Source organism: Coriobacteriaceae bacterium, from assembly GCA_025757745.1.
Classification (GTDB): Bacteria; Actinomycetota; Coriobacteriia; order Coriobacteriales; family Coriobacteriaceae; genus Collinsella.
In genome coordinates, this window is record CP107217.1 from 1,671,724 (window position 1) to 1,786,496 (window position 114,773).

The 114,773-nt window shown below is 60.9% G+C and carries 112 protein-coding genes, 2 pseudogenes and 1 riboswitch (2 of these 115 only partly in view); of the genes and pseudogenes, 26 read left to right on the plus strand and 88 right to left on the minus strand.

Going from position 1 to position 114,773, the window contains the following annotated elements:
• On the plus strand, positions 1–891 hold the 3' portion of the coding sequence (locus tag OGM60_07210; GenBank protein ID UYI98676.1) for an IS110 family transposase. It extends 222 nt beyond the left edge of the window; only the last 891 of its 1,113 coding nucleotides appear in the window; its start codon lies beyond the left edge, outside the window; the stop codon is at positions 889–891.
• Positions 892–1,234: 343 nt separating this feature from the next.
• Here the strand turns inward: OGM60_07210 and OGM60_07215 are convergent, their stop codons facing one another.
• Together OGM60_07215 and OGM60_07220 are read right to left on the minus strand one after the other, a co-directional pair.
• Positions 1,235–2,029 (minus strand): Cof-type HAD-IIB family hydrolase, encoded by a 795-nt coding sequence (locus OGM60_07215; protein ID UYI98677.1) that lies wholly within the window; start codon positions 2,027–2,029, stop codon positions 1,235–1,237.
• Between the two features lie 206 nt (positions 2,030–2,235).
• Positions 2,236–4,056 carry an amidohydrolase family protein gene (locus tag OGM60_07220; protein UYI98678.1) on the minus strand — a complete coding sequence of 607 codons (1,821 nt, stop codon included), beginning with the start codon at positions 4,054–4,056 and terminating at the stop codon, positions 2,236–2,238.
• A gap of 398 nt (positions 4,057–4,454) precedes the next feature.
• On the opposite strand from OGM60_07220, the gene OGM60_07225 reads away from it, so the two are divergent.
• Positions 4,455–5,576, plus strand: coding sequence for an IS110 family transposase (locus OGM60_07225; GenBank protein ID UYI98679.1), 1,122 nt, complete (start codon positions 4,455–4,457; stop codon positions 5,574–5,576).
• 422 nt (positions 5,577–5,998) lie between these two features.
• Here the strand turns inward: OGM60_07225 and tyrS are convergent, their stop codons facing one another.
• Entirely contained in the window at positions 5,999–7,210 is a 1,212-nt protein-coding gene (gene tyrS, locus OGM60_07230; protein ID UYI98680.1) for a tyrosine--tRNA ligase, read from the minus strand.
• A 96-nt stretch (positions 7,211–7,306) separates the two neighbouring features.
• Positions 7,307–9,283 carry a U32 family peptidase gene (locus tag OGM60_07235; GenBank protein ID UYI98681.1) on the minus strand — a complete coding sequence of 659 codons (1,977 nt, stop codon included), beginning with the start codon at positions 9,281–9,283 and terminating at the stop codon, positions 7,307–7,309.
• Between the two features lie 161 nt (positions 9,284–9,444).
• Between OGM60_07235 and OGM60_07240 the strand changes: the two genes are divergently transcribed.
• Positions 9,445–11,664 carry a PBP1A family penicillin-binding protein gene (locus OGM60_07240; protein ID UYI98682.1) on the plus strand — a complete coding sequence of 740 codons (2,220 nt, stop codon included), beginning with the start codon at positions 9,445–9,447 and terminating at the stop codon, positions 11,662–11,664.
• 215 nt (positions 11,665–11,879) lie between these two features.
• Here OGM60_07240 and OGM60_07245 read toward each other — a convergent pair whose 3' ends face one another.
• The 24 genes from OGM60_07245 to yqeB all read right to left on the minus strand — a co-directional run bounded on the left by OGM60_07245 (position 11,880) and on the right by yqeB (position 28,010).
• On the minus strand, positions 11,880–12,317 hold the full coding sequence (locus OGM60_07245; GenBank protein ID UYI98683.1) for an ArgR family transcriptional regulator: 438 nt from the start codon (positions 12,315–12,317) through the stop codon (positions 11,880–11,882).
• A gap of 132 nt (positions 12,318–12,449) precedes the next feature.
• The gene (locus OGM60_07250; protein ID UYI98684.1) at positions 12,450–13,526 is read right to left on the minus strand and encodes a glycosyltransferase; all 1,077 of its coding nucleotides are present in this window, start codon (positions 13,524–13,526) and stop codon (positions 12,450–12,452) included.
• A gap of 119 nt (positions 13,527–13,645) precedes the next feature.
• The gene (gene truA, locus OGM60_07255; protein ID UYI98685.1) at positions 13,646–14,470 is read right to left on the minus strand and encodes a tRNA pseudouridine(38-40) synthase TruA; all 825 of its coding nucleotides are present in this window, start codon (positions 14,468–14,470) and stop codon (positions 13,646–13,648) included.
• 92 nt (positions 14,471–14,562) lie between these two features.
• Positions 14,563–15,030, minus strand: coding sequence for a 50S ribosomal protein L17 (gene rplQ / locus OGM60_07260; protein UYI98686.1), 468 nt, complete (start codon positions 15,028–15,030; stop codon positions 14,563–14,565).
• Between the two features lie 30 nt (positions 15,031–15,060).
• Positions 15,061–16,002, minus strand: a complete 942-nt coding sequence (locus OGM60_07265; GenBank protein ID UYI98687.1) for a DNA-directed RNA polymerase subunit alpha — start codon at positions 16,000–16,002, stop codon at positions 15,061–15,063.
• Positions 16,003–16,034: 32 nt separating this feature from the next.
• A complete protein-coding gene (gene rpsD, locus OGM60_07270) occupies positions 16,035–16,631 on the minus strand; it encodes a 30S ribosomal protein S4 (protein ID UYI98688.1) in 597 nt (198 codons plus the stop codon).
• Between the two features lie 19 nt (positions 16,632–16,650).
• Positions 16,651–17,055, minus strand: a complete 405-nt coding sequence (gene rpsK, locus OGM60_07275; GenBank protein ID UYI98689.1) for a 30S ribosomal protein S11 — start codon at positions 17,053–17,055, stop codon at positions 16,651–16,653.
• 14 nt (positions 17,056–17,069) lie between these two features.
• The gene (gene rpsM / locus OGM60_07280; protein ID UYI98690.1) at positions 17,070–17,444 is read right to left on the minus strand and encodes a 30S ribosomal protein S13; all 375 of its coding nucleotides are present in this window, start codon (positions 17,442–17,444) and stop codon (positions 17,070–17,072) included.
• Positions 17,445–17,458: 14 nt separating this feature from the next.
• Entirely contained in the window at positions 17,459–17,572 is a 114-nt protein-coding gene (gene rpmJ, locus OGM60_07285) for a 50S ribosomal protein L36 (GenBank protein ID UYI98691.1), read from the minus strand.
• 147 nt (positions 17,573–17,719) lie between these two features.
• Positions 17,720–17,938: a translation initiation factor IF-1 gene (gene infA / locus OGM60_07290; protein ID UYI98692.1), complete on the minus strand. Its 219-nt coding sequence runs from the start codon at positions 17,936–17,938 to the stop codon at positions 17,720–17,722.
• A gap of 146 nt (positions 17,939–18,084) precedes the next feature.
• Positions 18,085–18,873, minus strand: coding sequence for a type I methionyl aminopeptidase (gene map / locus OGM60_07295; GenBank protein UYI98693.1), 789 nt, complete (start codon positions 18,871–18,873; stop codon positions 18,085–18,087).
• Positions 18,870–19,496: an adenylate kinase gene (locus OGM60_07300; protein UYI98694.1), complete on the minus strand. Its 627-nt coding sequence runs from the start codon at positions 19,494–19,496 to the stop codon at positions 18,870–18,872. The genes map and OGM60_07300 overlap by 4 nt, the downstream gene beginning before the upstream one ends.
• A gap of 18 nt (positions 19,497–19,514) precedes the next feature.
• Positions 19,515–20,801: a preprotein translocase subunit SecY gene (secY, locus tag OGM60_07305; protein ID UYI98695.1), complete on the minus strand. Its 1,287-nt coding sequence runs from the start codon at positions 20,799–20,801 to the stop codon at positions 19,515–19,517.
• The gene (gene rplO, locus OGM60_07310) at positions 20,795–21,244 is read right to left on the minus strand and encodes a 50S ribosomal protein L15 (protein UYI98696.1); all 450 of its coding nucleotides are present in this window, start codon (positions 21,242–21,244) and stop codon (positions 20,795–20,797) included. The genes secY and rplO overlap by 7 nt, the downstream gene beginning before the upstream one ends.
• A 3-nt stretch (positions 21,245–21,247) precedes the next feature.
• Positions 21,248–21,430, minus strand: a complete 183-nt coding sequence (gene rpmD, locus OGM60_07315) for a 50S ribosomal protein L30 (protein UYI98697.1) — start codon at positions 21,428–21,430, stop codon at positions 21,248–21,250.
• Positions 21,431–21,432: 2 nt separating this feature from the next.
• Entirely contained in the window at positions 21,433–21,957 is a 525-nt protein-coding gene (gene rpsE, locus OGM60_07320) for a 30S ribosomal protein S5 (protein UYI98698.1), read from the minus strand.
• 14 nt (positions 21,958–21,971) lie between these two features.
• Positions 21,972–22,340 (minus strand): 50S ribosomal protein L18, encoded by a 369-nt coding sequence (gene rplR, locus OGM60_07325; GenBank protein ID UYI98699.1) that lies wholly within the window; start codon positions 22,338–22,340, stop codon positions 21,972–21,974.
• 75 nt (positions 22,341–22,415) lie between these two features.
• Positions 22,416–22,952 (minus strand): 50S ribosomal protein L6, encoded by a 537-nt coding sequence (gene rplF, locus OGM60_07330; GenBank protein UYI98700.1) that lies wholly within the window; start codon positions 22,950–22,952, stop codon positions 22,416–22,418.
• A 33-nt stretch (positions 22,953–22,985) separates the two neighbouring features.
• Positions 22,986–23,384 (minus strand): 30S ribosomal protein S8, encoded by a 399-nt coding sequence (gene rpsH, locus OGM60_07335; protein UYI98701.1) that lies wholly within the window; start codon positions 23,382–23,384, stop codon positions 22,986–22,988.
• A gap of 119 nt (positions 23,385–23,503) precedes the next feature.
• On the minus strand, positions 23,504–23,689 hold the full coding sequence (locus OGM60_07340) for a type Z 30S ribosomal protein S14 (protein UYI98702.1): 186 nt from the start codon (positions 23,687–23,689) through the stop codon (positions 23,504–23,506).
• A 79-nt stretch (positions 23,690–23,768) separates the two neighbouring features.
• A complete protein-coding gene (gene rplE / locus OGM60_07345) occupies positions 23,769–24,326 on the minus strand; it encodes a 50S ribosomal protein L5 (protein ID UYI98703.1) in 558 nt (185 codons plus the stop codon).
• A 321-nt stretch (positions 24,327–24,647) separates the two neighbouring features.
• The gene (locus OGM60_07350) at positions 24,648–25,961 is read right to left on the minus strand and encodes a purine permease (protein UYI98704.1); all 1,314 of its coding nucleotides are present in this window, start codon (positions 25,959–25,961) and stop codon (positions 24,648–24,650) included.
• A gap of 201 nt (positions 25,962–26,162) precedes the next feature.
• Positions 26,163–27,206 carry an XdhC family protein gene (locus OGM60_07355; protein UYI98705.1) on the minus strand — a complete coding sequence of 348 codons (1,044 nt, stop codon included), beginning with the start codon at positions 27,204–27,206 and terminating at the stop codon, positions 26,163–26,165.
• A gap of 9 nt (positions 27,207–27,215) precedes the next feature.
• On the minus strand, positions 27,216–28,010 hold the full coding sequence (gene yqeB / locus OGM60_07360; GenBank protein ID UYI98706.1) for a selenium-dependent molybdenum cofactor biosynthesis protein YqeB: 795 nt from the start codon (positions 28,008–28,010) through the stop codon (positions 27,216–27,218).
• Between the two features lie 101 nt (positions 28,011–28,111).
• Between yqeB and yqeC the strand changes: the two genes are divergently transcribed.
• Positions 28,112–28,846 (plus strand): selenium cofactor biosynthesis protein YqeC, encoded by a 735-nt coding sequence (yqeC, locus tag OGM60_07365; GenBank protein ID UYI98707.1) that lies wholly within the window; start codon positions 28,112–28,114, stop codon positions 28,844–28,846.
• 26 nt (positions 28,847–28,872) lie between these two features.
• On the opposite strand, the gene OGM60_07370 is transcribed toward yqeC, so the two are convergent.
• Positions 28,873–29,463: a nucleotidyltransferase family protein gene (locus tag OGM60_07370; GenBank protein UYI98708.1), complete on the minus strand. Its 591-nt coding sequence runs from the start codon at positions 29,461–29,463 to the stop codon at positions 28,873–28,875.
• Between the two features lie 165 nt (positions 29,464–29,628).
• Here OGM60_07370 and OGM60_07375 point away from each other — a divergent pair, with 165 nt between their 5' ends.
• From OGM60_07375 to OGM60_07385, 3 genes are all read left to right on the plus strand, one after another.
• Entirely contained in the window at positions 29,629–30,282 is a 654-nt protein-coding gene (locus OGM60_07375) for a helix-turn-helix transcriptional regulator (protein ID UYI98709.1), read from the plus strand.
• Between the two features lie 120 nt (positions 30,283–30,402).
• Positions 30,403–31,098 carry a hypothetical protein gene (locus tag OGM60_07380; GenBank protein UYI98710.1) on the plus strand — a complete coding sequence of 232 codons (696 nt, stop codon included), beginning with the start codon at positions 30,403–30,405 and terminating at the stop codon, positions 31,096–31,098.
• A 273-nt stretch (positions 31,099–31,371) separates the two neighbouring features.
• A riboswitch (SAM riboswitch) is annotated at positions 31,372–31,462 on the plus strand.
• Between the two features lie 8 nt (positions 31,463–31,470).
• Positions 31,471–31,893 (plus strand): hypothetical protein, encoded by a 423-nt coding sequence (locus OGM60_07385; protein UYI98711.1) that lies wholly within the window; start codon positions 31,471–31,473, stop codon positions 31,891–31,893.
• Between the two features lie 22 nt (positions 31,894–31,915).
• On the opposite strand, the gene OGM60_07390 is transcribed toward OGM60_07385, so the two are convergent.
• Both OGM60_07390 and OGM60_07395 read right to left on the minus strand, forming a co-directional pair.
• Positions 31,916–32,299, minus strand: coding sequence for a nucleotidyl transferase AbiEii/AbiGii toxin family protein (locus OGM60_07390; GenBank protein UYI98712.1), 384 nt, complete (start codon positions 32,297–32,299; stop codon positions 31,916–31,918).
• Positions 32,300–32,339: 40 nt separating this feature from the next.
• Positions 32,340–32,867, minus strand: coding sequence for a type IV toxin-antitoxin system AbiEi family antitoxin domain-containing protein (locus tag OGM60_07395; protein ID UYI98713.1), 528 nt, complete (start codon positions 32,865–32,867; stop codon positions 32,340–32,342).
• Between the two features lie 638 nt (positions 32,868–33,505).
• Between OGM60_07395 and OGM60_07400 the strand changes: the two genes are divergently transcribed.
• From OGM60_07400 to OGM60_07415, 4 genes are read left to right on the plus strand one after another with little or no spacing between them, the layout of a single operon-like run.
• On the plus strand, positions 33,506–33,718 hold the full coding sequence (locus tag OGM60_07400) for a hypothetical protein (protein UYI98714.1): 213 nt from the start codon (positions 33,506–33,508) through the stop codon (positions 33,716–33,718).
• Positions 33,719–33,720: 2 nt separating this feature from the next.
• A complete protein-coding gene (locus tag OGM60_07405) occupies positions 33,721–34,554 on the plus strand; it encodes a GIY-YIG nuclease family protein (GenBank protein UYJ00173.1) in 834 nt (277 codons plus the stop codon).
• Positions 34,555–37,116, plus strand: coding sequence for a type I restriction-modification system subunit M (locus OGM60_07410; GenBank protein ID UYI98715.1), 2,562 nt, complete (start codon positions 34,555–34,557; stop codon positions 37,114–37,116). It abuts the gene before it with no gap.
• A gap of 1 nt (position 37,117) precedes the next feature.
• Positions 37,118–38,332 carry a restriction endonuclease subunit S gene (locus OGM60_07415; GenBank protein UYI98716.1) on the plus strand — a complete coding sequence of 405 codons (1,215 nt, stop codon included), beginning with the start codon at positions 37,118–37,120 and terminating at the stop codon, positions 38,330–38,332.
• 71 nt (positions 38,333–38,403) lie between these two features.
• Here the strand turns inward: OGM60_07415 and OGM60_07420 are convergent, their stop codons facing one another.
• From OGM60_07420 to OGM60_07440, 5 genes are all read right to left on the minus strand, one after another.
• Positions 38,404–39,018 carry a restriction endonuclease subunit S gene (locus OGM60_07420; GenBank protein ID UYI98717.1) on the minus strand — a complete coding sequence of 205 codons (615 nt, stop codon included), beginning with the start codon at positions 39,016–39,018 and terminating at the stop codon, positions 38,404–38,406.
• Positions 39,015–42,215: an HsdR family type I site-specific deoxyribonuclease gene (locus OGM60_07425; GenBank protein ID UYI98718.1), complete on the minus strand. Its 3,201-nt coding sequence runs from the start codon at positions 42,213–42,215 to the stop codon at positions 39,015–39,017. The genes OGM60_07420 and OGM60_07425 overlap by 4 nt, the downstream gene beginning before the upstream one ends.
• A gap of 211 nt (positions 42,216–42,426) precedes the next feature.
• Positions 42,427–43,161 (minus strand): exonuclease domain-containing protein, encoded by a 735-nt coding sequence (locus OGM60_07430; GenBank protein ID UYI98719.1) that lies wholly within the window; start codon positions 43,159–43,161, stop codon positions 42,427–42,429.
• 637 nt (positions 43,162–43,798) lie between these two features.
• Complete coding sequence (locus OGM60_07435; GenBank protein ID UYI98720.1) at positions 43,799–45,190, minus strand: ATP-binding protein; 1,392 nt, start codon at positions 45,188–45,190, stop codon at positions 43,799–43,801.
• Positions 45,191–45,365: 175 nt separating this feature from the next.
• Positions 45,366–46,760 (minus strand): purine/pyrimidine permease, encoded by a 1,395-nt coding sequence (locus tag OGM60_07440; protein UYI98721.1) that lies wholly within the window; start codon positions 46,758–46,760, stop codon positions 45,366–45,368.
• Positions 46,761–47,112: 352 nt separating this feature from the next.
• Here OGM60_07440 and OGM60_07445 point away from each other — a divergent pair, with 352 nt between their 5' ends.
• The 3 genes from OGM60_07445 (at position 47,113) to OGM60_07455 (ending at position 51,086) form a co-directional block, all read left to right on the plus strand.
• The gene (locus tag OGM60_07445; GenBank protein UYI98722.1) at positions 47,113–47,769 is read left to right on the plus strand and encodes a PAS domain-containing protein; all 657 of its coding nucleotides are present in this window, start codon (positions 47,113–47,115) and stop codon (positions 47,767–47,769) included.
• Between the two features lie 146 nt (positions 47,770–47,915).
• Positions 47,916–50,411, plus strand: coding sequence for a U32 family peptidase (locus tag OGM60_07450; protein ID UYI98723.1), 2,496 nt, complete (start codon positions 47,916–47,918; stop codon positions 50,409–50,411).
• 15 nt (positions 50,412–50,426) lie between these two features.
• Entirely contained in the window at positions 50,427–51,086 is a 660-nt protein-coding gene (locus tag OGM60_07455) for an RluA family pseudouridine synthase (protein UYI98724.1), read from the plus strand.
• Between the two features lie 116 nt (positions 51,087–51,202).
• Here the strand turns inward: OGM60_07455 and OGM60_07460 are convergent, their stop codons facing one another.
• Entirely contained in the window at positions 51,203–51,949 is a 747-nt protein-coding gene (locus OGM60_07460) for a DeoR/GlpR family DNA-binding transcription regulator (GenBank protein UYI98725.1), read from the minus strand.
• Between the two features lie 3 nt (positions 51,950–51,952).
• Complete coding sequence (locus OGM60_07465) at positions 51,953–53,032, minus strand: Gfo/Idh/MocA family oxidoreductase (protein ID UYI98726.1); 1,080 nt, start codon at positions 53,030–53,032, stop codon at positions 51,953–51,955.
• Between the two features lie 422 nt (positions 53,033–53,454).
• Between OGM60_07465 and OGM60_07470 the strand changes: the two genes are divergently transcribed.
• The gene (locus OGM60_07470) at positions 53,455–54,567 is read left to right on the plus strand and encodes an IS110 family transposase (GenBank protein UYI98727.1); all 1,113 of its coding nucleotides are present in this window, start codon (positions 53,455–53,457) and stop codon (positions 54,565–54,567) included.
• A gap of 648 nt (positions 54,568–55,215) precedes the next feature.
• Positions 55,216–55,458, plus strand: a complete 243-nt coding sequence (locus OGM60_07475; GenBank protein UYI98728.1) for a DegV family protein — start codon at positions 55,216–55,218, stop codon at positions 55,456–55,458.
• A gap of 116 nt (positions 55,459–55,574) precedes the next feature.
• Here the strand turns inward: OGM60_07475 and OGM60_07480 are convergent, their stop codons facing one another.
• The 9 genes from OGM60_07480 to OGM60_07520 all read right to left on the minus strand — a co-directional run bounded on the left by OGM60_07480 (position 55,575) and on the right by OGM60_07520 (position 63,617).
• The gene (locus OGM60_07480; protein ID UYI98729.1) at positions 55,575–56,459 is read right to left on the minus strand and encodes an ROK family protein; all 885 of its coding nucleotides are present in this window, start codon (positions 56,457–56,459) and stop codon (positions 55,575–55,577) included.
• 79 nt (positions 56,460–56,538) lie between these two features.
• The gene (locus OGM60_07485; protein UYI98730.1) at positions 56,539–57,663 is read right to left on the minus strand and encodes a DUF2961 domain-containing protein; all 1,125 of its coding nucleotides are present in this window, start codon (positions 57,661–57,663) and stop codon (positions 56,539–56,541) included.
• Positions 57,664–57,675: 12 nt separating this feature from the next.
• Positions 57,676–58,074 (minus strand): hypothetical protein, encoded by a 399-nt coding sequence (locus tag OGM60_07490; GenBank protein ID UYI98731.1) that lies wholly within the window; start codon positions 58,072–58,074, stop codon positions 57,676–57,678.
• Between the two features lie 26 nt (positions 58,075–58,100).
• Entirely contained in the window at positions 58,101–58,934 is an 834-nt protein-coding gene (locus OGM60_07495; GenBank protein ID UYI98732.1) for a PTS system mannose/fructose/sorbose family transporter subunit IID, read from the minus strand.
• A 2-nt stretch (positions 58,935–58,936) separates the two neighbouring features.
• The gene (locus tag OGM60_07500) at positions 58,937–59,722 is read right to left on the minus strand and encodes a PTS sugar transporter subunit IIC (GenBank protein ID UYI98733.1); all 786 of its coding nucleotides are present in this window, start codon (positions 59,720–59,722) and stop codon (positions 58,937–58,939) included.
• Between the two features lie 9 nt (positions 59,723–59,731).
• On the minus strand, positions 59,732–60,205 hold the full coding sequence (locus OGM60_07505) for a PTS sugar transporter subunit IIB (protein UYI98734.1): 474 nt from the start codon (positions 60,203–60,205) through the stop codon (positions 59,732–59,734).
• Positions 60,206–60,328: 123 nt separating this feature from the next.
• Positions 60,329–62,560 (minus strand): PRD domain-containing protein, encoded by a 2,232-nt coding sequence (locus tag OGM60_07510; GenBank protein ID UYI98735.1) that lies wholly within the window; start codon positions 62,558–62,560, stop codon positions 60,329–60,331.
• A 46-nt stretch (positions 62,561–62,606) separates the two neighbouring features.
• Complete coding sequence (locus OGM60_07515; protein UYI98736.1) at positions 62,607–63,071, minus strand: ArsR family transcriptional regulator; 465 nt, start codon at positions 63,069–63,071, stop codon at positions 62,607–62,609.
• Between the two features lie 228 nt (positions 63,072–63,299).
• Positions 63,300–63,617, minus strand: a complete 318-nt coding sequence (locus OGM60_07520; GenBank protein ID UYJ00174.1) for a 5'-methylthioadenosine/S-adenosylhomocysteine nucleosidase — start codon at positions 63,615–63,617, stop codon at positions 63,300–63,302.
• On the opposite strand from OGM60_07520, the pseudogene OGM60_07525 reads away from it, so the two are divergent.
• Both OGM60_07525 and OGM60_07530 read left to right on the plus strand, forming a co-directional pair.
• Positions 63,574–63,681: pseudogene (locus OGM60_07525) on the plus strand (hypothetical protein). The gene OGM60_07520 and the pseudogene OGM60_07525 overlap by 44 nt on opposite strands.
• 292 nt (positions 63,682–63,973) lie before the next feature.
• Entirely contained in the window at positions 63,974–64,075 is a 102-nt protein-coding gene (locus OGM60_07530) for an IS3 family transposase (GenBank protein ID UYJ00175.1), read from the plus strand.
• Between the two features lie 767 nt (positions 64,076–64,842).
• On the opposite strand, the gene rplX is transcribed toward OGM60_07530, so the two are convergent.
• The 25 genes and pseudogenes from rplX to OGM60_07655 all read right to left on the minus strand — a co-directional run bounded on the left by rplX (position 64,843) and on the right by OGM60_07655 (position 83,485).
• A complete protein-coding gene (rplX, locus tag OGM60_07535; GenBank protein UYI98737.1) occupies positions 64,843–65,148 on the minus strand; it encodes a 50S ribosomal protein L24 in 306 nt (101 codons plus the stop codon).
• 13 nt (positions 65,149–65,161) lie between these two features.
• The gene (rplN, locus tag OGM60_07540) at positions 65,162–65,530 is read right to left on the minus strand and encodes a 50S ribosomal protein L14 (protein ID UYI98738.1); all 369 of its coding nucleotides are present in this window, start codon (positions 65,528–65,530) and stop codon (positions 65,162–65,164) included.
• A gap of 118 nt (positions 65,531–65,648) precedes the next feature.
• Positions 65,649–65,909, minus strand: coding sequence for a 30S ribosomal protein S17 (gene rpsQ, locus OGM60_07545; GenBank protein UYI98739.1), 261 nt, complete (start codon positions 65,907–65,909; stop codon positions 65,649–65,651).
• Between the two features lie 16 nt (positions 65,910–65,925).
• A complete protein-coding gene (rpmC, locus tag OGM60_07550) occupies positions 65,926–66,141 on the minus strand; it encodes a 50S ribosomal protein L29 (GenBank protein UYI98740.1) in 216 nt (71 codons plus the stop codon).
• A gap of 89 nt (positions 66,142–66,230) precedes the next feature.
• Positions 66,231–66,644: pseudogene (rplP, locus tag OGM60_07555) on the minus strand (50S ribosomal protein L16).
• Entirely contained in the window at positions 66,644–67,354 is a 711-nt protein-coding gene (rpsC, locus tag OGM60_07560; protein ID UYI98741.1) for a 30S ribosomal protein S3, read from the minus strand. The pseudogene rplP and the gene rpsC overlap by 1 nt, the downstream one beginning before the upstream one ends.
• Positions 67,355–67,360: 6 nt before the next feature.
• Entirely contained in the window at positions 67,361–67,732 is a 372-nt protein-coding gene (gene rplV, locus OGM60_07565) for a 50S ribosomal protein L22 (GenBank protein UYI98742.1), read from the minus strand.
• Between the two features lie 14 nt (positions 67,733–67,746).
• Positions 67,747–68,007 (minus strand): 30S ribosomal protein S19, encoded by a 261-nt coding sequence (gene rpsS, locus OGM60_07570; GenBank protein UYI98743.1) that lies wholly within the window; start codon positions 68,005–68,007, stop codon positions 67,747–67,749.
• 32 nt (positions 68,008–68,039) lie between these two features.
• Positions 68,040–68,870, minus strand: a complete 831-nt coding sequence (gene rplB / locus OGM60_07575; GenBank protein UYI98744.1) for a 50S ribosomal protein L2 — start codon at positions 68,868–68,870, stop codon at positions 68,040–68,042.
• Between the two features lie 179 nt (positions 68,871–69,049).
• Positions 69,050–69,337 carry a 50S ribosomal protein L23 gene (gene rplW, locus OGM60_07580; protein ID UYI98745.1) on the minus strand — a complete coding sequence of 96 codons (288 nt, stop codon included), beginning with the start codon at positions 69,335–69,337 and terminating at the stop codon, positions 69,050–69,052.
• Positions 69,338–69,964 (minus strand): 50S ribosomal protein L4, encoded by a 627-nt coding sequence (rplD, locus tag OGM60_07585; GenBank protein ID UYI98746.1) that lies wholly within the window; start codon positions 69,962–69,964, stop codon positions 69,338–69,340.
• 46 nt (positions 69,965–70,010) lie between these two features.
• A complete protein-coding gene (gene rplC / locus OGM60_07590; protein UYI98747.1) occupies positions 70,011–70,631 on the minus strand; it encodes a 50S ribosomal protein L3 in 621 nt (206 codons plus the stop codon).
• 450 nt (positions 70,632–71,081) lie between these two features.
• Positions 71,082–71,708, minus strand: a complete 627-nt coding sequence (locus tag OGM60_07595; protein ID UYI98748.1) for a phosphoglycerate mutase family protein — start codon at positions 71,706–71,708, stop codon at positions 71,082–71,084.
• A 39-nt stretch (positions 71,709–71,747) separates the two neighbouring features.
• Positions 71,748–72,902: a cation diffusion facilitator family transporter gene (locus OGM60_07600; protein UYI98749.1), complete on the minus strand. Its 1,155-nt coding sequence runs from the start codon at positions 72,900–72,902 to the stop codon at positions 71,748–71,750.
• A gap of 150 nt (positions 72,903–73,052) precedes the next feature.
• Positions 73,053–74,267 carry a hypothetical protein gene (locus tag OGM60_07605; protein ID UYI98750.1) on the minus strand — a complete coding sequence of 405 codons (1,215 nt, stop codon included), beginning with the start codon at positions 74,265–74,267 and terminating at the stop codon, positions 73,053–73,055.
• 40 nt (positions 74,268–74,307) lie between these two features.
• Complete coding sequence (accD, locus tag OGM60_07610; GenBank protein ID UYI98751.1) at positions 74,308–76,026, minus strand: acetyl-CoA carboxylase, carboxyltransferase subunit beta; 1,719 nt, start codon at positions 76,024–76,026, stop codon at positions 74,308–74,310.
• Positions 76,019–77,362, minus strand: coding sequence for an acetyl-CoA carboxylase biotin carboxylase subunit (locus OGM60_07615; protein ID UYI98752.1), 1,344 nt, complete (start codon positions 77,360–77,362; stop codon positions 76,019–76,021). Before OGM60_07615 ends, accD begins: the two co-directional genes overlap by 8 nt.
• A gap of 10 nt (positions 77,363–77,372) precedes the next feature.
• Positions 77,373–77,795 (minus strand): 3-hydroxyacyl-ACP dehydratase FabZ, encoded by a 423-nt coding sequence (gene fabZ / locus OGM60_07620; GenBank protein ID UYI98753.1) that lies wholly within the window; start codon positions 77,793–77,795, stop codon positions 77,373–77,375.
• A gap of 9 nt (positions 77,796–77,804) precedes the next feature.
• Entirely contained in the window at positions 77,805–78,281 is a 477-nt protein-coding gene (gene accB, locus OGM60_07625; protein ID UYI98754.1) for an acetyl-CoA carboxylase biotin carboxyl carrier protein, read from the minus strand.
• A gap of 3 nt (positions 78,282–78,284) precedes the next feature.
• Positions 78,285–79,532, minus strand: coding sequence for a beta-ketoacyl-ACP synthase II (gene fabF, locus OGM60_07630; protein UYI98755.1), 1,248 nt, complete (start codon positions 79,530–79,532; stop codon positions 78,285–78,287).
• A gap of 39 nt (positions 79,533–79,571) precedes the next feature.
• Entirely contained in the window at positions 79,572–80,345 is a 774-nt protein-coding gene (gene fabG, locus OGM60_07635; protein ID UYI98756.1) for a 3-oxoacyl-[acyl-carrier-protein] reductase, read from the minus strand.
• A 30-nt stretch (positions 80,346–80,375) separates the two neighbouring features.
• Positions 80,376–81,302 carry an ACP S-malonyltransferase gene (locus OGM60_07640; protein ID UYI98757.1) on the minus strand — a complete coding sequence of 309 codons (927 nt, stop codon included), beginning with the start codon at positions 81,300–81,302 and terminating at the stop codon, positions 80,376–80,378.
• The gene (gene fabK, locus OGM60_07645; protein ID UYI98758.1) at positions 81,290–82,234 is read right to left on the minus strand and encodes an enoyl-[acyl-carrier-protein] reductase FabK; all 945 of its coding nucleotides are present in this window, start codon (positions 82,232–82,234) and stop codon (positions 81,290–81,292) included. The genes OGM60_07640 and fabK overlap by 13 nt, the downstream gene beginning before the upstream one ends.
• A gap of 2 nt (positions 82,235–82,236) precedes the next feature.
• On the minus strand, positions 82,237–82,473 hold the full coding sequence (locus tag OGM60_07650) for a phosphopantetheine-binding protein (GenBank protein ID UYI98759.1): 237 nt from the start codon (positions 82,471–82,473) through the stop codon (positions 82,237–82,239).
• Positions 82,474–82,525: 52 nt separating this feature from the next.
• Positions 82,526–83,485, minus strand: coding sequence for a beta-ketoacyl-ACP synthase 3 (locus tag OGM60_07655; GenBank protein UYI98760.1), 960 nt, complete (start codon positions 83,483–83,485; stop codon positions 82,526–82,528).
• A gap of 176 nt (positions 83,486–83,661) precedes the next feature.
• Between OGM60_07655 and OGM60_07660 the strand changes: the two genes are divergently transcribed.
• Positions 83,662–84,438 carry a biotin--[acetyl-CoA-carboxylase] ligase gene (locus OGM60_07660; protein UYI98761.1) on the plus strand — a complete coding sequence of 259 codons (777 nt, stop codon included), beginning with the start codon at positions 83,662–83,664 and terminating at the stop codon, positions 84,436–84,438.
• A 116-nt stretch (positions 84,439–84,554) separates the two neighbouring features.
• Here OGM60_07660 and rpsJ read toward each other — a convergent pair whose 3' ends face one another.
• From rpsJ to OGM60_07710, 10 genes are all read right to left on the minus strand, one after another.
• On the minus strand, positions 84,555–84,863 hold the full coding sequence (gene rpsJ / locus OGM60_07665; protein UYI98762.1) for a 30S ribosomal protein S10: 309 nt from the start codon (positions 84,861–84,863) through the stop codon (positions 84,555–84,557).
• 60 nt (positions 84,864–84,923) lie between these two features.
• Complete coding sequence (fusA, locus tag OGM60_07670) at positions 84,924–87,023, minus strand: elongation factor G (protein ID UYI98763.1); 2,100 nt, start codon at positions 87,021–87,023, stop codon at positions 84,924–84,926.
• A 19-nt stretch (positions 87,024–87,042) separates the two neighbouring features.
• Positions 87,043–87,516: a 30S ribosomal protein S7 gene (gene rpsG, locus OGM60_07675; protein UYI98764.1), complete on the minus strand. Its 474-nt coding sequence runs from the start codon at positions 87,514–87,516 to the stop codon at positions 87,043–87,045.
• A 74-nt stretch (positions 87,517–87,590) separates the two neighbouring features.
• Positions 87,591–87,968: a 30S ribosomal protein S12 gene (gene rpsL / locus OGM60_07680; GenBank protein UYI98765.1), complete on the minus strand. Its 378-nt coding sequence runs from the start codon at positions 87,966–87,968 to the stop codon at positions 87,591–87,593.
• 437 nt (positions 87,969–88,405) lie between these two features.
• A complete protein-coding gene (locus OGM60_07685; GenBank protein ID UYI98766.1) occupies positions 88,406–92,881 on the minus strand; it encodes a DNA-directed RNA polymerase subunit beta' in 4,476 nt (1,491 codons plus the stop codon).
• A 6-nt stretch (positions 92,882–92,887) separates the two neighbouring features.
• Positions 92,888–96,379 (minus strand): DNA-directed RNA polymerase subunit beta, encoded by a 3,492-nt coding sequence (locus OGM60_07690; protein UYI98767.1) that lies wholly within the window; start codon positions 96,377–96,379, stop codon positions 92,888–92,890.
• A gap of 288 nt (positions 96,380–96,667) precedes the next feature.
• Positions 96,668–97,576, minus strand: coding sequence for a UTP--glucose-1-phosphate uridylyltransferase (locus OGM60_07695; GenBank protein ID UYI98768.1), 909 nt, complete (start codon positions 97,574–97,576; stop codon positions 96,668–96,670).
• Between the two features lie 313 nt (positions 97,577–97,889).
• Positions 97,890–98,267 carry a 50S ribosomal protein L7/L12 gene (gene rplL / locus OGM60_07700; GenBank protein UYI98769.1) on the minus strand — a complete coding sequence of 126 codons (378 nt, stop codon included), beginning with the start codon at positions 98,265–98,267 and terminating at the stop codon, positions 97,890–97,892.
• Between the two features lie 102 nt (positions 98,268–98,369).
• Complete coding sequence (gene rplJ / locus OGM60_07705; GenBank protein UYI98770.1) at positions 98,370–98,891, minus strand: 50S ribosomal protein L10; 522 nt, start codon at positions 98,889–98,891, stop codon at positions 98,370–98,372.
• Positions 98,892–99,397: 506 nt separating this feature from the next.
• On the minus strand, positions 99,398–100,534 hold the full coding sequence (locus tag OGM60_07710) for an aminotransferase class I/II-fold pyridoxal phosphate-dependent enzyme (GenBank protein ID UYI98771.1): 1,137 nt from the start codon (positions 100,532–100,534) through the stop codon (positions 99,398–99,400).
• Positions 100,535–100,627: 93 nt separating this feature from the next.
• Between OGM60_07710 and OGM60_07715 the strand changes: the two genes are divergently transcribed.
• A complete protein-coding gene (locus OGM60_07715) occupies positions 100,628–101,287 on the plus strand; it encodes a hypothetical protein (GenBank protein ID UYI98772.1) in 660 nt (219 codons plus the stop codon).
• Between the two features lies 1 nt (position 101,288).
• Here OGM60_07715 and OGM60_07720 read toward each other — a convergent pair whose 3' ends face one another.
• The 6 genes from OGM60_07720 to OGM60_07745 all read right to left on the minus strand — a co-directional run bounded on the left by OGM60_07720 (position 101,289) and on the right by OGM60_07745 (position 108,453).
• Complete coding sequence (locus tag OGM60_07720) at positions 101,289–101,852, minus strand: DNA-deoxyinosine glycosylase (protein ID UYI98773.1); 564 nt, start codon at positions 101,850–101,852, stop codon at positions 101,289–101,291.
• Between the two features lie 3 nt (positions 101,853–101,855).
• Positions 101,856–103,232, minus strand: a complete 1,377-nt coding sequence (locus OGM60_07725) for an alpha-amylase family glycosyl hydrolase (protein ID UYI98774.1) — start codon at positions 103,230–103,232, stop codon at positions 101,856–101,858.
• A 154-nt stretch (positions 103,233–103,386) separates the two neighbouring features.
• Positions 103,387–104,583 (minus strand): MFS transporter, encoded by a 1,197-nt coding sequence (locus OGM60_07730; protein UYI98775.1) that lies wholly within the window; start codon positions 104,581–104,583, stop codon positions 103,387–103,389.
• 120 nt (positions 104,584–104,703) lie between these two features.
• A complete protein-coding gene (feoB, locus tag OGM60_07735; protein UYI98776.1) occupies positions 104,704–107,064 on the minus strand; it encodes a ferrous iron transport protein B in 2,361 nt (786 codons plus the stop codon).
• Positions 107,065–107,185: 121 nt separating this feature from the next.
• Positions 107,186–107,506 (minus strand): hypothetical protein, encoded by a 321-nt coding sequence (locus OGM60_07740; GenBank protein UYI98777.1) that lies wholly within the window; start codon positions 107,504–107,506, stop codon positions 107,186–107,188.
• A 47-nt stretch (positions 107,507–107,553) separates the two neighbouring features.
• Positions 107,554–108,453 (minus strand): alpha/beta hydrolase, encoded by a 900-nt coding sequence (locus OGM60_07745; protein UYI98778.1) that lies wholly within the window; start codon positions 108,451–108,453, stop codon positions 107,554–107,556.
• A gap of 246 nt (positions 108,454–108,699) precedes the next feature.
• Here OGM60_07745 and OGM60_07750 point away from each other — a divergent pair, with 246 nt between their 5' ends.
• The 6 genes from OGM60_07750 to OGM60_07775 form a co-directional block, all read left to right on the plus strand.
• On the plus strand, positions 108,700–109,263 hold the full coding sequence (locus OGM60_07750) for a PTS glucose transporter subunit IIA (GenBank protein ID UYI98779.1): 564 nt from the start codon (positions 108,700–108,702) through the stop codon (positions 109,261–109,263).
• 181 nt (positions 109,264–109,444) lie between these two features.
• Positions 109,445–110,848: an asparagine--tRNA ligase gene (gene asnS, locus OGM60_07755; GenBank protein UYI98780.1), complete on the plus strand. Its 1,404-nt coding sequence runs from the start codon at positions 109,445–109,447 to the stop codon at positions 110,846–110,848.
• Between the two features lie 257 nt (positions 110,849–111,105).
• A complete protein-coding gene (locus OGM60_07760) occupies positions 111,106–111,894 on the plus strand; it encodes a WYL domain-containing protein (GenBank protein ID UYI98781.1) in 789 nt (262 codons plus the stop codon).
• A gap of 159 nt (positions 111,895–112,053) precedes the next feature.
• Positions 112,054–113,034 carry an ABC transporter substrate-binding protein gene (locus OGM60_07765; protein ID UYI98782.1) on the plus strand — a complete coding sequence of 327 codons (981 nt, stop codon included), beginning with the start codon at positions 112,054–112,056 and terminating at the stop codon, positions 113,032–113,034.
• A 204-nt stretch (positions 113,035–113,238) separates the two neighbouring features.
• Positions 113,239–114,162, plus strand: a complete 924-nt coding sequence (locus OGM60_07770; GenBank protein UYI98783.1) for an ABC transporter permease — start codon at positions 113,239–113,241, stop codon at positions 114,160–114,162.
• Positions 114,155–114,773, plus strand: the 5' portion of a protein-coding gene (locus OGM60_07775) for an ABC transporter ATP-binding protein (GenBank protein UYI98784.1). Its footprint extends 176 nt past the window's final position; 619 of the gene's 795 nt are visible here — the first part of the coding sequence; it begins with the start codon at positions 114,155–114,157; the stop codon falls past the right edge of the window. Before OGM60_07770 ends, OGM60_07775 begins: the two co-directional genes overlap by 8 nt.

The following is a 114,773-nucleotide window of genomic DNA, read 5'->3' on the forward strand; positions in this document are numbered from 1 at the left end:
GACTGCGTGGTCGGCGCCGTCTCGAAGATGATCAAGCCCAGCGCGGACAGGCGCAGGAAGAACGACCGCAACGACGCCGAGTTCCTCGCCCGCATGCTGTCGGTCGGCAACGTGGTCGAGGTGTGGGTCCCCGACGACGAGTGCGAGGCCGCCCGCGACCTGACCAGGGCGCTCGAGGACGCGAGGGACGACCTCTCGCGCTCGAAGCAGCGGCTCTCCAAGTTCCTGCTAAGGCACGGGCTCGTCTTCGACGAGAGGACGCCCACCGGCCGCAGGAAGGGCAACTGGACCCGGGCGCACTGGTCCTGGATCGAGTCGATTAGGTTCGCGGAGGGGGCCGACAACGACGTGCTCGCCTACTACGTCGACGCGGTCAGGCGGGCGGCGGAGGAGAAGTCGAGGCTCGAGGGGCTCGTCGAGGCCGAGGCCCGCAAGCCCAGGTGGCGGAAGAGGGTCGACTCCCTGCGCTGCCTCAAGGGCGTCGACACCGCGTCTACCGCCGACCTCGTGTTCGAGGCCGGCGAGTTCTCGAGGTTCAGGAACGCCCGCTCGTTCGCGGCGTGGGTCGGCCTGACGCCCTCCGAGCACTCCAGCGGGGAGAGCGACCGAAGGGGCGCGATCACCAAGGCCGGCAACAAGCACCTGAGGAAGACGCTGGTCGAGGCCGCGTGGCACTACCTGACGTGCTCGGGGCGGCCGAAGGACCTCGCCAAGGGCCAGGCCCCGGACCGGGGCGCCCGGAGGCATGCCGCCAAGGGCGTGCGGAGGCTGGTCGAGAGGCGCGGGGCCCTGCTCGCGCGCGGGGTCCACAACAACAAAGCGAACGTCGCCACGGCGCGCGAGCTCGCCTGCTGGGTGTGGGCGGTCGGCCTCATGGCCGAGGAGGCGTAGGGGGCGGCCCCCCGCACATAAGCCAGTCACCCCGGAAGCGGTTCGATCCGAAGCCGTTGAGGCGAACCTCAGGTCCCTTTTCTGCGAGCGCCCAGGGCGCCACACGCGTGCACAGACTGTCGGTTCGACGTAGAAGCCTCAGCCGTAGCAACGGATTGCCCAGCGAGAGATCGCCACGGGCGGATATTAAACTGCAAAGACGAGCGTCGGTAAGACACGCCGAGGTCGCCGCGGACGGGTTGATATAGGGAGAGGGCCTGACCCCATATCGTTGGGGCCAGGCCCGATTTTGCCTCTTGACAATGTCCTGCTCATATTAAAAGGAACGTCCCTAACTGCCGGATTAGGCGAGGCTCTCCAGAACACGGCGAAGTTCCTGCTGGACGGCGTGGTCGCGGTTGCAGCCTACGACGCGATCGGCAACCGCTTTGAGCGCGGGGCGCGCGTTTTCCATCGCGCAGCCCGTGCCGACAAAGCGAATGATCTCGTAGTCGTTCATCGAGTCGCCAAACGCCATGACCTCGTCGCGTCCAATGCCGTAGTGTTCCGCGAGCTGCGCGATGCCCGAGGCCTTCGACACACCGGGCTGCATAGCATCGATCCACGCGTTGCCCGAAGGCGCAAAAGTAAAGAGCTGACCAAGTTCGCGCTGTAGCACGTAGGCGCTGTCCATAACGACACCGTCATCGCAAAAGATACTCGCCTTGATGATATTTACGCTGGGATCGGGCAGCTCCCAAATACGCTCGGCATTGGGAAGGTCCTTATCGACCTCACGCACGAACTTGCACTCGTCATCGAGCAGGAAGGACTTGGTTCGGTCAAAGAGCGCAAGATGCAGATTGGGAAACGTCGCGACTGCTTGGGCGAGCTTTCGAATCGCCAGGTGCGAATACACCTCACGGTCTACCATTTTGCCGTCGGCGTAGACCTGGGCACCGTTAGCGGCGACAAAGTCCATCTTGTCGCGAACGGGCGCAAAGAACTCGCACAGGCGATCGTAGCGGCGACCTGACGATGCGGCAAAATGCACGCCATGCTCGTGTAGCGCCAGAATCAGTTCGTAGGTCTCGGGAGGCACCTGGCTGTTTTCGTCAAGCAACGTGCCGTCCATATCGGATGCAATCAGTTTAAACATGGAAAAGCTCCCTTCGGACTTGTTGGAATCGAACGTGTATCCAATTCCAACGTACCCAAAGGGAGCTCAGGTAAGACTCCGCGGGCGCAAACGTTACAAGGACCTAGCAAATAGCCCACGCGCGTCAGAGGTCCCACGGTCGCAGCGTCAGGCAACACGTCAAAGAGTGTCGCAGGCGACTAGACGTTTAAGAACGTCCCCGATGACTAGTCGGCGTAGGTGAAGGTTGTGACGTCGAACATGCCCTCGGGGCGGATGCGGAGCGTCGGGATAACCGGCAGGGGCAGGAAGATGATGCCCATGATGGGGTCGAGCGGCGGCTCAATACCCATGGCGCGCGCCTTGACCATAAAGTCGTCGTGCTGCGCGGCGACATCCTCGGCCGTGCCTTCGCTCATCAGGCCGCCGAGCGCCAGCGGGATGCGCGCCACGACCTCGCCGTTGCGCACCAGTACGTGACCGCCCTGGCCCACGGCCTCGACGGCAGCCATCATATCGGCGGCATTGTCGCCCACCACGCATACGTTGTGCGAGTCGTGACCGATCGTCGAGGCGATGGCACCGCCTGTGATGGTGAAGCCACGCACCCAGCCGCGACCGATATGCTTGCCGACCAGGCCCAGGCCAGCGGGGCCATCGCCGTCGGCGCCCTCGGCCTGCAACGACACGCCGCGGCCATGGCGCTCGATCAGCATAATGCGACGCAGGCCCTCGGCGCTCTCGGGGCGAGCCATACCCGTGATGGCCTTACCCGGCACCACGTCAATCACGGCCTCGCCCGGCTTAAAGGCATAGTCGAATACGTCGAGCGAAAGCTTCGGCAGCTTAACGGAGGCGCGCAGCTCATCGGCAAGGGCCGCAACCTCGGCCATCTCGGGTGCAATCTCGCCCACAAAGGTACCGTCCTGCGCCACCAGGGCACCGGCGGCATATACGCGATGCGGAGCCGTGGCAAACGTCAGGTCATTGAGCACCAGCAGGTCGGCACGCTTGCCCGGGGCGATGGCGCCACGCAGCTCGTGCGGGTCGCGGCAACCGTGGTCCAGGCCAAACGCCTCGGCCGTGGACAGGGACGCCATAGAGATAGCGACCACGGGGTCGATACCGGCCTCAATCGCCACGCGGCAGGCGTTATCGATCATGCCGGTCGCAAGCGCGTCGGAGGGAGCACGGTCGTCAGTCGCAAAGCAGCAACGGCGGGCACGGGCAGGATTCTCCAGCAGCATCGGCGACAGGTTGGCCAGGTCATGGCTGCACGTACCTTCGCGCAGCATCACGTACATGCCGCGAGACAGCTTGTCGAGTGCCTCCTCGGGAATCGTCGACTCATGGTCAGCGATAATACCTGCTGCGGCATAGGCGTTGAGGTCCTTGCCGGCAACGAGCGGCGCGTGACCGTCAACCTGCTTGGACGGCGTCTGGTTGGCAGCGTCGATTCGAGCGCAGGTCTCGGGATCGGCCATAAAGACGCCCGGCAGGTTCATCATCTCGCCCAGGCCAAAGACATCGCCCGGATGCTCGGCAAAAAACGCCTGCATGTCAGCGGCGGTAATCACAGCGCCTGCTTGCTCATCGGGCAGCGCGGGCACGCACGAGGGCATCATGTACTTGATGGAAATGGGCGCGCGACGGCCGTCCTCGATCATAAAGCGCAGGCCGTCCAGGCCGGAAACGTTGGCGATCTCGTGGCTGTCGGCAATGGCAGTGGTGGTACCGCGCGTCGCCGCCATGCGCGCATACTCGGCAGGGCGGATGTTCGAAGACTCGATATGCAAGTGTCCGTCAATAAAACCGGGGGCAAGATAGCGGCCCTGGCAATCGATGACCTCGGCAGCCTCATACGTACCGGCGGCATCGTCGCGACCATCGTAGAGCACACCGACGATCACGCCATCCTTGACGGCAACGCTACCGGGCGCCACGCGCTGGCCGTACACATCGACAATCTGTGCGTTGGCAAACAGCGTGTCAACGGGCACACGACCCTCGGCGGCCTCGATCACAGATCTCATGACCTCAACGGACATACATACTCCTTTAACCGTAGAAAAAAGCTGCGGAGCGGACAGGCCTTCACCGCAGCAAACCAATAGCCATTGTATGCCCAAACGATGGGTCAGCAATACGCCTCCCCGCTTAACGGCACACGCCGCTTGGCGCAATGGGGACAGGCTGCTTTGGGTAGTCGTTGGGGACGTTCTTAAACGACTAGTCATTCAAGAACGTCCCCAACGACTACCCAACAACTACTAACTGCCGTCCCGACAACAAAAACGCCGCTGTTTTGGCAACGACAGACACTATGACCCAATCCGAGGGCACTAAATAGATAGGAGCCCCCGCTCGTGACCGCGGGTCGGGGCTGCGACAATGATGTTGAAGTGCCATAGGCGCAGCCGCGCCGCAACGAGGTTGGGAGGCTCCCATGCCAAAGTATTCTACCGCGTTCGGGATGGACGTCCACCTGAGGTCGACCACCGTCTGCGCCCTCGACGCGGACACCGGCGAGGCCGTGACGAGGAGATTCCCCGGCAACCCCTGGGGCGAGATCGCCGCCTGGATGGACGGGTTTCCCGGCCCGTCGCTCGCCGCCTACGAGAGCGGCTACCTCGGCTTCGCCCCGCAAAGGGAGCTCGCCGGGCTCGGCGTCGAGTGTGTCGTCGCCGCGGTCTCGAAGATCCCCAGGTCGGCCGCCGACTCGGCCTCCAAGAACGACAGGAACGACGCCGCCAGGATGGCCAAGGCGATACTCGCCCACGACATCTCCCCGGTGTGGGTCCCCTCCCCCGAGGTCGAGGGCATCAGGGACCTCGCCGGCGCCTACGACGGGGCGACCGCGCGCCTGGCGACCGCCAAGCAGCGGCTGCTCGCCTTCCTCGCAAAGCGAGGGTTCGCCTACGGCGGCACCACGCCCGCCGGCAACCCGAGGAAGTACTGGACCTACGACTTCCTGAGGTGGCTCGACAAGGTCAGGCCGGAGGACGATGGCGGGATCCGGACGCTCGCCGCCCTGAGGAACGAGGTCGAGGCCGCGGCGGAGGCCCGGGCGGACCTGCTCTCCGAGTACAGGGCGGCCGTGGATGCCAGCCCGATCGCCGCGGAGGTGGCCGCCCTCCAGTCGATCAAGGGCTGCGCCTTCGCGCTGGCCGCAGCCTTCTCGGCCGAGGTCGGTGACTTCACGAGGTTCCGTTCCGGAAGGCAGGTCACGGCCTACTTCGGCCTCGCGCCGAGCCAGAGGTCGAGCGGCGAGTCCGTGCGGCTCGGAGGCATCAGCGGTGCGGGCAACGCGCTCGTGAGGAAGCTGGCCGTCGAGGGCTCATGGTGCTACGCCGCGGCGCGGCACCAGCCGAAGCTCATGCCGAGGGACACGGGCGTGCCCCTCGAGATAAGGATGCACGGGAGGAAGGGGTCCGAGCGGCTCCTGCGGCGGCGCGAGGAGATGCTCGCCCGCGGCATGCCCCAGGCGAAGGCCAACGCGGCCACCGCGGCCGAGCTCGTGAGGTGGCTCTGGGCCCTCGGCATGATGTGCCGGGAGGGCGCGGAATAGACATAGCCCCCGTCCCGGCGAGCCGGGCGGCCTTCGGGGACACCCCCTATTTCGCTGTGCGCGCGGAGCCCTCCGCATACGCCCCGACAGACTTGGGGAACCCCGCCGAAGGAATGGAGTGCGGGCCGACAGAACGGTATCCGCGGATATGAGACTGAGCCGAAGGCGTCGATGACATGCCGGGGGCGGACCGGGACGGGTTAACGGCAGGCCCCGCCGACCGATTGCAAGCGGTCGGCGGGGCCATTGTGGCTCTTGACAGTGGATTGGGTCATATGAGCGAAAACCCGCCAGAGCGAGCAAGGTGCCTTGAAACGAGGCGGCATTGACCTTCTGGTCATGCCGCCGAAGTTGAAAGGCAGATTGCCGCTCTGGCGGGTTTGCAGCGTCGAGTCGTTACGCGGTTTGGTAAAACCGCGTAACTAAATCAACTTGAAGCCCTTGCGCTTGCCTACGGAGAGGGTGTCGCCCAGCTTGAGGGCGCTGGGGTCGATGTTGTAGCTCTTGGGAGCCACGGCCTTGCCATTGATCTTGACGCCGCCGCCGTCGATGTCGCGACGGGCCTGGCCGGCGCTGGCCGAAAGGCCCAGGTCCTTGAGCAGACCGGCGAGGTAGATCTGGCCCTCGTCGTTAACAGTCAGCTCAACATGCTTCTCGGGGAAGTCGGCGAGCTGGCCCTCCTTGAACACGCGGTCGAACTCGGCCTGAGCCTCGTCGCCGGCACCGGCGCCGTGGTAGGTGTCGCACAGGTCGCGGCCCAGAGCGCGCTTGAGCTCGTAGGGGTCGGCGGAACCGTCGGCCAGGGCGGCGTCGATCTTGTCGACCTCGGCCGGGGCGAGCGAACTGGCCAGACGATAGTACTTGCCAATCATCTCGTCGGGGATAGACATGGTCTTGCCGAACATATCCTTGGGAGCGTCGGTCAGGCCGATGTAGTTGCCATAGGACTTGGACATCTTGCGCACGCCATCGGTACCCTCGAGCAGCGGCATGGTGAGCGCGATCTGCGGCTCCATGCCCATCTTCTCCATGAGCTCACGGCCGGCAAGCAGGTTGAAGAGCTGGTCGGTGCCGCCCATCTCCACGTCGGCCTTGATCATGACCGAATCGTATGCCTGCATCACGGGGTACAGGAACTCGTGCAGGGCGATCGGCGTCTGGGACTGGTAGCGCTTGGTAAAGTCGTCGCGCTCGAGGATACGGGCGACGGTGAACTTGGAGCACACCTGCAGCAGACCAGCCAGATCCATCGACAAGATCCAGTCACCGTTGTGCACGATGGTGGTCTTCTCGGGATCCAGGATCTTCATGGCCTGGCTCACGTAGGTCTCGGCATTGGCCTCGATTTGCTCCTGCGAAAGCTGCGGACGGGTGGAATTCTTGCCCGAAGGGTCGCCAATCAACGCGGTACCGTTGCCGATGATGAGGGTGACGTTGTGGCCCAGGTCCTGGAACTGACGCATCTTGCGCAGCGGCACGGCGTGGCCCAGGTGCAGGTCGGGGCTGGTGGGATCGACGCCGAGCTTGATGTTGAGGGGCTCGCCCTTCTCAAGCTTCTTGCGAAGGTCGGCCTCGGGGACGATCTGCGCGACGCCCGAGGTGATGATACGCATTTGCTCGTCAACAGACAGCATTGGGTATCCTCCTTTTGCTATAGCACCCTCGCCGAAAACGGCGGTGCTGGAAGTCCATAAACTCTCTTATGATAACAAACTGACGCGACGCAGCATCTACGACAGGAAAATCCTCGTCCTGCCGCATGCGTCGATGGCAACTGGCAGACGCGTACCGTCACGCTCGACCAGATAGCGCACCTGCCGACGACGCAAGCAGTCGCGGCAACGGACCTGCCCCGTCGCATCGGTGGCGCAGACGCCCTCGGCGGTCAGCAGGCAGTGCTCGCACACCATAAGCTCGGGACAGTCGGCGTCGAACGGACCCAAGACGCCGGGTTCAGCAGCCAGCTCGGCAATACGCTCCCTGTCATTGCTGAGCAACTCGGCAGGCAAGTATACCCACCCCGCGCCAAGCCCGCGCAGCCAGGCAAGCGTGGCCCGATTGGCACAGAACACCGGCGCCGCCACGTCAAACGCCGTGCCCAGCTCGCGGGCCATCGCCACCTGCCCCAGGTTGCGGCAAACCACACGCCCGGCACGCTGCATAAGCGCCCGAGTCCGCTCGGCGTCGCCTGCGCGGCACACTTCGTCGAGCACCACCGTCGCATCGGACAGATCCCGCTCATCGCGCGGATCCACATCCATCAGTTCCCAGGCAAAGACCATACGAGCAAAATCCTCGCGCTTTGCCGGCTCCCCCGGCTCCGCCAACTCCGTCGGCACATCACCATCTGCCAGAACGCCCTCAAACGGCAACACCTCAACGGACCGCTCAACAGGCGCGACCGTATCTGCCTCGACCCGCATACGCTCCAACACCGCTGCCGTCTGCCCCAGCACGCCTGCGCTGCGAATCAGATAGACCTCGCAGCCCGCATCCACCTTGCGCTTGCAATGGACAACGACGCGCTCTCCCGCAGCGGCATCCACGGGACAAGGCACCTGTGGCCAGCGCTTGGGCACATCGGGACGCGCGTCGGCACCCGGGTAAAATCGGATCTCGAGCGTATCGCCCGCCGCCACGGCGGCATCAAGCTCAACCGTCACCTCTTCGTGACCCACCGCCACCAAGTGGCCCACGCGCACGCCCTGGTTGATCGCGCGTTCAAAGCTCATGAGCTCGGCGCCCGAACGACCCCGCAGATACGCATCGGTAAAGCCGCGGTTGAACGACCTCCCCAGCTCGCGCTCAAGCGTCGGCACCGCATCGGCATCCCATGTGCCGTCGCGCAGCATATCGAGCGCCCGACGCCACACCCTCACCACGTTAAAGACGTAGTCGGGATTCTTCATGCGGCCCTCGATCTTGAGCGATGCCACGCCGGCGGCAACAAGCTCCGGCAGGCGCGCGATACCCAGATAGTCACGCGGACAAAGCAGGCGGTCCCCTTCGACAGCAACAACACTCTGCCCCGCCTCGTCCGCCAAGTCATAGGACAGACGGCACGGCTGTGTGCAGTCGCCGCGCATCGCCGACCGTCCGCGCCGCAGGGCCGAAAACTCACACGCGCCTGAATAACCAATGCAAATAGCACCGTGACAGAACACCTCTATGGGCACGCCAGTAGCGCAAAGCGTCCCAATCTCCGCCACGTTCAGCTCGCGCGCAGTCGTCACGCGCTCAACTCCCAACTCCTTGGCAGCCAACTGCACGGCGCCCTCGCTGTGAGCGCCCGCTTGGGTGGACAGGTGAATCTCGACCCCCGCAATCGCCGCACGAAGCGCACAGGCCAGCCCGGCATCGGCCACAATCAACGCATCGGCACCCAACGCGTGCGCATGCGCCCCCAACGCCACGGCGTCGGCAAGCTCATCATCGAACACGAACACGTTGAGCGTCACGTACACACGCACGCCATGGGCATGGGCCACGGCACAACCGCGCGCGAACTCATCATCGCTAAAGCCATGCGCGCTCACTCGAGCGTTGAATCCGTCCAGCCCCGCATAGATGGCATCGGCACCCGCCGCAATCGCCGCGAGCATCTGGTCGAGTCCGCCAGCAGGCGCCAGCAGCTCGGGCAGCGCCACTTCAGCCGCCGCCAGCTCGCTTTCGCATTGTCCACTCGGTTCCACCGGCCGAATCGCCATCGGTAAACTCCTTGCCAAGGTGTGCTTTCACTCTGAAAAATACTGCCAACCAGCATACACGAGGCCCCGCGTGCCCCGATTGGTTTATCGTGTAATAACTTATGTCCATCCTGCCCGGCAGCATACCTGCCGCCTGGCACGACATACCTGGAGGTCAATATATGGGTCCTCGCCAACGACAGGGGCGCGGTCGCTCCAAGACGCATGCCCTTCCCATGATCTTGCTCTCGTTTTTGGGCTTTCTGCTTATCGCGGGCGTAGCGTTTGGCATCGGCATGATCGGCAACGTCAACCGCTGGCTGTCCGATCTGCCCGACTACACCGATGCCAACGCGTATCTGGCGAGCGAGCCCACCGACATCGTCGACTGCAACGGCAATACCATTGCGAGTTTCTACACGCAAAACCGCAAGTCCATCACCAAGGACCAAGTGTCCCCGTACGTGCTGCAGGGCACCGTTGACGTTGAGGACGAGCGCTTCTACGAGCACGGCGGCATCGACCTCTGGGGCATTGCACGCGCATCGGTGGCAACCCTCACCGGCGGCCACGAGGGCGCATCGACCATCACCCAGCAGCTGGTTCGCAACACCATCTTGCAGGAGGAACAATTCGACTCGACCATCGAGCGTAAGGTGCGCGAGGCCTATATCGCCATCAAGATGGAGGATATGTACTCCAAAGACGATATCCTCATGATGTACCTCAACACCATCTACTACGGCCATGGAGCATATGGCATCGAGGCCGCCGCCGAGACCTATCTGTCCAAAACCGCCGCCGACCTCACCCTGAGCGAGGCCGCGCTGCTGATCGGCCTTCCCAACTCGCCCTCGCAGTACGACCCCACGGTTAATCCCGACTTGGCGCTGTCCCGCCGCAACAAGGTTCTGGACAACATGCTGCGTCTGGGCCACATCACGCAGGAAGAGCACGATGCCGCGCAGGCTGAGCCCATCACGCTTAACGTGACCGAGATTTCGGGCAGTGGCGTCGATGTGTACTCTCAGCCCTACTTTGTCGCCTACGTTAAGCAGCTGCTTGAGCAGGAGTTCTCCACCGACGTGCTCTTTAAGGGCGGTCTGACCGTCAAGACCACCATCGACCCCACCATGCAGCAGGTGGCCGAGGAGGCCGTGCGCTCGCAGCTCGACACGCTTTCGCTCGACGGACTGGACATGGGCATGGTCGTCGTTGACCCCAAGACCGGCTACATCAAGTGCATGGTGGGCGGCTACGACTACAACGCCGACGAGAATCACGTGAACCACGCTACGGCAAAGCGCCCCGTGGGCTCCACGTTTAAGGCCTTTACGCTGGCAACTGCCATCCAAAACGGTATGAACCCCAACGTCACCCTCAACTGCAACTCGCCGCTCAAGGCCAAGGGCACCACGACCGAGGTGCAAAACTACGGCAACCAGAGCTATGGCAACATCACGCTTAAACAGGCAACGGCATACTCATCCAACACCGGCTACATTCAGGTGGCCGAAGCCATCGGCAATGACAAGATCATGTCGCTCGTCAAAAAGCTTGGCATCGATCCCGCCAAGGACAATATCGAGGACGTTCCCGTCATGACGCTCGGCACCGGGTCCATCTCACCGCTCGAGATGGCATCTGCCTACGCAACGTTTGCCAACGGTGGCTACTACCGTCAGCCCATCGCCATTACCGAGATCGACTCGCGTACCGGCTCGGTTCTGTACCAGCACACTGACAATCCCACGCAGGTGCTCACCGAAGGCGAGGCTGCCGCGGTTACCGACGTTCTATCCGGCGTCATGCAGGGCAGCGGCACGGGTGCCGCCGGCGCGCTGAGCGTCAACCAGCCCTATGCCGGCAAGACGGGCACCACTGACAACACCACCAACCTGTGGTTCTGCGGCTTCACGCCGCAACTGGCATGCGCCCTGTGGACCGGTTATTCCGCAGGCGAGATTCCCATCCAAAAGTACGGTTCGGACCTGCTGGGCGACAGCACCAACCTGCCCGTCTTTAAGAAGTTCATGAACACCGTTCTTGCGGGCACCGAGCGCGAGGAATTCTCGACCGGAACGGCTCCCACGTACAAGAACAATAGCGTCTGGAAGTTCTACGGCACTAGCAACGCCAAGAAGTCGGAGGACAAAGACGACAAAGACGACAAAGACGAGGGAGCAACCACCACGACGACTACCACCACGACGACCGAGACCACGGGTGGCGATACGACCGGCGGCAACGGTACCACCGGCGGAGACGGTACGACCGGCGGCGGCGACGGTAGCGGCGGCGAGGGCGGCTCTCCTACCCCCACCCCTACTCCCACGCCCACACCCGATCCTACGCCTACCCCCGATCCTACGCCCACGCCCGACCCCTCTACGGGCCAGTAAGCGCAAAAAACGACTGACACCAAGGCGCCCGAGCAGCATATACGCTGCTCGGGCGCTTCTTTATTTCGGCAGATACCACAAGATGCCACGACGGCCCCGGCTACAGGACCGACAGAGCAACAGGCACTGGTATGCAAAAAGGGCGCTGACCTTCGTCAACGCCCTCGGCAATTACCTATAGCAACAATCGGCACAGCAGCAGTGCCACGCATCCCCTACTTGTGAGAGTTACTCAGCTTGTTGATGAGCGCCTCAAGGCGTTCGCCGTCCTCGGCCGTCTGCGCAATGACTAAGATCGTGTCGTTGCCGGCAAGCGAGCCAAGCACGTCGGGCAGCTCCGCGGCATCGACCGCTGCGGCAATACCAGAAGCCGTACCGGGCTGCACCTTGATCATAACCAGATTATCGGTGCGCAGTACGCCAGTAACTAACTCGGAAACCATGCGCTGCAGATGCAAGTCCTCGGCAAGGACATAGATGCCCTCGGGGAGCTTACGCAGTCCCATGTCCGCGATGTCGCGCGAAACGGTCGCCTGCGTGCAATCGAAACCCATGGCGCGAAGCTCGTCTACCAAAACGCGCTGCGTACGTACGTCCTTATTGCGAACAATATCTCTGATGGCATCCTGGCGCCCATTGCGTTTTTTGGCCATACAAAACCTCACTCCAAAAGATGGTGGAGACAATCACTTAGTGATTGAATAGTTTAGCGCTATTTGAGGGTTTTAGTGAATAAGAACGCATTTCGAAACAATTCCATGCAATTTATTTCGAAAAACACGCTACTAGACAGTCCTGACGCCCGAACGATTGAAAAAGGCCACCAGATGCGTATACAACGCGCATCGCATAGGCTTGGCACTAGCTATCGAACCATAGAGCAGACCTAAGCCCCGATGATTGCCCTTAAGAGCCGCAACCATCTGACGGGTACGCTGCGCTTCGAGCATATCATGCAAACGGGCCGAACGCTCTATTGAAGACACCCCATGGGGGCTCAGACACAAATTTTCGATGCAGGCAACCAGGCCGGCGTAGTAATACCGCTGGCAGACCAGCTTCAACTGATCGCCACCGCCCGCGACGGCAAGCGAGTCGGCAAGCCTGTCGAGCGCCCCGATATCATCAGAAAGCCTGGCAAACATTGTGGGGTCAAACGTCTCCGTAATCGACGGCGCCACTGCATGAAAACGGGCATGGCCACATCCCGAAACGCGCTTTGCCTGCGAAAGCGCGAGCGTCAAAAAAGACACCGTGCGAAACGCATCGCCATGCGCAAGGCACGCCTCAAAAAGGGCGCGATCATACAGCACGCCAGAGGTCTGTCGGATTAAACCACAGGAAACCAATTGGGTCAGGCAAGCCGCCCGGTCCTCATCTTCAGAAACGGATATCGCGTCCAAAACTCGGGAATGACGTTCGCGGTGAACATCGTAGCGATCGAGCGAAACAGAGGGAAACACGATGTCAGCAGAAGCGTCGCAGGAGCTTTCGACCATCTGCGAAAGGGACTGCGGCGCAAACCACTCATTGGCATTCATCGCAATGATCTGGGAGCCGCGCGAAGCCGCAAAGCCGGCACGCAGGCAGGCGCCAGGCACTGGGTCCTCAACATCAATCAAATCAATATGAATATCTCTGTCGGCAGCAACTTCGAGCGAATGACGCACACCAGCTACCACGCCGCGGCAAACGACGACAATCTGCAAATCGTAGAGGTCTTGGTTCTGGATGCTCTCGAGAGCACGCATCGTATAACTGGGCGAACCCTCAACAATCAGGATCACCGAAAGTCGCGGATGCGAACCACGTCGAACCAAGTTTTCCGTCCTCTCGACAGCCAGTAACAAACTGCCGTTCATGGTACACCCCGTCAATTAATGCGGGCGGTCGCCCGTCGCGATGCACGTCAAGAACAGATGTTGCACACGCCCCGCCCACAGGCGCCGCACACAAAGATCGCCCTCTGGCAGTCTCTCCCCTAATCGAGGACCGCAAGCTCAGCGGGGTCGTAGTCCACACCCATAAACGTAAGACCGCATGCAGGCGCCGTAGGACCAGCAGCGGTGCGATCGCAGGCATCAATTACCTCGCGCATCCACTCGGGATCGCGGCGATGCATACCAATCTCGACAAGGGTGCCCACAATAGTTCGCACCATCGAATGCAAAAACGCATTGCCCTCGATGGTAAACGTGAGGATGTCCTCGCCAAAGGCGGCCTCATGGCCAAACTCGGCACGCATTACGCAGCGGTGCGTAGGTTTGCCCACGGCAGAGGCGACCTTGCAAAAGCTCTTAAAGTCCTGCTCGCCCAAAAGCGCGGGGCAGGCGGCCGCCATCGCATCGACGTCGAGGGGATAGCGATACCACCACACGGCCCCGCGTGATAGCACGGGCCGCGCATCACGATCGGCAATGCGATAGGTGTAAGTGCGAGAACGCGCGTCAAAGCGCGCAGAAAAGCCCTTACGAGCCTTGTAGACCTCGTTTATGGCGATATCTTTGCCCAGGAGGGCATCCATAGCCCTCAGCCACCTACGGCGCGTATACGCAAGCTCAGCGTCCGTTACGGGCACGCTGATGTATTGGGCCACCGCGTGAACGCCGGCATCGGTACGCCCCGCGCACGTCAGATCGATTGGGCGGCGCAGCAACGTCTCAATGGCACGGCGCAGCTCGCCCGCAACCGTCGTCTGGCCCGGCTGCTCGGCAAATCCGCTATAGGAGGAGCCATCGTAGGCCACGCGAAATACAAGGGTGGCGTCGAGCTCGGGGGTCGAATTGAAATCAGACGGCGCAGTCATGGGCGCTCCCAACAAACTAGCAACGGTATTGCGACAAAAAAAGAGGGGTACGCGAACGTACCCCTCGAATATAGCCTATGCAGACAGAATGTCTACTCAGCGGTCTCCTCAGCAGGAGCCTCCTCGACAGCCTCAACCTTCTTGGGAGCAGCGGCCTTCTTGGGGGCCGGAGCAGCCTTCTTGGCCTTAGGCGTGCAAGGCTCGGTGACGAGCTCCATGATAACGATAGGAGCGTTGTCGCCCTTACGGTTACCGAGCTTCATGATGCGGGTGTAACCGCCGTTGCGGTCCTGCCACATGCCCTGAGCAGCCTTGTCGAAGATCTCGGCAACGAGCTGCTTATCGCCGAGCTTGGCGATAGCCAGACGACGAGAGTGCAGGTCGCCCTTCTTGGCCCAGGTGATGATCGGGTCGACGACCGAACGCAGCGCCTTAGCGCGGGTCTCGGTGGTCTTGATGCGGTCGTTCTCGAAGAGGGCCTTAGCAAGGCTCTTCTTCATGGCCTTGGTGTGGCTCGCATCGGTGCCGAGCTTCAGGCCCTTCTTAACGTTGTGACGCATGGTCTAGTTTCTCCTCAAATATGCGAAGCATTAAGCCTTCAGGCTCAGGCCCATGGACTCAAGCTTGTCCTTCACTTCCTCGATCGACTTAACACCGAAGTTACGGATGTTGAGCAGATCGTTCTCCGAGAACTCAACGAGCTGACGGACCGAGTGAATGCTGGCGCGCTTAAGGCAGTTGTAGGAACGGACGGAAAGGTCCAGGTCCTCGATCTGCTTGTCCAGCTCGGCGTTGTCGTTGGTGACCTCGGGAGCGAAGATCGAAGCCTCCTCCTCGACCTCGGGGGTCTCGGCAAGGTTCATAAAGGCAGCCATATGCTGGTTGATGATATTGGCAGCCTGGACCACGGCGTCGCGCGGGGCGATGGAACCGTTGGTCTCGATCTCGAGGACAAGGCGGTCGTAGTCGGTATGCTGACCGACACGGCAAGCCTCAACGAGCTTGGCGCAACGAGACACCGGCGAGTACAGCGAGTCGACGTTGATCACACCGATGGGATCGTTGTCACGCTTGTTAGCCTCGCCAGAGACATAGCCGCGACCATAGCCGATGCGCATGCTCATGGTGAGATGGCCACCCTCGGTGAGCGTAGCAATGTGCTGCTCGGGGTTGACCAGCTCAAACTCGGACGGAATAAAGAAGTCCGCACCGGTGACCTCGCAGGGGCCGTCAACCGAGATGGTGGCGGTCGCCTCGTCGGTCGTGCCGAGAGCCCTGAAGACAAGACCCTTGACATTCAGGACGATGTCGGTGACATCCTCGACCATGTTAGGGATGGTCATGAACTCGTGCTGCGCACCATCGATCTGAATGGCCTCGACGGCGGCACCCTCGAGCGAGGACAGAAGAACACGACGAAGCGAGTTACCCAGCGTATCGCCGTAGCCACGCTCGAGCGGCTCGACGGAGACACGAGCAGAGGTCTCGTTGATCTCTTCGACCTGAACCTGAGGCCTAATGAATTCTGACATGTATTACCTCCAGCCTCAGCAGCCCGGATGGACTACTTAGAGTAGAGCTCGACGATGAGCTGCTCGTTGATATCACCGCTGATCTGCTCACGCGTCGGCAGAGCGAGCACGTTACCAGACAGCTTCTCGATATCGACCTCGAGCCAGCCAGGGACCTCAAAGCGCTCGGAGGAAATCAGGGCCTCCTTGATGGGGAGGAGGTCACGGAACTTCTCGCCGACAGCGACGACGTCGCCGGCCTTGACGCGGTAGGACGGGATGTCCACGCGCTTGCCGTTCACGGTGAAGTGACCGTGACGGACGGACTGACGAGCCTCTTTGCGGGTGCGGGCGAAGCCAAGACGGAAGACGACGTTGTCGAGGCGAGACTCAAGGATGATCATGAGGTTCTCACCGGTGACGCCGTTCATCTTACGGGCCTTGTTGAAGTAGCCGTGGAACTGCTTCTCCAGAACGCCATAGATGAACTTGACCTTCTGCTTCTCACGCAGCTGCATGCCGTACTCAGATTCCTTGCGACGGCGCTTGGGCTGACGGATAGATTCCTTCTTGCTGCTGTAACCGAGCTCAGCGGGATCGATCCCGAGCTGACGGCAGCGCTTAAGAACAGGAGTCCTGTCGATTGCCATATTGATACGATCCTTTCAGTTACACGCGGCGACGCTTCTTGGGGCGGCAGCCGTTGTGCGGAATGGGGGTCTTGTCCTGGATGCTCGAGACCTCGAGGCCAGCAGCCTGGAGGGAGCGGATGGCGGTCTCACGACCGGAGCCGGGGCCCTTGACGAAGACGGAAACCTTCTTCATGCCGTGCTCCATGGCCTGCTTGGCAGCAGCCTCGGCAGCCATCTGGGCAGCGAACGGCGTGGACTTACGGGAGCCCTTGAAGCCCACCTGGCCAGCCGACTTCCAGGAAATGACGTTGCCCTGGGGATCGGTGATCGAAACGATCGTGTTGTTGAACGTAGAACGAATGTGAGCCTGGCCCACGGAAATGTTCTTACGGTCCGCGCGCTTCAGACGGGCAGCGCGAACGTTCTTCTTAGCAGTAGCCATCTATCTAGCGCTCCTTATTTCTTCTTCTTAGCACCGATCTGACGCTTCGGGCCCTTGCGGGTACGAGCGTTAGTGTGGGTGCGCTGGCCGCGGACCGGGAGGCCCTTGCGGTGACGAAGGCCGCGGTTGCAGCCGATGTCCATAAGGCGCTTGACGTTCTGGTTGCGCTCACGGCGGAGGTCGCCCTCAACCATGATCTGATTCTTATCGATATAATCGCGGATGGCGTTAACCTCATCCTCGGTGAGGTCCTTAACGCGCGTGTCCACGTTAACGTTGCACTCGACGCAAATCTTCGTCGCAGTGGTGCGGCCGATGCCGTAAATGTAGGTCAGACCGATCTCAACGCGCTTCTCACGCGGGAGGTCGACACCATTAATACGGGCCAACGTAGTCTCCTCTCTTAACCCTGACGCTGCTTATGACGGGGGTTCTCGCAAATGACGAGGACCTTGCCATGGCGCCTAATGATTTTGCACTTATCGCACATCTTCTTGACCGAAGGACGTACCTTCATCGTTCTTCCTTTCGGTAGCGCTCAAACTACTTCCCTACTATCTACTCGCCCAGCCGCAGGCGTTTAAAACTATGGCTGGTCTTCACACGCAAACCGACCGTAGGTTGAGCTAAGCCTGCAGTCGGAAAAGAGCGTGTATGCGTGTCGCTATTTATAGCGATAGGTGATGCGACCGCGGGTCAGGTCGTACGGGGAAAGCTCCACGATAACCCTGTCACCGGGGAGAATACGGATGTAATTCATTCGGATCTTGCCAGAAATGTTGCACAGAACCGAATGACCGTTCTCGAGCTCGACCTTAAACATGGCGTTGGGCAGCGGCTCCTTTACCGTACCCTCGAGCTCAATTGCGTCTTCCTTCTTCACAAGCAATCATCTTTCTCTAGAAAACGACAGCGATTGAGTATTCTACAATACGCATGCACGTATCGTAATATCTTCGTAATGGCTCCACATCTAAGTGGAACTTGTTACATTTGAAATGTAAATGCCGACGAATTTGAACGCGGCCTCTACATCTCGCCTCCTTGCAAGGAACACCAAGCGCCCTGTGCATCCGTGGTAAGAATCACCGGGCCGTCATTGGTAATGGCGACGGTGTTCTCGTAGTGCGCGGCGGGCAGGTGGTCGTTGGTCGTAACGATCCAACCATCGGAGCCCGTGCTCACATGATTGGAACCCATCGTTACCATCGGCTCGATAGCGATGACCATACCAGCCTGGAGGCGAACGCCCCTCCCCTTCTTTCCATAGTTAGGAACGTTGGGGTCCTCGTGCATCACGCGGCCAATGCCATGGCCCACGTAATCGCGAAGCACGCCGTAACCGTGAGACTCGGCGAGGGACTGAACAGCATACCCGACGTCCCCGATATGGTTACCGGGAACAGCCTGCTCGATGGCAGCCTTTAGGCAATCGCGCGTAACCTCGCACAGGGCCTTGGCCTCGGGCGTGGGCGTGCCGACGAAAAACGTCCAAGCGTTATCGCCGACCCAACCGTCGACGACAGCTCCCGTATCGATGGAGATGATATCGCCATCGCGCAGGATCATATCGGGGTTGGGAATACCGTGGACCACGGCATCGTTTATTGATGCGCAAATGGTTCCGGGGAACCCGCCGTAACCCTTAAAGGCAGGGGTGCCGCCATGCATGCGGATAATCTGCTCGGCAAGCTGGTCGAGCTCGAAGGTCGACACGCCGGGGCGAACCATGGCTCCAACGTGGCGGAGCGCCATCTTAGATAGCGCTCCTGCCTTCTTCATCTGCTCAATTTGCGTTGCAGACTTAATCTTGATCATAGACCGAGAGCCTCTTTGACATCCCCGTACACGGTCTCGCGAGCCTGGTCACCGTTGACCGACTTGAGCAGACCCTGGCCACGATAGTAGTCGACGAGCGGGCTCGTGGACTTCTCGTAGACGTCGAGACGATTCTTGATGGTCTCGGGCTTGTCGTCGTCGCGCTGATACATCTCGCCGCCGCACTTGGGGCAGGTGGCATCGGCAGCGGTGCCGGTGTAACCGCAGGCGCGGCAGGTGCGACGCGAAGACAGACGATCGATGATGACCTCGGGGGCCACATCGACCAGAAGAGCGCAGTCGATCTCGCGACCCATAGCGGAGAGCTCGGAATCGAGCGTCACAGCCTGGGCGGTGTTGCGCGGGAAGCCGTCGAGGATGAAGCCCTGCTGGGCGTCATCGGCGGCAAGGCGCTCCTTGACAAGGTCGATCACGAGCTGGTCGGGAACGAGCTCGCCAGCGTCCATGTACTTCTTAGCCTGAATACCAAGCTCGGTGCCACCCTTGACGGCAGCACGCAGCAGGTCGCCCGTGGAAATGTGAGCGACGCCAAACTCGGCGACGAGCTCCTGTGCGACGGTGCCCTTACCGGCACCCGGAGCTCCGAGCAATACGAGGTTCATGAGCAATCCTCCTCTAGCCTATTTAAAGAATCCATCGTAATCATACATCTTGATCTGGCCTTCGAGCTTATCGACCGTGTCGAGCACGACGCCGACCATGATGAGGATGGACGTGCCGCCAAACGCCTGGATCAGCTGGTTACCCGTGAAGGAGAAGATGATCGAAGGCACGATGGCGATGAGCGCCAAAAAGACAGCGCTGGGAAGCGTGATCTTGTTGAGCGCGTTCTTGATGTAGGCCGCGGTAGCCCTACCCGGACGGACGCCCGGAATAAAGCCGCCCTGCTTCTTAAGGTTGTCGGCCGTGTCATCGGGGTTGAACACCATGGAGGTGTAGAAGTACGCGAAGAATACGATGAGGACAACGTTAAGCACCCAGTTGAGCCAACCGGTTGAAAGCGCAGAGGCAACTGCCTGGATCCAGCCGATGCCGGGGAAGAACACGGCAATCTGGGCCGGGAAGTACAGCAGCGCCGAAGCAAAGATGATCGGCACGACACCCGCGGTGTTGACCTTGATGGGCAGGTAGGTGGTCTGGCCACCCATCATGCGACGGCCCACGACGCGCTTAGCGTAGGAGACCGGAATGCGGCGCTGGCCGCGCTCAAGGAAAACGATTAGCGGAATAACCAGCAGGATGATGGCGCAGATGATCACCATGGTGATGATGCCACCGGCATTGCCCTCGGTGCTGGAGAAGATCGCCTGCGGCAGACCGGCCATGATGTTCGCAAAGATGATCAGCGACATGCCATTGCCAATACCGCGCTGGGTGATGAGCTCACCAATCCACATGATCAGCATGGCGCCCGCGGTGAGCGTGCCGACGATCATGAGGTCGAAGATGATCTCGGGAGCGCCGGCGCCAGTAAAGCTGATGCCGAAGCTCTTAAAGAGGAAGAGGTAACCCACGGAGTTGAGGATTGCCAGAGCCAGGGTGAGGTAACGCGAATACTGCGTAATCTTGGTCTGACCGACCTCGCCCTCGCGGGCAAGCTCATGCAGGGAAGGCACAACGGCCTGGAGCATCTGGAGGATGATCGAGCTGGTGATGTAAGGCATGATGCCCAGGGAGAACACCGAAACATAGCTCAACGCGCCACCAGAGAAAAGATTCAGGAGGGCCATAGCACCTGCGGCGACCGAATTGTTATCGGTCGAGAAAAGGCCCAGCATCCCCTGGAAGGGAATGCCGGGCACAGGAACGTGCGCACCAATGCGGTACACGACGAGCATAGCTATGGTAAAAAGAATCTTTTCGCGCAATTCTTTGATGCGGAAAGCATTCTTAAGACCATTTAGCACGGCAGCTCGACCTTTCCGCCGGCGGCCTCGATCTTGGCCTGCGCAGAAGCGCTGACCTTGTCGACCTTGACCGTGAACTTCTTGGTGAGCTCACCATTGCCGAGCACCTTGACGGGCTCGAACTCGCTCTTGGTGATGCGAGCGGCCTTAAGAGCGGCACCGTCGATCACAGCGCCGTCCTCGAACTTGCGCTCGAGACGCTCAACGTTAACAGCGGTGTACTCGATACGACGGGGGTTGCGGAAGCCCGGAAGCTTGGGCAGGCGCATAGCCAGCGGAGTCTGGCCACCCTCGAAGCCGGCACCCTTGGTGCCGCCAGAGCGAGAACCCTGGCCCTTCTGACCGCGGCCAGAAGTGGTGCCGTGACCCGAAGAATTGCCACGGCCGACGCGCTTGCGGTTCTTGGTGGAACCGGGCGCGGGAGTAAGATCGTGAAGCTGCATTTGCTACTCCTCTACAATCTCGACAAGGTGCTTGACCTTGAAGATCATGCCGCGGACGGACTCGTTGTCAGCAATCTCGCGAACCTCGCGGATCCTGTGGAGACCGAGGGCACGGACAGTACGGACCTGGTCCTGCTTGCAACCATTGGTGCTGCGGACCTGCTTGATCTTGATGGTGTCAGCCATGCTTAGTTCTCCTTACCGACGAACATCTCGGAGACCGTCAGGCCACGGCGAGCCGCGACGTCCTCAGGGCTGGAGAGCTCCTTGAGGCCCTCGACGGCAGCCTTGATGATGTTGAGGCCGTTGTCGGTACCGAGGGACTTGGACAGGACGTTCTTGATGCCAGCAAGCTCGAAGAGGGGACGCACAGCGCCGCCGGCGATAACGCCGGTACCCTCGACAGCGGGCTTGATGATGATGCGGCCGGCACCAAAGTGACCGAGAACCTCGTGCGGAATGGTGCCCTGATCGGTCACCGGCACGTGGAACATGTTCTTCTTGGCATCGAGAGACGCCTTGGAGATGGCCATGGGCACCTCAGCGGACTTGCCCATGCCAACGCCGACGTTGCCCTTGCCGTCGCCGACGACGACGAGAGCGACGAGGCTCATGCGACGACCACCCTTGACGGTCTTCGACACGCGGTTGATGTAAACGACGCGCTCCTCGAACTCGGAGGCCTCGCGCTGCTGCTTCTGATTACGAGCCATGTGCTACATACCTCCTAGAACTCGAGACCGGCGGCACGAGCACCGTCGGCGAGGGCCTTGACGCGGCCATGGTAGATACGGCCACCACGATCGAAAGCGACCTTGGTGATGCCGGCCTCGATGGCACGCTTGCCAACGAGCTGACCGACCTTCTCCGCAGCCTCCTTGTTCGAGGTGTGGGTGCCCTTGAACTCGGCCTCGAGGGTCGAGGCAGAGACGAGCGTCAGGCTGGAGCCCTTGCTGTCGTCGATGATCTGGGCATAGATGTTGGCGTTAGTACGGGTCACGCGAAGACGCGGACGCTCGGCGGTACCCGAGACCTTGCCGCGAACACGACGCTGACGACGCTTGAGGCCTTCCAGCTTCGCCTTATGCTTGTTCATACGTAAACTCCTAAAAAGGTTGATCTTGCCAGCACCTAACGGGGTGCTGGTCTTATGCGAGTGAGTCGGTTACGACTACTTGGCGGCCTTACCCAGCTTGCGGCGGATGTGCTCGCCAACATAGTGGATACCCTTGCCCTTGTAAGGCTCGGGAGGACGATGACCGCGGATCTCAGCGGCGATCTGACCGACCTGCTGCTTGTTGATACCCTTGACGTTCACGTGGGTGTTGTCGGGAACCTCGAAGGTGATGCCCTCGGGAGCCTCGACGATCACGGGGTGCGAGAAGCCCAGGGAGAACTCGAGGTTCTTGCCCTTCTGCTGCACGCGGTAACCGACGCCGGCGAGCTCGAGCTTCTTCTCGAAGCCCTCGGAAACGCCAACAACCATGTTGTGGATGAGGGCGCGGGTGAGGCCGTGGCGGGCACGGGTCTCACGCTCGTCGTCGGGACGGGAAACGGTGAGGACGTTGTCCTCGACGTTGATAGCGAGCTTCTCAAAGACATCGAGCTCGAGCTGGCCCTTGGGGCCCTTGACGACAACGTTGTTGCCGTTGACTGCCACTTCGACTCCGGCGGGAATCTGGACAGGCTTATTACCGATACGAGACACGGTGATCTCCTTTCCTTCTACCTACCGAGCGAATTACCAGACGTAAGCGATGATCTCGCCGCCGACGTTGTGCTTGCGAGCATCGCGGTCGGTCATAACGCCATGGCTGGTGGAAATAATGGCGGTACCAAGGCCACCGCGGACGCGGGGCATGTCGGCAACGCCGGTGTACTTACGCAGGCCCGGCTTGGAAATGCGGCGGATGCCGTTGATGACCTTAGCCTTCTTGGGACCATACTTAAGCGTGATGTGCAGAGTCTTCTGGGGAACGGTGTCCTCGACATCGTAGCCCTCGATGTAGCCCTCCTCGTGCAGAACACGAGCGATCTCGACGAGCTTCTTGCTGCTCGGCATGGAGACCGTGGCCTTGTTCACAGAGTTAGCGTTACGGATGCGCGTAAGCATATCTGCGATCGGGTCTGTAAGGTTCATACAGATTCTCCTTCGTTCTTGATGAACACGTGCTCTTGGTTCTTCGCCGCCCTTAACGGCAAAGCCTATTTAGCGCGTTTTCCCTGTTCCAAACTGATGCTTGAAACGCTGGTAGTGACTTACCAGCTGGCCTTCTTAACGCCGGGAAGCTCGCCCTTGAGTGCAAGCTCACGGAAGCAGACACGGCACAGGCCGAACTTGCGGTACACAGAGTGCGGACGGCCGCAGCGCTGGCAGCGCGTGTACTCACGAGTAGAGAACTTCTGCTTGCGATTGCACTTGACGATCATCGATGTCTTAGCCACTTATATCCTCCTCACATAGAGTATTGTTCGCCCCAAGCGCCGCCCCCTTGTGGGAACGGCGCTTATAGGGCAGGTGAACCTATTTCTTGAACGGGAAACCGAAGGCGTCCAGAAGGGCCTTGGCCTCCTCATCGGTGTTGGCGGTGGTCACGAAAGTGATGTCCATACCACGCTGGTGATCGACGGAGTCGAAGTCGATCTCGGGGAAGATGAGCTGCTCGGTGACGCCCATGGAGAAGTTACCACGGCCGTCGAAGCTCTTGGCGGAGATGCCGCGGAAGTCGCGGATACGGGGGATCGCGACGGAGGTCAGACGATCGAAGAACTCCCACATACGGTCGCCACGCAGGGTAACCTTGCAGCCGATCGGCATACCAGCGCGCAGGCGGAAGGTAGCGATGGACTTGCGGGCACGGGTGATCATCGGCTGCTGGCCGGTGATGGCGCGCAGGTCGCGCACGGCACCGTCGATGGCTTTGGAATCGGTAGCGGCCTCGCCGACACCCATGTTCACGACGATCTTCTCAAACTTGGGGATCATCATGACGTTCTCGTACTGGAACTTTTCCTGAAGCTGCTGCTTGACCTCGTTGTTGTACTTGGTCTTCAGACGCGGCACATACTTCTCTTCTGCCATTGTTCACTCCTTCTTGGGGTTTTAAGCACGGGGCGTGGCCACGATGGGTTGTCCTCGTGCCTCCTGGCTGCATCCGCGCCGCTCATGGCATTTCGCGGTTTGGACTCGACGCAGCAGGAGCCGACAAAACAATCGGTACTATACGCGCATTGGGTGCGTATTTCCAGAAAAACCTCGTCTGCCTGCACAACTCCACAACTCCCCCGCACATATTGATCCCTTGGGGACGGAGGAAAATGGCAGTTGCGGTGAAATAGGGACTGTTTGACGGCTTAACAAGCTTAAACAGTCCGTATTTCACCGCAACTCATATATGGGACGTTATTTTTGGCGGGGCAGAACCAGGTTGAGGACGATGGCGACAAGTGCGGCGACGGCAATGGAGGATCCGCCAAAGACGGTGTCAACCCATGCGGGGAATCCAGCGCCGGCAAGCGCACCGGCTGTGCGCTCAATGCCCGTGCCAAAGGCGATGGAGAGACCCATGAGCGTAGTGTCGCGCTGAGACAGGCCGTGGCGGGCAAACATGACCACGCCATTCATGCCGATGGTCGCGAACACGCCAATGGTGGCGCCGCCGATAACCGGCTGCGGAATGGACGTGAGCACCGCCGCGCACTTGGGCAGTAGGCCCGCGATGAGCAAGATGGCAGCCGCGAGCGTAAAGACCATACGGTTGACGACCTTGTTCTCGGCGATGATACCCACATTCTGGCCAAAGGTTGCCGTGGGGACGCCGCCCAAAAAGCCCGAAAGCATACCGACGAGGCCATTGGCAATCAATCCGCCCGAGATCTGACTATCGGTCGCGGGGGTATCGAGCGCAGCAGAGGACACGGCGGCAAACTCTCCCATAACCTGCACGGCGTTGACGATGGCGACGACGCCTACCACGGCACATGCTGCCGGATCGAACACCAGACGATGGGCGCCAAGTGCCGGCGGAGCAAACCAGCTGGCGGTCGCGATGGCCGAGAAATCGACCATGCCCAGCACCGCAGCCAAAACAAAGCCCGCGCAGATGCCGGCCAGGATACTGCCCAACTTGAGCGCGCCCTTGCCATAGTTGCCGGCCATAAAGGTGACGACAAACGTCACGAGCGCGACGGCCCAGTTGGTGACGCTGCCAAAATCGGCAGCACTCTCCCCGCCCGCCATAGAAGCCACGGCGACCGGGCACAGAGACAGGCCGATCACAAAGATGACGGTGCCGAGCACCGGGGCCGGAAACAGAAAGCTTACGCGCTTAAACAGCAGGCCGAAAAGCACGACGAGCGCGCCGCCGATAACTTGAGCGCCCAGCACGGCCTCGAAGCCGAGCTCAAGGCCGACCGCCTTGAGTGCCGGCACGAAGGTAAAGCTCGCGCCCATCACGATGGGCAGGCCCGAACCAACGACGCCTTTTATGGGGAACTGTTGAAGGAAAATGTCGAGCGCCGAGAGAACCAGCGATGCCTGAATGACGGCGGCTTCCTCTTGAGGGGTAAAGCCGCAGACCGACGCGATGATGATGGCAGGCGTGACGATGCCCGCGAACGCAGCCAGAACATGCTGCAACGCATGGGGCAATACCTGCACAAACGATACTTTTCCCGTACGCTCGAACAGGGAGTCCCCTGCTGCCGACTCTGCCATTTGCGCCTCCCATACCCCAGGCAGCGGCCCCATGCCGCCCAACGGGCGGACATTATAGGGCATATGGCACAGGTAGCATTTTGACCCGCAATCCTGCATCCCCCGGAGTCAAACAGCAGTTGCGGTGAAATAGGGACTGTTTGACGGCTTAACTGGCTTAAACAGTCCGTATTTCACCGCAACTTATTGATGGGGATGCGATTAGCGCTTGCGGGGGACGAGCTTGGTGCGGCGCAGGTGAATCATCTCGGCGGCGATGGAGATGGCGATCTCCTCGGGATCCTCTGCCTCGATGGCAACGCCGATCGGCAGGTGCAACCCGTCGATCTGTTCCTGCGTAAAGCCCTCTTGCTCCAAACGGGCCCGCACAAAGGCCGTCTTGCGGCGCGAACCCAGACAGCCCAGGTAGGCAGGCTTGGCGCGCATTGCCTGAATCACCACGTCGATATCGGACTTGTGGCCTGCTGTGGCCACGACCACCAAGTCGCGCGGGCCGATGGGGCACAGCTCGTCCAGATTCTTGTAGTCGACCAGGCGACGGTCGTAGACACCGGGCACCCATTCGGGCGTCAGCGTGCCGGGGCGATCGTCGCAGGCCACGACGGCAAAGCCCGCCGCCGTGAGCACGCGCGCCGTCGCGGCGCCCACGTGTCCGCAGCCAAAGATATAGGTCAGGCCCTCGGGGCAGAGCGTCTCGATGTGCGCCGCGGGAATCTCGGAGGCCGCGTTGGTGTGGGTGACCTTACTCCCCTCCTCCACCAGCGAAAGCTCGGGGCAGCCCATTATGGTGCGGCGCGACTCCTCACCATGGTATTCATCAGCGTCGCATTCGAGCGCGCTTGCGATAAACGGCTCAAAGTCGATGACGAAGTCGCCGATGCGTCGATACGCCAAGACGTCGGCAACCGACTGGAACAACGGCGCCTGGGTCGCGTCCAGGTGCAGATAGCACAGGCAGATGGCTCCGCCGCAGATCATGCCGGTATCGGAGCTCTCGCCGCCCATGGTATAGCGGACCAGGCGCGACTGCCCTGCGGACAGCAGCTCGAGGGCCTCGCCCAGCGCAAAGAGCTCGATTTTGCCGCCGCCGATGGTACCCGCTTGGCTACCGTCGGCAAAGACGGCCATCCAGGCGCCCACGCCGCGCGGCGACGACCCCGCCGTACCGGCCACGACCACGAGCTCGCACGTCTTACCAGCCTTCAGAGCGCCAAGCGCAGCATTCACCACATCGAGCTTTTCCATCGTCGCTTCCTATCCCCTAAAAACGTCGGTGAGCATGGCGAGCGCCTCGAGCACGCCGCCGCCGACCGATGTCGCCTTGTCCGAAATATAGTTGATGTAGCTGGCGTCACCGCGCGGGTCGACATCGGCGCACTTAAAGCCCTCGGCGACCTGGACGCCATCTGCCAAAAGGCCGCGCAAGCAGCCGTCAATCGTCGTGAACATGGGCGTATCGCCCGCATACCCAACGCACTCGCCGGCACTCACGATGTCGCCGATCGCATGGTCGGACCTAAACACGCCGGCGGCAGGGCTGTGGATAACACGCTCCTCGCCGTATCCGGCGATGATACCCGGCACGCCCGTATTGGGCTGGGGTGAGCCCTGGGTAATCACGCGGCCGAGGAAATGACCGCGCATAGTCTCGACCACGGCATCGCAATCGACCGGTGCGGTAAAGCCCGGCCCTACCGCGATGACGGCAGGCGCCATATCGCGCGTGGTGCCCAAGTTGCGCTTGGCCAGAATCGCGTCGACCACGGCCGCGGGCTTAAGCTCGCCGAGCATCTGTGCCTGGGGGTCCACCACCACGGCGACATCCCCCGCCTCGGTAATCTCAAGCGCCTCGGCCGGCGTCTGTGCCAAGCGGGCGCGAATGCCCTCGACCTCAACCTCGCCCAAGCGAATGGCCTCGCAAAAACTGATCGTGCGACGGATGCACGTGGGGACCGCGATATCGGCCATGACGACCGACACGCCGGCGCGCACCAGACGAGCAGCCACACCCGTGGCGATATCGCCGGCGCCGCGAACATAAACGAGCATTCCCGGGGCACCTCCCTGTGCTACGGTTTATCAGAGCAAAAGCGGTTCTGCCGCTACGCTAATGATTATTTCTTATCACAGCATTATACGGCGGTGAACAGATGGAAACGATTAACGGGGGCCTTGCCTCGGCGCTCAAGATCGAGCCGGGCATTACCGCAATTATCGGCAGCGGTGGCAAGTCGACCCTGCTAAAGACGCTCGGCCTTGAGCTTATGCGCGCCGGCGGCCGCGTGCTCCTCTGCACCACCACGCATATGTTTCCCGTCGCCGGCGTGCCATGGGACGGGTCGAACCGTCGCCTGGACGCCGCGCCCTGGAAGCCAGGTGCCTTACACGCCCCAGGCTGCACCTGCGAGGCCTGCTCGGGGCTTGTGCGGGGAAGCATCTGCCAAGCTGGTGTCTTGGACCCCGAGACGGGCAAGCTCTCCTCCCCTGCCGAGGCGCTCGACCAGCTGGCGCAGCGCTTTGACTACGTCCTGGCCGAGGCAGACGGCAGCAAGCGGCTCCCGCTCAAGGCCCACGCCGCCTGGGAGCCGGTAATTCCCTCTGGCACAGCCGACATCGCCTGGATCGTCGGCGCTTCGGGGCTCGGCAAGCCCATCAACGAAGCCGTCCACCGCCCCGAGCTCTTTTGCGAGCGTTGCGGCTGCGAGCCCACCGACGTTGCCACGCCCGAGCGCGTCGCCCAAGTGCTCAATGCCGAGATGCAGGCGCTGGAACTCAACAATGCCCGCATCATGCTCAACCAAGTCGACACGCTTGCCGACCCAACGATGGCAGATCGCTTCGAGGCAGCTCTCGACCGCCCCGTCGTCGCCAGCAGCCTCAAGTAGCCGGCGCCACCCTGGCGTCCTTTCTGCTAGCGAGGCGCGTAGCAGGCCGCGATATGCTCCGAGACGCGGCGCTGGCCCTTGGCGGTGTCGACATCCCACAACTCGTAGGCACGTGCCTCGACCAACTGGACATCGGCGCGGCCGCGCAGCAGCGACGATCCGCCATCCTTGCCCTTAAGCCCCATAAGGTCGGGAAAGAGACTCGCAGGGAACAGCACCGGCGAGGCGGGTTCACCGTTTAGGGCAAGACGCACGGGCGCGACGCCGCCGTTGGCCTTAAAAGCACCGGCGATCGCCTCAAAAGAATCCGAACTCACGAGCGGCTGGTCGCCCGGCAAAAAGAGGCAGCCCTTCCAGCCGCGATCGGCTCCCCACGTAAGACCGGCGCGCACACTCTCGCTCCTGAGCGCGCCATCGTGCAGCGCGCACGCGCAGCGCAGCTCACGGCAAATCTCGGCAACTTGGGGCCAGCGCGTCGTAACAACAACGTCAAATCCTTTGGGCACCGACTCAATCGTCCGCTGAATCAGCGGCTTTCCGCAGATATCGGCAAGCATCTTGTTAGAGCCAAACCGCTTGCCCTCGCCCGAAGCCATAATGACGCAACCAAGTTTCATGGTGATACCTCCCCTGAAGCCATCGTACCCATAACTCGTGCAGCGGGTGCATAAAGATGGTGTCCTGGCCGTTGGCAGTCTTATAACACAGCGACGCTTTCGTTATTTGCGACCATGTGGCATTTGTGGCACAGTGGGCCCAAACTAATATTTAGGAAGGCACCCATGACCCCCGCACAGATTGAGTTTTACAAGCGTCTTGCACGCAGCCTGGCGCTACAGTTTGGCCCCAACTGCGAAATCGTCGTCCACGATCTGGAGACCGAGAACATGGACCACTCTATCGTGGTGATCGAAAACGGCCACGTCAGCGGACGCAAACTGGGTGACGGCCCCAGCCATATCGTGCTCGAGTCCATGCACGAGAATGCCACCGAAGTCCACGACCGCGCGCCGTACCTTACCAAGACCGCCGATGGCAAGCTGCTCAAATCGTCGACCATCTACATTCGCGACGACGCCGGCAACCCCGTTGGCATTATGGGCATTAACTTTGACATCACGCTCATGAAGGCGTTTGAGCGTTCGCTCGACGCGCTCACCGGCACGGGCAACAAGGGATACACCGTGCCCGAGCCCATCACCAAAAACATCGGCGACCTGCTCGAAGATCTGCTGCGCGAGTGCGAGCAGTACGTGGGCAAGCCCGCCGCCCTCATGACCAAGGACGAGCGCATTCGCGCTATCGGATACCTCGACCGCCGCGGCGCCTTCCTTATCTCCAAATCGAGCGAGCGCGCCTGCGAGTTCTTTGGCATCTCCAAGTACAGCTTCTACAGCTACCTCAACGAGGCCAAGGCAGAGGCCGACGACAAGTAAACGACCCGCCTGAACCATCCTCCCCTTAGTACGAGTGCTTGAATGCGCGAATCCGGGCATCGGTGACAAGGCAAGTTCCATATAATCGAAGGACTAGACAGTTCGAAAGGATGGGACAAGATGAGGTCGAGCAACGCATCGCGCAGCAGCCACGGAGGCACCGCGCCTACCGCCAGGCATGCGAAAAACGCGTTTGACGAGGGCGAAGACGATCTGTTTGCATTGAGCCTCGACGACGTGATGAGCGACCGCCCTTGGACCGCCGATGAACTCATGGGCGGCGGAGCTCGCCCGACAAGTGCAAAGCCCGCACCTTCCGCCACACCCGCGCCGGCATCCGTGCCCGCGGACGACTTTGCCACCCGTCCCATCGTGCAGACGAAGCGTAAAGCCGCCCCTGCGCCCCACCCCACCAGCGATCCGTCCGAGACGGCGGCGTTTCTTGCCGCGGCGACACAGCGTCATGCGCCCATCAGCACACCCGTGTATGCCGCCCCGCAGCAGCCGACATACGCGGCTCCCGAGTACAACAAGACCGGCGCAAAGGACGCATCGGCATCGTCGTATACCCGTGGCACCGATGACGAGCGCTTTGCCGACTACTACACCGAGGAAGAGCCGCCGCACTTCTCCGAGTTTCCCCAAGCGGCAAAGGTTGTCTTTATCGCCATCATCGTCGCTCTGCTCGGCGTGATCGCGTTTGAGGGATTCCAGCTATTCCGCGGCCCCACCGCGTCCGAATCGGCAACGCAGCAAGCAGAGGATGACAACGACTACTTGGATATCAACACCCTCAAGGGCGACCCCAACAGCTAGGTTGGAACATAAGCTATGCCGCACCCCTGTTTACGTGCAGTTTTACACTTTTCCGTGATTTCCACGCGCTCATTTCGACACTTTTCCGTAATTTTGGCGGCTCGAATTTGACACTTTTCCGTACTTTCATACGGCTGATTTCGACACTTTTCCGGATGTTTGCCGAATAATTGCCGCGTAATCAAGCGCCGTCTGCACATCATTTCGCAGGCGGCGCTTGATTTTTGTCCGCGCGTGCTGATAGACTCCATCGTGCCCGCAAGGAGCGGGCGCGTTTTATCCAGAGTCGGGGTAGAGAGTTGGCTCCACGATCCCGACGCCAACCGACCAAGAGGCACGGTGGCCCTGCCAACATCGATGAAAGGAGTCCGTATGGACAATTTCTCCGAGCGCAGTGAGCGCAATTTCCACAACCTGGCAGCCAAGCCAAAACAAATACATCTTTTGGACGAGCCGAGCGGCTACGCCTCGGCCATGGTCAAGAACAGTCTCTCCCACCAGATGCGCTTTTCCGTGCAGGTACTCGAAGAAGAGCTCTGCGCCGCCGGCGACCCGCACGTACTGCAGATCAAGCTGCTCGGAGACGATTCGCGCGAGCCGTCCAGCTGGAAGCTCTTTGCCGACGGCGCGTGCGTTGCGGACGGATCCGGCGCCTTTGCCCGCGAGTGCTTCTACGAGGGAGCCGAGGTATTCCTGGACCTGTGTCGCGATGCCGTCGAGACTGCCGAACTGTGCCAGTGGAGTCAGAGGGAGTACGAACTGCTGAGTGCGTCGCGCGGGATTGCTATGGCGTAAGCGAGAGATCTCGGCAGTGTCACTAACGAGCAGAATCGATTTTTGCAATCAAGTCGTTCGCCCATGCCACGGCATCATCGACAGTCGGCAAAACGTTAAGTCCTTCCGCCTGGGAGAAATACAGTGAGTCCCAGCCCACTCCCCTCGAGATCATTGGAGGCCACTCCTGCTCCGCACGATACGCAAAGAGTCTGATACAGACCTCTCGAGTTTTTAGGTAATCAATTTCCCCGTTGGAAATTGCAATCTGGAGATCTATCAGATCATGGGCGCGCTCGCTGCCGGGGCTGCTCGCAGCATGAAGTTTTTGGGCAATCTGATGCTCGAGCCTCATGCACGGAACCGGCCCCGGTTCGGGAAACCCGAGACCTTTCAATATTGCCGCAGCTTCAGGCGAGGAAACCATATGTCAAGGTTACGTCTGCTGGTTGGCTTCTTGACTTCCTTCACGACAGCTCCTTCATCAGTCTCTCATGCTCATTGGAGGTAATAAGGCCCTCGGTTTGAGCGTGCTTGGTTGCCTCGATGAGGCGTTCGGTCATAACGGACCCCTTACAAGCCTCAATCGCATCAGCAACGCATTGAGAAGGGATTCCTTCATAGAACGTCGTTTTCGCATTCTCTGGAGCGGACACTGTTTTTACCCAAGCTGGCAGTTTACGGCGAACACGCTTTGGTGTTGCCACGGTCACGGCACGAGGATCAACAAGTGCAAGTGCGTGCATAGACAGCACTGATTCGCCCCACAGGAAACCCTCGTCACCAACAAGAGCCACTGCCTCCGCAAAGACGTCACGGGGCGTCGGAACCCATTGGGTGAGCTTGTACACCCCATGTCCTCGGCGCATCAATTTCCCAGTGGCGCACCATCGGCTCAGTTCTCCGGTGGTTACGCCAATCTCGCGTGCCTGCGCAGCAGTCACGATGCCGTAGCCATCTGCCGCCAGTTCGAATATTTCATCAAAGTGTTTCATGTCAAAAGACTAACACTTTTGTATGTCTTTTGACATAGACATGGTCATGATCAAGCATTAGAGATCTATTTAAATTCGTATAGCATTGCAATCGCCCTCTCTGAATTCGAAGTCCGCGCCGACAGCATGCGGAAGTAAAAAGTACCGGCAAGAACGATATCGAATGAAATCGCTCCCGCTGGCATATATCTTACCATATAAACGAACACGTGTTCGTTCTCTTCAATTATCGATTTATCACAAGCCCACTTTAGCCGCTGCCCGCGTGAATCGTCTAGCCGATAGCTCTTCGCCGACGGCGCGTGCGTTGCGGACGGATCCGGCACCTTTGCCCGCGAGTGCTTCTGCGAGGGAGCCGAGGTATTTCTGGACCTGTGCCGCGACGCCGTCGAGGCTGCTGAGCTGCGCCAGTGGAGCCAGAGAGAGTATGAGCTGTTGAGTGCCGCACGCGGGATTGCGGAGGTAGGTGGGCACACCTACCACGCGATCCCGCGATAACACCGTTGGTCAGGTTGTCCCTACCTGACTCTTTGATTCCATGCCTGGCCATATTGCCGTTCGCCTCAACAGTCGCCAACAATGCAACGCTATAATACTTTCAACGCATTTGTATTGCATTTCGAGCGATGGGAGCGCAGATGCCCGATAGCTACAAGCAGCTCATTAAGAGCAACCCCGACGAGACCGAGATCAGAAGCTTCCTGGTGGACGGCGACCAGGTCTCCGTGACCCTTCGCATCCCCGATACCCTGCGCGACGCTGCGAAGGAAGAGGCGGCCCTGCGGGGCATGAGCTTCTCCGCCTTCGTGCGCACGTGCATGATTGAAGAGCTCGCGAAGAAGAGGGCGTGAGCATGATCCGGGTCAAGACTCTCACCGTCCAGCTCATAGACGCGCAGCCGGACCGCATCCGCATCTGCCGCATCGACGGCGAGTCGCTTGTGACCGTCGTCGTTCCAAGGGAGGACCTTACCGAGGCGAAATCGCTGCCGAACATCCCGCAGCGCGGCGTCTACTACCTGCTCGACGAGGACCACGGCAACGTGAGCCGCGTCTACGCGGGGCAGACGACCCAGGGCATCGCCCGGCTCGACGCGCACAAGGCGAAAAAGGAGTTCTGGAACAAGGCCGTTATGTTCCTCGATGACGACCAAAACATCAGCAGGGATGCACTGGACGTTCTCGAGGCGAAGGCCATCGACTACGTGCGTACCCACGGCTCGTACGAGACCGACAACTCGGCGACGCCCGAGCCCTACATCGACCCGTACAAGGAAGAGGCCGTCGAACGCCTGCACGATAGGATCCTCTTCAGGATGGCAGCTCTGGGGTACGACCTCGACAGGGTCGACCAGGGTCCGACCGGTGCGCCGGCGGTCTTCCACACAAAGAAGAACGGCATACGCGGGGCGGGGCGCTACGACAAGGCCACCGGGCACTTCACCGTGCTCGCTGGCTCGAAAGTGAACCTCTCGAGACCCGTTCTGAAAAACGCGGCCGTCGCGGCCGCGCGCAGAGAAATCTTCGACGATTCGGGCGGCATCGCAGAGCTCGCCGAGGACCTCGAGTTCCCGACGCCCAGCGCCGCGGCGGTGTTCGTGCTCGGCGGCAGCCAGAACGGCTGGACCGAATGGGTAAGCGACGACGGAGAAACGCTCAACCAAGTCTATAGAAGTGAGGAAAACTAGATGAACAAGCAGCAGCTGGCCTCCAAGATATGGGAGTCCGCCAACAAGATGCGATCCAAGATTGAGGCTAACGAGTACAAGGACTACATTCTGGGATTCATCTTCTACAAGTTCCTGTCCGAGACCGAGGTTGCCCGCCTGAAGGCGCGCGACTTCGCCGAGGAGGACCTGCCCAGCCTGGTGGAAGACGACGAGGAGACTGTCGAGTTCGTCAAGGGCGAGTGCGGCTACTTCATCGCCTACGACAACCTCTTCTCCACCTGGGTGGCAAAGGGCGGCGACTTCGAGATTTCGAACGTTCGCGACGCGCTTTCCGCCTTCAGCCGCAATATCGATCCTGCACGCAAGCGCGTCTTCGACGGCATCTTCGACACGCTGCAGACTGGCCTCTCCAAGTTGGGTACCGATGCGCGCAGCCAGTCCAAGGCCGCTCGCGACCTCATCTACCTCATCAAGGACATCCCGATGGACGGTCGCCAGGACTATGATGTGCTCGGCTTCATCTACGAGTACCTCATCAGCAACTTCGCCGCCAACGCCGGCAAGAAGGCCGGCGAGTTCTACACGCCGCACGAGGTGTCCATGCTTATGAGCGAGATAGTCTCGTGGCACCTGGCCGGACGCGAGAACATCACCATCTACGACCCCACGAGCGGCTCGGGATCGCTGCTCATCAATATCGGCAAGGCTGTGGCGCGCCGCAATGGCGACCCGGACTCCATCAAGTACTACGCTCAGGAGCTTAAGGAAAACACCTACAATCTCACGCGCATGAACCTGGTGATGCGCGGCATCCTTCCCGACAACATCGTGGCCAGAAACGGCGACACGCTCGAGGACGACTGGCCGTGGTTCGACACGGTGGAGAACAAGGACGAGACCTACGACCCGCTGTTCGTTGATGCCGTGGTGTCGAACCCACCCTACTCCCAGAACTGGGATCCGGAAGACAAGGAGCTCGACCCGCGCTTCAAGTTCGGTGTGGCGCCCAAGTCCAAGGCAGACTACGCCTTTTTACTGCACGACCTATACCACCTGCGCCCCGACGGCATCATGTGCATCGTCTTGCCGCACGGCGTGCTGTTCCGCGGCGGCGAGGAAGGCACCATCCGAAAAAACTTGGTGGAGAACCGCCATATCCAGGCCATCATAGGTCTTCCTGCCAACATCTTCTTCGGCACGGGCATCCCCACCATCATCATGGTGCTGCGCAAGCAGCGCGAGACGAGCGACGTCTTGGTGGTGGACGCTTCCAAGCACTTCGTGAAAGAAGGCAAGAACAACAAGCTGCGGGCAAGCGACATCAAGCGTATCGTCGACGCTGTGACAACGAACGCGACCGTCGACAAGTTCAGCCGTCTGGTTCCCATCGACGAGATCCGCGCCAACGACTATAACCTCAACATCCCGCGCTATGTGGACTCGAGCACGGCCGCCGAAAGCTGGGACGTGTATGCCACCATGTTCGGCGGTGTGCCGAAGGCCGAGGTCGACGCGCTCGAGCGCTATTGGAAGGTATGGCCGAGCCTCAAAGGGCAACTCTACCGCGACGCAGGTGGATCGTGTCTTGTGCCCGCGACCGACGATGTTGCGCAAGCGGCAAAGGAAAATACTGACGTCCGTGCCTTTCTGGACGGATACCGTAATGCGATAAGCCATTTACCTGCCACGCTGCGAAGCCGCTTGGTAGACGGCGCCGATGAAGTTGATACCGTGGCGGAGGAAGAGGTCATCGCGGCGCTATTGAAAGACGCGCTGGCGGGCATGGCCCTGGTCGACGGCTACGACGCCTACCAGGCGCTCGACGATGCCTGGGTGGGAATCTCCGGCGATTTGGAGATCATCCAGACTGAGGGGAAAACCGCCGTGCGCAAGGTAGACCCGAACATGGTGGTCAAGAAGAAGAACGGCAAAGACGTCGAGGTACAGGATGGCTGGGCTGGCCGAATCCTGCCGTTTGCGCTTGTGCAAGAGCGCCTGCTTGCCGAAGACGTCAAGGAGATTAGCTCCCGTGATTCCCGTCTAGGCGAGATATCGCAGGAAATAGACGGGATTCTCGAGAGCTTCGACGAGGAGGACAAGGGGTCTTCCGCTGCTGTCAACGACGAAGGTTCGTTTGTGGCGACTGAGCTCAAGAAGGCTGTGAAGGCTATCGGAAAGCACCCCGAAAACGATTTCGAGCAAGGTCTGGTTCGTGCGCAGGCGCTGTTCGATGAGGAGAAAAGCCTCAAGAAGGCAAACAAGGAAGCGAGAGTGGCTCTTGAGGAGGCGACCAAGGAAGTCATTGAGGGCCTGACCGATGCCCAGCGCGACGATCTATTGGTTGCCAAGTGGATAGAGCCGTTGCAGGCCGAGCTTCTGGCTCTTCCCGAAACCGTTGTGAGCGACTTCATCGCGAAGGTAGCTGCGCTCAACGCCAAATACGCGACAACCTACTCGGACGTGTGCAACCAGATAGATGATGCAGAAAGCCAGCTAGCAGACATGCTGGGCCAGCTTACGGGCAATGAGTACGACATGGCTGGCATCGCCGAGCTGCGCAAGCTGTTGGGCGGTGAGTAGCATGGCAGAGAAACAAAATACCCCAGAAATCCGCTTTGAGGGTTTCACTGACCCTTGGGAACAGCGTAAGTTGGGAGAATTTGGTTCGGTTGCGATGTGCAAGCGCATCTACAAAGAGCAAACCTCGGAGCAGGGCGATGTTCCGTTTTTTAAGATTGGAACTTTTGGTACGGATCCAGATGCCTTCATCTCCAATGAGCTGTTTGACTACTTCAAGCGTACCTATCCGTATCCAACCCCGGGCACGTTATTGATATCGGCTGCAGGAAGTATTGGGCGAGTTGTTGAATACCAAGGTGAAAAGGCATATTTTCAAGACTCAAACATTGTTTGGCTAGAACACGATCATAGATTGAACGATACGTTTCTCAAGCCTTTATATTCGCAAATTGAATGGGGCTTAGAAGGCAGCACGATTAAGCGACTTTACAACAAGGACTTACTGAGTGCAGAAGTCACTATTCCAGGCAGTGGAGAGCAAAAAGAAATCGGCCGTTTCTTTGCCAAGCTCGACAACCTCATCACCCTTCATCAGCGTAAGTACGACAAGCTGTGTACGGTGAAGAAGTCGATGCTCGACAAGATGTTTCCGAAACCCGGCGAGACCGAGCCCGAAGTCCGCTTTAAGGGTTTCACTGACCCTTGGGAACAGCGTAAGTTGGGTAACTGTGGGACAACCTATGGAGGTTTGACCGGCAAAACCAAAGAGGATTTCGGTCACGGCAACGCAAGGTTCATCCCGTATACCAATGTCTTCGATAACCCACTGACGGACACGAAGCGGCTCGAGGCAGTCGAAATTGATTCGAGCCAAAACCAGGTTGTGTATGGTGACGTATTCTTTACTGTGTCATCTGAAACGCCGGATGAAGTCGGAATGTCCTCTGTTTGGCTCTCTGACCAGGAAGATGTTTACCTCAACAGCTTCTGTTTTGGTTACAGGCAAGATTCAACGTTTGACCCGCATTACCTTGCTTATATGCTCAGATCAAGTTTGGTGCGTTCCAATCTCACTCTGCTGGCTCAGGGGATCTCTAGGTTCAACATCTCCAAAAACAAGGTGATGGAGTTAAGCGTTCCTGTTCCTTCTGTGGTAGAGCAGAAGCAGCTTGGCCAATACTTTACCAAGCTCGACTCCCTCATCACCCTTCATCAGCGTAAGTTGGATTTACTGAAGAATACGAAGAAATCGCTTTTAGACAAGATGTTCGTTTAGTTTTTTGACACAGGCATCACTCTGTGATCCCTGAAACCGTCGATTCGCATTAGCCGAATCGACGGTTTTTACTATTTGCGGCCGAGACACAAGACGTTATCGCCTTCTTGCTGCTGTCGCTGATGAAGGGTGATGAGGTTGTCGAGACCCTCTAGACAATCAGATATTGCTCGCTGTTCTTCGATGGTCGATGGTACTTCAGCCGTAATTTCAGCGAAACGTTCGTACCTCAGAGTTTGCGTATCTTTGGAGTTGCCCTGGGAGTTGCAGAGGTATTTGTAAAGCAATTCAGGCCTCTTCAACAGGTAGCCAAAGCAAGTCGAGTCAAGCTCGACTACAGGCTTTGCAACCACATAAGCTGGGCTTACGATACCGTTGTACCTGCTTGAACCGACCGCGCCCTGCCACATGCGCATGCTGTTGTACACGATGTCCCCAACGCGAACAATCTTATAATTGGCGATGCTTGCGCCAGGATTGGTGTCTCTTTCGGATTCGGATGCCGGATAGATACCGTTGGCTACGCTAACCGACAGGATTTCTTCGGTTGAGGAGCGCTCATCGCTTTCGACAAACAGCTCCCCCAACTTACGCTGTTCCCAAGTTGAAACGAGGGGACGCATGGTCGCATGCGTCCCCTCAGATAGACAAACTTTCGATTTCGCCTGTTCAAAAAAGCCGCTCATTCGTCGATGTCGAAGCCGCCTTCCAGGATGAACTTCTTCAACAGCGCCGCCGCACGGGTGTTCACCTTGAACAGAGGAAGCGTCTTGCCTTCCTTCTGCTCAAAGAAAGCCTTGGCGCGCGTCTTGTCCACCGAGTCCTTCAAATCGTCGAAGCGCCCGAACTCGTTAATGTTCGATTCCGTCAGGTCAAGCGCGGCCATGGTGGCAAGCAGCTCGCCGTCTATGCCGAGCGCCTCGACGATTCGCTCGACTTGAGCGTTTTTCGCCTTGCGGGCATAGGACGTGATGTAATCCCTCAACGTCTTGTCGTCTTCCAGGGCGACGTCCCCTCGCTCGACATCGTGAAGGAACAGCTCGGCGAAGCGCTGGTCATCCTGGCTTAGGGACGCGAACGATCGGTGGAGCTCCTCGCGCGCGGCGGCAAGACCCTCGTCGTCCTGCTCAAGGCATTTCAGCCACTTCTCGAAGTTCGCGTTCATGTAGTCGCTGTCTATGAGCCCCGTGTCGATTTCGGTTATATGACCATCGAGCTCGTAGGGCGCTTCGGGCGCGTCGCCAGGCCCGCCCCCTCCTGCGAACAACTCCTTGTAGCGCTGCACGAGAATGAGGTAGGTCCGCTCGTCGATGACCGGTTGCACGAAGAAGGACTTGCCCCTCGGCTCGCCTTCCTCCGGCTTCTCCTCAAACTCGTAGGTATCCTGCTCCCATGTGAAGCCCTGCACCTTTGCGGCCTCGAGGAACTCGTTGAGCTCAACGAACTCCTTGGCGAACTTGCGCCTGGCTTCCTGCGATGCGGGGAGCTTGGAGAGGTCCCCTACGCCAGCTGCTTCGAAGACCATGAGTATCTCCTGAAGGCGCGCGTCCATCAACGCGATATTCTCCGGTAGTTTCTGGACGAACATGTCGAGTGGGCGGTCTCCCGAATACAGCTTCACTGCCGCTTCGATATAGCCCTTCATGGTGTGGGGATGACGGTAATAGCGGATCGTGCCGAAGGGCTTGTCGGGGCCGAACAGGCGATTCGTGCGGCTGAACGCCTGGATGATGCTCTCGTAGTCGATGACCTTGTCGAGGTAGAGCGTGTTGAGCCATTTGGAGTCGAAGCCCGTGAGCATCTGGTCCACTACGATGAGCAGGTCGATGCGAGAGCCGCGGTTGGAGTCGACGTTGACGTAGGGCTTCTTGTGAGACAGGCGCGCCGAGATGTCCTTCTTCATGGCGGGCCATGTAGGGATGGTAAACTCCTGGCCGTATGCCTTGTTGTAGTCTTCTATGAGCTCGACCAGGGCATCTTCCCTCACCGTAGAGTCGGCGTTGTTGTCAATGCTCGGGTCGAAAAGGGCGGTCACCTTCATCTGCGGGGCGCGTTCCTTGAAGGCTCGGTAATAGTCGATCGCCTCCGGAATGGAGCTCGTCGCCAAGATTGCATGGAACTTGTTGCCATGGGAGAGCACCGGGAAACGGCGCAGGATGTCATCTACGACCTTTTCGTGGTGCGGAGTGCCGGGCCAGTATTGGGCGCGGGTGAGGAAATCCTCGATGCCCTTGATGCGGTTGCCAGCACTGTCGACCATCGGTCCCATGGGGACCTTTGCCGAGTCCATATAGTAGTAGAAGACCTTGCTCTTTCGATCGTCGAAGATAGCTTCGGCTACTGTTGCGGCTTTCGCTTGCTCTAGGGCGACCGCTTCGCGCACGTCGTGGTCGTCGAAGGTCGTCACCATATATGGGTCGAAGCCCAGGACGTTGCCGTCGCGGATGCCGTCTGCGATGCTGTAACGGTGCAGACACTCGCCGAACACCATGGCGGTGGTGGAGCCCTTCTTCTGGTTCTCGTCGAGAATCGGCGTACCTGTGAAGCCGAAGAACAGCGCGTTGGGGAACGCGCAGCGTATGTCCTGGAGCATCTCGCCGAAGGTGGAGCGGTGACACTCGTCAATGACGAACACGATCCGCTTGGAGGCCAGGCGGTTGAGTTCCGCCTGGGTGATTCTACCCTCACCGGCCTTCACGTTGCTCATCTTCTGGATAGAGGTCACGATGAGGCGGTTCTTGGGGTCGTCGCTCGCGAGCTTCGACTTCAGCACCTGCGTGTTCTCGGTCCCCTGCACGTCGTCGGCGTCGTCTGCGAACGCGCGGTACTCGGAGAGCGACTGCGTGCCCAGCTCGATGCGGTCCATGAGAAAGATCACCTTGTCGGCGTCGCGCGAGTCGGCTATGAGCTGGGCAGATTTGAAGCTCGTCATGGTCTTGCCGGAGCCGGTGGTATGCCATATGTAACCGCCGGGGCGCCCCGGGGTGCTGCTCTTGGGTCTCTCGTCCCATTTGCACCTGCGCACCTTGTCGGATATGGCGGAGGCTGCGTAGTACTGGTAGCTGCGCATAACTTTCAGGCAGCCGTCCGAACTGTCGGCCACGGTGTAGAAGCCAATGAGCTGGTGCGCCATTGGAATGGAAAGCAGCGTGGAGGTGAAGCGTTTCCATTCGTCGGTTCCGGGTTTGTCGCCCGCGCAGACGGGCTCGTTGTTGAAGTCTTCCCAGTGGAAGAAGAAGTTCGGGTTGAACGTGCCCGTGCCAGGGTTGGCGAAATAGCGCGCCTCGTCGGGGGTCATCCCCACGAAGATCTGCGTCAGGCGGAAGAGCCCCGTGAACACGCCCTCGTGGGCATACTTTTCAATCTGACCAGTGGCCTGGCTGACGGGGATGCCGCTGCGCTTGAGCTCGATATGGATGACCGGCATGCCGTTGATGAGCAGGCACAGGTCTCCACGGCGGTCGTTCAGGATCTTGTTCTTCGCAGGATAAACCGGCTGCTGAGCTATCTGGTAGCGGCTCTGGCCGGCTGCGATCTCCTGACGATCATAAATCTTCAGACTCACCTCCTTGCCCAGGTGAAGTGTGTCGTCGGGGTTGTCGCGCGTGACGGCGACGGTCTTTCCGTTGATGAACCCGTTGAGTGCGAGTGGGGTCTTGAGCGTTTCGATTTGTTCGATGACCTGCGCCATCTCGCCCTGGGTGAGCGGGCAGCCGTTCAGGCGGTCTATGTCGGCGTTGTTCTGGAACAGAATCTTCGCCCAGTTGTCGATGAGGTCCTGCTCGGTGGGATAGCGAAGCACGCCCCCCGCGTCGTCCCAGCCGTGCTGCTTCAGCACGGTGATGACCGCTTCCTCGAACGCTGCCTCTTTATCGAAAACCATAGCAAAACCTATCTGCACAATTGCAAAAAGCGCATTTAACTGTTCCAAACATTATAGGTCACGCGGCAATTTCCCCGGGATGGCTCAAGCCCATTACAGTGTGTAATAGGCCATCGATAAATTTCGATGGCGAGCATTCGGCGCATTGCCTACGATACGGACAAGCCCCGAGGGGCCGCCGATCAGGCGCCTCCGGATGGCCGTCTGCCCCCTACCTCCCCCCCGCCTTCAGCTTTAGCAGCAGGTCGCCCAGCTCGGGGCACTTGCTAGAGAGGCGCGTCTGGGGTCGCTCGCCCGTCCCCCACCGTTGGCGGATCTCCTGGGCGCGCGGACTCACGTGATAGTCTCCGTCCATCGCCTGCTTGAGCAACTTAGCGGTTACGCGCGCATCGGCTAGGGCACTGTGGGCATGGCCCGTCGACTCGTCAAACTCGATGCCAAACCACGTCGCCGCGTCACTCAAAGAAACGCGTCCGTGGCTGCCCACGTCCATGATCGAGGTATAAAACGCCTGCAGGTCGGCCCAGTCCGTAGGAAATGCGGAAAGGTCGATGTGTTTTGCCTGACACTCGGTCAAAAGCTGTCGACGGTCCGTCCCGCTCCAGCAAACTATCTGGGCGGAGTAGCGACCGATCCAATCGCTGAGCCTTTTGATCACCATGTAGAGCGGATCGGCCATCGCGGTGTCCACGGCCGATATCCCTGTAAGCTCGCGGACGGGAAACGCAACGCCTTCGGTAAATTCCGTCTGCACAAACTGCGAGAACTCACCCATAACGTTACCGTGATAATCGAGCTTGACGGCGCCGACCTCGATAATCTCGTTGCGCAGTCCACGGCGCTGGCGCTGTTTTGGCACCGGCGCAAACTCAAAGTCCAGCACAATCTGGCGCGCAAAGTTCGTCGTATCGATAGCCGAGATACCCGGCGTCTTTTCAGCTGACACGGTTAGGGCCTTTCTCCGTTGCTTGCCGCTTGCTACATAGGCGGCTACATTGCCGTAAGGATAGGCGCTCGTGCGGACATGAAAGCAGGGCGCAATGCCACGCGCCAGGCACTTGCCACACAGACGGTTCTAAAGGGAACACCGCTTTATTCAAATGTGTGAAAAAAATTTAGGCCCGGTGACTTGAATCAGCGGTCATCCCGGGCCCATCAGAGCTCACAGAGCTCTTGGTTGCTTTGGTCTTGCTCTTCACGGCGCTTATCGAACTTTCCGAGGCACTCAAGCAGCATTCGAAGCATAACAAGTCGCTGTCATTAAGGCACTGACCTCTTGACCAAGCAACGGCGCTGCCCAGCTATCCACAACTTGGGCTGCCGTCAACTTTATTCTATCCGCGAGCATCTGGTTTACCAAATGGATTTTCGGTAAAGGAAGCACGGCACGCCCGCAAAACCACTACGCCCCAAGTGCCGCCATGGGAATCACCGCCACGCCATCGTCGCGTGTGTAGGCAATGCTCCCCTTTCCAACCATGACCGCCAAAAACGCCGGCGCGGCATTCTGAGACGCGCTTTCCGCTTGAAGGGCGATCCGGAAAGCGCGATCCATTCCGAGCATTACATCAGAGCGCGCTTGGTTATCTCCGCTCGCACATCTCGGCAAACGAGATCAGCTTGGTATCTCCCCTGTTCGCCGCAGCTTCCTGACATCTTTGCGTAAAGCCGCTTTTTGAGAAAAGTGCATAGCTTTTGTGCTGCCGTCTAAAGAGCTCGCTTCGGTGCACGAGCTTTTGCAGCACGTCTTCGCCCGCCGGTTCATTGCGCCATTTGCACTCCGCAAACAGCGCAGCGCCCTCGCCATCGTCAACAATCAAGTCGATTTCTTCCTGCGTATGCGTGCGATTATCCGTCCCCCACCAGCGCCCGACGCTCGCCGGAACCACATCGAGCTGGCCCGCGCGCGCGAGTTCGTACACGTATTGTCTGCATATAAGCTCAAAGACCGTACCCATGTAATCCGATACGTGCGGCTCAATGCGCTTATACGCCATCTCGGCCATATCGTTTTGAATCAGCCCAATGTTCTGCGGCACAAACTTGTACCAGAACCTAAACATCTGGTCGCTCAGCAGATACACGGCTCGCTTATTGCTCGTCTCGTTTAGGGGCAGCTCGCGCTCGACAATCCCAAGCGACGCCAGCTTATCCACATAGCTCTTTACGTTGCTCGCAGGGATTCCCGTAGAGCTCGCAATCTCCGAGATCTTCGAGCGCCCCTGAGCAATTGCTTGCACGATCGCATCATATTGCTCGGGATTGCGGCACTCTTGCAACAGCAGGTTACTCGGCTCCTCAAAGAGATAGCCCGTAGGAGTAAGGAAAAGACGTTTGATGTTGTCCTTGAGCGGTGCGGCGGGATCGACTTTCTCGATATACGCAGGAATGCCGCCCGTCATGCCATAGCAAACCGCAGCGTCTTCGCGACCCATGCTCTGCCACAGGCCGAGGGTCGTCGTAAAATCGAGCGGCATGATCTTAAACTGGGCCGTGCGCCTACCGTATAGTGGGCTCTCATACCCCAACACCTGCTCTTCCATGAACGAAAGCGACGACCCGCACAGGATAAGCATGAGCTTGGTCTCTTTGTACAAGTGATCGATCTTGTCTTGCAGCAACGAGCTGATCTCGGGATTCGATTGGGCGAGATAGGGGTACTCGTCAATCACGACAATCAAACGTACCGTGCGAGCCATGGTGGCCAATGCATCGAACGCCTCGTCAAAACTACGAAACGACGCACCTGCAGCACCAACCGAGCCTGCAAGTATCGCCTGACTAAAGCCGTGCAGGTTTGCCTCTGCATTGGTACGACGAGCTTGAAAGTAAATAGCCTTCTTGCCTTGGATGAACTCTGTGATAAGGCGCGTTTTACCCACACGACGGCGACCGTAAATCACAGGCATCTCAAAGGAGCCCGTGCCATACAGTCGATTGAGCTCGGACATTTCCGCTGTTCTTCCGATAAACATAGGGCCATCCTTCTTTTACGTTATAGCTAGCTATATTATACCTTCCTATAATATGTCTAGCTATAACGTAATTCGACAAGCGGCGCACGCAAAAGGGGCGGTTGAAGTGCAGCTTGACGCCGCATGACGTCGGCGGACGAGGCGATACGTCCGCCGACGAATAGCACCGAATTGGTTACTTCTTGCTCTCGGGCAAGACCAGATCCACGGCAGCGTCCTTGGCAGCATCGATGTGCTGAGCCACGACCGGCGTCTGCGGAAGGATCAGGTTAAGGACAATGGCCATGATGGCGGTGGGGGTTACGGCATTGGAGCCGATGACGGTGGACACCCAGGTGGGCATACCCTCGCCGGCAAGGCAACCGCTGGCCATCCAGATACCCAGGCCAAAGACGACGGAGGTACCGACGATGGTGGTAGTGCGCTGCGTGAGGCCCTCGCGGGTGAACATGCGCACGCCGTTCATGGTGATGGTGCCAAAGACGCCGACGGTCGCGCCGCCGATGACGGGCTGCGGGATAGCGGAAAGGACGGCAGAAAGCTGCGGGAACAGACCGGCGATGGCAAAAACGGCCGCGATGGTCACAAAAACCCACTTGTTGACGACCTTGTTGGAGCAGATGATGCCCACGTTCTGGCCAAGGGCGCTGGTGGGAAGACCGCCCAGCAGACCGCCGACCATAGATGTGATGCCCTGGGACACGATAGCGCCAGAGAGCTCGCGCTCGGTGGGCATACGGTCGATGGAGCCCAGGCAGGCGGCGGAGACGTCACCGATAACCTGGATGGCAACCATGGGGAACACGACGGCGAGGGTAATGCAGACCTCGGGATCAAACTCGAGCGCGTAGGGCATGAGCTTGGGAAGGGCGAAGACCTGAGCGGTGGCGACGCTGGAGAAATCGATCATGCCAAAGGGGATTGAAACGATCATGCCAACGATCATGCCAAAGAACACGGATCCCAGCTTGAGCGTGCCCTTGCCAAAGTTGGCGAGCGCAAAGACCACGGCGAACGTGATAAGAGCGACGCACCATGCCTGCGGGGTGCCCCACAGCGGCGTGCCCATACCGCCGGCCATGTACTTGACGGCCGTGGGATACAGCGAAACGCCGATGGAGAAGATGACCGTACCGGTCACGACGGGCGGGAACAGCCACTTAATCTTGCTGTAGGCCAGACCAAAGAGGGCCGCGACAGCACCGCCGACAATCTCGCCGCCCAGCAGCGCACCAAAGCTAAAGCCCGAGGCACCCATGGCCTGAAGGGCCGGCAGGAACGCGAACGAGACGCCCATGACGATGGGCAGGCCGCCGCCGATGCGACGGAAGGGAGCGAAGGCCTGAAGGGCCGTGTCGAGTGCCGAAAGAATGAGCGCGACCTGAATGATGTCGGTGCTCTGCTGGCTATTAAAGCCGTAGACGCCGGCCATGATGACCGCCGGGGTAATGATGCCGGCAAACGATGCCAACACGTGCTGAAGGGCACACGGGATCATTTCCTTAACGGGCGGCATGCCTTCACGAGTGAACAGGGCTTCAGTGCCGTTCGTAACCGTCTCCTGGGCCATTTGACCACCAATCCTCGAGGTAGTTGTTTTCGCATCTAGCGTTCTATTGTGACGCAGTGCGGGGCTGAGGTTGTGCCTTCGTTGCATATCGTATTGAAGATTTTCCTCATATTTAATAATAATTTTTTGTTATCAGACTATTCTTCAGCTGACATATAACATTTCAGTAGGTCAGAAATGTGTCCGCTTAAACTACCATCTAACTTTTCTTTTGGTCGACCGTTTACTGCCACATTCCTACCGCCCGTCTATATTACGCAATGTACCTGCAAATATGCGAGTCAATTGACACCGTGTTACCATGAGAAAAAATTGTTATGAACATTTCCGATTTCACCCAAAGGAGTTGCTCGTGAACGAGACCGTACGCCGCTTTTTGCCGATGGTCGATTTCCTGGAGCAGATACTCGGCAAAAACAGCGAAATCGTCCTGCACGATTTCTCGGATCCCGACCACGCCATCGTCGATATTCGCAACGGTATCGTGAGCGGCCGCAAGATTGGCGGACCCGCTACCGATCTGGCACTCAAGATTATGCACGATGGTAAATATCGCGATCTGCCGTTCATTACGGGCTACGAGGGCCGCGGCGCCGGCGGCAAGACGCTGGAGTCCGCGACGTACTTTATCCGTGAGAACAACGAGATCGTCGGCATGCTCTGCGTCAACACCGATCTTTCGGCCGTGCGCAACATCAACGCCATGGCCCAGCAGCTTATGGCCTGCTTCGACGCTGCGCCGGTCCGCACTGAGCCCTCCCCTATCGAAGTCGAGAGCCTTTCGGAGTCCACACAGGAGCTCATCGACCGCAGTATTTCCGAGCTTCTGAGCGCGCGCGGGCTGGATGTAGCGTCGCTTGGTCAGAGCGACCGCGTGGACGTTATTCGCCACCTTAACGGCAACGGCGTATTTATGCTCAAGGGCGCCGTTGCCTGTGCTGCCACCGCGCTGGGCATCTCTGAGCCCAGCGTCTACCGCTATCTGCAAAAAGTTCGCAAGGAGGGCTAACCCACTGATCCCTTGGGGACGGAGGAAAACGGATCATTTTTGCCCGAGAGGCTGCTGAAGACTTTGTCCTGCTTAGGCTGCGGGCATCGCCCATCGCGACGGCGCCACTATACTTTCGAATAACTGAGCATTTTGAAAGGCAGGATATGACCGCAACCGCCAGTCGAACCACCAACCGCAGGCCCGAGCTTTTGGCACCCGCCGGAGGCCCGGAGCCCTTTGCCGCCGCGCTCGCCGCCGGGGCAGACGCCATCTACTGTGGCATGGGCAGCTTCAACGCCCGCCGCAAGGCAACGAACTTTACCGACGAGGCCTTTGAGCAGGCCTGCCGCGCCGCGCACCTGGCCGGCTCGCGCGTCTACGTCACGGTCAACATCGTCATCAAGGAATCCGAGATGAGCGATGCGCTGCAGCTCATCCATCGTTGCTCCACGCTGGGCGCCGACGCCTTTATTATCCAGGACTGGGGCCTGTTCTTTGAGGTCAAGCGCACGATGCCCGGCATCGAGACGCACATCTCAACCCAAGCAAACATCCACGACGACCGCGGAACCCTTTGGTGCCGCGAGCAGGGCGCCGACCGCGTGACTCTCTCGCGCGAGCTTTCCATCGACGAAATTGCCACCATTCACGATGCCGCGCCCGATGTGGACCTTGAGGTCTTTAGCCACGGCGCCATCTGCTTTTGCTACTCGGGCTTGTGCCTGCTTTCGAGCTTTGCCATGGCGGGGCGATCGGCCAACCGCGGCATGTGCGCCCAGCCCTGCCGCCTGCCCTACGAGCTGATCGACGAGAACGGACGTACGCTCTCCCCTGCCGGTCGCGAGCGCGCTCTATGCCCGCGCGACACCAACACTTCGCAGCTCGTTCGCCGTCTGTATGACGCCGGCGCCGCGTCGCTCAAACTCGAGGGCCGCATGAAGGCGCCCGATTACGTGTACTCCATCGTTGATGTGTATCGTCACGAAATTGACGACATGCTATCCGGAGCCGCCGTTACCAAGGACGAGGAAGCCGCCCGCCAGCGCCAGCTCAAGCGCTGCTTCAACCGCGACTTTACGCACGCCTATCAGGACGGCACCTCGGGCGACGAGATGATGAGCTACGAGCGGTCCAACAACCGCGGCCAGATCGTGGGCACGGTGCTGGGCAGCCGCCCGGCCAACCGCGATGTGCGCGGCCTCAAGCCCGACGACCGCCGTCGCCGCGCCGCCATCGCCCGCATTGAGTTGTTTGAGCCCGTGGGCAAGGGCGACTTGTTGGAACTTCGCCACGACGACGAGTTCGACCAGTTCCTAACCACCATTGCCGCCGATGATGCCGCCGCGGGCGACATCATCGAGTGCCGCGTGCCCCGTAGCATGCCCGAGGGCTGCCGCGTGCGCGTCATCCGCAGCCAGCGCGCCATCGATGCCGCCGGTGCCGCGCTCAAGCGCGACGTGCTGCGCCGCCGCGCCGTAGATGTGTCCGTCGTGGCGCGTCTGGGTGAGCCGTTTACCGTTACGCTCACCTGCTGCGACGACCCCGCGCTCACCGCCACCGCCACCGGCTTTACCGTCGAGGCAGCCAAGACTCGCGCCGTCGAGGCGGCCGATCTGGTGGAGCACGTCGGGCGCATGGGCTCCTCGCCCTTTGAGGCTGCGAGCTTTGATGTGGCGCTCGATGAGGGTTGCGGCATGGGCTTCTCCGCCGTGCACAAGGTGCGCGCCGCCGCCTGCAAGGCGCTGGAGGAGGCCATTCTGGCACCGTATGACGAGCGTGCCCGTACGCTCGAGCTGCCGGCGATTGTCACCAGTGATTCCCGCCCCATGCCCGAGCACTACCGCGACGAGCCGCAGATCTGCGCCACCGTCACCACACTCGAGGCCGCCGAGGCCGCTCGCGCCGAGGGTGCAACGCGCATCTACATGACCACCGACGCGCTCGATGCGGCCGAGCTCTCCCCCGCCGATGCGCTTGAGCAGGGCATCGTACCCGTACTCGACGAGGTCTGCCGCGCCGTTGACCACGTACGCGTCGACCCGTGGGTTGTTGCCGGCGCCACGGTCGCTATTGGCAACATCTCTGAGCTTGCCCTGGCCGCCCAGGTTGGCGCCACGGCGGAGGTCCGCTCTTGCCTGCCCGTGCACAACACCCCTTGCATGGAGGCACTTGCCGAGCGCGGAGCCGGCGCGTTTTGGCTCTCGCCCGAGATCACGCTCGACGAGATCGTCTCGCTTGGCACCTCCGCGCCCGCAGCCCTGGGCATCACCGTGTTCGGCCGCCCGCGCGTTATGACGAGCGAGCACTGCATCCTGCAGGTTGCCAACGGCTGCATCCACGATTGCGCCAACTGCCGCCTGCGCGCCCGCAAGCTGTCGCTCAAGAATATCGACGGCAAGGTCATGCCGGTCCGTACCGACATCCACGGCCGCTCACGCTTGTACGACGCCTACCCCATCGACCTCACGCCGCAGGTTCCGCAGCTGCTCGATGCCGGCGTGCGTCGTCTTATGGTTGACGGCGCACTGCTCGAGACGGATGAGGTGGGCCGCGCTGTCGCACGCGTCCGTCGCGCCGTCGAGGCTGCGCAGGCCGGCCGTAAGCCCGCCGCGCGCCTGCGCGGGGCGACCTCGGGCTGCATGTTTGTGGGAATTAGCTAACCGAAAGGCTTACACGTGAACGAAGAACCTCAAGTCCTCTACTGCGACGCCTGGCTCATGGCCATCGACAAGCCCGCCGGCATGATCGTCCACGGCGACGGCACCGGCGAGCGCACGCTCACCGACTACGCCAGCGATCTGCTGCTGGCGATGGGCGACGGCTTTGCCGCGACCGACATGCAGCCGCTCAACCGCTTGGACCGCAACACCACCGGCGTGGTGCTGTTCTCACTCGACAAGCAGACGCAGCCCGCCTGTGACCAGATGATCATCGACCACGCGTTCGAAAAGCACTACCTGGCGCTCGCCGAGGGCAAGATCGACTGGAACGAAAAGCTCATCGACAAGCCCATCGCCCGCGACCGACACGACAGTCGAAAGATGCGCGTCGGCGCCAGCGGCAAGCCGTCTCAAACGCGCGTGAAGGTGCTCAAGCGTCTTAAGAGCCGTCGTGGCCTGCCCACGCGCTCGTATATTGATGTCGAGCTGCTCACCGGCCGTAAGCATCAGATCCGCGTGCACCTGGCAAGCGAGCATCATCCCCTGGTTGGCGACGACCTGTACGGAACGCCGCGTCCCTGCGGCCTGATGCTCCACGCCCACAGCGTATCCTTCACGCATCCCGTAACCGGCGAGCACATCCACATCGAAGCCCCCTGCCCCTGGGAGCCCTAAAACCTGCCAAAAAGGGACAGGTTTATTTTGGCAGGTTTTATCTGGACAAACGTCAAAACCACCACAAAGGTTCCTGCCCCTTCGCGGTGGTTTTGGCCTTAGCCCGTCCCTTGCTGTTAGACCGTGATGACGTTGTCCATTGCCCGGTACTTGGCAGGGACATCGCCTGCGGTAATAATCGTTGCGTCACGGAAGTCCGCGAACTTGACGGGCGCCACCATGCCAAATTTACTGGCGTCCGAGATTACGAAGCGCTTGGCCGTATGGCGCATCGAGATACGTTTTACTTGCGCCTCCTCGATATCGGGCGCCGTGAAGCCCTGCTCGGCGGCAATGCCGTTAGAGCCCCAAAAGCCACAGTTGAAGTTGTAGCGGTCTAAGGTTGCCAAGGCATCGGGGCCAACGAGCGCCTCGGTCTCGGGTTTGAGCTCGCCGCCCAGCACCACGGTACGCATGCCGCGCAAAGCGAGATGCTGAGCATGGAGCACGGAATCAGTCACATAGGTGACACCTTCAAGGTGTGGAAGATGCTCGATGAGCCTGAGCGTCGTCGAGCCCGAGTCGATGTATACAAAGCTCTCGGGCTCCACCAGCGCCGCCGCACGGGCGCAGATACGTTCCTTGTCGTCGTTATGGAGATCGCTGCGCTCATTAAGCGTTAGGTCGCGCGTCACGTGCGCGCGCTCCAGACTTGTCGCGCCTCCGTGCACCTTGGCGATACGGTGTGCTCGGTCGAGCGTCTGCAGGTCGCGCCGAATGGTAGACGCCGTCACGCCCAGGGCTTCGGCAAGCTCCGGCACGGTAACCGAGCCGGTCTGCTGAACCATCGACACGATCGCGTTGAGCCTATCTTCCGCTAGCATCGCTTACTCCTCCTCGGGGTACACGACTCCCCAATCGGCGCGAAGCTTGGTCATAAGCTCCATAACATCAGAAGCATAGCCCAGAAGCTCACGCTTCGAATCATCGCCGGCAACGGCCCTCTCCAGGTCGGCCATCTCGTAGCACAGAGCGTATGCCTCGGTGCCAGCGTGGACCTCCTCACGGTGACCGTCTGCAGTCCACACGATGGTCGCGTGATCGGCACGCGGATAATCGTTGACCTCGATATAGCACTTGTCGAAGCTAATGACCGAGCGCTTGGGCTGCTTGGAGTGAAGCGTAAGGCTCACGACGCCCAGCTGCTGCTCGGCATTGCGGCAGACGATGCCGCCCGCAACATCGACTCCAGTCTCGCAGGTGTTGCCTAGAGACACGACCTCGGCGGGCTGGCTCGCCATAAACAGGCGCATGACGGACAGGGCATACACACCAATATCGAGCATGGCACCGCCGGCAAGGTTGCGATTGTAGAAACGGTTGGTCAGGTCGCCGTACTCCTTGTAGCTACCAAAGTTGAGCTGAGCGAGGTTCATGCGGCCGAACTCGCCGGCATCCATGCGGCGACGCAGCTCTTGATACAAGGGCATGTGGAGCACCGTGGTAGCGTCCATAAGGACCACGTTGTGCTCGGCGGCAATGGCACGGGCCTCATCGAGTTCAGCGGAATTGAGGGTAATAGCCTTCTCGCAGAGCACGTGCTTGCCGGCTGCCAGGGCAGCGCGCAGATAGGTGATATGAGTGTTGTGCGGGGTAGTGATGTAGACGGCGTCGATGCCAGGATCGGCGTAGGGGTCCTCAACCGTGTCGTAGACCTTCTCGATGCCATACTGCTCGGCAAAAGCCTGAGCCTTGGACGGCGTACGGTTGGCGACGCCCGCAAGCTTGCGACCGGCAAGAGCAAGGGACTGAGCCATCTGGTTGGCGATAACGCCGCAACCGATGACGGCCCAATGGAGCTCGGGAGCCGTAAAAATATCGTCGGGGAACGGCTTGTCCTGGACCGAAGCGAACGCTGCTTTGGCGGCTGCCGCGGCGTCGAGCGGAGCCTGCTTGGAATCTGCCATTATGTGCCTCCTGTGTCATAGAACGCCTTGCTTTCTGACAGCTCTATATTCGCACAAACACGCGCTTCTGTGCGCGTTTTTGCGTATCTCACCGCTAAACGGTCATTTTTATCCCGTAAACGGCGCATCTATACGCATATTCACGCAATCCCACGCACGTAAATGCGCACAAATGCGAACCGGTCATTGCTCAGAGACAGGGGCTTATGCTTAGAACTCAAAAGACAGGATGATCCGCTTCGCCTCGTCGCTCATGGCGCGCTGCAGCTCTAAGGACCGTCCCAAACTGCCGACAGAGACGATATGAGCAGGACATAAAACATTGAGAGCCCCTGCTGCATGAAAGACCGCGGATTAGGCCGACAATGGTGAGTGTCTAATTCAGCCGCGGCGGCCACGCCGCATTCATGGAAGGGGCTCCCATGCTCGATACTACCACCTTCGTCGGCCTCGACGTCCACGCCCGCTCGATAAAGGCCGTCTCCCTCGACGTCATGACCGGGGAGGTGCGCGCCGCGACCTTCGGCTACGACGCCGGCGCCGTCGCGGAGTGGGTACGCTCCGTGGACCCCGGGGCCAGGTGCGTGTACGAGTCCGGGGTCACGGGCTTCGACCTGCAGAAGAGGCTCTCCGGCCTGGGGGTCGACTGCGTGGTCGGCGCCGTCTCGAAGATGATCAAGCCCAGCGCGGACAGGCGCAGGAAGAACGACCGCAACGACGCCGAGTTCCTCGCCCGCATGCTGTCGGTCGGCAACGTGGTCGAGGTGTGGGTCCCCGACGACGAGTGCGAGGCCGCCCGCGACCTGACCAGGGCGCTCGAGGACGCGAGGGACGACCTCTCGCGCTCGAAGCAGCGGCTCTCCAAGTTCCTGCTAAGGCACGGGCTCGTCTTCGACGAGAGGACGCCCACCGGCCGCAGGAAGGGCAACTGGACCCGGGCGCACTGGTCCTGGATCGAGTCGATTAGGTTCGCGGAGGGGGCCGACAACGACGCGCTCGCCTACTACGTCGACGCGGTCAGGCGGGCTGCGGAGGAGAAGGCGAGGCTCGAGGGGCTCGTCGAGGCCGAGGCCCGCAAGCCCAGGTGGAGGAGGAGGGTCGACTCCCCGCGCTGCCTCAAGGGCGTCGACACCGCTTCCGCCGCCGACCTCGTGTTCGAGGCCGGCGAGTTCTCGAGGTTCAGGAACGCCCGCTCGTTCGCGGCGTGGGTCGGCCTGACGCCCTCCGAGCACTCCAGCGGGGAGAGCGACCGAAGGGGCGCGATCACCAAGGCCGGCAACAAGCACCTGAGGAAGACGCTGGTCGAGGCCGCGTGGCACTACCTGACGTGCTCGGGGCGGCCGAAGGACCTCGCCAAGGGCCAGGCCCCGGACCGGGGCGCCCGGAGGCATGCCGCCAAGGGCGTGCGGAGGCTGGTCGAGAGGCGCGGGGCCCTGCTCGCGCGCGGGGTCCACAACAACAAAGCGAACGTCGCCACGGCGCGCGAGCTCGCCTGCTGGGTGTGGGCGGTCGGCCTCATGGCCGAGGAGGCGTAGGGGGCGGCCCCCCGCACATAAGCCAGTCACCCCGGAAGCGGTTCGATCCGAAGCCGTTGAGGCGAACCTCAGGTCCCTTTTCTGCGAGCGCCCAGGGCGCCACACGCGTGCACAGACTGTCGGTTCGACGTAGAAGCCTCAGCCGTAGCAACGGATTGCCCAGCGAGAGATCGCCACGGGCGGATATTAAACTGCAAAGACGAGCGTCGGTAAGACACGCCGAGGTCGCCGCGGACGGGTTGATATAGGGAGAGGGCCTGACCCCATATCGTTGGGGCCAGGCCCGATTTTGCCTCTTGACAATGTCCTGCTCATATTAAAAGGAACGTTCCAAACTGCAGACAGAAAAAGAACGTCCCCAGGCGCCGGCATTTCAAGAGCACTCATTTAAGTCTGTCCCCAATGAGTGGGAGTAATCAGAGACCCTTTGCGAGGGAGGCCGGACGTGGCCTTCCTCGTTTTTATTCATGGACTTTAGTCCGTGCCGCGCGGCACGCGCGGCATAGAAAGCCACCCGCTCAGCGGGTGGAGGCCAATTTCCGCTACGCGACAAAAACCTTCCCCCTAGCATGAGGATTGTTCAGGTCATCATACTAGGGGGAAGGTGATTGCTGTGGCCCAGAAAGCCAACAGCCTCGCGCACACGAAATGGCTGTGCAAGTACCGCATCGCACCGAGGTCAAGCTCATCGCCGCCATCGTCGAGAAGCACCCCAAGGTGCGCTTTGCCGCGAGCCGCACCTCGGCCCACGCCGACCTCTACGACCGCATGGAGCAGGCCCTGTGCGAGTGCGTGGCCAACGCGGTGGAGGTCGTCCGCTCCGACATCAGCCCCGCGCTTCTTGTCCACACCGGTCCAAACCTCGTGGGTGTGGCGGTCCAGGGACTCTAGCGGAGGCGGGGCGTCCTGCCCCAAAAACAAATGCAAAAGACGAGCACTTCTTGCCGCTCAATTGGCAAGAAGCGCTCGTCTTTTCTTAACGCGTTGTATGGCGGAGAGAGCGCAAGTTACGCGAGCGCCCTTCTTGCCAGCTCGGCCGCGCCGAGGATTCCTTGGTCGCCGCCGCAGCCCGGGGCGCAGATGTAGCTCTCCATGTCCTTAAGCTCGGCGGTCTGGATGTAGCCACCCAGATATTCGAGGGTCTTCTTGCGGACGATGCCGTAGAGTTGCTCCTGGTGCATCACGCCGCCGCCGAGGACGATGCGGCGAGGCGAGTACATGAGCACGAGGTTCGCGCACATCTGCCCCAGATAATCCCCCTCGAGCGCCCACACCTCATCGTTGTCCGCGAGCTCGGCCGCGGGCTTTCCCCAGCGCGCGGCGATGGCGGGGCCGGAGGCGAGCCCCTCGAGACAGCTCGCGTGGCTCGGGCAGACGCAGCGTCCCTCCTCGGTGGGACGGGTCCTTACCAGCATGTGACCGGCCTCGGGGTGCAGCATGCCGTGAAGGAGTCTGCCCGCGCACATGACGCCCGCGCCCACGCCGGTGCCGATGGTCACGTAGACGGCGTCCTCGAGCCCCTTGCAGCAGCCGAAGACCACTTCGCCGAGGCAGGCAACGTTCACGTCCGTGTCGTAGGCCACCGGAATCCCGAGGGCGTCGGCGAACGCGGCGCGAAGACCATGGCCTCGCCACGCGAGCTTGGGCGTCTGGAGGATGGAGCCGTAGCGCTCGTCGTTGGGGTTGACGCAGGTCGGGCCGAAGGCGCCGATGCCCAACGCGTCCACATCGCGGGCGGTGAACCACTCGATCATCTGCGGGACGGTCTCGGCGGGCGTAAGCGTCGGGGTCTCCATACGGTCGAGGACCTCGCCGTCGCCGGACACCACGGCACAGACCATCTTGGTCCCGCCGGCTTCGAGGGCGCCGAGCCTCATTTGCTTTTCGCTCATGTGATCCTCCTTACAAAGGGACGCCCGCAGTCATGGTCAACCGCGGGCGCCCATAACGTTGGCTTGTTTCGAGGCGACCCTACCTGGGCACGCGGTCCTGCCTTGCGGCAAACGGGGCGAGCACGGCGTGCGGCTCGCTTTGGTACCAGTAGGCGACGGTGGAGATGTCGTCCTCGCGCTCGTAGAGCTTGATGTCGTCGTTGCCGAGGTCCTGGAACGTCACGCGCAGGTCCTCCTTGAACGAGATCGGGTCGGGAAGGTGCCACCTGTAGAGGCCGTGCCTGGGCAGCGCGTCGTCGTTAGTCGCGAGCATCGGATTCGGGTTCGGCTTGCCCGCGCTGAAGCGGTCGCGCGTGGCGTCGCGCGTCGAGCGGTACGGGTAGCCGGCGAACAGCGTGTTGAAGCACTGCGCCTCGGGCAGCGCGTGGGGCGGCCTGTCGAGGAAGGCCCAGGCACCGCCGAAGTAGTCCTCGGCTCCCGTCGAGGTGACCGTGGGGAACTCCTCGTCGCCGTCGAGGAAGAACTTCATCTCGCCCTCGCCCCACCAATAGCGCTCCAGGGCGCACAGGGCCATGTAGGTGCCGACGTAGTAGCCCTTGCCGCGCACGCCGTCGAGCACGGTGTAGTCGACGCCCCTGCGGGTGCTGCGCTCGCGGTTAAAGCGGGCGTGGAAGTACATGGCGTCGTCCGGCACGTCGGTGAGCGCGTAGTTGAACGTGTAGAAGATGTACTTAATGAACCCGGGGTGCTCGCTCGTAAGCGTGACCTTGGCGTGCTTCCTGAAGGGCATCTCGAAGTAGCAGTTCATGCCGCCCGTCGGGTTCACGCAGATGGGCATCGAGTTGACGATGGCGCGCTCACCGAAGCCGTTGCAGAAGAAGTCGCCGACAGGGCACTCGACCGAGGGGGTCTCCTCGTCGTCCCAGTAGAAGCGCAGCACGAGGTCACGCATGACGAAGCTGCCGGCGGCGGTCTTGTCGGGGACGGTCATCCAGATGTGGCGGATGATGCCGGGGCCCTCGATGTCCGCGAGCGTGATGGTCTCGCCGGACTCAAGGGGCACGCAGCACGAGCCCTTGCGGCCGACGCCGAGGTGGCTGGCCGACATGGCGGCGCGGCCCTTCTCGCCCGTGATGTTCTCGGGGGTGATGGCGCGGCTTTCCTCACCGCCGTGCATCCACACGTCCTTAAGGAACTCTCTCATCGTCGACCTCCTCTATTCGTCGTCGTCGCACTCGGCGGAACTGGCACCGTTCACGTAGATGATCTGCTGGCGCGCCTCGTTGACGAGGGCGTCGAAGTCGAGTTTCTCGTCGGGGCGCGCGAGCGCAACCGTCATGGCGAGCGGGAGGTTGACACCCGCGATCACGTGGATCCGGTCGGAGGCGAAGCGGGAAAAGCGCTGGTTCACGCTGCCGCCGTACGCGTCGGTGAGGACGACGACCTCGTCAGTGCCCGAAAGAGCCGCCTCGACCGCCGCGTCGAGCCCCTCGCCGTTGTCGTTCACGTAGGCGCACACGGCGTTGACGGCGTCGCCCTTACCCGTAAGGAACTCGAGGGTGTCCTTGAAGCCCTGGGCGAGAAGGGAATGGCTCGCCACAACTATCTTTCTCATTGATTCACCAATCTCTTGGGTCGAAGCTAGGCGAGGATGCCGGCGGCGGAGGCGACCATCGCGAGGACGATCACCACGAGGATGAGGGCCGTCATGCTCGCGTTCTTCTTGGTAAGAAGGTAATACGCGCTTCCCGTGATGGCGGCGGGGATCATGGCAGGCAGGATCTTGTCGAGCAGCGGCTGAATCTCCATCGCGACGTCGCCGAAGCTGAAGCTAATCGGGCAGGTGACGCCGATGACCGAGGCGATGAGGCAGCCGACCACGGTGAGGCCGAGCACGGAGGCGGCGGCAGTGAGGTTGGGAAGCTTCTCGCTGAAGTCGGTGACGAGCTTCACGCCCTGCTTGTAGCCGAACTCGAGGGCGTGCATGCGGACCCAGAAGATGGCCAGGATGAGCGCGAACCAGATGCCGGCTCCCACGGGGTTGCCCTCGATGGCCATGTAAGCGGCGATGGAGCCCATGATGGTCGGGATCATGGTCATGAGCAGGGAGTCGCCGACGCCGGCGAGCGGTCCCATGGTGCCGATCTTCAGGTCTTGGACGGCGTCCGCCGCCGCTAGGCCGTCGCGCTCCTCCATGGCCACGCAGGCGCCAAGGATGATGGCGGCGAGCCAAGGCTGGGTGTTGTAGTAGCGGAAGTGGTTGTTGAGCGCTTGCTTATAGTCCTCGTCGTTCGTGTAGATCTTCCTCAGGACCGGCGAGAGGGCGTAGGCGACTGAGGCGCCCTGCTGGGTCTGGTAGTTGAAGGTGCACACGCTCATGAGCCAGCGCCAGTTCGCGTTGCGCAGGTCCTTCTTGGTGACCTTGTAGCCGGAGGGCTTGCCCTCGGCGACGGCGGTGATGTTCTCGTTTTCCATGGTTACTCATCCTCTCCGATGAAGGCGTCTGCGGAAGCGTGGGCGGCGAGCTCGGTGTCCCTCTCGGCACGCTGGTAGAACGCAATCGCGAGGGCAACGCCGACGATGGCGGCGCCGATGATGGGCACGTTCAGGAAGGCCGAGAGGAAGAAGCCGGCGAGCAGGTACTGGAAGTACTTGGTGGTTGGCATGTAGCGGAGCAGCATGGCGATACCGACGGCCGGGAGCATCTTGCCGGCGAGGGTGAGGCCGGAGAGGAACCACTGGGGCATGACCTCGAGGAGCCAGTTGACGGCGGGCTGGCCGAGCGTCACGGAGACAAAGACGGGCAGGGCGGCGCACAGGCCGAAGAGCGCGGGGCAGACCCACAGGATGGCGTTCATCTGATTGAACTTACCCTCGTTGCAGAACTTCTGGGACTTCTCGACGACAAAGCCGTTGAGGATCTTGGCGACGACGTCGAGCTGGATGCCGAGCATGCCGACCGGCAGGCCGATGGCGAGGCCCGTGTCGGAGCCCAGGGTCACGCCGTAGGCGGTGGCGATGATGGCCATCGTGCCGTAGTCGGGAATGGAGGAGCCGCCGAAGCCCGCGACGCCGAGCTGCATGAGCTGAATGGTGCCGCCGATGACAAGGCCGGTCTTCCAGTCGCCCATGACGACTCCGGTGATGAGGCCCCAGAAAACGGCGTAATTGACGAAGATCATCGGGATGCCGTAGTAGTCCACGTGCTTGATGAAGGCCAGCAGGGTCAAAAGGACGACCTGCAGGATAGTGAAGTTGACCATATTTCCCCCTTAGATGAGGTCTGCGACGGAGACGGGCTTGTCGGCGGGCACGAACTGGGCCGTCACCTTGACGCCACGGGCGATGAGCGCCTTGTAGCTCTGGACGTTCTCGGCGGAGGCGTAGGCGCGCTGGGTGAGCTGGATGCCGTCCTCCTTGACGAGCGAGCCGCCGACGACCAGCGACGGGAGCTCGACGCCCGACTCGACCAGGCGAAGCATCGTCTCGGGCTCCTTGGCGATGACGAAGACCTTCTCGCGGTCGTACTTGCCCGCGGCGAAGTTCTTGAGCGCGGTCTGCTCGGAGATGATCGAAACGGCCATGCCCGCGGGGCGCGCCATCCTCATGGTGGACTTCAGGACCTCGTCGCCGGCGACCTTGTCGTCGATGACCATGACTCGGGTCGCGCCCGACACCGGGGCCCACTGCGTCACGATGATGCCGTGAAGCAGGCGATTGTCGATTCGTGCCATAACAACACTCATGTTTGCTCCTATCAAATGAAGTTTTACGTTCGGTACTGCCTCGGCGCTATCCGGATTCGCGCCGGGCAAGGGGTTATCGGATTATTGAGGACGCGCGGTCAGCTTGCGGCGGCGCGGGGAAGGTCACTCGTCGAGCAGGAGGTCCGAGGAGCCGAGGCGCTCTTCTCGCGCCGGGGCGGCGCTCACGCTTATGTAGTCGAAGACATATGCGATCTCGCTTACGGGAACCTCTACGCGATAGCGCGTCGAGATGCTCGAGAAGCTCTGCCTGAAGGACTCGATGAAATCGGCGCGTTCCTCCTCGAAGCGGTCCTGGCCAACGTAGGTCTCAATGGGGTTTCTGGTAACAAGGCGCTCGACGAGACAGCAGAGGTGAACGTAGAGCCCAATGATGGCGTTGCTGCCGATCTTCTCGCCTGTCCTGCGCTGAAGCTCGTGCACGGCGCTCTCGATCTCATGGAATAGCCGCTCCGGGTCGAGGATGGTGATGGAGCGGATGACGTTCTGCAGCGTCATGTTCGAGAGCAGCTTCTCGTGGAAAGAAGAGAGCTCGGAAGCGTCAAGCCACCTGCCGAACACGACATCAACCTTAGAGGCGGACGCCGTCGACATGATGTCCTCGAGGGCGACGAAGGGGACGGAGGCGACCCCGGGGTCTCCCGTGCCGATGACGGCGCAGACGCGGTGCTCGGAGAAAACGGCGTCGTTCGACCCGTTCGCGACGAGCTGCTTGAAGGGCCTCGTGAGCAGGCGCGCGCCTATGGTGCGCGGGAGGCTCTGCGAGACGAGCTGGCGTATCCTCTCCGCGGCGTCGACCCCGGACTCGGAGCAGAAGACGATGGCGTCCTCACGGTTGACGCGCTCGATCACCTTGCAGTGCGTCACGCACGCGGCGGTCGCATCGCCAAGAACCTCGGCGATGGACTTGCCGCCGAGCAGCCCGACCCCGATCTCGAGCGCAAGACCGGTAGAGACGTTGTTCACCACGCCGATAGTGGAGTCGGTAACGTTCTCGAGGGCCTTATAGGCCTCCTCCAAGGAGCCCATGTCGACGAGGAACACGACCCCGGTGCAGTAGGAATGGCGGTCGACGAGGCGCTGGAGCGGACCGACGATGTCCTTCAGCTGCTGGTCGTAGGGCATGTCGACAGCCTCGTACACATGCATGCCGAGCATACGGTTCGCCGCGTCGGCGATGCTCGTCGCCGTTGAGTAGCCGTGGGACAGGATGACGCAGAGCGTCCGAAGGGCCTTCGCATCGCGAGACTCCGATGCGACGCACAGCGTCAGAAGCGTCTTCGTGAAGTGATCGAGCGAGATTCCCAGCGCCCCTTCCACGTCTGCGGCGACCTGATCGGAGACACTCGAGGCAAACGGCAATTCGGAGGTCACGGCACCGAGGAGATGGGAGATTTGCTCCGCACAGGCAGACTTTCGCTTAGCCAGGCCGATACCCGGCCACAACTGCAGGCAAATCTCCTGGGCCAGTAGAAAAGCGACCTTCCTCGAAAGCTCGATGCCATAAGAAGAGCCTGCGTCGGCAAGGACCGCGCCCACGACGCGCTCGAAGGCGCGCGACCTCGAGGAGGCGACGCCGTGGTCGAAGATCAAGTGATCCTCAACGCCGCGCACAGCGGAGACAGCTTGCGAGACAAGCTCGGAGACAGAGAGCTCCCCGGCGCAGAATCGCTCATCGAGGGAGCACAGGGCATCGAGCGCCTGCTCGACCGGCCCTGTGCTCTCGGCGGCATCCAGAGACGCGTCGATCAGAACGCCATCGTCGGGCTGTTGATCGATCTGCGCGGAGGAGAGGAGCCCGCTGGGAAGAAGATACGGGCGAACGACGACGTAGTCGCCCTCGCGATTGAGGAACGCTTTGGCGCAGCAGTTCGTCACGCAGGCGCGCAAGCCGGCGATGTTATCGGAAAAGTCCGCGTTCACGAGGCAACGGTATGCGCCGCGGCTGATCTTCACATCAGAACCGATTCGGCACCCCTCGCTGCGCAGGAAGCTCAAGATGAGATCCTCGCGCTCCTCGGGGGTCCGCTCCTTGAGTGAGGGGACGCGGGCACAGATGGGCATTTTGCTGTAGGCCGAGGAAACCTTCAGGTCATCGGCGGAAAGCGTCGTCGAAAGAACGAGGCGAGCGCGCGGCGCATCCTGGGAGGCATCGAGCCCGAGGGCCGTCGCAAGGCAGTGCTCCATCGCAGAGGGAGAGAGTGCCTCGATGCCGTTGACAAAGACCACACCCCCGCGCGCTTTCGCGATCGACTCGTCAAGAAGCCCGTTGAACGAGGCGGCGTCCGGGACCCCGGCGCAGTCGATGCGCACATAGGAGGAGTCGCGGGACAGCAAGCCCTGGTTCTTGCCGTACTCGTACACAAGGCGAGAAAGGAAAGACTTACCGACAACCCACGCCGCCGCTCAAGAGGATGGGCAGGCCAAACGGAGGGTACTGAACCGCAGCCTTGCACTGCTCGACAACGGAGCTGAGGCTCATGTCGAAGCCCACGGCACGCGCGAAGTCGCGGTGATCGGCGATTCCCGTCGCCTGGATGAGGTCGGCGAGCGAGGCATACTCGCTTGCAGAGAGCTTTACCTGAAAACGCTTCTGGAACGCGCGGCGATGAAAATAACGGACAGGCCTGCCCGCCACCTTAACCACAAGACCGGCGCGAACAAGGTCGTTGAGGTACTGGCTCGCCAGGCTCCTGGAGATGATGAGCGTCTCGGCGATGTCGGAGGTGGACAGACGGGCAAGGTCGTCGAGCGAGACGGCAGAGGTGAGAGCCTCGAGATGCTCGAGAATCCTGTCCCTCATGTCGACGGGTTTCTTTGCCAAGCTGTCCTGTGTGGTCTTGTCCATGACTTCTTACCTCCTCGTACAAGGAGTATAAGGGGAGAACAGAGAACGGAAGGGGGCGCGTGGGGGGAATCAACAGCTCCGAGGAAAAGTCCACCACTTGAGGGGCAGAAAACAACGGCCATTGAACATTCAGGGCCGACGCTCAACACTTCGGCTCGACACTTCACTTTGGAAAGGGCCCCGGCGCGCCGGGGTCCCAACATAAAGAAGGGCCCCGGCGCGCAGGGCCTAAAGCTTAACCATGCGCGCGGCGATGCGGGCGCAGTCGCAGGCGGCCTTCTTCTCGAAGGTGTTGTAGTCGACGACCCGGCCCTCGGCGCAGGGCTTGTCGCTGATGGCGCGCACGACGACGAGGGGCACGCCGTTGAGATAGGCGGCCTGCGCGATGGTGCAGCCCTCCATCTCGCAGCACAGATCGCCGAAGGTCGCGAGGATTCGCTCCTTCTGTTCCGCGGGCGAGACGAACTGGTCGCCGGAGACGACGCGGCCCTTGAGGACCTTAATGTCGGGGGCGACGGCGGCCGCGGCGGCGCACGCCGCCAGCAAGGGCCGGAACGGATCGCGCAAGATCAAGGCGTCGCCCGGGAGGTCGGGCGTTACCGTCAGCCGGCGCCGCGTCTGCCGCATCATGAGGGAGAACGGCCTGGCCGGCGCATACGGCAGGAAGAGGTTCAAGGTGCACCCCGGGGCGGTCAACGAGGCCGACGTGTCGAACGTCGTCGCGCGCGGCTTCGGCGGCAGGGCGCCGTGCACCCATATATGCAGCGACTTGGCCTGCGTGCGCGTCGGGGCGTCGTGGAACTACGTCTGCCTGCTCGTCGACCTCTGCAACGGGGAGATCGTCGGCCACTCCGAAGGACTGAGGAGGGACGCGCGAGCTCCGAGCCAAGCTCTTGGATTACGTGCACTGGTACAACAACTTCAGGATCCACTCGACGCTGGGCTACATGTCGCCGGTCGAGTTCAGGGAGGCAGGGCCGTCCCTCCCGGAATCGTCCAAATAAGTGTTGCCAATCCATAGCCAATCCAGCCACCATCTCCGCGAAGGCGGACGTCAGGAAAAGCTCGGCTTGAGCTCGGTCGGACGCGGTCTGTGGGGCATCATTCAGGCTCAGGGGGTCTCCTTGTCTTCTTCGGTCGCAACCTGAATAATAGGGACGGCCCCTTCTCTCTTTCCCTTTCGTTTTCGACGCGTCACCCTCTCGGCGGGCTTAAGTCCCGCGCTCGCGGGTGCAGGGGCTACGCCCAAACACCAAAAACGTAACGCCGTGCTCGAAGCGTTTCCGGACGTCAGCGTAATCTCAAATCCCGTTCGTCAACTCATGGGCAAGCCACCTGAGACTACTCATTTCTCCTACTGGCAATGAAGACCTGCGACCTGCAGTTTTGCAAACTGCTTGAAAGCCACCTGCATTGATTCACTTCCTATTGCAGCTGGCGACTTGGACGCGAAAAGGCATTTGAGTTTCAAAACGGGCGTTTTCGGCGCTATCGAGCCTCCAAAGGCATCCCGCCGCGCCCTTTGGGACAAAAACAAAAACTCAAAGCCCTGAGTTCGAAAATAGTTTTTGGAGTTGTCCCGACTTTTGTCCCCGAAGCCGACGAAACGCGACAGGGTGTCACCTGGCGGCACTCAATTCGAGACGGCACCGAAAACTGGATGCAAGCGGAATGACGGGACGGCAGAACCGAAGCCATCGAGTGGGGATAGAAAAAAGCCCGGGTGCCGTGGCATCCGGGCCTTTACTAGCAACTTGATGTTGCGGGCAGCTTAGAACTTGTGGCCGCACTTCTTGCAGACGCGCAGCTTGTTCTTGCCGTCCTTCTCGTGACCGACGCGGGTAACCTTACCGCACTCGGGGCAAACGAGATTGACGTTGGAGGCATCGATGGGAGCCTCCTGCGAAACGATGCCGCCCTGCTGGTTGGCAGCGTTGGGCTTGACGGCCTTCTTGACGACCGAAACGCCCTCGACAACAACCTTGTTCTCGGCGGGGAGAGCACGCAGGATAACGCCCTGCTTGCCGCGATCCTTACCAGAAAGAACCTGGACCTTATCGCCCTTCTTGATATACATATATCTCCCCTAACTACAGGGTCTCGGGAGCGAGCGAGACGATCTTCATGTACTTCTTGTCACGAAGCTCGCGAGCGACGGGCCCGAAGATACGGGTGCCGACGGGCGAACCATCGTTGTTGATGACAACGCAGGCGTTCTCATCAAAGCGAATGTAGGAGCCATCCTTGCGGCGGATCTCCTTAACGGTGCGAACGACGACGCAACGGACAACGTCCTTCTTCTTGACGTTGGCGCCAGGGGTAGCCTCCTGGACAGCACCGATGAACACATCGCCGATGCCTGCATAACGACGCTTGGAACCGCCAAGCACCTTGATGCAGCGAATCTTGCGAGCGCCGGAGTTGTCGGCGACGTTCAGCATGGTTTGCATCTGAATCATGGTAGATGTTCCTCCGAACTAAGAACCGAAGAGAGGTGCGCAGTCTTTATACGGCCCGTGGTATGCAAGCCAGGCATACGCACATCTTCGGAAACGTACAAGTCGTAAGAGCGACTGCTTATTTAGCGCGCTCGACGACCTCGATGAGGCGCCAACGCTTCATCTTGGACATAGGACGGGTCTCCATAACGCGGACGGTGTCGCCCACGCCAGCCGTGCACTCCTCGTCGTGAGCGTGCAGCTTCTTGGAGCTGGTCATCATCTTGCCGTACTTGGGGTGACGCTTGCGCTCGGTGATGGTGACAACAATGGTCTTGGCACCAGAGACGGAGGTAACGACACCCGTACGGACCTTACGCGAGTTACGCGAATCAGTCATGTTCTCTCCTTAGGTCCTACTCGGCGACAGCGGACTTCTCCGCTGCGATCTCGCGGGCGCGCTGCTCCGTGAGGACGCGAGCGATGTCCTTCTTCACGGTGTTGACGCGAGCGGTGTTGTCCAGCTGGCTGGTGGCCATCTGGAAACGAAGGTTAAAGAGCTCGGCGCGCATTTCCTTCAGCTTCTCAACGAGCTGAGCGTCCGAGAGCTCACGAATCTCTGCGGGCTTCATTAGTTCTCCTCCTTGGCGGCGGCGGCGTCCTCAGCAGCCCACTTGGCCTCGAGAGCGGCCTCCTCAGCCATCTCCTTCTCGATGCGCTGCTCAGCGTTCTTAGCAGCAACAATCTTGGTCTTGATGGGAAGCTTGTGCTGTGCAAGACGCAGAGCCTCGCGAGCGACCTCCTCGGGCACGCCCTTGACCTCGAACATGATGCGGCCGGGCTTGACGACGGCCACCCACTCCTCGGGGTTACCCTTACCAGAACCCATGCGAGTCTCGGCAGGCTTCTTGGTGATGGGCTTATCGGGGAAGATCGTGATGTAGACACGACCGCCACGCTTCATGTAGCGGGTCATGGCAATACGAGCGGCCTCGATCTGACGGTTGGTGATCCAATGGGCCTCGAGAGCCTGGATACCAAACTCGCCGAAATGCAGCTCGGTATTACCCTTGGCCTGGCCCTTCATGGAGCCACGCTGCACCTTGCGGTGAAGAATACGCTTAGGGGCAAGCACTACTGACCCCTCCTCTCGGAGTTACGACGACGAGGACGGGAAGAGCCCTCGAGTGCAGGGTTGGGAACAGGCTGGCCCGGGAGCTTCTCGCCCAGGTAGATCCAGACCTTCACGCCGCAAGCGCCCATGGTGGTGCTGGCGACAGCCGTGCCGTAGTCGATCTTGGCACGGAGGGTGTGCAGAGGCACGCGACCCTCGCGGTACCACTCACGACGGCCCATCTCGGCACCGCCGAGACGACCGGAGCACTGGATACGGATGCCCTTAGCGCCGGCCTTGCGGGCAGACTGGACAGCCTTGCGCATAGCGCGACGGAAGGCAACGCGGCCCTCGAGCTGCTCGGCGATAGACTGAGCAACGAGGTTGGCGTCGAGCTCGGGGCGCTTGATCTCGACAACGTCGACGGAGAGCTGGCCCTTGGAGACGCCAGCGACCTTCTCGAGCTCGGTGCGGAGGGTATCGATCTCGGCACCCTTCTTACCGATGACAACGCCGGGGCGAGCGGTGAGGATGATGACCTTCACCTTGTCGCCAGCGCGCTCGATCTCGACGCGGGAGACAGCTGCGCGGGAAAGACGCTTCTCGAGGTACTTGCGGATCTCGAGATCGTTACCGAGGGTCTTAGCGTAATCCTTCTCTGCGAACCAGCGGGAGCGCCAGTTCTCGGTGATGCCAAGACGGAAGCCGGTGGGGTAGACTTTCTGACCCATACAGCTTTACGCCTCCTTTCGAGGAGCAACGACGACGGTGATGTGGGAAGTACGCTTCAGAATGCGAGAAGCGGAACCCTTGGCGCGGGGACGGATGCGCTTAAGCGTCGGACCCTCGTCAACATAGGCAGCGGCGACAACCAGGTTGTCGGCACGCAGACCGTTGTTGTTCTCGGCGTTCGCAACGGCGGAACGGAGAACCTTCTCGACATCCACGGCGACGGCGCGGTCGCAGAAGTGGAGGATGTCGAAGGCCTGAGCGACAGGCTTGCGGCGGATCAGATCGACCACCAGGCGGGCCTTGCTGGGGGAAACACGCACGTACTTAGCGACGGCGCGAACCTCGGTGGCCTCAGTTTCAATAGACTTAGTTGCCATTTACGGTTAACCCCCTATTTGGCCTTGTGGCCACGGAACGTACGAGTCGGCGCGAACTCGCCGAGCTTGTGACCAACCATGGACTCGGTAACATACACGGGCACATGCTTGCGGCCGTCGTGGACGGCGATGGTGTGACCAACCATCTCGGGGAAGATGGTGGACGCGCGGGACCAGGTCTTCACGACGTCCTTCTTGCCAGCCTCGTTCATCGCGGTGATACGCGAGAGAAGGCGAGTCTCCACGAACGGGCCCTTTTTGAGACTTCTGCTCATAAGTGCTTTCTCCTAAAACTCGGTATCCGAAATTACTTCTTACGGCGACGAATGATGTGCTGGTTCGAGACCTTCTTCTTCTTGCGCGTACGAAGGCCCTTCGTCGGCTTACCCCAGGGGGTAACAGAGGGACGACCAGAGGTGTGGTTCTTGCCCTCGCCACCGCCGTGCGGGTGGTCGACAGGGTTCATGACGGTACCGCGGACGGTCGGGCGCACGTTCATGTGACGCTTACGGCCGGCCTTGCCGATGACGATGTTGGCGTGATCGGCGTTGCCGACCTCACCGACGGTGGCGCGGCAGGTAACGAGGATGCGACGCATCTCGGAGGAAGGCATACGGACGATGGCGTACTTGCCCTCCTTACCCATCAGCTGGCAGGAGTTACCGGCGGAACGGGCGATAGCGGCGCCCTTGCCCGGCTGGAACTCAACGGCGTGGATGAGCGTACCGACGGGGATGTCGGCGAGGGGCAGAGCGTTGCCCGGCTTGATGTCGGCGTCAGAACCGGACATGATGGTCTGACCGACCTCGAGGCCCTTGGGGGCCAGGATGTAGCGCTTCTCACCGTCAGCGTAGTGCAGCAGAGCGATGCGAGCGGAACGGTTCGGATCGTACTCGATCGTGGCAACCTTGGCGGGCACGCCGTCCTTGTTGCGCTTGAAGTCGATCACGCGGTAACGACGCTTCACGCCGCCGCCCTGGTGGCGGGTGGTGATGCGGCCGTTGTTGTTACGACCGGCCTTCTTGGGCAGGGGCTCGAGAAGAGACTTCTCGGGCTTGGTGCAGGTGATCTCGGAGAAATCGGAGATCGTCTGCCAACGCCTACCAGCGGAGGTCGGCTTAAGGTGCTTTACAGCCATTACAATCCCTTTCAATAGGAATCCGTTAGCCATCGCAGACAGGGATTCGAGGTTCTGCCTCGGGTGCGATGACACCGGACGTATACACGGTTCCGGGCGTGTCCATTTTATACGCCCGAAACCTTGAGCTCTCGCCTCCCCTATTTGGGAGGCATGAGCTCACTCAACAGCAGCGAGTCTTAGGCCTGGTTGCCAAAGACCTCGATGGTGTCGCCCTCGGCCAGCGTGACGATGGCCTTCTTCCAAGAACGGGTCTTGCCGGCGACATAGCGCACGCGCTTGGTCTTGGGCTTGACCGTCAGGGTGTTCACGCGAACGACCTTGACGCCGAAGATCTCCTCGACAGCGTCCTTGATCTGATACTTGTTAGCATCCTTGGCGACCTCGAACGTGTACTTGTTCAGCTCCATGCCGGAGAAGGAACGCTCGGACACGATCGGACGGATGATGATCTCGTGGGCGGTCATTTATGCAAGCACCTCCCCGAAGTGAGCGGCGATGTCGGCGGGCATCAGCACGGCGTTGTTGTTGACGAGATCGTAGGTGTTGGCCTCGTCGGCAGTGATGATGAACGTCTTGGGAATGTTGCGGAACGACAGGTAGGCGTTGACGTCCTCATCGCGAACGATGATGGTCAGACGCTTGCCCTCAAGGCCGAGAGCCTTGAGCATGGCGACGGCAGCCTTGGTGGAAGGCTTCTCGAAGCCGTAGTCGTCGACGAGCACGAGCTCGCCATCGGCCAGCTTGGCGGACAGCGCGGAGCGCATAGCCAGCTTGACCTCCTTGTTGTTCATACGCTTAGCGTAGGAACGGGGCTTGGGGGCGAAGACAACGCCACCGTGACGCCACTGGGCAGCACGGATGGAACCCTGGCGGGCACGGCCGGTGCCCTTCTGACGCCAAGGCTTCTTGCCGCCACCGGAAACCTCAGAGCGGCCCTTAGCGGACTGGGTGCCCTGACGCCAAGAGGCCATCTGGCACTTGACGATGTGGTGCATAACGTGGATGTTCGGCTCGATGCCGTACACCTCAGCGGCGAGCTCGGCCTCGGCGACCTTCTTGCCCTCGCTGTTCTTTACTTCAAACTTTGCCATTTAAGTGTTCTCCTTGGTATGACGCTGGGCTAAATGGGCTGGGCCCTTAGGCCATACGGATGGCGACGAGACCATTCTTGGCACCCGGGACAGCGCCCTTGACCAAGATGAGGTTCTGCTCGGCATCGATGCGGACAACGGAAAGGTTCTTGACGGTAACGCGCTCGTTACCCATGTGACCGGCCATCTTGACGCCCTTGAGGACGCGCGCAGGATAGGCGCACTGACCGATAGAACCGGGGTGACGCTGGAAGTGAGAACCATGCGTCATAGGACCGCGGCGCTGACCCCAGCGCTTGATGCGACCCTGGAAGCCCTTACCCTTGGAGGTACCGATGACGTCGACCTTCTCGACATCAGCGAAATCAGCGACGGTGACGACCTCGCCGACCTTGTGCTCCTCGCCGTTCTCGACGCGGACCTCACGAAGGAAGCGGACAGGCTCGACGCCAGCCTTGGCGAAGTGACCAGCCATGGGCTTGTTCACGTTCTTGGCCTTGATGTCGCCGAAACCGATCTGGACGGCGTCATAGCCGTCGGTTGCCTGAGTTTTAACCTGCGAGACAGCGCAGGGGCCAGCCTGGATGACCGTGACGGGAACGACGTTATCGTCCTCGTCCCAAACCTGGGTCATGCCAATCTTGCGGCCGAGAATCATGCTGATCAAGATATGATCCCAACTCTCGCGTGGTCTTGGGACAATGCGTACACCACCGAGCGTACGCCCCTAGAGGACCACTACTTACACGACGTGCTCCCCAGCCTTGTATTTCGCCCGGACTACCTGACAACCCTATTAAGCAGGCATTTTGTCCAGCCAGAATACTCCCCTGGTTTCACACAGCTGTTTAGTATACACGGCTGCGGGCGTATCCATCGAGATTCATATTTCACTCACATTGTTTACGCAGGTAAAGTGCGTGGATGGCTCCCGAGCACGGCGGAGGGCCGGAGAAATATATTAAGGTCCCTGCTCTACAGTCCTGCGCAAGACGGAGAGCACATTAAGTGCTCTCCTTTGCGTGCGGAACTCGCGATGACCTTAATATATTTCTCCGGCCCTCCGCCGTGCTCGGGAGACGACACGTTGATGTCTGCTTAACTCTGCTCGCTCAGGCTAATGACTTTGTTGGGGGTCCACTATTTGCTGGAGGGTGAACTTGCATTGCATTGGCTCGCCCTCTACTTGTGGCTCCGCCTCATCAAAATCGAAAATCATAATGGCGCAGTTGGGGAGTTTTGTTGGGAGCTCGAAGCCCTCTGGGGCTGCAGCTTTGATGAATTGGCGGCTGGCGCTGCCGTGGCTTACTGCTAGAAGGGTTTCGATGCCCTCAGAGCCCATGAGATTGGTGAGGGTGCCCACCATGCGCTCCTGCAGGGCATGGCTTCCTTCTCCGCCAAATGGGATCAGGTCCTCGCCGGGGTCCCAGACGTCGGTGGGTAGGGCGTCGTGGGGGCCTTCTTCGAAGGTGCCGTAGCTGCGCTCGATGATGCCTTCGCAGGGCTCGACTGCTGCATCCCGGCCGAGGAGTTCGGTTGCGACGAGACTTGCCGTGTCCATGGCTCGGCCTAAGGGCGAAGAGACCACTTTGTCGGGGACGACGCCGTGGGCTTTGAGCCATGCGGCTGCCGCCTGTGCCTGATGACGACCTAAATCGGTGAGCGGTGAATCGCAGCGGCCCTGGACCAGCTTTTTGACGTTGAATTCCGTCTGGCCGTGGCGGAGTAGATATAGACGCTTCATGCTCTCCCCTTCTGTATAACTTGCTTTACCGGCGCAGCCCTACTCGTGGGTATGGTCTACGTAGTCTTCGTCGATCGTAATCTTGGCAATCGACTTGGGATATTCGGATTCGACACGTTTCGCCAACGCGTGCTTTAGGTCCTCGGCGCTCATCGCCAAATCCGAGGGACGTACGCAGTCAAAGATCACGTTGGTATGCGTGGGACCCGGAACACAGCGTAGGTCGTGGATCGAGAGGCGGCTATCAATCTCCTGGGCCATGGCGTTAATGCGCAAACGCATGCTTGCCACCTTGGGATCGTCGGTCACGATGGGGTCGTAATGGAGCGTGACAATCATGCCGTCTTCGTTCCTAAACGCCTGCTCAATATTGTCGAGCGTGTCATGGCTTTTCAGCGGGCTGGCCTCGGCTGCCATCTCGGCGTGAGCGCTTGCGAACTTCCTGCCCGGGCCGTAGTCGTGAACCATAAGGTCGTGGACGCCCAAAACGCCGGGGTAGCTCATGATCTTGTCTCGAATGTGCTTGACCAGCTTAGGATCGGGCGCCTGGCCCAAAAGCGGGCTCACCGTATCCTGGATGAGTTCAAAGCCGCTCCAGCCAATATAGGCGCCAACGGCAAGGCCGACCCATGCATCAAGATTGATGTGCGTCACCTGCGAAACAATTGCGCACGCCAGCACAGCACCCGTGGCTAGGACATCGTTCTTTGAGTCCTGAGCGGTCGCATGCAGCGTCTCGGACTCAATACGATCGCCGAGCTTTTGGTTGAGGGCCGCCATCCACAGCTTAACGACCATCGAAAGCGCAAGGACTGCCACCAGGGCAAGCGAGAACTCGACAGGTTCGGGGTGGATGATGCGCTCCACCGAGGACTTTACCAGTTCGAGGCCAATGAGCAGCACGAGCGCCGCCACGACTAGACCAGAGAGGTACTCGTAGCGACCGTGGCCGTAAGGATGCTCGGGGTCGGCGGGCTTACTCGCCAGCTTAAAGCCCAGCACGCTCACGATGTTTGAGCTTGCGTCGGATAAGTTGTTCATAGCGTCCGCCACGATCGAAACCGATCCCGACAGCACGCCAATTGCACCCTTCGCAGCACATAGCGCCACATTGGCGAGAATACACACCACGCCCGTCAACGTGCCCACGCGCGCACGGTCGCCCTGCGCACGCTTAACAATCCACTCGACCATCTATATCCGCCCCCACGGTACTACCTATATATCTATTGCTCAAACGGATTGTAGTGTAGCCACTTTGTCCTCCAGATACAAAAAGGCCGCAGCCCACACGGACCACGGCCTTGGAATGTGGCAAAGGAATCGTCCTTGTGTCGCACAGGTTTACGCGCTTGCTTCGGCCACGCTCTTCGAGGTTTCGGGTGAATCGGCTCCGTCTTCTGCCGCCTGCCCCTTCGCCGGCACCACGCCAAAGCAGTAGCTCAGCGCCGCAGACACCGCAAATGCCACACCGCCGGCAGCGCAGCACCACAGCAGGTTCGAGATGCCACCCGTGGCAAAGCCAATGACCATGAGGACATTCGTCATGCCGATGGTATAGGCCGTAACGTGGCCCACGGCCGCAACAAGGCCTCCGACGGCGCCGCCAATGGCCATGCACGTCAGGCACCTGCCATATTTAAAACCGCAACCGTACAGCGCCGGCTCGCTTACGCCGCCAAGAACGCCCGAGATCGAATAGCCCAGCATGAGCGTCTTCTCGTCCTTATCCGCAACGCGGAGCGACGCACCAAAGGGCATGCCCCAAACGGCAAACGTTGCCATCGTCGCGGCGATCAGAATGCACGAATCCGTTCCCACACTCATGAACTGCGCATAGGCGAGCGATAGGACAACGTTGCTGATGCCCGCAATCTTAAGGAACTCCCAACCCGCGGCAAGCCCCATGAGCGTAAGCAGCGACACGATGCCACCGGAATTGCCAAGCATAAACATAAGCTGTCCCAACAGCATGCCCAGATAGCTGCCCGCCGGCGCCGTAATGCACAGCGAAACCGGAACCATGACGAGCATGGTTGCAAACGGAACGAACGAAAACGCCACGGCCTTAGGGATAACGCGCTGAAAGAAACACTCCACTCGCCATAGCACGGGCACCGAGATGAGAACCGGAATAACAGTCGTCGTGTAATCGTTGACCGGCGCGGGAAGCAGGCCATACACGGAAGTCATCGATGCCCCCGTCGTCGATGCGGCATCGACGAGCTTAAGCAGATCGGGCGCAATCAATACGCCGCCCAGCATCATGCCCAGCTGCTCCGAGCAACCGAGCTGGCGGGCGGCCGCCCAACCAAGATAAATGGGCAAAAAGTAGTAGCCGGCGTTATAGAGCCAACTGTAGAACAGGCGATAGATTTCGGAATCGGCAGACCACAGGCCCAGCATGCCTTCGCCCATAATGACGGCGACGGTACGGAACAACGCCGCGCAGACAATAAACGGCAGCGCCGACATCATGCTTTTGGACAGATAGTCCACCACGGCCATGGCGTTTGATGAGACCGTCGTTGTAAACGAGGTGTTAGAAACTTGTGACATGGAACGCCTTTCCCAATGTGACATGCAGACTTTTCCTTTGTCACATCGTGCGGTACTGACCGATTGTGCGGTACTTTTCGTAGCGGAGGTTTGTGAGGGTCGCGCCATCGAGCTGCCCAAGCGTATCGAAGGCATCAAATGCCGAGGACATGACGGCACCGGCGATCTCCTCATGCGACAGGCCCCTATCGTCAACAATGCCGTCGATGATGCCGAGCGCCAACAGATCGGGGGCCGTGAGCTTCAGCGCCTCGGCGGCCTCATCCGCGCGCTCGGTATCCTTCCACAGGATCGACGCACAGGCCTCGGGGCTCACGACCGAATAGGCCGAGCTCGAGAGCATCAGGATGCGGTCGGCCACGGACAGCGCCAGCGCGCCGCCGGAACCGCCCTCGCCCGTCACCACCGAGACAATCGGCGTCTTAAGGCCGCTCATCTCCATGAGATTCTGGGCGATCGCCTCACCCTGGCCGCGCTCCTCGGCACCGATGCCGCAAAACGCGCCCGAGGTATCGACCAGGCACAGAACCGGTCGACCAAACTTTTCGGCCTGGCGCATAAGGCGACGCGCTTTGCGGTAGCCCTCGGGATGCGCCATGCCAAAGTTGCGGCGCATACGCTCTTTGGTCGTGGTGCCGCGCTCGATGGCGATGACCGTTACGGGGCGTCCGTCTTTCCAGCCAATGCCAGCCAACACAGCGGCGTCGTCGCCAAAGTAACGGTCGCCGTGCAGCTCAACGAATCCGTCGAGGCCCAGCGAGATCATCTCACCCGCCGTGGCGCGATCTGCCGAGCGGGTCTGCTTGACAATCTCGAGCGCGGTTTTTGGTGCCGTCGAGCGCTTAAACAAGTGTCCCAGCTTTTTGCCGCGGCGACCCGCATGCACGATCTCATGTGGCGCCCCCAGGCCGGGCGCGTGCCCTTCGTGCAGCGCCAGCAGCTCGCCTACCGTGAGCGCAATCTCACCACGCGGAACAACGGCATCGCAAAAGCCGTGCTCCAGCAAAAACTCGGAACGCTGGAATCCCTTGGGCAGACGCTTGTGCATGTTCTGCTCGATCACGCGCGGGCCGGCAAATGCCGTCAGGGCATCGGGCTCGGCCAGGATAATGTCGCCCTCCATGGCGAAGCTCGCGGTTACACCTCCGGTCGTGGGATCGGTGAGCACCGTGATATACAGGCCGCCCGCCTCGCTGTGGCGCCTAACCGCCGCAGAAATCTTGGCCATCTGCATGAGCGAGGTCACGCCCTCCTGCATGCGGGCGCCGCCCGATACGGTAAAGCCAACGACCGGCAGCCCCAACTCGGCCGCGCACTCAAAGACACGACAGATCTTCTCGCCCACCACGGAGCCCATTGAGCCCATCATAAAGTTGGCATCCATAAAGAAGAGCGCGGTATCGCAGCCGCAGATTTTGCCCCTGCCGCACACAACGGCATCGCGCTCGCCCGAACGCTCGCTCACGCTCTTAAGCTTGTCGGCATAACCGGGAAACGAGAGGAAGTCCTTCGACGCCAGATTGGCATCCCATTCCTCAAAGGTACCCGCGTCGACCGTCATGCGCATGCGCGCGCGACCGCTCACGCGAAAGTGTTTGCCGCAACGAGGGCAGACCTCGAGGTTGTCGTGCAGGCGCGCCTCATCGATCACACGGCGGCACTCCGGGCATTTGACAAACACGTGGCGCGCGGGGAACTCGGCGCACGACTCGGTTATCGGCCCCTCAAGGACATTGACCGTCTTCGCTTTTCTATTCATCAGCATAGAGATGCCCCATCAGATCGGTGTGGTACATGCCCGACAAGAACTCGTCGTTTGCCAGCACGTCGAGCTGAAGCTCGCTATTTTCGCTCACGCCCTCAATCACGAGCTCGCCCAGGGCCGAGCGCATCTTGCGAATGGCACCGTCACGCGTGGGCGCGCACACGATGAGCTTGCCGAGCATGGAGTCGTAGTACGGCGGAACGTTCGCTCCGGTAAACATGGCCGAATCCCAGCGCACGCGCGGACCACCCGGCACACGCAACGCGGTGACCGTTCCGCATGACGGCAGAAAGTCCGGCGTTTCGGCATTGATGCGGCACTCCATGGCGTGGTTGCGCACCGGCATGTCCTCCTGCTCAAAGGGCAGAGGCTGGCCGGCTGCCACGCGCAGCTGCCACTTGACCAAGTCGGTATCGGTCACAAACTCCGTGACCGGATGCTCAACCTGCAGGCGCGTGTTCATTTCCATAAAGTAGAAATTACCGTCATCTGAGTACAAAAACTCAATGGTGCCGGCACCCTCATAGCCGACGGCACGAGCCAGGTCGCGCGCGGCCTTGTGCATGCGCGCGCGAATATCATCGCGTCCGTCGAGGCACGGCGCGGGGCTCTCCTCGATCAGCTTTTGGTTGCGGCGCTGCACCGAGCACTCGCGCTCGCCGAGCGAAAACACATGGCCCTGCTTATCGGCCATAATCTGCACCTCAACGTGATGCGCCGGCGCGACGAACTTCTCCATGTAGCACTCGCCGTCGCCAAAAACGGCCTCGCCCTCGGCACGCGCCTCGATGAACGCCTTTGCCGCATCTTCCACGCGCTCGACCTTGCGAATACCGCGGCCGCCTCCACCCGCACGCGCCTTAATAAGCACGGGGCAGCCAATGCGCTCAGCCTCGGCCGTTGCCTCCTCGGGACTTTTGAGCAAATCGCAGCCCGGCACGATGGGCACGCCCGCCGCGGCGGCCGTTCGACGCGCGGCGTCCTTGTCGCCCATGCTGTCGATCACCTTGGCCGAAGGACCGACAAACGCCAGGCCATACTTGTCGCAGTCGCGCACGAAGCTCGCCTTCTCGGAGAAAAAGCCATAGCCGGGATGAATTGCCTTTGCCCCCGACTTCACGGCACAGGTGAGCACGGCATCGTCGTTGAGGTAGCTCTCGGCAAGACGCGGGCCGCCGATGCAATACGCCTCGTCGGCAAGCTGCACGTGCAGCGCGTCCGCATCGGCCGTGGAATAAACGGCGACGGTCTTGATGCCCATATCGCGGCACGCGCGGATAACACGGACCGCGACTTCTCCGCGGTTGGCGATGAGCACTTTGTCGAACATGAAGCCTTCCTTAACTTTCGTGCATGAGTGCAAAAGACATATCGGCGCGGCAGCAAACCTCACCGTTGACGCTCGCGGTACCCGTCGCAAAGCGGAACGGCCCGCGCGCACGCGTGATGGTGCACACCAGATCAACCGTGTCGCCCGGGCGCACCGGACGCTTAAAGCGCACCTTATCGAGGCTCGTATAGAACGGCGTCGCGCCGCGCGCCTCCTCGTCGCCCATCAGCAGCACGCAACAGTTTTGGGCGAGCATCTCGCACTGAATCACGCCGGGGACTACCGGGTTTCCCGGAAAATGCCCCTGCAAAAAGTACTCGTCGCCCGTAATCGTGATCTTGCCGTGGGCCTCGTCGCCCACCAGCTCGGCCTCGTCGAGCAAAAGCATCGGTTCGCGATGCGGCAACAGCTTCTTGAGCTCTTCTTTGTTCATGGACATCACCTATCCGATCCTCATAAGGCAACTGCCGAACTCCACGAGGTCGCCGTCGGCCACGCAGATCTCGAGCACCTCGCCGTCTGCCTCGGCCGTCACCTCGTTGAGAACCTTCATGGCCTCGATGATGCAGAGGGTCTCACCGACCTTGACCTTGGAGCCCACGTGCACAAACGGCTCGTCGCCCGGCGCCGGGGCAGCATAGAAAACGCCGACCATGGGAGCGGTCACCTCGGTGCCCTTGGGCTCCGGTGCGGCGGCAGGTGCCTGCGCGGCGGGCTCCGGTGCGGCGGCAGGCATGGCGACAGGAGCCACCGCCGGAGCAGTCACGGCACCCGGCATAGGCATGGGCACGGCAACCGGCTGCGCGGCGCTCGCGCGCTCGAGTTCGACCGCGGTGCCATCGGGCTCCTCAACGCGTACGCGCGTGAGGCCGCGGTCCTCCATAACATCGGCTATCTCGGCAAGTCTTTTGGAATCCATGCTCTAGCTCCTCGTATATCTACGCAGCGCGATGGCGGCGTTGTGCCCGCCAAAGCCCAGGTTTGTCGAAAGCGCCCAGGTAAGGTCGGCGCGAACCGCGCGATTGGGCGTGTAGTCAAGATCGCAGGCGGGATCGGGCGTGTGGTAGTTAATGGTCGGCGGCACCACGCCCTGCTCGAGCGCCATGGCGCAGGCCATGACCTCGATGGCACCCGTGGCACCGATCATGTGGCCGGTCATCGACTTAGTCGACGAGACGTGCGCGGCGCGCGCCGCGTCCTCGCCGAGCGCACGCTTTATGCCCGCCGTCTCGGACGAATCGTTGAGCTTGGTCGAGGTGCCGTGAGCGTTGATGTAGAGGCCCTCGGAAGGCTTAACGTCGCCCTCGGCCACCGCCAGCGATATCGCACGGGCAATGCCGGCAGCCTCGGGATCGGGGCTCGTGATGTGATAGGCATCATCGGTGTTGCCGTAGCCCACGACCTCGGCGTAAATGTGCGCACCGCGCGCCTGCGCATGTTCCATGCTCTCGAGCACGAGCACGCAGGCGCCCTCGCCCATCACAAAGCCGTCGCGGTCTGCATCGAACGGACGGCAGGCCGTCGCGGGATCGGGGTTGGTGGTCAATGCGCGGCAGGACGTAAAGCCCGCAACGGCATCGGGGATAATTGCTGCTTCGGCGCCGCCCGCGAGGATCGCGTCGGCATAGCCGTGCTTGATGGCGCGGAACGCCTCACCCACCGCATGGGCAGAAGTCGCGCAGGCAGTCACGACGGGTAGGGTCGGGCCCTTTGCCTTATGGCGAATCGCGATGTTGCCCGAAGCCATGTTGGGGATCATCATCGCAATCATATAGGGTGATGCACGGCGAGGCCCTCGATCGGCAATCGTGTGGACGTTGTCGACGAGTGTCTGCATGCCGCCCACGCCTGAACCCACGTAGACGCCCAGGCGCTCGCGATCGATGGCATCTTCGACATCAAGGCCCGCATCGTGCACGGCCTCGTCCGACGCCGCCAGTGCAAACTGAACGCAGGGGTCGAGGTGCTTGGCATCGTGCTTACCAAAGTACTCGTTGCCGTCAAAGCCCTTGACCTCGGCCGCCACCTTGACAGCAAACGCATCCGTATCGAAGTGCGTAATCGGGCCGATACCGCACGCGCCGGCGCACATAGCCGCCCAAGTGGCAAGCGCCGTGTTGCCGAGCGGCGATACGGCACCGATGCCGGTGATTGCAACTCTCTGTTCCATCATGGTCTCCTCATCCAAGCCGTTCTTCGGCCCTGGTTTCTACATCGCCATTCCGCCGTCCACGCGTACAACCTCGCCCGTAATGTAGGAAGCCGCATCGCTCGCCAAAAAGCGCACCACGCCGGCCACTTCCTCGGGGCGCGCCATGCGCTTCAGGGGAATCTGCTCCTCGGTTGCCGCACGCACCTTCTCCGAGAGCTTTGACGTCATATCCGTCTCGACAAACCCGGGGGCGACCGCGTTCACTCGTACGCCGCGGGGCGCAAGCTCGCGCGCCACCGCCTTGGTAAGCCCTATCACGCCCGCCTTGGAGGCAGCGTAGTTGGCCTGTCCGGCGTTGCCCATCAGGCCCACGACCGAGCTCATGTTGACGACGCAACCGCCGCGCTGGCGCATAAAGGTCTTGGTGAGCGCGCGCGTCATATTGAATGTTCCCTTGAGATTGACATCGAGCACGCGATCGAAGGCGTCATCGCCCATGCGCATGAGCAGACCGTCGCGCGTTATGCCGGCGTTGTTGACGAGCGCCCAAATGGAGCCAAAGTCGTTGAAGACCGCTTCCACGCACGCGTTGACGGCAGCGGGGTCGGCCACATCGCATCGATATGCGCGCGCCGTGGCGCCAACCGCCTCACAGGCTTCGCACGTTTCGCGCGCCGCATCGACGCTACCGGCATAGACGACGGCGATATCAAAGCCGTCCTCCGCCAGACCGACAGCGCAGGCACGGCCGATACCCCGCGAGCCGCCCGTGATCAGCGCCACACGGCGCGATCCGTCGCGCCCGAGCGCGCCGTTGTTTAAATTGCCCATGTCATTCCTTTCGGGTTACAGCCCTGTGGACTATGCGAGCTCGTCGGCAATAGCTGCGGCCTGCTCGGCCGTTTCGCATGAATACGCACGAACGTCGCTCAACGTACGCTTGACCAGGCCCGACAGCGTTTTGCCGGGGCCGACCTCAATAAACGTGTCGATGCCTTGATCCTGCAGAGCATGCAGCGTGTCGACCCAGCGCACGGCATGACTCACCTGGTTGGCCAGCACCTCCGATGCCGCCTGCGGGTCGGCCGGATAGGGAGCCGCCATCATATTTGCCATGACCGGAATCAGCAAAGGGGACGGGGCGTGCCCGGCTTGGATATACGTCGCCAGCCCCTCAGTCGCCTCGGCCATATAGGGGCTATGGAATGCACCCGACACCGCGACCTTCATGGCGCGACCGCCAGCCTCTTTTACCAGGGCGTCGAGGTTCTGCAACGCATCGGGCGCTCCGGCCACAACCGTCTGCTGGGGACTGTTGTAGTTGACCGGCCAGCAGTCCTCGCCGGCCTGTTTTGCCAGGCCCTCGACTTGCACCGCATCGAGCTTGATGACGGCGCGCATGCCGCCCGGATGGCGCTCGGCAGCCGCGGCCATCAGCGCCGCGCGCTCGCACACGAGCTCAAAGCCCGCTCGCGTATCGAATACCCCCGCAAAGGTGAGCGCGGCGACCTCGCCCAGCGAGAATCCCGCACAGGCGGCAGGCACCACGCCGCGCTCACGCAGGGCGATAGCCGCTGCCAGGTCGTGAACGAACACGCACGGCTGCGTGTTCTCGGTCTGCGAGAGCTCCTCCCTGGAGGCGCTCCGGCACTGCTCGCTGGTCCCCGGGCGCACCTCGTCGGCAATGGCGAACACCTCGGCGGCCGCCGGCGATGCCTCGATCAGGTCGACGCCCATCGCGGGGTGTTGGGCACCCTGGCCGGCAAACAGAAACGCTACGCTACCCATGCGGACGCACCCTTCAGGACGCGCACGGCGCCATCGACCAGATCGTCAACGATTTCACGCGCGCTCTGGCGTTCGTTGACCATTCCGGCAATCTGTCCGCACAAATACGAACCCTCTTCGTAATTACCGTCCTTTGCGGCTTTACGAAGCGCGCCCGTGCCCATGGCCCCGAGCTCCTCGGGGCTTGCGCCAGCCGCCTCGTTCTTGGCATACGCGTTGGTGAAGGGACTCTTGAGGGCGCGAACCGGATGTCCCGTCGAGCGACCGGTCGCACGCGTCGACGTGTCGCCTGCCTTGAGCACCAACTCTTTGTACTGTTCGGATACGGTGCACTCGTTTGCGACCAGAAAGCGTGTTCCCACCTGGACTCCGGCAGCGCCGAGCATAAAGGCGGCCGCTACACCGCGGCCATCGGCGATGCCGCCAGCCGCAACCACGGGAATATCGACCGCATCGACAACCTGCGGCACCAGTGCCATCGTCGAGGTCTCGCCAATATGGCCGCCTGATTCGGTACCCTCGGCAACCACGGCAGTGGCTCCGCGACGCGCCACGAGACGCGCCAGCGCCACCGAAGCCACGACGGGAATAACCTTGATGCCCGCATCGCCCCAGGCCTTCATGTACTTGGTGGGATTGCCGGCGCCGGTCACCACAACGGGCACCTGCTCATCAATCACCACTTGTGCGACCTCGTCGACAAACGGGCTCATGAGCATAACGTTGACGCCAAAGGGCTTATCCGTCTTGGCGCGCAGCTCGTGAATCTGATCGCGCAGCCAGTTTGCGTCGGCATTCATGGCCGCGATAATCCCTAAGCCGCCTGCCTCGGACACGGCAGATGCCAGCGAGGCGTCGGCAATCCAGGCCATGCCACCCTGGAACACGGGTTTTTCGATGCCGAGCAGATCGCAGAGAGGAGACTTGAGCATCACTACTTCTCCAATGCCGCCTCGACCGTATCGACGAACTCGCCGACCGTCTTGGGATTCTCCTCGGTATCGAGCTCAATGCCAAACTCGTCCTCGACGGCGACGAGGATTTCGACAGTGCCAAGGCTGTCGAGACCAATCTCCTCGAGCGTTGACTCGGGCCTCATCTCGACGTCGTCAAGGCCAGCCGTCTCGCGGATAACGTCGCAAACGCGCTCGAAGGTCTTCTGATCTGCCATGGTAGTTCTCCTTTGTTTGTGCCCTAGGGGCGGTTTTATTTCCTATGTGCGACTACTTCCAACGAAGCAGATAGCCACCTATATCCAGGCCGGCGCCAAATCCAACGAGGGCGATGGTGTCGCCCACATTCAGTGCGTCGGTGCGTGCCAGTCGGTCAAGCGCAAAGGGAATGCAGGCGCTCGAAATGTTGCCGGTCTCCCGCAGCGTTCGAACCATGAGCTCGTCTGGCACGCCGAGGCGCTTGACCGCCTGACTCAGGATTCGTTCGTTAGCCTGATGGAATACAAAATGATCGATGTCTTCGACCGAAATGCCCGCATCGCTCGCAAGCTTATGGACCGTGTCGCAGATGGCGTTGACGCCGAACTTGAACACGCGGCGGCCATTCATGGACAGCACGCTCTCGCTATCTGCGGAGGCCTTAAACGGCGAGGTACCGACCAGACCGGGAACGCGCAACGTCTCGACGTCGGGCGCCGTCGAAAGCTCAACGGCAAGGGGGTTGTCTCCCCCAGCCCCAATCACTGCGGCGCCTGCCCCATCGCCAAAGAGCACGCACGTGGCACGGTCGGTCCAATCGAGCGCGCGCGTCATCTGCTCGGCGGCAACGACCAGCACGTGCTCGGCGCGACCGCGGGCGATATAGCCCTCGGCGACATCGAGCGCAAATACGAAGCCGGCACAAGCCGCCGAGACATCGAAGGCAGGGCACGTCGCGCCTAGTCGCTCAGTAACGGCACACGCCTCAGCGGGAACAAGGTGATCACCTGTCGTCGTCGAGCAGACGATCAGATCCAGCTGGCTCGCGTCGATTCCGGACACCCGGAGTGCCCGCTCGCTCGCCGCTACGGCAAGGTCGTCAAGTGACTCGGTGGTGCAGACGTGGCGGCTCTTGATACCTGTGCGGGTAAAAATCCACTCATCCGAGGTATCGAGGAACTCGGACAGCTCGTCATTGGAAACACTGCGCTCAGGAAGCGCCGAGCCTGTTCCAAGAATCGTGAAACCCATCACTAACCTCCTTTGAGTTGTTGACGTGTTTACATCGACCAAGAGAGGATAGCGCAATTTTGTCGTTGTTGACGTGTTAACATTAAATTGTCCAAATGCGACAAAGGCTTCACATTGTGTCTATCTCTCGAGACCATTGCGTTATTCACTTATTCATTAAGGAGGTGGCAGCCATAATGGATGCCAAATTAACGATAGTCGACGTAACCGGATCGACCAACGATGACCTGCTCGAAGCAGGAAAACAGGGAGCGCCGCACGGCACGGGACTTGCCGCCCAGGCTCAGACGGCAGGACGCGGCCGGCGCGGCCACAAGTGGGATTCAACCGCCGGCAACCTATTGCTTTCGATTGTCCTGCGTCCATGCGTTAATCCTGCGAAGTACTCTGGTCTTGCCGCCGTCAGCGGCCTAGCGGTGCTCGAGGCGCTCGAAAAACAGGGTCTTGCAAACGAAATTGGCCTCAAATGGCCCAACGACCTGGTCGCGCGTGAACGCAAACTCGGCGGCATTCTGGTCGAGGCCGCACGCGATAACGAAGGCAAACCTTTCGCCGTATGCGGCATTGGCGTCAATGTGAACTATGCGCCCCAAGAGGTGCCCGATGGCGGCCTGGCGGCAATTGGCCTCTCGGACCTTAACGAGAACGTTCCTGCCGTCGACATGCTCCTCGATGAGGTCTATCACGCAGTTATAGACGCTGTAGATGCCTGGGCAGAGCGCCTCAACGCCAAGGAAAAAGACGCCGGTCCGATCGCGCCCGTCCACGACGAATATATCGCTCACCTCAATTGGATTAGGAAGCACGTTATCGCCCGCTCACCCGCTGGAGACGAGCTGGCACGCGGCATCTTTAAAACCGTCGATGCCTTTGGTCGCGCGTGCATCGAAACAGAAGACGGCTTGCGATCCTTCCATTTTGAGGAGGCGTCATTGCGCCCCTTGAGTGAGTAGGTCGCCACAGCCAGCCGTTCGGCAGCCTTACCCGGCGATCCAAACCCATCATGCCAAACAAAAGAGCCCCGCTGCCGTAATGACAGCGGGGCTCTGTAAGCTATGAGCGATATCGCTTAGAGCTTGATGTCGATGTCGACGCCAGCGGGGAGGTCGAGACGCATGAGCGAATCAACGGTGCCCGAGGTGGGGTCAAGGATGTCGATGAGGCGCTTGTGGGTGCGCATCTCGAACTGCTCACGGGAGTCCTTGTTCACGTGCGGCGAGCGGATGACCGTGTACAGGTTGCGCTCGGTGGGCAGGGGGACAGGACCGGAAACGCGAGCGCCGGTCTTCTGAGCGGTCTCGACGATGAGCTTCGCGGACTGATCGACGACCTCGTGATCATAGCCCTTGAGGCGAATGCGGATCTTCTGGGTAGCCAACTTAAACCTCCAAAGAGTGCGAGAGATGTTCTCGCGGATTACGTAACAGGGAGCTCGAACTTAGGCGTTCTTGCTCATGACCTCGTCCACGATGGACTTGGGCGCGGGCTCATAAGAGTCGAACTGCATCGTGTAGGATGCACGGCCCTGGGTCTGGGAGCGAAGGTCGGTAGCGTAACCGAACATCTCGCCCAGCGGCACCTTGGCACGGATGAGCTTGCTGTTCTTGCGATCCTCCATGCCCTCGATCTTGCCGCGGCGACCGGAGAGGTTGCCCATAACGTCGCCCATGTACTGCTCGGGGGTCTCGACCTCGACAGCCATGATCGGCTCGAGCAGCTGCGGATCGGACTTCTTGAGGGCGTCCTTGATAGCCATGGAACCGGCGATCTTAAAGGCGGCCTCGGAGGAGTCGACCTCGTGGTAAGAACCGTCGAACAGGGTGACCTTAACGTCGAGGACCGGGAAGCCGGCGATAACACCGGTGTTCAGGGCCTCCTGGATGCCCTTGTCGATGGACGGGATGTACTCCTTGGGCACGACGCCGCCGACGATAGCGTTGACGAACTCGTAGCCGAAGCCCTCCTCCATCTTCTCGAGCTTGATGACGGCGTGGCCGTACTGACCGCGACCACCGGACTGACGGACGAACTTGCCCTCAGCCTTCTCGACGTCGTGACCAGCGGTCTCGCGGTAGGCAACCTGGGGCTTACCAACGTTAGCGTCAACCTTGAACTCACGGAGCAGACGGTCGACGATGATCTCGAGGTGCAGCTCGCCCATGCCGGCGATGATGGTCTGGCCGGTCTCGTGGTTGGTGGACACCTGGAAGGTCGGGTCCTCCTCGGCGAGCTTGGTCAGAGCCAGGGACATCTTGTCCTGCTCGGCCTTGGTCTTGGGCTCAATGGCAACGTCGATAACGGGCTTAGCGAACTCGATCTTCTCGAGGACGATCTCCTTGCCCTCGGCGCACAGGGTGTCACCGGTGGTGGAGTTCTTGAAGCCGACGCAAGCGACGATGTCGCCGGCGGCAGCGTCGTCACGGTCGATACGCTCGGCGGCGTTCATCTCGAGGATGCGGCCGAGGCGCTCGCGCTGACCGTTGGAAGCGTTGACCACGTAGGAGCCGGACTCGGCGCGGCCGGAGTAAACGCGGACATAGGTGAGCTTACCGACGAACGGGTCGGTCATGATCTTGAAAACCAGGCCGGAGAAGGGCTCGTCGAAGGAAGGATGACGCTGGATCTCCTCGCCGGTGTCCGGATCGGTACCGGTGACGGCGTCGACGTCGAGCGGGCTGGGCAGGTAGTCGACGACAGCGTCGAGCAGCTCCTGAACGCCCTTGTTCTTGTAGGCGGAGCCCACGAAGACGAGGTTGAGCTCGTTGGCCAGAACACCCTTGCGCAGAGCAGCCTTGAGCTCCTCGACGGTGAAGTCCTCCTCCATGAGGATCTTCTCCATGAGCTCGTCGTCAAAGCTGGCAGCAGCGTCGAGGAGCTCCTCGCGCTTGGTGGCAGCGATGTCAGCGAACTCAGCCGGGATCTCGTCCATCGGCTCGGGGTAGGTCATGCCCTTCTCGTCGGCCTTGAAGTCCCATGCAGTCATGGTAACGAGGTCGATGACGCCCCAGAAGTTGTCCTCGGCGCCCATCGGGACCTGAGCGGCCACGGCGTTAGCGTCGAGACGATCCTTCATGGTCTCGATAGCGTTGAAGAAGTCAGCGCCCACGCGGTCATACTTGTTGATGAAGGCGATGCGGGGAACGTTGAAGGTAGAAGCCTGACGCCAAACGGTCTCAGACTGGGGCTGAACGCCGGCAACGGCGTCGAAGACGGCGACAGCGCCATCGAGGACGCGCAGGCAGCGCTCGACCTCGGCGGTGAAGTCAACGTGGCCCGGGGTGTCGATGATCTGGATGCGGTAGTCCTTACCGTCCTTGTTCCAGAAGCACGTGGTAGCAGCGGAGGTAATGGTTACGCCGCGCTCCTGCTCCTGAACCATCCAGTCCATGGTGGCAGCGCCCTCATGGACCTCACCGATCTTGTGGGTCTTACCGGTGTAGTAAAGAATACGCTCGGTCGTGGTGGTCTTACCGGCATCGATGTGAGCCATGATGCCGATGTTACGGGTATCGGAAAGCTTGTACTTAGGCTTAGCCATGTTAGTTCCTTACCTTAACTTACCAACGATAGTGAGAGAACGCGCGGTTGGCCTCGGCCATCTTGAAGACGTCCTCACGCTTCTTGACGGAAGCGCCCAGGCCGTTGGAAGCGTCGAGGATCTCGTTGGCGAGACGCTCGGCCATGGTCTTCTCCTTGCGAGCGCGGGAGAAGTTGACGATCCAGCGGATGCCCAGAGCGGTGGAACGACGGGAGTTGACCTCCATCGGGACCTGATAGGTAGCGCCACCGACACGCTTGGGCTTAACCTCGAGCGTGGGCTTGACGTTGTCCATAGCCTTCTTGAAGGTAGCGAGAGCATCGCCACCCTCGGACTTCTCGGCAACGATCTCGAAAGCGGTGTAAACGATGCGCTCAGCGGTGGCCTTCTTGCCGTCAAGAAGGACCTTGTTGATGAGCTGAGTCACCAGGCGGTTGTTGTAAACGGCGTCAGGCTGAACCTCACGACGATTAGCTGCTGCACGACGCGGCATGTGAAATCTCCTTAAGTGTCTACCGTGCGGCGCTCAAGACGGCACACGGCGAAAGTATCAAAACGTTATCTGGCTTATTTGGCCTTGGGGCGCTTAGCACCGTACTTGGAACGGGCCTGCATACGGTTCTGGACCGGAGCAGCGTCGTAGGCGCCACGGATGACGTGATAACGGACACCAGGGAGGTCACGGACACGACCGCCGCGGACGAGCACGATGGAGTGCTCCTGCAGGTTGTGGCCCTCACCCGGGATGTAAGCAGTAACTTCGATGCCGTTGACGAGGCGAACACGGGCAACCTTACGAAGAGCCGAGTTCGGCTTCTTGGGGCTCGTGGTGAAGACGCGGGTGCACACGCCGCGCTTCTGGGAGTTGTGCTGCAGAGCAGCGTTCTTGGACTTCTTGGGCACGGAACGACGGCCCTGGCGAACCAGCTGGTTAATAGTAGGCAAAGCGTACTCCTTCTCGAATGATTCCAGCTTTCTGTAAAGTGCAACGGCTTGAATCGAGGGGTCAGCATCCCCCTACGAAACACGCAGTTCGATAGGATACGTGGCGTTAGCTGTGCCGTCAACAGACCACGCCGCCGGGCGTATCCCAAAATTGGTACATTTCCGCAAAGCCTACACAAAATGAATCCCCTCCTGCGCATAAGGGCGGATTCCCGGGCCGGGCGGCCCTGGCTTAAGTTTGCTGCTCTACAGTCCTGGCTCGCACGGAGAGCACATTAAGTGCTCTCCGGCTCGTGCGGAACTCGCGACAAACTTAACCCCTGTGCCGCCCGGCCCGGGAATCCGACGTGCTCGTTGGGGCAACGTTCCTCATCAAAAAAGGCCCGCTCCCCTGTTGGGAAGCGAGCCTTTATAAGAACGGTTAACGTACTAGGAAATTACTCCTCGTCGTTGTCCTTGGCCTCTTCGGCGTCGTCAGTGTCCACGAGCTGGTTGAGCAGCTCGTCGAGGGAAGCCATGTCCTCGTTGATCGCGCCGTTGGCGGGAGCCTTCTTGTCGTCGATCGGGGCGCCCAGGAGCTCCTCGTCGGCGTCGGCGTGATGCGTCGGAGCGGAGGTACCCAGCAGGATATCGTCCGGACCGTCGGGGCTAAAGACCATCTGCAGCAGCTGCGAGAGGTCTTCCTCGTCGGCAACGTCGTCGTTGTTCTCGAGGATGTAGAGCAGGTCGTGGGCCTCCAGGCCGTCACGGAGCTCCTCGATCGCCTTGGCACCGATACCATCGATGCGCAGCAGATCCTCCTCGGACTTGCCGACCAGGTCGCCGACCGTCTCGATGCCGACCTCGCTGAACTTGTTGGTCCAGCGCTGCGACACGCCCAGGTCGTCGAACAGGTACAGGCGAGCCTTCTCGGCGGAGATGGTGTGGCCGTTGCGGGTGAACGAACCGTCAGCACCACCGAACTCGTCGTACCCGGCCCAGTCGAGCTGCTGCGGGAGCTGCTCGTCCAGGTCCTTGAGCTCCACAGGAGCCCACTCGGGCAGCGACTTGGCGTTGGGCGAAGCCGGGCCGTCGATGTCCACGTAGCCGTCGGCCGTACGATACGTCAGCTTGGCGTTGGCGTACGGCTTGAGGCCGGTACCGGCCGGGATCTTCTTACCGACGATGACGTTGGACTTAAGGTCGAGCAGGTGGTCGACCTTGCCCTCGATGGCAGCCTCGGTAAGGACGCCGGCGGTACGGATGAACGAAGCGCTCGACAGCCAGGAGTCGATGTTGGACGCGACCTTGAGCGTACCCAGGATGACGGGCTCGGCCACAGGAGCCTGACCGCCCAGACGGGCAACGCGCTCGACCTCGTCAGCAAACTCGTAGCGGTCGACGTACTGACCAAGCAGGTACTTGGAGTCGCCGGGGTTGGTGATCTGAACGCGACGCAGCATCTGGCGTGCGAGCACCTCGATGTGCTTGTCGTTCAGGTCGACGCCCTGGCTGGTGTAGACGTCCTTGACGCTCTCGACGAAGGTGTGCATCGTCGACTCGATGTCGGTCAGCTTGCGCAGGTTGCGGAAGTTGACGAAGCCCTTGGTGATCTGGTCGCCAGCGCGAACCTCGCAGCCGTCCTCGATCTCGGGCATGAAGCGCACCGAAGCGGGGACGCGACGCTCGTCGAGGACACGGGTGTGATCCTCGGAGTCGGTGAGCGTCAGCACGTACTCGGACTTCTCGGGCTTAATCGAGAGGTGACCGGAGTACGGAGCCAGCTCGGCCTCGCGACCCAGGATCTTCTCGTTGACGTTGCCGACGATATCGAACATACGGCTGACCGTAGGCAGACCCTGCGTAATATCGTCGACGCCAGCGACGCCGCCGGAGTGAATGGTACGCATCGTAAGCTGCGTACCGGGCTCGCCGATGGACTGGGCGGCAATAATGCCGACCGCGGTACCGATGGCGACCGGACGACGGGTGGAAAGATCCCAGCCGTAGCACTTCTGGCACACGCCGTACTTGGAGCGGCAGGTGAGCAGCGCGCGAAGCTTGACCTTCTTAAGGCCGGCATCGACCATCTTCTGGATGTCAGCGACCTTCTCGATGTAGCCGTCCTGCTCAAAGAGCACGGTGCCATCGGGAGCCACGACGTCCTCAATGAAGCAACGGCCGACGAGGTCGGTGTTGAGGTCGGTGGTGCCGGGGATGATGAGGTTGTAGGTGACGCCCTCGTGCGTACCGCAGTCCTCCTCGCGGACGATGACGTCTTGGGCCACGTCGACCAGACGACGGGTCAGGTAACCAGAGTCCGAGGTGTGGGATGCGGTATCGACCAGGCCCTTACGGGCGCCGTAGGTCGAAATGAAGTACTCGAGCGGCAGCAGGCCCTCGCGGAAGTTCGCCTTAATGGGAAGGTCGATCGTCTCGCCGGACATGTCTGCCATCAGGCCACGCATGCCGCCGAGCTGACGCAGCTGGGTCTTAGAACCACGGGCGCCGGAGTCGGCCATCATGTAGAGCGGGTTCTCCTCGTCGAACAAGTCGAGCATGAGCGCTGCGACCTTGTCGGTACAAGCGGTCCACTCGTTAACGACTTCGATGTGGCGCTCCGTCTCGTTGATGAAGCCCTCCTCGAAGTACTCGTTGATCTGGTCGACGTTAGCCTGGGCGCGGTCGAGCAGCTCCTGCTTCTCGGCAGGGATGAGAGCGTCCCACACCGAGATGGTGAGGCCGGCGCGGGTAGCGTAGTGGAAGCCGGAGTACTTGATGGCGTCGAGGATCGGACCGACCTTGGCCTCGGGGTAACGATCGCAGCAGTCGGCAACCAGCTTGGCCACGTCGCCCTTGACCATCTTGTAGTTCATGAACTCGTAGTCTTCGGGCAGGCACTGGCGGTTGAAGATGATGCGACCGATAGAGGTCTCGAAGCGTGCGGTCTTGTTACCGGTGACGTCGTAGTCGACAAACTCGTTCTTGCCATTCTTGACGCGGAAGATACGGGTGCCGTCCTCGTTGATGACGTTGGCGTTCTCGGCGGACACGCGGACCTGAATCTTGGCCTGCATGTCGACCTCGGAGCGGCAGTCATAGGCGTGCAGCGCGTCGTCGAAGCTCGAGAACACGTGGTTCTCGCCCGGCAGACCGTCGCGGACCTGGGTGAGGTAGTACACACCGATGATCATGTCCTGCGAGGGGATGTTGACCGGCTTGCCGGATGCCGGCGAGCGCAGGTTGTTCGCAGAGAGCATGAGCACGCGGGCCTCGGCCTGAGCCTGGCTGGACAGCGGCACGTGGACAGACATCTGGTCGCCGTCGAAGTCGGCGTTGAAGGGCGAGCAGACCAGCGGGTGCAGGTGGATAGCCTTGCCCTCGACCAGAACCGGCTCAAAGGCCTGGATGGACAGACGGTGCAGGGTCGGTGCGCGGTTGAGCAGCACGACGCGGCCGTCGATGACCTCTTCGAGGATATCCCACACAAAGGTGGCACCGCGGTCGATAGCGCGCTTGGCGCCCTTGATGTTCTCGACCTTGCCAAGCTCGACCAGGCGCTTCATGACGAAGGGCTTGAAGAGCTCCAGCGCCATGGTCTTGGGCAGACCGCACTGGTGCAGCAGCAGCTTGGGGTCGGTAACGATAACCGAACGGCCGGAGTAGTCGACACGCTTACCCAGCAGGTTCTGACGGAAACGGCCCTGCTTGCCCTTGAGGGCCTCGGCGAGCGACTTGAGCGGGCGACCGCCACGGCCAGAGACCGGGCGACCACGACGACCGTTGTCGAACAGGGCGTCCACGGACTCCTGGAGCATGCGCTTCTCGTTGTTCACGATGATCGCAGGGGCGTCCAGGTCGAGCAGGCGCTTGAGTCGGTTGTTACGGTTGATCACGCGACGATACAGGTCGTTGAGGTCGGACGCGGCGAAGCGGCCGCCGTCGAGCTGGACCATCGGGCGCAGATCGGGCGGAATGACCGGGATGACGTCCAGGATCATGTTCGCGGGGCTGTTGCCGCCCTTCAGGAAGGCGTCAACGACCTCAAGGCGCTTGACGGCCTTCTCGCGCTTCTGCTTCTGGGAATCCTCGTCGGCGATGATGGCCTTGAGCTTCTCGGCCTCGGAGGGGAGGTCGATGGCAGCGAGCAGGTCGCGGACGGCCTCGGCACCCATGCCACCCTTGAAGTACATGGAGTAGTAACGGGTCATCTCGCGGAACAGCGGCTCATCGGAGATGAGGTCGCGCTCGGTAAGCTTCATGAAGGCGTTGAAGGCGTCCGTGCGGAGCTGCTTCTCGTCCTTGCACTCTTCCTCGATGTCGACGATGCCAGAGGCGATCTCCTCGGGGGTCAGCGGCTCCTCGTCGGAGAACTCGTCAAAGTTCTCGGGGTTGCCCTGCTCCTTGAGGGACTCGATCTGGCGGGCGCACTCGGCATCGATCTCTTCCAGATCGGCGGCGAGCTCCTCGCGCAGGTCGTCAGCGTCGGCCTCGCGAGCCTCGTAGTCGACCTCGGTGATGATGTAGCTGGCAAAGTACAGAACCTTCTCGAGGTCCTTGGACTTGATGTCGAGCATACGGCTCATCGGGAAGCTCGTGGGGCTCTTGAAGTACCAGATGTGGGACACGGGAGCGGCGAGCTCGATGTGGCCCATGCGGTCGCGACGCACCTTGGCCGAGGTGACCTCGACGCCGCAGCGCTCGCAGACGATGCCCTTAAAGCGGATGCCCTTGTACTTGCCGCAGGAGCACTCCCAGTCCTTGGCGGGACCGAAGATCTTCTCGCAGAACAGGCCGTCCTTCTCGGGCTTGAGGGTACGGTAATTGATGGTCTCCGGCTTCTTGACCTCACCGTGCGACCAGGAACGGATCTGGTCGGCGGAGGCAAGGGAGATCTTTACCGAGTCAAAATCAGTAGCTTCGAAATCTGCCACAGTCAACTACTCCTTATCAGTGGTCGTGGCGGCGACAGCCTCGGGTGCCTCGGCGGTCTCGGCATCCTGGGCCTCGACGTCGGTGTCAACGCCGGCGAGCGCAGCCAGGTCGTCGAGAGCAGAGGTCTCCTCGGCGGTCACAGGGGCGGAGGCGTCCTCGTCGGCATCGTGCATGGGCTCGATGTCCAGTGCGAGGGAACGGATCTCCTTGACGAGAACCTTGAAGGACTCGGGGATACCCGGAACCGGGACGTTCTCGCCCTTGACGATGGACTCGTAGGTCTTGACGCGGCCCACGGTATCGTCGGACTTGACGGTCAGGATCTCCTGCAGGACGTTGGCAGCACCGTATGCGTACAGTGCCCAAACTTCCATCTCGCCGAAGCGCTGGCCGCCGAACTGAGCCTTGCCGCCCAGCGGTTGCTGGGTAACCAGGCTGTAAGGGCCGGTCGAACGGGCGTGGATCTTGTCGTCGACCATGTGGCCGAGCTTGAGGATGTAGGACGTACCCACGGTAATGGGCTCGCGGAACTCCTCGCCGGTGCGGCCGTCGAACAGGCGGGTCTTGCCGCGCTCGTCAAGCTGGGTGACAAACTCGGGGCGCATGTGATCGCCAAAGGCAGCGGTGGCCTTGTTGAGCATGTTCTTGTTGGCGCGACGGATGACCTCGGCGATCTCGTCCTCCTTGGCGCCGTCGAAGACGGGCGTCGAGACGAAGAACGGACCGGGGACATACTTGTCGGAGTCGGCATCCTCGGTATCCCAACCGCAGGCAGCAGCCCAGCCAAGGTGGCACTCGAGCAGCTGACCGACGTTCATACGCGAAGGAACGCCCAGCGGGTTGAGGATAACGTCGATCGGGGTACCGTCAGCCATGTAGGGCATGTCCTCGACCGGCAGAACGTTACAGATAACGCCCTTGTTGCCGTGGCGACCGGCGATCTTATCGCCCTGCTGGATCTTACGACGCTGGGCGACGTAGACGCGCACCTGCTCGTTGACGCCGGGGGCCAGGTCGTCGCCGTTCTCGCGGCTAAAGCGGACGACGTCGATGACGCGGCCATAAGCGCCGTGAGGCATCTTAAGGGAGGTGTCGCGAACATCGTGAGCCTTGGCACCGAAGATGGCGCGCAGCAGGCGCTCCTCGGCGGTCAGAGCGCTCTCGCCCTTAGGCGTGACCTTGCCGACCAGGATGTCGCCAGGGCCGACCTCGGCGCCGATGCGGATGATGCCGTCCTCATCGAGGTTGGCAAGCATGTCCTCGGAGAGGTTCGGGATCTCGCGAGTGATCTCCTCGGGACCGAGCTTGGTGTCGCGGGCGTCGATCTCGTGACGGGTGATATTGATGGTCGTCAGCAGGTCCTCGGCCACCAGGCGCTCGGACACGACGATACCGTCCTCGTAGTTGAAGCCTTCCCACGGCATGTATGCCACGGTGAGGTTCTGGCCCAGTGCGAGCTCGCCATGATCGGTCGAAGGACCGTCGGCCAGAGGCTCGCCCTGCTCAACGGTGTCACCGACGCGCACGAGCGGACGGTGGTTGATGCAGGTGGACTGGTTGGAGCGCTGGTACTTGGCCAGGTGATACTCGTCCATGCCGCCGGCATGCTTGACGATGATCTTGGAGGCGTCGGCATAGATGACTTCGCCGGCGTTCTTGGCCAGGGTAACCTCGCCAGAGTCCAGGGCGGCGCGACGCTCCATGCCGGTACCGACATAGGGAGCGGCGGGGTGAACCAGCGGCACGGCCTGACGCTGCATGTTAGCGCCCATGAGCGTACGCTTGGCGTCGTCGTGCTCGAGGAACGGAATCAGCGTGGCTGCGACGGAGAGCATCTGACGCGGCGAGACGTCCATGTAGTCGACGTCCTCGACAGGCACGTCGGCGGGAGCGCCGAAGGAGCCGTCGAAGTCGCGGGTACGGGCGATCACGGTATGCGGACGGACGATCTTGCCCTCGGCATCGGTCGTGATGAACTCGTTGGTCTTGGGATCGAGCGGCGTGTTGGCCGGCGCGATGACGTGCTTCTCTTCCTCGTCAGCGGTCATCCAGTCGATCTGGTCGGTGGCAACGCCGTTCTCGACACGACGGAACGGGGCCTCGATGAAGCCATACTCGTTGACGCGGGCGTAGAGGGCGAGCGAGCCGATCAGGCCGATGTTGGGGCCTTCGGGAGTCTCGATCGGGCACATGCGGCTGTAGTGCGAGTTGTGAACGTCGCGGACGGCCGTCGGCACGTTGGTGCGGCGGCTGGAGCCCGACTTGTGGCCGGCAAGGCCGCCAGGGCCGAGTGCGGACAGACGGCGCTTGTGAGTCAGACCGGTCAGGGGGTTCGCCTGGTCCATGAACTGCGAGAGCTGCGAGGAACCGAAGAACTCCTTGATAGAGGCCACGATCGGACGGATGTTGATGAGCGACTGCGGGGTGATCTCGTCGATGTCCTGGGAGCTCATGCGCTCACGGACGACGCGCTCCATACGGCTCATGCCGATACGGAACTGGTTGGCGACGAGCTCGCCGACGGTGCGGATGCGGCGGTTGCCAAAGTGGTCGATGTCGTCGACCTTGAAGCCCTGCTCGCCGGCAGCGAGGGACAGCAGGTAGCGCAGCGTAGCGACGATATCCTCGTCGGTGAGCACCGTGACCTCTTCCTCGGTGGTGAGGTTGAGCTTCTTGTTGACCTTGTAACGACCGACGCGGGCCAGATCGTAGCGCTGCGGGTTAAAGAGCAGGCCCTCGAGCAGGCTGCGGGAAGCATCCACGGTGGGAGGCTCGCCCGGGCGCAGGCGACGGTAGATCTCGATGAGGGCGTCCTCGCGAGTGAGGGCGGTATCGCGCTCGAGGGTGCGCTTGATCACATCGGAGTTGCCGAGCAGCTCGATGATGTCGTCGTTGGTGACGGCGATGCCAAGGGCGCGCAGGAACATCGTGGCGCTCTGCTTGCGCTTACGGTCGATGGAGACCATGAGCTGGTCGCGCTTGTCGACCTCAAACTCGAGCCAGGCACCGCGGGACGGGATGATCTGAGCCTTGTAGATCTGCTTGCCCGAATCCATCTCGGAGCTGTAGTACACGCCCGGGGAACGGACAAGCTGGGAGACGACGATACGCTCGGTACCGTTGATGATAAAGGTGCCCTGATCGGTCATCATGGGGAAGTCGCCCATAAAGACGAGCTGCTCCTTGATCTCGCCGGTCTCCTTGTTGGTGAGACGGACGTCGGTCAGAAGCGGAGCCTGATAGGTCATGTCCTTCTCGCGGCACTCCTCGACGGTGTGCGCGGGATCGCCAAACTGATGCTCGCCGAAGGTAACCTCGAGAACATGGTTCTGGCTCTGGATGGGGCTGGATTCCTTGAACGCCTCACGAAGGCCCTCGTCCTTAAAACGCTCAAAGGATTCCCTCTGAACAGAGATAAGGTTGGGGAGCTCCATGGCCTCCGGGATTTTCCCGAAGCTGACGCGCTTGCGCTCAGTGGCAGTGTATGCGTAGGTCACCAGGTTTTTCCTCCTTCACGGAAATGCTCGGTGGATTGGCGAGGCATAGCTTCGCCAGTTATCGCAACCTAATAGTTTATCAGGTACCGACCGTTGAGCAAGAAAAGCCTTGACGTGATTGAGTTTTTGGAGTAGCAAAGTTTTTCGACAGAAAACATGCAGGTAGATGGATGTGCATCGAACACCTGTTCATATATTTTCTGTGAACAGAGGGTTAGCAATCGCAGCTCTTATAAAAAAACGGGCGCAAACCGAAGTCCGCACCCGTAAATGTCGATGCCCGAAGGCTTACTTACGCATCAAACCGCCGCGCTCGTCGATGGCATCCCAGAAGGCGCCGGCAAAGCGAGGATCGCTTGCAGCCATGAGGGCGTTGGTGGCCATCCAGCCAGACGGGGTACCGGTATCGTAGCCCGACAGCGGGTCGATGACGACGGCGTACATGGCCTCGCGGTCGAGCGAGCGGGCCATGGCGTCGGTCAGCTGGATCTCGCCGCCCTTACCGGCCTGCTGATCGGCCAGCAGGTCCATGACCAACGGGCTCAGCAGGTAGCGACCGACGATGTACAGGTTGGACGGAGCAGCCTCGGGAGCGGGCTTCTCGACCAGGCCGCCGATGCGCCAAACGGCACCGGGCTCGTCGTCGGCGGCATTCTCGAAGCCCTCGAGAGCGCCCACGCGATCGCCGGCGATAACGCCATAGCGGCTGACTTCCTCGGGAGCGCACGCGGCAACGGCGATAACAGAAGCGCCACCGTGCTCCTTGGAGACGGCAAGCATCTTGTCGCAGATGTCGCGGTTGGGCACAACGTAGTCGCCCAGAAGAACCAGGAAGTTCTCCCCCGCCACAGCGTCAGCGGCAGAGCGAATGGCGTGACCGAGGCCCTTGGGCTCGTACTGATAGCGGAAGTCGACCGGCATACCGCCCGCATGGGCGACGGCGTCGGCATAAGCATCCTTGCCGCGCTCGCGCAGCAGGTTCTCGAGCGAACGATCGGGCTGGAAGTAGCTCAGCAACTCGGGCTTGCCGGGAGAGGTGACGATAATGGCGTCGTCGACCTCCTCGGGGTCGAGCGCCTCCTCGACGACGTACTGGATGACCGGCTTGTCGAGCACCGGCAGCATCTCTTTAGGCGTGCACTTGGTGCCAGGCAGAAAACGCGTGCCAAGACCGGCGGCGGGGATGATTGCCTTCATGTTATTCAAGGATCCTTTCGCAGGCGCAGGATGCGCCCTGTGCGTGCGGCACGGCGGCCGCAGACCAAATTGCGATACTGAAGTATCTTACCGCCGGAGACATACGTCGCCGTAAGGCAAACGCAATTCTTCAGCAGGTCAACGCAAATTATTGCTCGAATGATGCAATTTTACGCCCCAGCGGTAACGGGATTGGCACGGCGAAGACAGCGGTGTTCTGCGTGCCGAGCAATGGGAATGAGGGGCCAAAACAAAAAAGACGGGGCTCGCAATGCGAACCCCGTCTGCAAAGAAATCTGACGAGAAAGCCTGATTACTTGAGGGTGACAGCAGCGCCAGCAGCCTCGAGCTTCTCCTTGGCAGCCTCGGCGTCCTCCTTCTTGGCACCCTCGAGAACAGCCTTGGGAGCGCCCTCGACGACCTCCTTGGCCTCCTTCAGGCCAAGGTTGGTGAGCTCACGGACGGCCTTGATGACCTGGATCTTGTTGTCGCCGAAGCCCTCGAGCACGACGTCAAACTCGGTCTTCTCCTCGGCCTCAGCAGCGCCAGCAGCGGGAGCGGCGACAACAGCGGCAGGAGCAGCGGCGGAAACGCCGAAGGTGTCCTCGATAGCCTTAACGAGCTCGGAAGCCTCGAGAAGGGTCATTTCCTTAAGAGCATCGATGATCTCATCGGTGGTAAGCTTAGCCATTTCTAAGTCCTTTCGGTTTCCGTGTCTGTGCACGGAGATCAGTTAAAACACGGCGCGAATGCGCCAGGGGTGCGGCGTTGCCGCCGCGGGTGAAAACAGCGACTAGGCTGCCTTCTGCTCGGAGACCTGCTGGATCGAACGAGCGAGACCAGAGGAAACGCCGTTGACGCAGACAGCGATGTCGCGAGCGAAACCGGAGATGAGACCGGCGATCTGGCCGAGAAGCTGGTCCTTGGTGGGCAGCTCGGCGATAGCCTTAACATCATCAGCGGAAACGGCCTTGCCGTCGGAGATACCGCCCTTGATCTCAAGGACGCCCTTGGACTTAGCGGAGAAGTCCTTAAGGGTCTTAGCGGCCTCGACCGGCTCGGTCTCGTAGAACACATAAGCGACGGGGCCGGCGAGGATCTCGTCGAGCTCGGGCTGCTCCTGGTTCTTGAGAGCGATCTTGACCAGGTTGTTCTTGTAGACCTTCATCTCGGCGCCGCACTCGCGAAGCTGATGACGCAGCTCCTGAGCCTGCTTAACCGTCAGACCGTTGTAGTTGACGACGAACAGACCGGCGTTCTCGGCGATACGGGACTCGATCTCTGCAACCTTGTCGATTTTGTACTGCTGGGGCATGAATTACACCTCCTCGAATTCTTTCCGGGCACGGTCCGCCACAAGGACGTGACGGGGGCATGTCCAAAAAGAAAGCCCCCGCGCTGCATGAGCGACGGGGGCGAGAAGACATATCTACTCGACCACCTCGGCTGGCGGGATATCCCATTAAGCTCGCGGGCAATGCCCGTTTGCACCGGCTGTCTCTGGCAGCGGATTCGTGCGTGAACCGAAAGTATTATGGCGGGGACCCCGGCATCGGTCAACGGAAAACCGGGCTGCACACAATTCCACCATCCGGCCGCGCCGCCGAAGGCCGGGCGCAAGGTTTTCGCTCGGTCAGGTCCTGGGCTCGCTCGGAAAGCACATTAAGTGCTTTCCGGCTCGTGCGGAATCTACGAAAACCTTGCGCCTGGCCTTCGGCGGCGCGGCCTGCATCAACTATGGGGCAGCCCGGTTTTCCGTTGGCCGGCGCGCCCGACTCATAATGCTTGGGTCGGTGGGCTGATGTGTTGCATCCCTGAGGGCTACAGGGTTGAAATGAAGGTGGACAGGCGGGTTAAGCCTTCGTCCAGGTTTTCGTCGCTTACGCAGTAGCTTAGGCGGATGTGGCCTTCGGTGCCGAAACAGTCGCCCGGGACTAGGGCTACGTTGGCTTCTTTGATGGCTTTGATGCAGAAGTCTTCGCTTGTTAGGCCGAATTGTTTGATGCTCGGGAAAGCGTAGAAGGCGCCGGCTGGTTCCACTACGTCGAGGCCCATGTTATTAAGGGATGCGAGCACGCGTTCGCGGCGGGCTCGGTAGACTTTGAGCATGGGGGTTGGGTCGACGGTCAGGGCTCGGGCCGCGGCGTCCATCTCAAAGGAGACGGCGCTCGATACTAAGTATTGGTGGGCCTTTGCGATCTCGGCGATGACGGGGGCTGCGGCTGCGAGCCAACCCAGACGCCAGCCGGTCATAGCCCATGGTTTGGAGAAGCTCTCGATGACCACCGTCTGCTCGCGTAGCTCCGGGTGGCGCTGGGCAAATCGCTCGTAGCCGTCCACGTAGACCAGGCGGTTATATACGTCGTCGCAGACCACGTAGATGCCCGCCTGCTCCGCCACGTGTGCCACGGCGTCGAGCGATGCCGCGTCGAGGATGCAACCCGTGGGATTGTTGGGCGAGCAGATGACGATAGCCTTGGTCGCCGGGGTCACACAGGCACGAAGTGCGTCCTCGTCAATCTGGAATTGCGCAGGCTCCGTATCCAAAAAGACCGCTTTGGCGTGGTTGGCCACGACGATGCTTTCGTACAGGCCAAAAGCCGGCGTGGGGATAATGACCTCGTCGCCAGGGTTGAGCATGGCCATAAACGTGGCCGACAGGGCCTCGGTCGCGCCGTCGGTCAGGATGACCTCGTCGGCCGAAAACGTAAGGCCCGCATCCCCCATGTAGGCAGACAGCGCCTCGCGCAGGGCGGGGCGACCGTTGTTGGGCGGATAGTGTGTGTTGCCGCGGTCCAACGAAGCGGTCACCTCGGCGCTAATCACATCGGGCGTGGGAAAATCGGGCTCGCCAAGCGCGAGCGCAATGCATCCCGGGTGCTGGGCAGCGAGCGCGTTAATCCGACGGATGCCGGAGGGCTTGAGCGTGGCAAGCGAGGTATTCATGGGCAGACGCATGGCGTTCCTTTCGTAAGGGTTGCACTAGGATAGCGCGGCGGAGCGCCGTCAGACGGTGTAACCTAAACGGAAACCAACCGGAAAGGAGGCGGCATGGAGACGACCACACGCGGCGATGTACCAAAAACGTTGCGAACCATTGCGTATATCAGCATTCCCGATAGCGCCGATCTTGAGTTTTTGCTCTGGGATCTGCAGGATGCCATCGCCGCCTATACTCAGCTTTCTGGCACCACGCTCCCCCGCCCGATCGATTTGGAAGCGGATGATGCCGGTGCAGTCGATGGCATCGTGCTGGCCATTGAAGATGTGGCTGACGATGAGACGTTGACAGCTATCGAGCAGGCGCTTGAGCGCTTTGGCGGTACGGGAACGCGCGTCTATGCCGCGATTCGAGCCGCGCAAGAGGGCGCTAAGCAGGCGCGCGGGACCGCCGTTCGTCTGCACGAGGCATGTGAGCGCCATGACCAATTGTGGTGTGGCGGCGTTGTCGTCTGTGCCGGCAGCGGTATTGCGGCGCTTCGCCATTCCCCACGCATGGGCCTCTTGCGCCGACCATTTTCGGAAGCGATGGATAAGCTTGTGGGCGCTGTGCGCATGGGATGCTCCATTGAGCATGCGCAGCGACTTGGCGGCGGCAATGCCGTCAACGTCAACGTCGACGGCATGATTTGCGCCGAGCCAGCCGTGCCCGCGCCGATCTGGCGAGGCGTTCTGAAACGTCTGGGCGCCCATGCTCAGTCAAATATCTAAATTAGAGAGCGGCCCAGTCAGCGGCTTCGTGCCAGCACTCAACAAGGCGCTCCAGACGCCAAGCCGCGTTAGCGGGACTAGTTGACGGCAATACGACAGCGGCCAGACCCGTCCGCTCCTGTAGATAGCGCTTATAGAGGCGCCCCGCCGTACCACCGTTGCATATCACCTGCTCAATGGGAGCTGCACCGGTAATGCGCTCGACATGCGCCGGAACGACGTTTTTGATGCTCGCGTCGCTTGAGCCCTTGATGTCGCAGCTCTCGATCACGTCCCACAGGGCCACACCGCCGTTGAGCAGCATGGATCGCTTGGCGGCAATCGAGGCGTCGAGCGTCGCAGGCTCGCTGTCCGCCAAAAGGTCGCCCTCGTTGGGCGGCACGGGCACACCGAGGCACGCGGCCATCACGCGCCAAAAGCGATTCTGGGGGTTGCCGTAATAAAAATCATTGGCACGCGAAAGTACCGAGGGAAACGACCCCAGCACCAAAACGCGCGAGTGCTCGTCAAACACGGGTTCAAACCCATGCTCAATATGTTGATAGCCCTCGTCGGACGCAGCCATGATCTAGGCCCTCAACAGATAGCGCACCTCGTAGGGTGCAAGCTCGAGGGTACCCGTCAGCTCGACCGTGGGCACGCCGTCGGCAAGCAGGTCGACAAAGGACCCGTTGAGCTCACCGGCGCCAAAGGTGTAAGGCTCGTCCACGGCATTAACCGCCACGAGCACCGTCGCGTCGTCGCAGGCGCGCTCGAACAGCAGTTGTTTGTTCTGGATCACCACGTTGCGATAGGCACCGTAGTTGAGGGCGCGAGCCGCCGCGTCGTCGGCCGAGCGAAGGTGAGTCAGCTGCGTGATGAACGCCGTCAGCTCGTTGGGCGCAGGCTCATCGAGCGCAGGACGTAGCGCCCAGTCGCCATCGGGGCCGCCCTTTTCACCAACAATTCCCCACTCGCTGCCATAGTAGACGCACGGGATGCCCGGCATGCCAAAGAGCATGCCATAAGCGGGGCGCAGGCACGACTTGTCGGTGAGGATGCTTGCCAGGCGCGGCACATCGTGGTTGTCGACAAACGACAGCAGGTGCTTGCCGCGATAAATGCACCACGGGTCACCGCCAAACTGGCGATGAAGCGAATGGGCAATCTCGAACATGTTGACCGAGTTAAAGCTGGAGTACAGGCCCTTGTAGCACTCGTAGTTGGTGCAGGAGTCGAGCATCTCGTCGTTGACAATCTGGTTGTAGTCGCCGTGGAGCGTCTCGCCGATCAGCACAAAATCGGGCTTGAGCTCACGGGTAAAGTCGTGCAGACGACGCATGAAGTCGCGGTCGAGCATATAGGCAACATCCAGGCGCAGGCCGTCGACGCCGAAGACCTCGGCCCAGCGGCGCACGGACTCGAGCAGGTAATCGACAACGGCGGGGTTTTGCAGGTTGAGCTTCACAAGCTCAAAATGGCCCTCCCAGCCCTCGTACCAAAAGCCGTCGCCGTAGCACGAGTCACCGTCAAAGCTGATGTGAAACCAGTCCTTGTAGGGCGAGTCCCACTTGCGCTCCCACACATCACGGAAGGCCCAAAAGCCGCGACCGACGTGGTTGAAGACGGCATCGAGCAACACGCGGATGCCATGGTCGTGCAGCGTCTCGCACACGGCGGCAAAGTCGGCATCCCCACCCAGGCGACGGTCGATGTGGCGCAGGCTGCGCGTATCGTAACCGTGGCTATCAGATTCGAGCGGCGGGTTGATGAGCACAGCGCCAATACCGAGTTCTTGCAGGTAGTCGGCCCATTGGGCGATTTTCATGATGGGCGCATCGGGGTTGGGCGCGGCGTTGGCAGCCTGGGCAAACTCATCCTCGGCAACGGGCGCGGCGTTTTCGCGCGGAGCCCCGCAAAAGCCCAGCGGATAGATCTGATAGAACGTCGTCTCGTATGCCCACATAAGCAACCTCCCGGTAAGCTCAACACAACGACATTCATTGTATGCCCGGCTTGTATCCTCTTCCCCAAAATAAATTGCGGTGGAATAGTTCCTGTTTGGGCCTTCAGAGGCCTTAAACAGGAACTATTCCACCGCAACTGATGAGGGAACGTGATTAGGCGACGGGCTTGGCGCGGCGGATGGCCGGGAACATCACCGTGATGGCGAGGATGACGCCCGCGACCGCAATCGCGCCGCCTGCATAGCCGATCCAGGCGATACCGGGGCCCGACACCACAGCGCCGCCGATCGCCGTGCCGGTGCCGATGCCCAGGTTAAACAGGCCCGAGAAGATAGACATGGCGACAGCCGACGAATCCGCCGGCGTGTTCTTGATGAGCTCGGCCTGGAACGCCACATTGAAGGCCGTGGCGCAGCAGCCCCATAGCGCGCAAACAGCGAGAACCGCAGCGAGCGACGATGCGGCCGGACCCATAAGCAGCAGGGCCGCCGGCACGCCGGAGAGCATAATAGCCAAGAACGGGAAGCGATGCCCATCGAACAGGCGGCCAAACAGCCAGCTTCCGAGCAGACCAGAGCAGCCAAACGCCGTCAGCGTCATGGTGATGGCGCCCGCGTCGACGTGCGCGACCTGTGCCAGGAAGGGCTCGATATAGCTGTAACCCGCGTAGTAGCCGGTCGCCATAAAAACCGTGACCGCGTAGAGCGCGATCAGGAGCGGGTTCTTGAGCAGCTCGGGCAACTGTTTGACGGTAAAGCGCTCGCCCGCCGGCATGGCCGGAAACACGGTCGCCTGGTAGACGACCGCGATGGCCGAGAGGACCCCGACCACGGCAAACGTCATGCGCCAGCCCACGGCCAAGCCAATAGCGCGACCGAGGGGCAGACCAAAGATCTGCGCGATGGACGAGCCCGTAGCGATCATGCTGATGGCGAGCGCCCCGTCGCGAGTGTCGACCAGGCGCGAGGCCATAATCGAAGCGACCGACCAGAACACGGCATGTGCGCAAGCGACCACCAGGCGCGCACAGACCAGGATGGGATAAGTCGGCGCCACAGCGGACAGAAACTGGCCCAGCGAAAACACGGCCAGCACGCCCAGCAACATCCGCTTGAACTCAAAGCGCGAAGCGAACACCATGAGCGGCAGCGACAGCAGCATGACGCCCCAGGCATAGACCGAGATCATGATGCCGGCTTGGGACTCGGTGAGCGAGAACGACGCGGCGATGTCAGTCAAAAGACCGATGGGCATAAACTCCGACGTGTTGAACACGAAGGCGCAGCAGGTGAGTCCGATGAGCGGGAGCCACTGCTTGAGCGTGATGCCGTCTTGCCTTGCCTGAGTCATATATAACGTCTCCAATCGTTTTGAGCGGAGGCGATTATATAGCAACGGCCCGCATCCGTCAGCAACAGATGCGGGGCCGAAAACAATTCGATACACAGAGGTTGCGCCGTCAATAAATAACTAAGCCAACCCCAGCAATATACCTGCCGAATGCACGACAAACGCCACGATCCAGGCGACCGTCACCTGAAACGCGAACACGGCAACGGCATAGCGCGCGCCCAGCTCACTCTTGACGGCGCCGATTGCCGCCACGCAAGGCGGGTACAGCAGCGTAAAGACCAAGAACACGTAGGCGGTGAACGGCGAAAACATGGTCGACAGTGCCGCGGGCGACGTTGCACCCAAAAGCACCGTGAGGGTCGAGATGACGCTCTCCTTGGCGATAAGTCCGGTGACGAGCGCCGTGGATGCACGCCAGTCGCCAAAGCCGAGCGGCGCCAGCGCCGGCGCGATAATGCTACCCAAACCGGCAAGTAGACTCTGCGACTGGTCGGCGACCACGTTAAAGCGGATATCGAACGTCTGCAGGAACCAGATGACCACCGTAGCGGCAAAGATAATGGTAAAGGCCTTGGTGATGAAGTCCCTGGCCTTATCCCATGCCAGCATCACCGTCGTCTTGACGCTCGGCAGGCGGTAATTGGGGAGCTCCATGATAAACGGCACCGGGTCGCCCTTAAATGCCGTGCGGTTGAGCACCAGGGCGGCAATGCAGCCGACCACGATGCCGATCAGATAGAGCGAAACCATGGCGGGAACTGTCGCCTGCGGGAAAAACGCTCCGCACAGCAGACCGTAGACCGGCAACTTGGCCGAACAGCTCATGAACGGCGTGAGCATGACCGTCATCTTGCGGTCGTGCTCGGATGGGAGCGTACGGGTCGACATGATAGCCGGCACGGTGCAGCCAAAACCGACGAGCATGGGCACGAAGCTGCGGCCCGACAGACCAAAGCGACGCAATACCTTATCCATGACAAAGGCCACGCGCGCCATGTAGCCGGAGTCTTCCAGAATGGAGAGGAACAAAAAGAGCACGACGATAATCGGCAGGAAGGTCAGCACGCTGCCCACGCCCGTAAGCACGCCGTCGACAGCCAACGAGCGCACCACGTCGTTGGTGCCGAACGCTTTGAGACCCGCATCGGCCGAGGCGATGATGGCAGCAATGCCGTCCTCCATAAGTCCCTGCAACGCCGCGCCGATCACGCCAAACGTCAGCCAAAAGACAAGGCCCATGATCACCAGAAACGCCGGAATGGCCGTGTAACGACCTGTCAGGATGCGGTCGATCTTGACGGAGCGCACATGCTCGCGGCTCTCGTGCGGCTTGACGACGCAGCGCCCGCACACGTCGCCGATAAAGCTAAAGCGCATGTCGGCCAGCGCGGACAGGCGGTCGGTGCCGGCCTCGCCCTCCATCTGGGTAATGATGTGTTCGATGGCGTCGAGCTCGTTGCGGTCCAGGTGAAGCGCCTCGGTCACCAGCTCGTCGCCCTCAACCAGCTTGGTCGCCGCAAAACGCACGGGAATGTGCGCCGTCGCGGCATGGTCCTCGATAAGGTTGGCGATGCCGTGAATGCAGCGATGCAGCGCGCCGCCGTCCGGACCATCGGGCGCGCAGAAGTCCAGGCGACCGGGGCGCTCGCGGAACCGCGCCACGTGCAAGGCATGATCCACCAACTCGCCAATGCCCTCGTTGCGGGCAGCACTAATGGGAACAACAGGCACGCCCAGCAGGCTCTCGAGCAGGTTGACGTCCACGGCGCCGCCGTTGGCCGTCACCTCGTCCATCATGTTGAGCGCGATGACCATGGGTCGATCGAGCTCCATAAGCTGCAGCGTCAGGTACAGGTTACGCTCGATGTTGGTGGCGTCGATGATATCGATGATGGCGTCGGGATTTTCGTCCAAGATGAATTGGCGGCTGACGATCTCTTCGCCCGTGTACGGCGACAGCGAATAGATGCCAGGCAGGTCGGTAACGCTCGCCTCGGGGTGGTTACGAATAGTGCCGTCCTTGCGGTCGACCGTCACGCCGGGAAAGTTACCGACATGTTGATTGGAGCCTGTCAGCTGGTTGAACAACGTGGTCTTACCGCAGTTTTGGTTGCCGGCAAGGGCGAAATGCAGCGGTGCGCCCTCGGGCACGGCCGTTTTTGCCGCACGGGGCGAATACGTCCCCTCGCCGAGTGCCGGGTGCTCCGTCGTGCCGATTGTGGCGTTAGCGCGCGGGCCGGTATCGGTGTCGTGCACATCCACGAGCTCAATGCGTGCGGCATCGTCCTTGCGCAGCGTCAACTCATAGCCGCGCAGGCGAATCTCGAGCGGATCGCCCATGGGGGCATACTTCATCATGGTAACTTCGGTGCCCGGAGTTAGGCCCATGTCCAAAATATGCTGTCGGAGTGCCTGATCGTCCGATGCCACCGATGCGACAACGGCGTCCTTTCCAATCTCGAGTGTATCGAGCTTCACGCGCTCATCCTTTCGTTAGACGCGGTTAACCGTTTACCGGGGCTAACCAACTCGTAACGACAAATGATAGCGCTCTGAACTATTTTATAAAGTAAAATACCGATGTTTACCTGCGCAAACTTTATGCGGTGCGCCCCGAAAGCTCTTTGCGCATACCGCTCAGCGAGATCGAAATGGGACCCGACCGCGCGGTAGCAGTGAGTCGATCACCCTCAACCGACCCCGTGCATGTAAAGGGCGCCTTGCCCATCAAGACGTGGGAGATAGTACCCGAGAGCTCAAAGAAATCGCCCTCAGCGCGGGCACCCGAGAGAGCGATATTGAGACCCCTGACGTTTAGTACTGCCCTGAGCGCGCCGTTCACCCCATGTGAAAACGTCACCTCGCCGCGCTTGCTCCCCACCGGCGTCTGGGCCAAAACCACATACGTACCCTCAAGCATGGCTCCTCCTCTAAGCAGACTTTTTGAAACGGGCAAGTAGTCTACTTTTACATATGGCGTTCCAGGAAGCGGAAGGCCAGGCGGATCCAGGGACGGACGGAAACCTGCTTGTCCTCGTTGTCGACCGCGGTATTGGCGTTGCCGAGCGAAAGGCCGTGGCCACCCTGGTCAAAGACGTGCATCTCGCATGCAACACCCTCCTCGGCCATGCGCTGCGCGAACGGGTAGGCCTGCGCGACCGGCGCCGTCTTATCGTCCGAAACGCCCCACACAAAGGTCGGGGGCATCTGGCGCGAAACGTGCGTGGTAGGGCAAATGTCGGTCAGGTGCTCATCGGTCGCCTCGCCGCCCGTCACCATCGACAGATAGTCGTTGAGCAAATCGCGCCCTGTCTTGCCACCCGTCTTGGGCACGCGCAGGTCGATGCGCGGGTCACGCGTCTGCATATCGCGCACATAGGCAAGGTCGAGCAACGGATAGCCCAGCACCACGGCGTCGGGACGAATATCCTCCGGACGAGCCCCGGCAAGGCCCGCGAAGGGGCCGGTCTTCCATTGCGTCGCCAGCGAGGCGCAGATCATGCCGCCCGCCGAAAAGCCCACGACGCACACGCGCTTGGGATCGACATGCCACTCGTCGGCGTTGGCGCGCACGGTAGCGACCATCTTGGCAAGGTCTGCCTGGGGGTGCGGAAAGCTCACGTCGCCCGTGCCGCTCGTCACATAGTTGAGCACAAAGGCCTGGTAGCCGCGGTCCAAAAACGCAAACGCCACCGGGTCCTGCTCGTGCGGAGCGATATGCGTAAACCCGCCTCCGCCGCAGATGATCACCGCGGGGCGGCGGCCATTGGGCTTGTCGGGCAGCGGCTCGGCACCCAGATACGTAAACGTCGCCGGATAATCCTCGGTCGGCTCCTCGCCCCACAGCGCATGGTTCTCAATAATCATAGGTGCTCCCTCCGTGCGATTCGTGCGCGCTCGTTTTTCGCACCTTAGCGTACCCCACTTGAGCCCGCGGCGCAGAAACACCCCCGCAATAAGTTGGCCTTCAACTGATATATCACAAAATCGCTGTTCAGAGGTATCGTTGGGCAGCGTAAAATAGGAGCGCTGACCGTGCTGGGAAACACGTACGAAACGTTTCCGGCAAACCACACGCGTGCAACATGCACGCCTGATACGTTGGAGGCATCTATGGGTCTGCTCGATTCGCTCAAGTCCACGTTCACTTCGTCGGGCGAGGCGTCCGTTCCGCCCGCAGCAAGCTTCGCCACCCGCGAAGGCGTCATCTACGCTCCCGTCAACGGCGTGCTCGTCAATCTGAGTGAGGTTCCCGACGAGACCATCGCCTCGGGCATGCTCGGCCAGGGTTACGGCATCGAGCCCATTACCGGCACCATTTACGCCCCCGCCAACGGTCGCATCGGCGCCACCACCGTCACCAATCACTCCATCGGCATGATCACCGAGGACGGCCTGCGCGTGTTCATCCATGTTGGCCTGGGCACCGTGGAAATGAACGGCAAGGGTTTTGCCCGCTTTGTCGAGATGGGTGACACGGTCAAGGCCGGCCAGCCGCTCATCAGCTTCGACCGCGACGCTATCAAGGCCGCCGGTCACGAGGACATCGTGACCGTCATCATCTCTGAGCTCGACCGCCTCAAGAGCATCGACCACGTCGGCGAGTCTGGCACGCTTATCGGCGGCAATCCGCTCGTCAAGCTTGGCGATCCGCTGCTGGTTGCCAAGACCAAGTAGCCAGGCCCCGCGCCACACAGCCAAAAGGCACCTCGTCAAGCGCCCGCGACCATTTGGCCGCGGGCGCTTTTCGTTTGAAAAACCATCCCGCCAATGCCTTATCTGTATAGCCCAAATGAGCCGAGCTGCTAGAATATCGAACTGTATGGATAACTATCATTCAACCGTTATGGGAGGATACGTGAACCGCACCAAAATCGCGCAGCTCTATGCCGATGCCGAGTCGCTCGGCGGCCAGACCGTCACCGTCGCCGGCTGGGTCAAGTCCATCCGCGACATGAAGAACTTTGGCTTTGTTACGCTCAACGACGGCAGCTGCTTCCGCGACCTGCAGGTCGTCATGAACCGCGAGGCACTCGACAACTACGACGAGATCGCCCATCAAAACGTCTCGGCCGCACTCATTTGCACCGGCACCGTCAAGCTGACCCCCGATGCGCCCCAGCCCTTCGAGCTTTCTGCCACCTCCATCGAGGTCGAGGGCGTCAGCGCCCCGGATTACCCGCTGCAGAAGAAGCGCGCAACCGTCGAGTTCCTGCGCACCCAGCAGCACCTGCGCCCGCGCACCAACCTGTTCCGTGCCGTCTTCCGCATCCGTTCTGTCGCGGCTGCCGCCATCCACCGCTTCTTCCAGGAGCAGGGCTTTGTCTACGTCAACACCCCCATCATCACCACGAGTGACTGCGAGGGCGCCGGCGAGATGTTCCGCGTGACCACGCTCGACCCCAAAAATCCGCCCCTCACCGAGTCCGGCGAGGTTGACTGGAGCCAGGACTTCTTTGGAAAGCACGCGAGCCTTACCGTATCCGGCCAGCTCAATGCCGAGAACTTTGCCATGGCCTTTGGCGACGTGTACACCTTTGGCCCCACCTTCCGCGCCGAAAACTCCAACACCACGCGCCACGCCGCCGAGTTTTGGATGATCGAGCCCGAGATGGCCTTTGCCGACCTTAACGACTACATGGATAACGCCGAGGCCATGCTCAAGTACGTCCTTAAGGACGTTATGGCCACCTGCCCCGACGAGCTCAACATGCTCAACAAGTTTGTGGACAAGGGCTTGATCGAGCGCCTGGACCACGTGGCAAACTCCGACTTTGCCCGCGTTACCTACACCGAGGCCGTCGAGATCCTGGAGCAGGCAGTCGCTGCTGGCCACCAGTTTGATTACCCCGTCAGCTGGGGCATCGACCTGCAGACCGAGCACGAGCGCTTCCTGACCGAGGAGCACTTTAAGCGCCCGACCTTCGTGACCGACTACCCGGCTGAGATCAAGGCGTTCTACATGCGCATGAACGAGGACGGCAAGACCGTCGCCGCCGCCGACTGCCTGGTTCCCGGTATCGGCGAGATTATCGGCGGCTCCCAGCGCGAGGAGCGCCTGGATCTGCTCGAGGCCCGCATCAAGGACCTGGGCATGAATCCCGAGCAGTACAAGTACTACCTTGACCTGCGCCGCTACGGTTCCTGCAAGCACGCCGGCTACGGTCTGGGCTTCGAGCGCTTGGTCATGTATCTGACCGGCGTGGGCAACATCCGCGACGTCCTGCCGCACCCGCGCACCGTGGGCAACGCCGACTTCTAATCGTCGGACGCTAGCTCGCGTCGCCACACGCCAACGCTCATCGCATAAGCGTCTCTCGACATCGGTCGAGAGACGCTTTTTTCAACAGCATCCGTCAAGCTTTTGGCAAGTTTTTGGTCAGTTGGGCAGGGCTGTTGAAAACTCGACCCGCCGTCTGCCGGCAACCAACGACCGTCCAAGGCGCCACGCGTCCTTGGCCAGGCTCCGCGCCCTAGGCTCTGATCTGCCATCACCAAAAAAGAAAGGACGTGGGCACTATGACCGAAGCCGTTGTTGAAAACTACGAGACCACGACCAGGGGCTCCGCCTCGATGGCAGCCTATCGCGCCGTGCGCATCCTGCAGCTCTTGAGCGAGAACACCGGCGAGGACAAAGCGCTGCTTTCCGACGAGCTGGTCGAGCTTCTCGCCCATCCCGACGACCCCGCCCGCATGCCCATCTCGGCGGCACGCCGCAGCATCTATACCTCGATATCGGCACTTCGTCACGCCGGATACGAAATCGACTATAAACGCGGCGTGGGCTATCGGCTCCTCACCCGCCCACTTGCTGACGAGGAGATCATACGGCTCCACGGCATGGTCATGCGCAACCGATCGACGCCCATAGCCATTCGAAAGAGCATGGCGCAGCACCTGGTCGCCATGGCGAGCGCCGATGTTCGCGGCTACCTCGATATGCCCGAACCGGCACCGGCCGCCAACGACGCGCCCGTCAAGACAACGCGTCCGCGTGCCAAGCGTATCGACACGTGCGAGCTCGTCGAACAGGCCATCGACCATGGAACAACCGTCAGCTTTGATATCTCAAACGTCATGACCCGGGGCGAAACCGAGGTGGTACGGATGACGGTCCGGCCCTTTGCCATCAGGCAGCGCGATGGCGTCTCGTATCTGCTGGGAACGGTCTACGACACCCGAGGCGCCGACGACACCCTGCGCACCGTTGAGGTCAGCCGCATGAGAAACGTCAGCACGCGTTTGCTCGACGGCAAGAAACTCTTTGCCGCGCTAGACGAAGAAGACAGCCCCGCGCCCGCAGCATAAGCCCCGTTACCGTCCGTTGTTCCTCAGCACCGCCCATCCGGTTCAGTATTAAAAAACCCGCCAGGTTATTGTAAAAATGGACATCGGCGTTACTATAGTCCCACTTGCACTTTTTCCTAGTGCAGTGTTTCCAGCCATTTTTATACTGGGGGTAATGATATGAAGGACATCACCATCAGCCGCAGGAGCCTTCTTGTCTCCGCTGGCCTGCTCGCGCTCGCTCCGCTCGCCGGATGCGGCGGCAACTCTGGTTCCGGCTCCGCTGCCGCCGGTTCCGACTACACCATCGGCGTTCTGCAGCTCACCGAGCACTCCGCGCTCGATGCCGCCAACGACGGCTTCGTCAAGGCCATCAAGAAGAGCGGCCTTAAGGTCAAGATCGACCAGAAGAACGCCCAGAACGACCAGTCCACGTGTAAGTCCATTGCCGACAAGTTCGTAGGCGACGGCGTCGACCTGATCTATACCATCGCTACGCCCGCCGCGCAGGCTGCCGCCGGCGCCACCGCTGATATCCCCATCGTTGGCTGTGCCATCACCGACTACGCCGCTTCCGGCCTGGTCCGGGACAACGACAAGCCCGGCACCAACGTCACGGGCGCTTCCGACCTCACCCCGGTCGCCGAGCAGCTCGAGATGATGCAGAAGGTCCTGCCCGACGTTAAGAAGGTCGGCCTGCTCTACTGCACCGCCGAGTCCAACTCCGACGTCCAGATCAAGGCCGCCAAGAAGGAGCTCGACAAGCTGGGCCTGGAGTACACCGACTTCACCGTCTCGAGCTCCAACGAGATCCAGTCCGTCGTCGAATCTGCCGTGGGCAAGGTCGACGCGCTGTACTCCCCCACCGATAACACCATCGCCGCGGGCGCCTCACAGGTGGGCCAGATCTGCAAGGAGAACAATCTTCCCTACGTGACCGGCGAGGAGGGTATGTGCATGGCCGGCGGCCTGTTCACCCTCTCTATCAACTATGAGGACCTGGGCTACGCCGCGGGCGAGATGGCCGTTAAGATCCTGAAGGGCGAGGCCAAGCCTGAGGATATGCCGATCAAGCACCTCTCGAGCAAGAACCTGGTCGTCGTCAAGAATGACGAGATGGCCGAGGCTTTGGGCATCGACCTCTCCGCTCTGGACGAGTAGCAGTATGCGCGGCGATGTGCCTAGGGCCCATACTCGCGCCGTTGCCGTGTTATTCAATATCTGAGCCACAGGGGCGAACGCCAAAGACCGGCGTTCGCCCTGCTTGTTTCGGATGAGACAAAACATCCGTCCGCCACTCTATTATGCATTGTTACCGCTATCATGGTGACTCGCGTGTCCACCCTATCCTAGGAGGCATGAAGCATGCTCATTGCATTGCAGGGCGCCGTTTCGCAGGGCGTCCTCTGGGGCATTATGGTGCTTGGCGTGTTTATCACGTTCCGCCTGCTCGACATCCCCGATATGACCTGCGACGGCAGTTTTGCCCTCGGCGGCTGTGTCTGCGCCGTGCTCATCGTCAATAACGACGTCGACCCGCTGCTCGCCGTTTTGGCCGGCATGTGCGCCGGCGCCATCGCGGGCGCGGTCACGGGCATTTTGACCACCGTCTTTGAGATTCCCGCAATCCTCGCCGGAATCCTCACCCAGATCAGTCTGTGGTCCATCAACCTGCGTATCATGGGCAAGTCCAACACGCCCATCCTTGCCAAGGGCACTATCTTCTCGTCTGTCAGCAACATGACGGGCCTGCCGCAGTCCACTGTTGCCATTATCCTAGGCATCGTGCTGGCCGTGGCCATCGTCGCCATCCTGTACTGGTTCTTTGGCACCGAGATCGGCTCGGCACTGCGTGCCACCGGCAACAACGAGTACATGATCCGCGCCCTGGGCGTTAACACCAACACCACCAAAATGATCGCCCTCGTGCTCTCCAACGCCCTCATTGGCCTTTCGGGTGCGCTCATCTGCCAGAGCCAGAAGTATGCCGACATTGGCATGGGCACCGGCGCCATCGTTATCGGTCTTGCCGCCATCGTCATCGGCGAGGTGCTCGGCCGCCTGCTGCCCGGCGGTCTCACGCAGTTCTCCGTCCGTCTGGCCTCCGCCGTCTTTGGCTCCGTGGTGTACTTCCTCATCCGCGCCATCGTGCTGCAGCTGGGCATGGACGCCAACGACATGAAACTGCTCTCTGCTGTGATTGTCGCCGTGGCCCTGTGCGTGCCCGTGGTTTGGGAGCGCTATAAGCTCCGCAGCTCCTACACGAAGGGAGATGAGGCAGATGCTTAAGCTCTCGCACGTCAAGAAGACCTTTAACAAGGGCACCGTCACCGAGAAGCGCGCGCTCACCGGCGTCGACCTTACCCTCAACGACGGCGACTTTGTAACTGTGATCGGCGGCAACGGCGCCGGCAAATCCACGCTGCTCAACATGATTGCCGGCGTATATCCGCTCGATTCGGGCGTTATCGAGCTCGACGGCACCGACATCTCGCGCCTGAGCGAGTCGCAGCGCGCCAAGTACCTGGGCCGCGTGTTCCAGGATCCCATGCGCGGCACCGCAGCCGACATGCAGATTGCCGAGAACTTGGCCCTCGCCAAGCGTCGCGGCCAGCGTCGCGGCCTTTCGTGGGGCGTCACCAAGGCCGAGAAGGACGAGTACGTTGAGTTGCTCAAGCGCCTGGACCTTGGCCTGGACACGCGCCTCAACGCCAAGGTCGGCCTGCTTTCGGGTGGCCAGCGCCAGGCACTCACGCTGCTCATGGCCACGCTCACCAAGCCGCGCTTGCTGCTGCTCGACGAGCACACCGCGGCACTCGACCCCAAGACCGCCTCTAAGGTGCTCAATCTGACCGAGGAGATTGTCGACGAGAACCACCTGACCACGCTCATGGTCACGC

What these genes read in the sequence shown, in the direction of transcription:
- OGM60_07215 (UYI98677.1), bottom strand. Translation starts at nt 2,029, where the DNA reads ATGTTTAAACTGATTGCATCCGATATGGACGGCACGTTGCTTGACGAA.
- OGM60_07220 (UYI98678.1), bottom strand. Translation starts at nt 4,056, where the DNA reads ATGTCCGTTGAGGTCATGAGATCTGTGATCGAGGCCGCCGAGGGTCGT.
- OGM60_07225 (UYI98679.1), top strand. Translation starts at nt 4,455, where the DNA reads ATGCCAAAGTATTCTACCGCGTTCGGGATGGACGTCCACCTGAGGTCG.
- tyrS (UYI98680.1), bottom strand. Translation starts at nt 7,210, where the DNA reads ATGCTGTCTGTTGACGAGCAAATGCGTATCATCACCTCGGGCGTCGCG.
- OGM60_07235 (UYI98681.1), bottom strand. Translation starts at nt 9,283, where the DNA reads ATGGCGATTCGGCCGGTGGAACCGAGTGGACAATGCGAAAGCGAGCTG.
- OGM60_07240 (UYI98682.1), top strand. Translation starts at nt 9,445, where the DNA reads ATGGGTCCTCGCCAACGACAGGGGCGCGGTCGCTCCAAGACGCATGCC.
- OGM60_07245 (UYI98683.1), bottom strand. Translation starts at nt 12,317, where the DNA reads ATGGCCAAAAAACGCAATGGGCGCCAGGATGCCATCAGAGATATTGTT.
- OGM60_07250 (UYI98684.1), bottom strand. Translation starts at nt 13,526, where the DNA reads ATGAACGGCAGTTTGTTACTGGCTGTCGAGAGGACGGAAAACTTGGTT.
- truA (UYI98685.1), bottom strand. Translation starts at nt 14,470, where the DNA reads ATGACTGCGCCGTCTGATTTCAATTCGACCCCCGAGCTCGACGCCACC.
- rplQ (UYI98686.1), bottom strand. Translation starts at nt 15,030, where the DNA reads ATGCGTCACAACGTTAAGAAGGGCCTGAAGCTCGGCACCGATGCGAGC.
- OGM60_07265 (UYI98687.1), bottom strand. Translation starts at nt 16,002, where the DNA reads ATGTCAGAATTCATTAGGCCTCAGGTTCAGGTCGAAGAGATCAACGAG.
- rpsD (UYI98688.1), bottom strand. Translation starts at nt 16,631, where the DNA reads ATGGCAATCGACAGGACTCCTGTTCTTAAGCGCTGCCGTCAGCTCGGG.
- rpsK (UYI98689.1), bottom strand. Translation starts at nt 17,055, where the DNA reads ATGGCTACTGCTAAGAAGAACGTTCGCGCTGCCCGTCTGAAGCGCGCG.
- rpmJ (UYI98691.1), bottom strand. Translation starts at nt 17,572, where the DNA reads ATGAAGGTACGTCCTTCGGTCAAGAAGATGTGCGATAAGTGCAAAATC.
- map (UYI98693.1), bottom strand. Translation starts at nt 18,873, where the DNA reads ATGATCAAGATTAAGTCTGCAACGCAAATTGAGCAGATGAAGAAGGCA.
- OGM60_07300 (UYI98694.1), bottom strand. Translation starts at nt 19,496, where the DNA reads ATGAACCTCGTATTGCTCGGAGCTCCGGGTGCCGGTAAGGGCACCGTC.
- rplO (UYI98696.1), bottom strand. Translation starts at nt 21,244, where the DNA reads ATGCAGCTTCACGATCTTACTCCCGCGCCCGGTTCCACCAAGAACCGC.
- rpmD (UYI98697.1), bottom strand. Translation starts at nt 21,430, where the DNA reads ATGGCTGACACCATCAAGATCAAGCAGGTCCGCAGCACCAATGGTTGC.
- rpsE (UYI98698.1), bottom strand. Translation starts at nt 21,957, where the DNA reads ATGGCTCGTAATCAGAAGCAGCAGCGCGAGGCCTCCGAGTTCGAGGAG.
- rplR (UYI98699.1), bottom strand. Translation starts at nt 22,340, where the DNA reads ATGAACAAGCATAAGGCGAAGCTGGAAGGCCTCAAGCGTCGTCAGCGT.
- rpsH (UYI98701.1), bottom strand. Translation starts at nt 23,384, where the DNA reads ATGAACCTTACAGACCCGATCGCAGATATGCTTACGCGCATCCGTAAC.
- rplE (UYI98703.1), bottom strand. Translation starts at nt 24,326, where the DNA reads ATGGCAGAAGAGAAGTATGTGCCGCGTCTGAAGACCAAGTACAACAAC.
- OGM60_07350 (UYI98704.1), bottom strand. Translation starts at nt 25,961, where the DNA reads ATGGCAGAGTCGGCAGCAGGGGACTCCCTGTTCGAGCGTACGGGAAAA.
- OGM60_07355 (UYI98705.1), bottom strand. Translation starts at nt 27,206, where the DNA reads ATGGAAAAGCTCGATGTGGTGAATGCTGCGCTTGGCGCTCTGAAGGCT.
- yqeB (UYI98706.1), bottom strand. Translation starts at nt 28,010, where the DNA reads ATGCTCGTTTATGTTCGCGGCGCCGGCGATATCGCCACGGGTGTGGCT.
- yqeC (UYI98707.1), top strand. Translation starts at nt 28,112, where the DNA reads ATGGAAACGATTAACGGGGGCCTTGCCTCGGCGCTCAAGATCGAGCCG.
- OGM60_07370 (UYI98708.1), bottom strand. Translation starts at nt 29,463, where the DNA reads ATGAAACTTGGTTGCGTCATTATGGCTTCGGGCGAGGGCAAGCGGTTT.
- OGM60_07375 (UYI98709.1), top strand. Translation starts at nt 29,629, where the DNA reads ATGACCCCCGCACAGATTGAGTTTTACAAGCGTCTTGCACGCAGCCTG.
- OGM60_07380 (UYI98710.1), top strand. Translation starts at nt 30,403, where the DNA reads ATGAGGTCGAGCAACGCATCGCGCAGCAGCCACGGAGGCACCGCGCCT.
- OGM60_07385 (UYI98711.1), top strand. Translation starts at nt 31,471, where the DNA reads ATGGACAATTTCTCCGAGCGCAGTGAGCGCAATTTCCACAACCTGGCA.
- OGM60_07390 (UYI98712.1), bottom strand. Translation starts at nt 32,299, where the DNA reads ATGGTTTCCTCGCCTGAAGCTGCGGCAATATTGAAAGGTCTCGGGTTT.
- OGM60_07395 (UYI98713.1), bottom strand. Translation starts at nt 32,867, where the DNA reads ATGAAACACTTTGATGAAATATTCGAACTGGCGGCAGATGGCTACGGC.
- OGM60_07400 (UYI98714.1), top strand. Translation starts at nt 33,506, where the DNA reads ATGCCCGATAGCTACAAGCAGCTCATTAAGAGCAACCCCGACGAGACC.
- OGM60_07405 (UYJ00173.1), top strand. Translation starts at nt 33,721, where the DNA reads ATGATCCGGGTCAAGACTCTCACCGTCCAGCTCATAGACGCGCAGCCG.
- OGM60_07410 (UYI98715.1), top strand. Translation starts at nt 34,555, where the DNA reads ATGAACAAGCAGCAGCTGGCCTCCAAGATATGGGAGTCCGCCAACAAG.
- OGM60_07415 (UYI98716.1), top strand. Translation starts at nt 37,118, where the DNA reads ATGGCAGAGAAACAAAATACCCCAGAAATCCGCTTTGAGGGTTTCACT.
- OGM60_07420 (UYI98717.1), bottom strand. Translation starts at nt 39,018, where the DNA reads ATGAGCGGCTTTTTTGAACAGGCGAAATCGAAAGTTTGTCTATCTGAG.
- OGM60_07425 (UYI98718.1), bottom strand. Translation starts at nt 42,215, where the DNA reads ATGGTTTTCGATAAAGAGGCAGCGTTCGAGGAAGCGGTCATCACCGTG.
- OGM60_07435 (UYI98720.1), bottom strand. Translation starts at nt 45,190, where the DNA reads ATGTTTATCGGAAGAACAGCGGAAATGTCCGAGCTCAATCGACTGTAT.
- OGM60_07440 (UYI98721.1), bottom strand. Translation starts at nt 46,760, where the DNA reads ATGGCCCAGGAGACGGTTACGAACGGCACTGAAGCCCTGTTCACTCGT.
- OGM60_07450 (UYI98723.1), top strand. Translation starts at nt 47,916, where the DNA reads ATGACCGCAACCGCCAGTCGAACCACCAACCGCAGGCCCGAGCTTTTG.
- OGM60_07460 (UYI98725.1), bottom strand. Translation starts at nt 51,949, where the DNA reads ATGCTAGCGGAAGATAGGCTCAACGCGATCGTGTCGATGGTTCAGCAG.
- OGM60_07465 (UYI98726.1), bottom strand. Translation starts at nt 53,032, where the DNA reads ATGGCAGATTCCAAGCAGGCTCCGCTCGACGCCGCGGCAGCCGCCAAA.
- OGM60_07470 (UYI98727.1), top strand. Translation starts at nt 53,455, where the DNA reads ATGCTCGATACTACCACCTTCGTCGGCCTCGACGTCCACGCCCGCTCG.
- OGM60_07475 (UYI98728.1), top strand. Translation starts at nt 55,216, where the DNA reads ATGGCTGTGCAAGTACCGCATCGCACCGAGGTCAAGCTCATCGCCGCC.
- OGM60_07480 (UYI98729.1), bottom strand. Translation starts at nt 56,459, where the DNA reads ATGAGCGAAAAGCAAATGAGGCTCGGCGCCCTCGAAGCCGGCGGGACC.
- OGM60_07485 (UYI98730.1), bottom strand. Translation starts at nt 57,663, where the DNA reads ATGAGAGAGTTCCTTAAGGACGTGTGGATGCACGGCGGTGAGGAAAGC.
- OGM60_07490 (UYI98731.1), bottom strand. Translation starts at nt 58,074, where the DNA reads ATGAGAAAGATAGTTGTGGCGAGCCATTCCCTTCTCGCCCAGGGCTTC.
- OGM60_07495 (UYI98732.1), bottom strand. Translation starts at nt 58,934, where the DNA reads ATGGAAAACGAGAACATCACCGCCGTCGCCGAGGGCAAGCCCTCCGGC.
- OGM60_07500 (UYI98733.1), bottom strand. Translation starts at nt 59,722, where the DNA reads ATGGTCAACTTCACTATCCTGCAGGTCGTCCTTTTGACCCTGCTGGCC.
- OGM60_07505 (UYI98734.1), bottom strand. Translation starts at nt 60,205, where the DNA reads ATGAGTGTTGTTATGGCACGAATCGACAATCGCCTGCTTCACGGCATC.
- OGM60_07515 (UYI98736.1), bottom strand. Translation starts at nt 63,071, where the DNA reads ATGGACAAGACCACACAGGACAGCTTGGCAAAGAAACCCGTCGACATG.
- rplX (UYI98737.1), bottom strand. Translation starts at nt 65,148, where the DNA reads ATGTATATCAAGAAGGGCGATAAGGTCCAGGTTCTTTCTGGTAAGGAT.
- rplN (UYI98738.1), bottom strand. Translation starts at nt 65,530, where the DNA reads ATGATTCAGATGCAAACCATGCTGAACGTCGCCGACAACTCCGGCGCT.
- rpsQ (UYI98739.1), bottom strand. Translation starts at nt 65,909, where the DNA reads ATGACTGATTCGCGTAACTCGCGTAAGGTCCGTACGGGTGTCGTTACC.
- rpmC (UYI98740.1), bottom strand. Translation starts at nt 66,141, where the DNA reads ATGAAGCCCGCAGAGATTCGTGAGCTCTCGGACGCTCAGCTCGTTGAG.
- rpsC (UYI98741.1), bottom strand. Translation starts at nt 67,354, where the DNA reads ATGGGTCAGAAAGTCTACCCCACCGGCTTCCGTCTTGGCATCACCGAG.
- rplV (UYI98742.1), bottom strand. Translation starts at nt 67,732, where the DNA reads ATGGCAACTAAGTCTATTGAAACTGAGGCCACCGAGGTTCGCGCCGTC.
- rpsS (UYI98743.1), bottom strand. Translation starts at nt 68,007, where the DNA reads ATGAGCAGAAGTCTCAAAAAGGGCCCGTTCGTGGAGACTCGCCTTCTC.
- rplB (UYI98744.1), bottom strand. Translation starts at nt 68,870, where the DNA reads ATGGCTGTAAAGCACCTTAAGCCGACCTCCGCTGGTAGGCGTTGGCAG.
- rplW (UYI98745.1), bottom strand. Translation starts at nt 69,337, where the DNA reads ATGACCGCCCACGAGATCATCATCCGTCCGATCGTGTCCGAGCGTTCC.
- rplD (UYI98746.1), bottom strand. Translation starts at nt 69,964, where the DNA reads ATGGCAAAGTTTGAAGTAAAGAACAGCGAGGGCAAGAAGGTCGCCGAG.
- OGM60_07595 (UYI98748.1), bottom strand. Translation starts at nt 71,708, where the DNA reads ATGAAGCGTCTATATCTACTCCGCCACGGCCAGACGGAATTCAACGTC.
- OGM60_07600 (UYI98749.1), bottom strand. Translation starts at nt 72,902, where the DNA reads ATGGTCGAGTGGATTGTTAAGCGTGCGCAGGGCGACCGTGCGCGCGTG.
- OGM60_07605 (UYI98750.1), bottom strand. Translation starts at nt 74,267, where the DNA reads ATGTCACAAGTTTCTAACACCTCGTTTACAACGACGGTCTCATCAAAC.
- accD (UYI98751.1), bottom strand. Translation starts at nt 76,026, where the DNA reads ATGAATAGAAAAGCGAAGACGGTCAATGTCCTTGAGGGGCCGATAACC.
- OGM60_07615 (UYI98752.1), bottom strand. Translation starts at nt 77,362, where the DNA reads ATGTTCGACAAAGTGCTCATCGCCAACCGCGGAGAAGTCGCGGTCCGT.
- fabZ (UYI98753.1), bottom strand. Translation starts at nt 77,795, where the DNA reads ATGAACAAAGAAGAGCTCAAGAAGCTGTTGCCGCATCGCGAACCGATG.
- accB (UYI98754.1), bottom strand. Translation starts at nt 78,281, where the DNA reads ATGGATTCCAAAAGACTTGCCGAGATAGCCGATGTTATGGAGGACCGC.
- fabF (UYI98755.1), bottom strand. Translation starts at nt 79,532, where the DNA reads ATGGAACAGAGAGTTGCAATCACCGGCATCGGTGCCGTATCGCCGCTC.
- fabG (UYI98756.1), bottom strand. Translation starts at nt 80,345, where the DNA reads ATGGGCAATTTAAACAACGGCGCGCTCGGGCGCGACGGATCGCGCCGT.
- OGM60_07640 (UYI98757.1), bottom strand. Translation starts at nt 81,302, where the DNA reads ATGGGTAGCGTAGCGTTTCTGTTTGCCGGCCAGGGTGCCCAACACCCC.
- fabK (UYI98758.1), bottom strand. Translation starts at nt 82,234, where the DNA reads ATGCTCAAGTCTCCTCTCTGCGATCTGCTCGGCATCGAAAAACCCGTG.
- OGM60_07650 (UYI98759.1), bottom strand. Translation starts at nt 82,473, where the DNA reads ATGGCAGATCAGAAGACCTTCGAGCGCGTTTGCGACGTTATCCGCGAG.
- OGM60_07655 (UYI98760.1), bottom strand. Translation starts at nt 83,485, where the DNA reads ATGGGTTTCACGATTCTTGGAACAGGCTCGGCGCTTCCTGAGCGCAGT.
- OGM60_07660 (UYI98761.1), top strand. Translation starts at nt 83,662, where the DNA reads ATGGATGCCAAATTAACGATAGTCGACGTAACCGGATCGACCAACGAT.
- fusA (UYI98763.1), bottom strand. Translation starts at nt 87,023, where the DNA reads ATGGCTAAGCCTAAGTACAAGCTTTCCGATACCCGTAACATCGGCATC.
- rpsG (UYI98764.1), bottom strand. Translation starts at nt 87,516, where the DNA reads ATGCCGCGTCGTGCAGCAGCTAATCGTCGTGAGGTTCAGCCTGACGCC.
- OGM60_07695 (UYI98768.1), bottom strand. Translation starts at nt 97,576, where the DNA reads ATGAAGGCAATCATCCCCGCCGCCGGTCTTGGCACGCGTTTTCTGCCT.
- rplL (UYI98769.1), bottom strand. Translation starts at nt 98,267, where the DNA reads ATGGCTAAGCTTACCACCGATGAGATCATCGATGCTCTTAAGGAAATG.
- rplJ (UYI98770.1), bottom strand. Translation starts at nt 98,891, where the DNA reads ATGCCCCAGCAGTACAAAATCGACAAGGTTGCAGAGATCGAGTCCCGT.
- OGM60_07710 (UYI98771.1), bottom strand. Translation starts at nt 100,534, where the DNA reads ATGCGTCTGCCCATGAATACCTCGCTTGCCACGCTCAAGCCCTCCGGC.
- OGM60_07715 (UYI98772.1), top strand. Translation starts at nt 100,628, where the DNA reads ATGGAGACGACCACACGCGGCGATGTACCAAAAACGTTGCGAACCATT.
- OGM60_07720 (UYI98773.1), bottom strand. Translation starts at nt 101,852, where the DNA reads ATGGCTGCGTCCGACGAGGGCTATCAACATATTGAGCATGGGTTTGAA.
- OGM60_07725 (UYI98774.1), bottom strand. Translation starts at nt 103,232, where the DNA reads ATGTGGGCATACGAGACGACGTTCTATCAGATCTATCCGCTGGGCTTT.
- OGM60_07730 (UYI98775.1), bottom strand. Translation starts at nt 104,583, where the DNA reads ATGACTCAGGCAAGGCAAGACGGCATCACGCTCAAGCAGTGGCTCCCG.
- OGM60_07740 (UYI98777.1), bottom strand. Translation starts at nt 107,506, where the DNA reads ATGCTTGAGGGTACGTATGTGGTTTTGGCCCAGACGCCGGTGGGGAGC.
- OGM60_07745 (UYI98778.1), bottom strand. Translation starts at nt 108,453, where the DNA reads ATGATTATTGAGAACCATGCGCTGTGGGGCGAGGAGCCGACCGAGGAT.
- OGM60_07750 (UYI98779.1), top strand. Translation starts at nt 108,700, where the DNA reads ATGGGTCTGCTCGATTCGCTCAAGTCCACGTTCACTTCGTCGGGCGAG.
- OGM60_07760 (UYI98781.1), top strand. Translation starts at nt 111,106, where the DNA reads ATGACCGAAGCCGTTGTTGAAAACTACGAGACCACGACCAGGGGCTCC.
- OGM60_07765 (UYI98782.1), top strand. Translation starts at nt 112,054, where the DNA reads ATGAAGGACATCACCATCAGCCGCAGGAGCCTTCTTGTCTCCGCTGGC.
- OGM60_07770 (UYI98783.1), top strand. Translation starts at nt 113,239, where the DNA reads ATGCTCATTGCATTGCAGGGCGCCGTTTCGCAGGGCGTCCTCTGGGGC.